This window comes from Rheinheimera sp. (assembly GCF_030690345.1).
Lineage (GTDB): Bacteria > Pseudomonadota > Gammaproteobacteria > Enterobacterales > Alteromonadaceae > Alishewanella.
The window spans coordinates 518500-633842 of sequence record NZ_JAUYGV010000008.1; the positions used below are offsets into that span (position 1 = coordinate 518500).

Here is a 115343-nt window from a genome sequence, read left to right on the forward strand (position 1 = left end):
GGCCTACCAGTGCCGGGCCGACTATAGCGCCGATAGCAAAGAAGCCCTCTACCGTGTTCATGGTACGGGTGTGGCTTTGGCTGTCGGGGCTGATATCGCCGATTAACGCCAGCGCGGCGGTTTTAAAAATACCAATTGCCAGGCCGCACAGGCCCATTAATAAGATAAAAAACAGCGCACTGTTGCCGGCCATAAAGGCATAGCAGGATACAGCGTACAGGCTTAAACCAACGATAATCAGCTTTTTACGGCCAAGTTTATCTGCCAGCCGGCCAAGGAATAACCCGGCCAAACCAATCGCCAGCATGGGTACATAGTGAAAGGCACTGGCCTGAAACATCGTAAGCTGATATTCCGCCATGGCTTCGGGAATGATCACGCCCACCGCATCGGTGGTCATGGCAAAGACAAAAAACATCAGGTAGGTCATCCAGCGCACTTGTCGCTGCAAGCCCTGAGCGCGATCTAACGTTTCGGCTGCCCCGACAGCCTGACGCTTCGCATCAGTAGTAAGCATAGTGTTCCCCGTTTATATTGCCTTTAACAGTGGGTGTAAGCGCACCGCTCTGAAAGGCTTAGCTGTACGGGCCGCTTTCTCAGGCCGGCTTGGGTTTATTATGCGCCGGGGGTTGACAAAGGAGTCCGTTGGCTTAAAGCTATATCTTAATCGTTTAAGAAGCAAATTTTTTTCAGGATTATTTTTATGAACCGTCAACAACACGCCAACCAGATCCAACTGATCACTTATATTGACCGGCTTAGCGGCGGTACTATCAAAGACTTACATACTATGCTGCAAGGCCCGCTGGCCGGCTTGTTTGATGGCGTGCATTTGCTACCATTTTACCCGCCGATAGACGGCGAAGATGCCGGCTTTGACCCAACCGACCACACTGCCGTAGACAGCAGGCTGGGCGATTGGAGCGATATCCGCGCCCTGGCTGCAGATTATCCGCTGATGGCCGATATGATTGTTAACCATATGTCGGCGCAGTCACCGCAGTTTGTCGATGTACTGGAACAAGGCGAAGCCTCACCCTACTGGCCGCTGTTCTTAACCCGCGATAAAGTCTTCGCCAAAGATGCCACGCCAGAGCAGTTAGCTGCCGTATACCGGCCAAGACCGACACCGTTTTTTACCGATATCGCGCTAAAAGATGGCCGCAAAATTCCGTTTTGGACCACCTTTACCGCCAATCAAATTGATATTGATGTTAACTCAACTGCCGGCAAAGCTTACTTACAGGCCATTTTACAGCGCTTTACCGAAAACGGCGTGAAGTATATCCGCCTCGATGCCGCCGGCTATGCCATTAAAAAGGCCGGCACCCGCTGCTTTATGCTGCCGGAAACCTTTGAATTTATTGCCGCCTTATCTGAACAAGCCAAAGCGCGCGGCATGGTATGCCTGGTAGAAATACACGGCTACCACCAAACCCAGATTGAGATAGCCCGGCGCTGCGATCTGGTGTACGACTTCGCTCTGCCGCCACTGGTGCTGCACACCTTGTTCAGCCGCAATGCCAAGGCACTGAAACACTGGCTGGATATAGCACCGCGCAACTGCATCACGGTGCTGGATACTCACGATGGCATTGGTATTGTCGATGCCGCCGATTATCAGGGCCAACCCGGCTTACTGACGGATCCGCAACTGGACAGCCTGGTAGAAACCATTCATGCCAACAGCAACGGCAGCTCAAAGCTGGCCACCGGCAATGCCGCTAACAACGTGGATTTGTATCAGGTGAATTGCAGCTTTTATGATGCGCTGGGCCAAAACGACCAGCAGTATCTGCTGGCCCGCGCCATGCAGCTGTTTTGCCCTGGCATCAGCCAAATTTATTACGCCGGTTTACTGGCCATGCCAAACGATGTTGAATTGTTGCAACAAAGCCGCGTAGGCCGTGATATTGGCCGGCCCTATTTAACTGCCGCCAAAGTAGAGCAAGCGCTGCAAAAACCGGTGGTGCAGGCACTGTGTCAGCTGATTAAACTGCGCCGCAGCATGCGGGCATTTAACGGCGAATTCAGCCAACGGCTGACAGAGCAGGCTTACCAGCTGCAGTGGCACTATCAGGGCCACAGCGCCGGTTTGCATATTCAGCTGGCCAGCTTAGAAGCCACTATGCACTGGCAGGCGGCCGGTGAAGCGGCGCAAAGCCTGAGCCTGAACGCCTTGTACCAGAGTGTGCTGTAACGGCTTTCGTCGTTGATTAGCTGCTTTCGCCCAAGCGCAGCTGGTAAGGTAATAACTGTGAGCTGTCGTCCGCGCTTAAAAACGCCCTAACGGCCGCTTCACCTTTGGCATCACTGAATTGCCACACCGACGTTAGCGTCGGGTGGTAGCGCAGCGTTTCTTCAATACCATCAAAACCGACAACGCGGATATCCTGCGGAATGCTCAGCCCCAATTGCAAGGCTTCGCGCATCGCACTTAAACCGATAAGGTCGCTCATACACAGCAATACTGTGGGCCTTGGGCTCATTGCCAGCACCGCTTTGGCTGCCTCACGGGCATAGTTTTGGTTGCTCTCGGGGATATGCCATAAATAATCGGCGGCCAGGGTTAAACCGCGTTGCTGCATCGCCCTTTGGTAACCGTCCAGGCGGCGGTGCGCTATAGAACTTTGATTGTCCCACATCGGTTTATCGCCTACCGGCTGACTGCTGGCGGCATCAATTAAACGTAAGCCCAACACAGCCACGGTATCGTGTTGCTGCAGCACGGCTATGGCGCTGTCAAAAGCGGCCTGCTCGTTATCAATATTCACCGAAGGGCGGCCGGGCAGGTCAAAATCGACCGTTAACACGCGTTTTTTTGACAAACGCAGCTGCTCAATTAAACCGGTATTACGCGGAGCTCCATAGCAAATAAAGCCGTCGACAAAATCGCTGATCGCATCCAGATTAGTGGCCTGGCCGGAGAACAACAGTAAGTGCAAATGATGGCGTTCCAGCTCGCGGCTAACGCCCTGCAAAAACTGGCTGGCCACCGGATCGCTAACCATATATTCCAGCGAATCAGACAAGATCACCGCCACTATGCCCGAGCTGCCGGTACGTAACGACTGCGCGGCCTTATTCGGGCCTAAATAGCCCAGCTCATGGCAGGCAGCCAGAATTTTCTCCCGCAACGCTACCGACAGCTGATCCGGCCGGTTAAAGGCATTGGAAATGGTTGCAGTGGAAACACCCAGGGTTTTAGCCACGCTTTTAAGGGTTGATTTACTCATCATGCCAGTGCTTTTTCACTATCTTCTTAATCAATTAAGTTATATGCTTTTGCCATTGTCGGCGAGCGTTTTTTGCCTTATTTAACAATGTAACATTAAAGGAAGCCAGCATGCTTGCAGTTATTGGAGAGAATGTGGTTGATATGCTACCCGGCACGGATGGTCTGTATCGCCCCTGCCTGGGTGGCTCGCCGTTTAATGTTGCTATTGGTGCGGCGCGACAACATATAGCCGTGAGCTATTTGTCGCCACTATCACAAGACCATTTTGGCCAACAGTTTGCCCGCTATCTGGCCGACAACGGCGCCTGCTATGGCTTGCCATTTTTCAGCCCGGCGCCATCATCGCTGGCCATGGTCAGTGTGGATGCACAGCAGCAACCACAGTACAGCTTATACCGCAGCGGCATTGCCGACCGCGCTGTCAGCGCAGAGCAGCAAATTGCCGCCTTACCCGGCAACTGCAAACTGTTGCACCTGGGTTCGCTGGCGCTGGAGCCACAAGACGCGCCGCGTATCCGCGCAGTATTGCAGGCAGCTGCGGCCAGGCAGATTTTCATCAGTGTTGATATTAATGTGCGGCTAAATGCTGTATCAGACGTTACAGCCTACCGCGCCTTTTTGCCTGAAGTTACCGCGCTAAGCCAGTTTATTAAAGCCAGTGATGAAGACTTACAGTTGTTATATCCGCAGCTTAGCACCACCGATGCCCTTGCCGCCCTGCGGGCCACTGCGCCCACGGCCTTAGTAGCGCTGACTGAAGGCGATAAAGGCGCAACCCTGCACTGGCAGCAGCACCAAATCAGTCTGGCAGTAATTCCGGCCACACCCTTTGTCGATACCGTGGGCGCCGGCGACACCTTCTGGGCCAATTTACTGGCTGCTTTGTTACAGCTGGGCTTGCCGACCGCAGCACAAATAAGCGCCGCACAACTAACGCAGTGTCTGCAGCAAGCCATGTTAGCCGCCAGTTTAAATATCGCCCGCCAGGGCTGTAACCCACCCAATAGCGCTGAACTTACAGCAGCGTTATTGCAGTTACAAACCGCTAAAGATTAAAGCCCACTGCTGCGTGCTACGCGCTTTGCTATGGCTTGCTGTAATAACGCCGGGTTGGCGCAAAGCAGGGTAAATTGCTGTTTAGCACGGGTAATGCCGGTGTACAGCAGCTCGCGGCTAAGCAACGGGCTGTTATCCGCAGGCAGCACTAAACAGCAGTGATTAAACTCCGAGCCCTGCGACTTATGCACCGTGATGGCAAAGGCGGTTTCTACTTCGCTTAAACGACTCGGCAATACCCACTTTAAGCTGCCATCAGAGAGTTGAAACACTACCCGTAACTGGCCGCTCTGCGGGTCTTGCAGCGTAATGCCGATATCACCGTTCATTAAACCTAAGCTGTAGTTATTGCGCTGCATCATTACCGGCCGGCCGGCGTACCAGTGCTGGCGCGCGTCAATTAAGCCGGCACTACTGAGCCAGGCAGCGATCTGCTGGTTTAGCCCTTCCACACCCCAATCACCGCTACGCAGCGCGCATAACAGCTGAAAGCGGCTGTAGCAGCCCAGCACAGCGCCGGCCCATTGTTCGCGCCCGCTCTGTGAATTGTCTGCACTTTGTTGCATCAACTGCAAATATTGGCGGTAGCCGGCCACTACGGTGGCTTTTAATGCCTCAGGCGTATTACCGGCTAATAGCCTGATATCGTCAAACTGTGTAAATAGCGCAGGGGCCTGAATATCACCGCGATTGACTGCGGCAGCCAGCTGGCCAATGCCGGATTTGCTGTCAAAACGATGGCTGCGGCGCAGCATGACGGTGGCCTGATTTAACACGGTGCCTTCACCTTGCCAATCAGCCAATGGCACTTCTGTAAAGGGCGTAAGCAGCGCCAGGGTATCGCTGCTATAGCCGCCAACATCCGCACCACGGCATAAATCGCCCAGTACCGAGCCGGCTTCTACTGAGGATAATTGGTCTTTATCGCCCAGCAGCACCAGTTGCGCGTGCTGCGGCAGCGCGGCTAACAACGCCGCCATCATTTCCAAATCGACCATCGAGGCTTCATCGACCACCAGCACATCCAGTTGCAGTTGGTTTTGCTGGTTATGCTTAAAGCTGCGCCGGTTTGGCAGCGCGCCGAGCAAACGGTGCAAGGTGGTAACTTCAGTAGGTATTGCCACTGTCAGCTCTGCCGGTAATCTGCTTAACGCGCCGCTAATCGATTCAGTTAGCCGCACCGCCGCCTTACCGGTTGGCGCAGCCAGTTTAATATTCAGCTCACGCTGTTGATTAAGCGCCGCCCCCTGTTGCAACAGCGCCAGCAGTTTTACTACTGTGGTAGTTTTGCCAGTGCCCGGGCCGCCGGTAATAATGGCAAAGCGCCGCTGCAGCGCCATAGCGCAGGCCAGTTTTTGCCAGTCCGGCTCAGTTGGCGCTGTTGGTGAGGTTGGCGGGAATAACTCATCCAACTGCGTGTTAACATCCGCCGCCAACGGCAGCACCGTGCCAACCCGCTGGTTTATCTGCTGCTTTACCTGTTGCTCGGCCTGATACAGCCGGTTTAAATACAAGCGCTCGTCGGCCAATACCAGCGGCGCGCCGGCTTCCCCTTGCAGCCAGGCGCTTTGCGCCAGTGCAGCGCGATAATCCTGCAGCGTTAAGCTCTGCAACATGGCGGAGGGCCGGTCACTAAAGCGTTGTAAAAACTGGTTTTGCGGCGGCAAACTCAGCAGGCCGTCCGGGTCGTTAAGTAAATCCTGCAATAAAATACAACTGTGGCCACGGCCATACTGATGACACAATAAAGCCGTAAGCAGCCAAACCAAAGGATTAGGCTCGGCGGCAAGCTGATGCAGGGTTTGCGGTAACTGCGCATCTAAGGCCCGCAGCCAGCGCCGCTCAGTCCAGCGCTGCAGCAGCGCCTGCATCTGGCCTAAATCTGTCAGGGCGCTGTTGGATGTCGTCGGCTGTTGCCCGCTGTTTTGCTGAGCAAATAAATCAAACTGCATAATCAGTCTCCGGCGCTACCGGCTCGCCGGCAAATAAGGCGTCCAGTTCAGTCAGTAATGTCAGATCCGCATTCAGCGTAAACTGGCCCTGCTCTGGCGCGCGGATAAACCAGTACAGTGCGCCACCAATAAACTTTTGCGGCGCCTGCAGATAGCCGGGTTGGCGCAGTTTTAACAACCGGTGCAGCGCCAACATATACAGCGCCGCCTGCACATCGTAGCGCTTGTCCAACAGCACCTGTTGCATGCTGTCCTCGTTATAGCTGCTGCTCTGCTCGCCCAGCCAGTTCGACTTATAATCCAGCACCCAATAGCGGCCATCACTCCCTTGCAGCGTTAAGTCGATAAAGCCTTTTAACATGCCGTTTAGCGTATCGGGCAGCAATGCCGGCCGTGGCAAGCCGGGCAGTATGGCGCCGGTTATCAACGCATCAAGCTGCAGTACGTTGACGGCACAGCTTTCTAGCCAGAACTCCAGCTCGGCTTTTACCCGGGTTAATTGCCTCAACGCCAGTTGCACGCCGGACAACGGCGTCTGCAGCATCTGTGTCAGCCAGCTATGCAGCACCGGTTTCCAACTTAACCAGTTATGCTGGCTTAAGCTGCGCTGCAGCAACTCAGCAATAAAGGCATCATCACAATGGGCAAAGCCCTGTTGCTGCGCATCTTCCAGTAATTGGTGTAAAAAGGTGCCGGGCACAGCACCGCGCGGAAAATCGTGTATTGATAGCTGCTGCTCGCTGTAGGCGGCCAGCTCGACGGCTTCTTCCTGCAACAAGGCATCCAGCGCGGTATCAGCAGCCAATACTGCTGTCGTCTCAGCTGCCGGCTTATTACCGCTGCGCAGTGCCGAATAGCTGGCTATCCACCAATGCTCACGCTTTAACGGCGCGTTAAGCGTAAGGGCCGCCGTTAACTGCGTGAGCTGCGCTGCCGGCGTAAATGCCGAGAAAACCGACAAGGGTTGACGCTGCCACGGCAATGCTGCCAGCGTCTGCTGTAAGTCTGCCAGCGTCGGCTCGTCGGCCACGCCAAGCAGATAACCGACAGCACTTTGCGACAGCTTACTCTTTTTCGCCGCACCTTCGCTAAACAGCGCAAGCCCCAACCAGCAGGCATATACCGGCCGCGTTAGCGCCACATACAATAAGCGGATATCTTCCAACAGCCGTTCACGTTCGGCCTGCTGCAATGCCGCGTCATCCGGGGTTAGATCCAGTACCATTTGTGTGCCGTTAAAATAGCGCTGCGGCTGGCCTTTTTTGACATTTTTAAAGCCACAGATAAAGGGCAAAAACACCAGGTTATATTGCAGGCCCTTACTTTTATGAATAGTCACCACCTGCACCAGCTGTTGATCACTCTCCAGCCGCAGTTGCTGCTCATCGCTGCTGGTCGGGCTCTCCAGCTGTTCGGCCAGCCAGCGTACCAAGCCGCTTTCGCCGTCGCGTTGCTGGCTTTCGCTTTGCAGCAGCTCCGCTAAATGCAGCACATTGGTTAAGCGCCGCTCGCCGTGGGGTTGCGCCAGCCATTTCGCCGGCAGGGCAAAGTAATGCAGCCAGCTGCTTAGCATCGCCAATACGCCTTTAACGCGCCAGATCTGGCGAAACCCGCGTACTTGTTCGGTCAGTTGCTCCCAGGCCTGTTCATCATTCAGCCACAGCTGTAACTGCGCATCGCTGTTGCCGGATAACGGCAGTGCCAGCGCCATGCGCAGCAGGTTTTCATCTTCCGGCTGCTGGCAGGCCCGCAGCCAGCACAATACGGCGCTGGCCTCGACAGTTTGAAAAATCGATTCGTTGTCGGATAAATACACCGAGCGCACATTGCGCGCAGCCAACTCGCGCCTTACCAGCGCCGCTTCATTTTTATCACGCACTAAAATGGCTATATCAGCCGGCTGCAACGCGCTAAAGCTCTGATCACTGCCAAAGCTATCGGCGCTGCTAAAACCTGCCTTACCGGCTTTGGCTTGCTGCAGTAAATTGGCAATTTCATCAGCACAGGCCTGTGCCATCAGTGCCTGATAAGCGCCTTTTTTCAGCTGTGCGGCATCGGTGTCCGGTAAATAGTAATTCACTGCAGGCAGCACAGTGTCGGCCAGCACTAACTGCTGCGCTTTACCCTTAGCCTTAACCGGCAAAAACGGCAGCGGCGTAGTCTCGCTGTTGCCAAAACCAAAGGCGCCCTGTTGTTGCTCCGCCCGGGCAAATAGCTGGTTTACGCCGTCAACCAACGCCGAGGTAGAACGGAAGTTAGTGCCCAGGCTGTAATGGCGGCCCACGGTTAAACTGCGGGCGCTCAGGTAAGTGTGTAAGTCGGCGCCGCGAAAGCTGTAAATTGCTTGTTTGGGATCGCCGACCATGATCAGGCCGGTATCGCGGCTTTGCACATCGGGGTAAATGGCGCGGAAAATAGCAAACTGCAGCGGATCGGTATCCTGAAATTCATCGACCATCGCCAGTGGATACTGGGCACGAATGCGCTCAGCCAATACCGCACCACCGTCGCCCTGCAGCGCCTGATGCAGCTGCAACAATAAATCGTTGAAATCCAGCTCTGCGCGTTGGCGTTTCTGTTTGGCAAACTCATCGGCTAACCACAGCGCCGCATGGTGGCGCACCGCCAGAGCCAGCTCCGGCTTGGCCGCCAGAAGCGCCGCGCTTTGGTTAAATAACTCAAATAACGCATGGCTGACCAGCGGCTGGCCTTTCTTTTGTGCCGCTGCCAGTTTTTCGCCGCTGAATTTTTGCACCATAGCAGCAAAATCGGCCTCGCGGCTATCCAGCAGCTGCGGCTGTGCCAGGATGCTTTGCCACCATTGCCGTTCGGCGCTCCAGCTGGCGGCACGGTATTTAGTGCCGTTTAACCAGCCGTTGGCGTAGGCATCGTCCAGCAACGTCAAGGCATCGGCCGTCAACGCCTGCTGCAGCTGCCGGCAGTGGCTATCGAGCTCAGTTTGCCATTGCAGCAAGGGCGCAGCCGCTGCTGCCGGGCTTAACGGTTGTGGCAAGGGCGCACCGGCGGCATTAAAGCGCAGGTTTACTGCATCGGCCTGCAGCCAGGGCCGCACTTCGCTAAGCAGGGTTTCCGGTGTTTTGGCAATAGCACCCAGCGCTTGTAGCACGTTAGCATCAGCCAGCGGATATAAAAAGCGGCGCCAGTAATCACAGGCCAGCATATGCAACAGCTGCTGATTATCATCGCTCAGCGCTTCACCAAAGCGCATGCCGGAGTCAAAGGCGTGCTCGGCCAACATACGCTGACACCAGCCATGAATGGTAAAAATTGCCGCTTCGTCCATCCATTCGGCTGCGCTGCTTAACCGGGCAGCGCAAGCAGCAAATTGCTCTGATGGCGTATCAGCCAGTAAGCGGCGTAAAAATTCATCCTCTGTGCTACCCAAACGAAACGCCGTTGCCGCTTCAACCAGCCGGGCACGGATACGATCTCTAAGCTCGGCGGTGGCAGCGCGGGTAAAGGTTACCACTAAGATTTCCGGTGGTAATAACGGCCGGCTAAAGCCTGCGCCTGAATCAGCACTCTCGCCGGCTGGCGCAGCACCATGGCCCAACACCAAACGTAAATACAGCGCCGCCAACGTATAGGTTTTACCGGTACCGGCGCTGGCTTCAATTAACCGGCTGCCATGCAGCGGGAAGCTTAGCGCGTCTAAGGCTTGTACATCGCTCATGCGTCAGCCTCCTTGCTGCTACTTTCTGCCAACGGTGTTTGCAGCAGCGGGCCATACAACTTTTGCGCCCAATCGGCAAAACCGGCCTGCAGTAAACTGGCAAAATCGGGGTAATAACGCTGCAGCTCCGGCGCGCTTTCTACCTCGCCGGCAAAGTTATAGCCGCCTTCAAACAACTCGCGGCATTTGGCTTCATCCTGCGTCTGCACAAAGCACAGTGCCGTTTTCGGCAGCAGCGGCAGCGGCTGCGTAAGGCCCTGCTGCCAATACTGTACTAAGGCGTCTAACTGCGCAGCGGCAATGCTTTGCTGCTGCGGCAATAACTGCACCGCATCATCCAGGCCGTATTGATAAGTGCTCAGCACTTCGCCACCGGCATTGGCGGCCAGTTGCTGCAGCCAGGCACTGCGCAGTGTATGCCAGCGCAGCTCACCTTTATTGCGAATGGCAGTGGGCCTAAGCTGCAGCAGTGCCAGTTGGCCGGCCGGGCTTTGGTAGACATTTGTCAGGCTGTCACGCAGCACTATACCGGCCGGGTTCAGCTCAAGCAGCAGCGGCGTAGCGCGGCGCTGCCAGTCGATACCGGTGGCGCGGTAACGGGCAAACACTACGTTGGCTTCGCGGCCAATCTGCGCGCCGGTTAAGCTGCCAAACAATGCCAGTGGCAGTTTGGCTTCACGCGCCAACTGCGCCATAGCAGCATCAACATCCAGCTGCGGTTCAGCCAGCAGCTGCTCAAGCAACTGCTGTTTTAACTGATACAGCTCCAGCGCATTTAACACAAAGGGTTCGGCATCCTCGCTGGCCGGTTCGCTTTGGTAAAACCGGGTTTTAAAACGCTGCTGTAAATAGTGCCGGCACGGGTTAGCGAGAAAATCATCCAGCAGGCGTAAGGTCAGTAATGGCAGCTCCGGCTGCACGCTGCTGTTGGCAACTATTGCCGGCATGGCCTCATGTGCAGCCTGCCATTCATGGGCATAAGTAGCATAATCGCCGTTAAAATACAGCCGCGAGAAAGGCTGCAACGGGTAGCTGTGACACAAAGCCTTTGAAGGCTTTTTGCCCTCAGCATGCTGCCAGCCACTATCGAGCAGATCCAGTAGCTGGTTTAACAGTACGCTGGGTGGAAGCTCGCTGTTATTGCGGATATCGCGGCCAACCCAGCTTAAATACAAGGCCTCGCGCGCGCTTAGCAGCGCTTCTAAAAACAGGTAGCGGTCATCGTCACGGCGCGAACGATCGCCCGGGCGGTAGTCGCCGGCCATTAAGTCAAAGTCATCGCGCATGCGTGAGCGCGGGTAGTCACCGTCGTTCAGGCCGAGCAAATAAATGCGTTTAAACGGAATAGCCCGCATCGGCATTAAGGTAGAAAAGGTTAAGCTGCCGGCCAGAAAGCGCTGGCTTAAACCACTGGCGCCGGCTTGCTCCAGCCAGGCATCACGCAGCACCGCCAATTGCACTTCGCCGTTAAAGTCGCCGCTGTGCGCCGCGCTGACTAGCTGCGCCAGGCCCTGGCTTAAGCGGGCGTATATCAGTTGGTCTTGCTCGTCGCTAAAATCAAACAGGCTGTGCAGCAGGCCGTTATCGCTAAGCAGTAACTGCTGCCAGTTTGCCAGCTCACGCGCGCTGTGCTCAGCCAGCAGCAGATGCCAGCGTTTTAATTGCTGCACAAACTGCAGCAGCGGGCCAAGTTCGGCAGCGGCCAGTCCGGCCACTTCGGCATAGGGCGCGCAGCCCTGCCATAGCGACACATCACCAATGGCAAAACCGAGCAGCATACGCTCAATGGCAAACATCCAGCTATAACTGTTACCGGGCGCGGCCAACTCCAGGCTGGCGCGCTGCTGTGCATCCAGCCCCCAACGCACCCCGGCTTCGGTCAGCCACAGCCGTAGCTGCGGCAGTGCTTCGCTGTTAATGCCAAAGCGGCGCTGTATTGCCGGTACATCGAGTAAATCGCACACTTCACTTAAGCTAAAGCGCTGGCCGGGTAAGTCCAACAGGTATTCCAGTGCCAGCATCAGTGGCTGGCTGCCGCGCAGGCTCTGATCGGCCAAGGTGTAAGGCAAAAAACGCACATCGTCCTGCGCCAGGCGGCCAAACACCGCATGCACATGGCTTTGATACAGGCTGATATCCGGCGTCATAATAATCACATCGCGCGGTTTTAGCGCCGGGTCGGCAGCAAAGGCGGCGATCAGGTTGTCCTGCAGAATCTCCACCTCGCGCTGGCGGCTGTGGGCGATATGAAAGCTGATGCTGCTGTCGCCATCGACTAATTGCCGCGCCGGCTGCGGCGTCGGGTTTAGCTCGAGAATATCCTGCTGCAGCTGTGCCAGTAATGGTAGTTGGCTGATATCGCTCACCGGGTCGGAGAATAAATCGATACGGCCGTTAAACCAGTGCTGATAACGTTCGCTTTGATCAAAGCCATCCAGCAGGCTGATATAATCACGGCCCTGCTTAGCCAAACTGGCCAGCAGCACCGGCGCATGCAAATACAATGCATCGGTATCCAGCACCGGCGGTAAGCCCGGTTTGCGGCCATGGCGCCGTTGTGCGGCGCGGATCTCATCTTTAGCGTGGGTAATATCGCCCCAGAAATGCCGGCACGGGTTAAGCACGGTTAGCAGCACCTGGCGCTGCGCGCCGAGCGCCGCCAACAGCTCTACCGTTTGCTGCGGCAGTGACGACACGCCAAATACTACTATGCGATCGGGCAGCAGATCAGGCCGTTGCAGCTTACCCTGCTGCAGCGCGGTTAACGCCATGGTATGCACATCGGCACGGCTGGAAAACGCCAGCTCACCCACCACGCTGGCTAACTGGCTTTGCAGTAAACGCCACAGCGCCGGTTGCCACAATTGGTCGTCCGGCACCTGCTGTTTTTTGCTGTTGGGTAACATGTTTGTGCCACTGCGCCAGCTTTGCAGCCAGTCGGCGCGGTACACCTGATACTGGTCAAATAAATCGGCCAGCCGCAGCGCCAGCTGATAGCTTTTACGGCCGTCGCTGTCGTCTTGTAAATAGCGTTGTAACGGCTGATACACCGCCCCAGTTAACTGCGGCAGCAGGCCCAGCAGACGCCAGCTTAAATTGATTTTGTCGTACGGCAGGCTGGTCGGAATGCTGTCGCCCAGCACAGCGCGGTACAGTTGCCAGACAAACTGGTTTGGCAACTCGACTTTTAAACCGGCGGCAATACCAGGGTGGCCGTTGGCGGTTTCAGCCAGCGCCATCTTCAGCCACTGCGCTATACCGTTACTTTGCACCAGAATTTGCTCTGTGCCCAACACCGGCACAGGCTGTTTGCTAAGCCACTGTACTAACAGCTCGCGCAGCGTTTCCAGCTGATTGGCGTGGATCACAACAAAACCGGGCTCTGGCATCGACTTTCTCAGGCAAAATACTATGCCGGCAGGTTAGCACAGCGGCCCGGGTTTGAGAATGCGCAGCCGGCCGGTGTGGCACAGCCATTTTGCATCCGGTACCAGATAGCACTAGTATTGGCCAATCAGGCTGGCAAGACAGCACAGCTACTGCGGAGAAAACATGGATTTAACAGCCAAGCCACGCAAAACACTGATATTTATTTTAATATTGGTTTGTGCCGGTTGCGCCGCCCTGGCCAGCCTGGATTTAGACAAACAATACGGCAAGGCCGCAGCAAGCAACCGCGCAGTACCTGCCGGCGACGACCTGCTAAGCGATCATTACAACCAGCATATTAAACCGGTTATCGACGCCCGTTGCGTGGTCTGCCACGCCTGTTATGATTCGCCCTGCCAGCTGAATATGGCCTCCGCCGATGGCATTGAACGTGGCGCACACAAAGAAAAAGTCTACGATGGAGCAAGGCTGCTGGCCGCTACTCCCAACCGCCTGTTTACCGACGCCTTTGGCACCGCAGCCTGGCGTGAGCGCGGCTTTTTTCCGGTATTAAATGAGCGCCGACAAAGCCCGCAAGCCAATACTCAAGCCTCAGTACTGGCGCGCTCCTTGCTGCAAAAGCAGCAATATCCGCTGCCTCAGGGCGATATTCTGCCCAAGCCGTTTGATTTCAGCCTCGATCGCAGCCAAAGCTGCCCGACTATTGAAGAATTTGACCACTACGCCCAAAGCCAGCCGTATGCCGGCATGCCTTACGGCCTGCCGGGTTTAAGTAGCGCAGAGCATAATTTATTACTGGATTGGTTAAAGCAAGGCGCGGCAATGCCGGATACTCCGGCGTTACCGGGCAACGAACAGGCCGAAGTAGCCAAACTGGAGCAATGGCTGAATGCCGGTAACCTGAAGATGCAGCTCAGTGCCCGCTATATTTATGAGCATTTGTTTACTTCTCATCTGTACTTCAGCGCCTTGCATGCAAAACAACAAACCCCGCAGTTTTATAATCTGGTACGCTCAACAACCCCGCCCGGCACACCGCTTGAGGTTATCGCCAGCCGCCGGCCGTTTGATGACCCGGGCGTAAGCCGGGTGTATTACCGGTTGCAACCGGTGCAAGCCAGCATCGTAAACAAAACTCATCAACCTTATGACATTAACGCTGATCTGCTGGCCAAATGGCAGCAATGGTTTGTTGAAGCGGATTATCAGGTCAGCACCTTGCCGGGCTATCAACCGGAGGTCGCCGCCAACCCGCTTACCGCCTTTGTGCAACTGCCGGTCACAGCGCGCTACCGCTTTATGCTGGAGCGCGCCGAAAACACTATTATGGGTTATATCAAAGGCCCGGTATGTCGCGGCCAGGTGGCACTAAACGTTATTAACGATCATTTTTGGGTGTATTTTGTCGAACCGGAGATGGCCGGCGCAGCTGAAGTTGAAGCGTTTTATTTGTCGCAACAGGATAATTTGCGCTTGCCGGCGGAAAAAGAAAGTACTGCCGGGGCATTGGGCTGGGTGGCTTTTGCCAAACGCCAGGGCAAGTATTTACGCGCCCGCAACGACTTTCTTAATACGGCATTACAAGATGGCCGCCACCTGACATTAGACAGTATCTGGCGGGGAGATGGCAGCAACCCCAACGCCAGCCTGACGGTATTTCGCCACTTTGATAACGCTACCGTAGTTAAAGGCCTGCAAGGCCAGGCACCGAAAACTGCCTGGGTGATAGATTACGCCCTGCTGGAACGTATTCACTACTTATTGGTAGCCGGTTTTGACGTATACGGTAATTATGGCCATCAGTTAATGACACGGCTGTATATGGACTTTTTACGCATGGAGGGCGAGTCTAACTTTCTGGCCTTGTTACCACCGGATACACGCCGGCATGAATTTAATGCCTGGTATCAAAAATCCGGCCCCGAGCTGACTAAATTTATCGAAGGTGATATTAATCCCTTCCATCAGCCCAGCGGTATCAGTTACAGCACCGGCAATCCTAAAGCAGAGTTGTATCAGTTATTACAACAGCATCTGGCTGACGTACAACCGCAGCGTTATCAACTGAGTAACAGCAAGTTGGCCGCCAACAGCAAAGCCTTGCTGGCACAGCTGGGTAAAATCAGCGGTCACGGCGCAGCCATTCTGCCGGAATTAACCATGATAATGCTCGAACCGCAAAGTGGTGCCACGCCAGAGCTGTTTACCCTGGTTCGCAACAGTGCGCATTACAACGTCAACAGCCTGTTTGCCGAACAACACAACCGCAACCCGGCGCAGGATAATATGACCTTAGTGTACGGCCTGCTGGGCAGTTACCCCAATGCGTTCTGGCGGGTTAAAGAAGCCGATTTAGCCAAGCTGGTGGCGCAGGCGGAGCAAATCAGCAGTGAACAGGATTACAAAACACTGCTGGATGATTTTGGCGTCAGGCGCACTGCCGCCGACTTCTGGGCTTTTAGCGATCAGCTTAACCAGCAGTTTATGCGCCAACACCCGATAGACAGCGGTTGGCTGGACTATAACCGGCTGGAGAACAGGTAACCGCACCTGACGTAAAACAACCGCAACCGGCCGGCGCCGGCTGCGGTTTAAGCTAATTGCTGCCGTAGCAGCACGCCGCTTTACACGCGAAAATGGTTGATTAATTCGCTCAGGCTTTGCGCCAAACGCGCCAACTCGGCGCTGGATGCCTGGGTTTCGTTGGCGCCGGCTGACGTCTGCACCGATAGATCGCGAATATTCACCAGGTTGCGGTCTACTTCGCGCGCCACCGTGGCCTGTTGCTCTGCTGCACTGGCAATGGTCAGATTTTGATCACTGATTTGGCTAATCGCCTCGGCAATCAACTGCAGTGCCTCGCCGGCCTGCTGCGCAATCTGCAGGGTTTCAGTTGCTTTACCGCTGCAGCTGCTCATACTCTCTACCGTGTTATGGGTTTCAGCCTGAACGGCATGCATCATGCGCTCAATTTCTTTGGTCGACTCCTGCGTCCGGTGGGCCAAAGCGCGCACTTCATCTGCCACTACCGCAAAGCCACGGCCACTGTCGCCTGCCCGTGCAGCTTCTATTGCAGCATTTAACGCCAGCAAATTAGTTTGCTCGGCAATGGCGCGGATAACATCCAGTACAGAGCCGATATCTTTCACCCTGTCGGCAAGCTTTTCAATGCCCTGGCGCGAGGATTGCAGCTCGCCATCCAGCGCCTGAATGGTATGGATAGTGTCGTTGACCCGCTCTTGTCCCTGCCGTGCTTTATCATTGGCTATTTCGGAATCACGCGATGTAGACGCCGCACTGCGCGCCACTTCTTCTATGGCTGTGGTTAGCTCGGTAACCGCTGTCGCGCCCTGCTCCAGCTCTTCACTTTGTTGATGTAAAGTACGGCTGGATTGCTCAGTTACCGCGCTCAGCTCTTCAGAGGTGGCCGCCAGTTGCGATGACGAGTGATTAATTTCATGTACGGTCTTGCGCAATTGTTGCTGCATTTGCGCCATGGCGCGGATCATTTCACCGGCTTCGTCCGGCTCATCATCTGCAAAGCTTTGGTTAAGCTCCCCCGCGGCAATTCTCTGGCTGATTACTACCGCCGCCGACATTGGCCGCACTAAACTGCGGCTTAACATCAAGCCCAGTGCAACCGCAAGCACTACTGCCAGCACCACTATGGCAATCATATTGCTGGTCGCAAGTTCGATGCTGTGCTTGGCACTTTCAGCTTGCTGGTGTGCCGTTGTTTGCTGGTAGGTAGCTACCGCCGTCAGTGCTTCGGTTACTTTGCGCGCTACTTCATTGATGCCCTGATGGCGAAATTGCTCTGCCTGCTCTGTCTGGCCCTGCTCCATTAAGGCCAGCAACTGCCGGTGCAACTGGTCATATTGCTGTTTAGCCGTCACAGCCTGGTTAAACACAGCGCTGCCGGCTGCTGTTTTGTGAAAGGCCGCCGCACTGGCTTCCGCCTCGCTGTATTTGCGCATAGCGCTTTGTAATGTCGCCTGCGCCTGTTGCCGGTCTGCGGCCGAATGAGCGTACAGTACATTAAGTGTGTACAAGCGCATCAGCAAAAACTCACGGTTCATATCTCCCACCAACAACGAAGCCGGCAGGCGGCGGTCGGCGATATTGTGCAAATTAGCTTCCGTTTCAGAGAAACGGTACATTGCCACCCCGCCCACTATAATGCTGAGTGACACCATTAACGTAAAAACTGCCGCCAGCCGCTTACCTATCTTAAGCTTTCTTAACATAACTGCGTCATCCTGTTGTTTTTTATATAAGCTTTATAAGCATAGGCGGCGATATGGCATAGATAAAGTAGGCCAGGCTGCATATAAGCTGCTGCTGCCGGTTAGCGAATATTTATATTTACTGAACTTGCACAGCTGTTATAACGTAAACCAAGTTAGGTGCAGTTACCCCCTTTGGCAGTAACCTGACAAGGTTGCCGCCAGCTATAAGCAGATAAAGGAAGCCAATAATGAACATCAATAAACTCACTTACAGCACTACCCTGGTGGCGGTTAGCGCTTTACTGTCAAGCGGCCTCAGTGCCGCCGGCATGCCACAACTGAAAGGTAACGAAGTGCTGTGGCTGCTTAATCAGGTCAACCAGTTAATCAAAGTAAACCCGTCAGCACCGGCTAAAATACTGGAGCAAAAAGCCCTTACCGGGCTGGCTGAGGGTGAAACCCTGCAAGGTATTGATTACCGCGTAGCCTATGGTGTGTTGTTCGCGTTATCAGATAAAGGCCAGTTGTACAGTGTTAATACCGGCAGCGGTGAGCTGACAGCAGTAGGTACAGCTTTACCGGCCGGCACCTTGCAACCGGGCCAGTTTGGCTTTGACTTTAATCCGGCTGCCGATCGCATTCGCGTTGTTAATGACAAAGGCCAGAACTTACGCCTGCATCCGGTAACAGGTGCGCTGGCATCAACCGACCCGACATTACAGTATGCCAAAAGCGATGCGCACTATGGCAAAACGCCGGCTATCGCGGCAGCGGCTTACACTTACAATCAGCAGGACAGTAAACTCACCACTAACTACGCCATCGACAAAGCCAGTGGCAATTTACTGACCCAAGGCACCCTAGAGGGCAGCAGCCAGGCGGTATCACCCAATACAGGGCAACTGTTTACTGTAGGTAGTCTGGGGTTGGCAGCACTGCAACAGGTCTCCTTTGATATTTCTGATCTGAAAAATATCGGACTTATCGCCGTGAGCACCGCCACAGAACCAGCCAGTACTTTGTACCAGATAGATTTAGCCAGTGGCAAAACCAGCAAACTGGGCATATTGGCCGATGGCAGCGCGCTGGCAGGTATCGCCATTGAGCCTTAAGCTGTTGCGGGCCCTGCTGACAGCGGCTTGCTTTCTGCTGCCGCCGCTGACACCGGCGGCACAGTTACAAGTGCAGCTGCAGCACAGCAGTGGTAAGCCGGTAACGGATGCGGTGGTGTTTCTTGAGTCTGCTGCGGCTTCAGCCGCTGTAACCCCTGCCGCCACCGCTAATATTATTCAGCGCAACACCACCTTTATGCCGGAAGTGTTGGTTATTCCGCGCGGTACAGCAGTAACTTTCCCCAATGAAGATACCGTGCGCCACCATGTGTATTCGTTTTCTGCCATCAAGCAGTTTGAAATTAAGCTGTATGTCGGCACGCCAACCGAGCCGGTAGTGTTTGAGCAAAGCGGCGTAGCAGCGCTGGGCTGTAATATTCACGACCATATGATTGCCTGGGTGGTCGTGCTGGACACGCCCTACTACAGCCGCAGTAACAGCGACGGCCTGGCGGTGTTAAACGACGTACCACCGGGCGACTACAGCTTACGGGTATGGCATAAAACCTTATTGTCTGCCGCCGACGTACCCAGGCTGCCAATTACTATAAACGCCACTAACGCCGTGCAACAGATACAGCTTAAGTAACTTTTAACCCAACATCAGAAAACGATGCGCCGCCGCACCGGCTTTAACTCCGGCAGCTGCCGCCAGCATACCGTTATGCATAGCGCTGGCCATATCACCGGCGGCGAATAAGCCGGCGACCGAGCTGTGCTGCATAGCATCGGTTTTAATGTAAGCGCCCAGCGGCCCCTGTTCCAGCTCACAACCCAGTTGTTGCGCCAGGGTGTGGCCAAAGGCGGTTTTCGGCGCCACATACACCACCTTTGCCGGCACACGCCGGCCATCTGCCAGCAGCATATGGCTGATATCAAAACCGTCACCTTCCACCGCCGTTACCGCGCTATGCTCCAGTGTTACGCCGCGCCGTTGTAACAGCGCCAGTTGCTCCGCATCCGGCATAAACACTCCCTGGCTGAAATAGGTTACCGGGCCCCAGTCCGGCAAAATCGCCGCCTGATGCGCTGACGCCCCGCCGGTGGCAATTACCGCTATCGGCTGTTGACGAAATTCATAACCGTGACAATACGGGCAATGAATTACCGACTTGCCCCAGCGCGGCGCCAAACCCGGTACATCCGGCAAGGTATCGGTCAGCCCGGTGGCGAGGATCAATGCCTTGCTTTGATAGTGCTGCGCAGTTTCATCACGGACAGAAAAACAACCATCATCCTGCTTTTGCGCACTGCTCACCCGGCTTTGGCGGAATTGCACCGTAGGGTACGCCATAAGCTGTTGCCAGGCCCGGCCGCGCAGCTCGCCGGGCTCAGCGCCATCGGCAGCAAAAAAGCCATGCGACTGCGCCGCAAAACGGTTACGCGGTTCACCGGCATCAATCAGCAGCACCTGGCGCTGGCCGCGCGCTAATTGCATTGCAGCAGACAGGCCGGCAAAGCTGCCGCCCACTACTATTGCATCCCATATCATCTGAGTACCTCACTTTTTCTGTTAAACAGGCAACTTACGAAACATCATAAGTTACATAAAAAGCGAAAACAACTCTTGTAACATGAAAAGTATCTTAAAATTGCGCTAGAATAGCTGCCACTACAGCGCCGACAGAGTAAAAAATGAGAAAAGACAGCCGTTTATCGCGCATGCTGCACGTGCTGGTACATCTGCACCAGTTGCAACACGCCGTTACTTCAGAGCAACTGGCGTTAATGCTGCATACCAACCCGGTAGTAGTACGCCGTACCATGGCGTTGCTGCGTGAACAGGGCTACGTTAGCGCGGTAAAAGGCCATGGCGGCGGCTGGACCTTAGCCAAGCCACTGCATAAGATCACCTTGCTGGATATTCACCGCTCACTCAGCGAAAGCACCTTATTTACCATCGGTTTAACCGACGAGCACAATAACTGCCCGATAGAAAAAGCGGTAAACCTGGCGATTGACGATGTATTACAAGAAGCTGAAGCCCTGGTACTGCGGCGCTTTGGTGAGGTTACGCTGGATAAGCTGGCCGCCGGTTATATCCCGGCCGGGTAAAACAACGGCAGCCGGGCGGCTGCCGTGTTACATTTTGCTTTGAGCTGTTATTGCGGCGTAAGTGCCTTAACGCACAATCTCCATTTCATCGAGTAAGTTCTGCGCACCGTCAACATACTGCATCAACCACAACACATAGCGGATATCGACATGAATAGCGCGGGTAATGTCCGGGTTAAAGTACCAGTCTTTGGTGATGGACTCGTAAGTGGAATCAAAATTCAGCCCCACCAGCTCACCTTTGCCATTCATTACTGCCGAACCCGAGTTACCGCCGGTGGTATCAGCGCTGGATAAAAAGTTTACCGGTACCGAATTAAAGGCTTTCACTTCAGCTTGCGGGCAACCGGCAATACGACACAGCCAGCTTTGCTGTGGTTTAGCGGCTAAATCGGCGTAGTAATAACCGTCGGTATTGCCGTTGTTGTAAGCATCCACCAGCGACTGCGGCAGGCTGAACGGATAAGCATCTTGTCGCTTGGCAATTAAACCTTTTACTGAGGTAAACGGCGTTTTGTACACGCCATCTTTCGCCGGGTAACCGTCTACCGTGCCGTAGGTAATGCGCAGCGTACTGTTGGCATCGGGGTAAACCGGTTTGCCCTGGCTGGTGTTATAGGCAATAATCGCTTGCATATAAGCCGGACGTACTTGCGACAGCTGACCACTTAAGGTTTTCTCTTCCAGCTCCAGCGCTTTATTTTTTGCATAAATCGCTACTGCGACTTTGATAAAAGGGTCGTCGCTTTGGGCAAATTCAGCCGGGGTTTTACCCAGCCAGGCTTTACGGCCGGCAGTGTTGGTCAGCTGGCTTTGTGGGTATAACGCTGCCAGCTTCGTGCTGATTTGCGCCAGGCTCATACCCGGCGTTAAACCCAGTGCAGCATCCAGCTCGCTTACCCGCACGGCGTCAGGCTGGGCCAGGTATTCTGCCAGTTGCTCCGACCAAATGGCTAAATCCATGCTGGGATGAAAGCTTTTTTCCAACCGTGTTAAACGGCTTTCAATCATGCTTAAATCGCGTTGCTGATAGCCCATATCGCGCTGTGCGTCCGGCTTCTGGTTCTCTATAGCCAAACGGTGCAGCAATATAGCCGCCTGCAACATGGCGCTGCGTTTAGCATTGTCAAAATAATAAGTTTGCTGGCTATACGCCTGCTCTGCGCTAATTACCTGCGCCAGCTCAGCAATACTTTGCTGATATTGGCTGCGACTGGCATCATTGCCAATCCAATCGCGCAATGCTTGTTCTTGCTGCTGTTTAATGGCGTGAATATCGGTCACTTTAAAGCCGTCCAGCAAGCCCTGCAGTTTCTTCATCCGGTTGTTCAGGCTTTTTACCGTAGAGGCATATTTTACTTTTAGATCCGCATCTTTGGCACTTAAGCTGTCAATAGTATTGATGATCTGCTGATAGGTTTTCACCTGCGCCGGATATTGCCAATCGGCAGCAAAGGCTATTTCGTCCGCTAAACGGTACCGGCTGGTGCGCCCCGGATAACCGGCCAGCAAAATGCCGTCACCGGCCCGTACGCCATTGGCATTTACTTTTAAGTAATGCTTGCTTTGGTACGGCACGTTATCTACCGCATACGGCGCTGGCTTGCCGTCTTTGCCGACATAACCGCGCAAAAAGGTGTAATCGCCGGTATGGCGCGGATATTCAAAGTTATCAATATCGCCGCCGAAATTACCTATAGCTTCACTTGGTGCATACACCAGCCGCACATCCTGCAGCATTAGCTGCTTGATCTGAAAATACTCCAGGCCATGGTGAAAACTGACTACCGAACAGCGGTAGTTAGCATCTGACTCGCAGCTTTTAATCAGCGCTTTGCGGTTCGCCTCAATCGCTTCATGCCGTTCAGCACCGGTCAAATCAGCCGCCAGTGCACCGGATACCTGTGCGGTAACATCGGTCACCGACTCAGTGATATATAGCCGTTCCTGGGCACCGGCCGGTAACTCTTCGCGCATCGTTTTGGCTAAAAAGCCTTTTTCAATCAGATTATTGTCTTTGGTCGAATTATTCTGAATGGCGTTATAACCACAGTGATGGTTAGTTACCACCAGGCCATTAGGCGAGACAAAAGACGCCGAGCAATAGCCAAGGCTGACAATGGCACTCATCGGATACTGGCTTAAATCGGCCAGTTGTTTACCCGGAATGTCGATGCCTTTGGCCGTGAGTTCAGCTTGCAGTTGCGCCAGCTGATGCGGCTGCCACTGGCCTTCATCGGCAGCGGCGGCAAAGCTTAGCCCCAGCGCAGCTGCCGTTAGCAGAAATTTTGCGTTCATAGTAATTCCGTGGAAGATGTTATTGTCGTTTTAAGTCGGGCTAAATTATCCATGTTAGCGGCGCTGGCGCAACCGTGATCGGCTCAGTGCGTTGTATTCACGTTAAGCTGCGGCTGCAAGGCGCTGACAGCCGGGATAAATTACGTTAACCTGACAGCAAGCTGCAGATAATCTTCTGCCAAGTATAAGGTAACACTATGAAATTACGCGCGATATTAAGCAGTGCCCTGTTATTCTCACTTAGCCTGACAACTCACGCCGCCGACACCAGCCATGCACTCAACCTGGCTGAAGCCAATAAGCTGGTTAGCCTGCCGCTGCATTGCGTTGAAACGCCCTACCCGTATAAAACCGGCGTGGTGCTGGCCAGCGCCGCCGACTTGCAGGAACCATCGGTGCTGCACCCGATATTTTACGGTTGTTTCGACTGGCACAGCGCAGCCCATGGCTACTGGTCGCTGGTTACCTTACTGCGGCAATTCCCGGATTTAGCCCAAGCGGCTGAGGTTAAAGCCATACTCACACGCAATATCACCGCTGAGAAGGTGGCACAGGAAGTGGCGTTTTTCAGCAAAGACATTAATGCCTCGTTCGAGCGCACGTACGGCTGGGCCTGGCTGCTGAAGCTGTCGGACGAGTTGCATAGCTGGCAAGATCCAATGGCGCAGCAGCTGGCAGCAAACCTGCAGCCGCTGGCTGACTTGCTGGTAGAGCGCTATATCAGCTTCTTACCGCGGCTGTTGTATCCGGTGCGGGTGGGCGAGCATACCAATACCGCCTTTAGCTTAAGTTTTGCTTACGATTACGCGGTAAACCGCAAGCACACGGCACTGCAGCAACTTATTGCGCAGCGTGCCAAAGACTATTTTTTACAGGATAAAAACTGCCCGATTAGCTGGGAACCCAGCGGCTATGATTTTATCTCGCCCTGCCTGGAGCAAGTTGGCCTGATGCAGCGTATTTTGCCGACAGAGCAGTTTTTACCCTGGCTTAACGCCTTTATGCCACAGTTAGCCCGGCCGGACTTTAGCCTGGCAGTGGGTAAAGTGGCTGACAGAACCGATGGCAAGCTGGTGCATCTGGATGGTTTAAACTTTAGCCGCGCCTGGAACCTGTATGCGCTGGCACAGCAGTACCCGCAGTATGCGCATTTGCGTAAGGTTGCCGATCAGCATCTGGCATATTCCTACCCTAACCTGATTGGCGACAGCTACGAAGGCGGCCACTGGTTAGGTAGCTTTGCTATTCATGCACTAAACAGCGCTAAGCAGTAAAAGAACCTTATGAAAATCATTGTTAAAAGCTTACTGAAAGGCCTGGTGATTGTTCTGCCGTTGGTTATCACTATCGAGCTGCTGCGCTGGCTGCTGCTAACGGTTGAAACAGTATTAACGCCGGTGTTGCAAGTGGTATTACCAGGCGAATGGTACCTGCCGGGTATGGCAATACTGGGGTTTTTACTGGTATGCATTGCCATTGGTTACAGTTCGCGCTGGCCCAGCTTCAACTGGCTGTGGCAAGTGCCTGGCAAAATTTTAATGAAGCTGCCTGGCACCAAACAAGTGTATGGCATGCTGCAGGATATTATCGACGTAATGTCCGGTAAAAACTTCACCGATGGCTCGGTAGTGATGGTCAAACTGCCAGGCTCAGAAATTGAGCTCATTGGTATTGTTACCAAGCACGGCGGCCAGCCGAATGACCGGATGTCGTCACTGATGCAGGAAGAGCAACTGGCGGTGTTTATTCCGATGGCTTACAACGTCGGCGGCTATACCATCATCATACCCCGCAGCTGCACCCGAAACATTGATATGAAACCGGCCGAGGCATTGCAACTGGTGCTGAGCGGCGGTTTGGGCAGTGCTAAGGCGCCGGGCAAAAGCTGGTAGCAGCATTACTGCTGTTGCAACCACTCTCTGGGGCTGGCGCCGGTTTTACGCCGGAAGGCCCGCGCCAGTGCGGATGGGCTTTCGTAGCCTACTTCATCGGCAATCAGCGCAATAGGCCGGCCTTCGCGCAAACGTTTTTGCGTCAGGCTAACGCGCCAGCTTAGCAGGTAGTCGGCCGGAGTTTTACCTACCACTTTATGAAACTGCGCCGCAAAACTGGCGCGTGACATACTGGCGGCACCGGCCAGCTCTGCCACCGACCAGGCTTTGGCGGGCTGATCATGCATTAGCGTAACCGCGCGGGCTAAGCGCAAATCGGCCAGCCCGGCCATCATACCGGATGACAAGCTGCTACTGGCCATGATATGGCGCAGCAGCTGGATCATCACCAGCTCAAACAGCCGGTTTAACACTGCGTTTTTACCGCAGTTTTGCTCAGCGGCTTCACTAAATAACCACAATACGCTATCGCCCAGTATCGGTAACTCACTAACCGGCAGCAACATATAATCGGGTAAAGCTGTGGTTAACGGATTATCCAGGCCGCCGTCGAAACTTACCGCCGCACTAACCAGTTGGCTATTGTCTGTCGCCGCCGCACTTAACCGGTGTTGGCAGGGCCTTGGAATAAACAGCAGGCTGGGCCGGCTGATAACAATCTCCTGCCTGGCTATCTGTAAGCGGGCCTTGCCGGTATTAAACAAATACAACTTGCCGCTGCGCTCCTGTGCATCATAGGCCAGTTCCCCACTAAAAGGTCCGGCATAAAAGGTCGTTGCGTGCATACCAAACTGCGCCAGTAAAGTTGAAAGCCTGTCCATAACCACCTCGATTTAGACTATCTGCAGCATAATTTAGACAATATGGCGCCAAAATACAAGATTAACCGCCTAATATACTGCCAACGCTTACAACTGAGTTGAAGCCGGGTAGTACGCCACTTCAGGCATGACGTTAACCAACGCAAACACTTATTAACTGAAAAGGAAAAGATTATGACTAAGTTTACCTTCCGCCGTGTTACCGCCGCCCTTGCTGCCACTGCCGCGTTAACCTTAAGCAGTGCCGCCTTTGCCGCAGAAAAACCCACTGTGGTGCTGGTGCATGGCGCCTTTGCTGAATCATCCAGCTGGAACGGCGTAGCCGCTAACCTGCTGCAACAAGGCTACCCGGTAGTGGCTGTGGCTAACCCGCTGCGCAGTTTAACTGCCGACGCCAACTATGTTGCCAGCCTGGTAAAACAAACCAGCGGCCCGGTTGTGCTGGTTGGCCACTCGTACGGTGGCGCGGTGATCAGCAACGCTGTGCAGGACAACACTAATGTTACCGCCCTGGTATATGTTGCCGCTTTTGCCCCGGAGCAAGGTGAAACCGTACTGGAGTTATCCGGCCGTTACCCCGGCAGCACTTTAGGCCCGACACTGGCAGCGCCGGTGATACTGCAAGACGGCAATAAAGACTTATACATCCAACAAGACAAATTCGGTGAGCAGTTTGCTGCCGATGTACCAACCGCAGACGCCGTGCTGATGGCCGCTACCCAGCGCCCTGTTACTGAATTGGCATTAACCGAAGCCGCCGGCCAACCTGGCTGGCACACAGTGCCGTCGTGGGCCATTTATGGCACCGCCGATAAGAATATTCCGTCCGCCGCGATGAAGTTTATGGCACAGCGCGCTAAGGCGAAAAAAATCGTTGAAGTGCCGGGCGCTTCGCATGTGGTGATGACATCTCACCCGGACAAAGTTGCTGCACTGATTGCAGAAGCGGCAACGGCCACTACGAAATAACTGCCGCTTACCACGGCACACTGAACCGATATTGATACTAAACGAACATAAACTAACTGAATAAATTAAGGAAACTACCATGAGAACATTAAACACTGTTATCACTGCCAGCCTGTTAGCCTTAAGTATCGGCAATGCCTTTGCCGCCGGCTCACCGGGTGTGGAAACTAAGACGCAGGGCTTTTTAACTGCCTTAGCCCAGGGCGGCGGTAAGCCGCTGGAGCAGTTAGCTGTTGCCGACGCCCGTGCCGTGCTGGTGGGGGCGCAACAAGGTGCTGCGCTACCGGCGGCCGATGTCAGCGAAAAAACCATTAAAGTAGACGGCCAGAGCATTAAACTGGTGATTGTAAAACCACAGGGCACGAAAGGCACGTTACCGGCCTTTATGTTCTTCCACGGTGGCGGCTGGGTATTGGGCGACTTCCCCACGCACGAGCGTTTAATCCGTGACTTGGTACAACGCTCAGGTGCCGCGGCAGTGTATGTCGATTACACCCCGTCACCGGAAGCGAAATACCCCACCGCGATTAATCAGGCGTATGCGGCAACCCAATGGGTGGCCAAGCATGGCAAAGAGATTGGCGTGGATGGCAGCCGTTTAGCGGTCGCCGGTAACAGTGTTGGCGGTAATATGGCGGCGGTAGTAGCGTTAAAAGCTAAAGCAGCAGGTACACCGGCGCTGAAGTTCCAGTTGTTGTTATGGCCGGTAACCGATGCCGGCTTTAACAATAGCTCGTATCACACCTATGCAGAAGGCCACTTTTTAACCCGCAATATGATGCAGTGGTTCTGGGATAATTACACCACCAGCCAGGAGCAGCGCAACGAGATTTATGCCTCGCCACTGCGTGCTACCACTGAGCAGTTACAGGGCTTGCCACCGGCGTTAATCCAAACGGCGGAAATGGACGTGCTGCGTGATGAAGGCGAAGCCTATGGCCGCCACCTGAATGCCGCCGGAGTTGCAGTGACCACAGTGCGCTACAACGGCATGATCCATGACTTTGGCTTGCTGAACGTGCTAAGGGACGTACCGGCAGTGCAGGATGCCTTAGACCAGGCTGGCCGCGAGTTAAAAGACCATCTGCAATAAGCCGCAGTACCAGATAAAGCCCCTACATGGGGCTTTACTATTTGCAGTATTTAAACAGGCCGGTGCTCGGTGCCTTCACCCGGGGTGATAAACAGCAATTTACAACTGTTATCGGTTCTGGCGGTATGCCAGACATTAAGCGGCACCAGCACATACTCACCCTGCCGGCTTAGCTTAATACTGACATCGCCATCGTCGGTTTGCAGAATAAACTCCGTCTGGCCACTTAGCAGGATCACGATTTCATCACCGTTCGGGTGCCTCTCCCAGCTTGGCCAGTTAGCACTGAACGCGTAACATGATACCAGCTGATGGCCGGCAAAGCCGTTATAGGCTGAATCCAGCCGCTGATATAACCCACCGTCAGCCAACTCAACGGATGCCTGCTGGTTCGGGTTTAACACCACAAACTCACTGTCAATCGACAAGGTTGTTTTTGTCATCATACTGTCCTTTGCACTGCTTTGCCCGGGCAAAAAACACCGGCAACGTAGCACCAGTAATAGCACAGCAGGGCAGAAAACGCCGCAGCTACTCCCCGGACTATTTTATAGCTGGCTAGGGTAACTGTAAGCGTGTGGCGGCGAAACGGTTTAACAACTGATGCATCAGATACACCGCAATCAACGTACAAACCACCGAAATAGCCACTGAACTGAAGCGGTACAAGGCGCTGTACACCAGATCACTTTGTGGCGTCAGATACTGGCCAAATAAAATGCCCATTGTGGTCATAGCGCCAAAACCGGCACCGGCCTGGCCGCCTTCAAACATATGATGCCGGGCAAACAGCATGATGCTAAGCCAGATTGCCAGCGCGACAAACAGCAGCACACCGGCATGGTTATACAGCAGCAGTTGGATCAACAACCCGGCGTTACACCCCACTAAAGTGCCGATTGCCCGGTTCCAGCCGGCTTTACCGGCACCGTGCCAGTTCAGCGGAAACAATACCAGCACCGATGCCACCTGCGCTGACAGCGAATCTACCAGATCAAAGCTTTGAAACACCAAAAACGATAAGGTCGCCACAGTGGTAGCCAAAATCACCTCATGGCGCTGGTTGCTGAGTGGTTTAACCGGCAGTTGCCGCCCTTGCCGTGGTGTGGTGTCCGGAAACAGGGTATACATTAAAAAGGTAATAAACAGCGTAACAGCACCGGCCACCAAGTTAGACATCACAATATCGCTGACTTGGGTAACAGGCGCCGGATAACTGGCAAAGTGCAGCTGCATTGATAAGCCCACCATGGTCATGGCGCCAAACAGAAAATTGACGCCACGTGTCATGCAGAGAAATAAAAAGCCAAACTGCAAAATAACCAGCAACGTCATCGCCAGTGGCTTGTCACCAAACAGGCCCTGCAATACCAAAATGCTGACACTGACAAACAGCGTACTGGCAATAAACTGGCGCAGTATATGGGCATTAAGCACCGGCACCAGCCCCAGCAATAACATGGGGTTAACCACAAAAAAAGTACCGTAACTCCAGCCCATTAGCTTGCACAGCACAAAACCCAAAGTACCGGCAAAAGCAATACGCAAACACTGGCGCAGATCGTTACTGCTTAGCTGCAATTTTTGTGGCGCACTGCTCATGGCCGAAGACATAGCCGCTACCTTAATAGATATAATGCAGCAGGCTGATAAACCGCGCCTGCAGCTGGCCCAACCAACGGGCCGGGCCATCAGCCGGATACAGCTGCACCGTGGCACGGGCGCCGCCAGGTAACGCTGCCAGCACCTGTGTATTATCATTTAACCCAAGGTGCAAACGCAGGTACTGCGCATCACGCACCCAGCGATCAGAACTTTCCGGGTTAGCCAGGCTGCCATCGGCCGGCAACTGGCCGTCTTTTACCCCGGCATCAACCGAAACAACAGTGGCCGCAAACACCTGGCCAGGCAGGCTGTCAAACATTACGCTGGCCGCAGTACCAACCTTAACCTTCATCAGCGATTTTTCGCGGAAATCGGCAATAATATCGGCTTTCGCTGCCACCAGCGCAGCCAGCGTTTTACCGGCAGTGGCATAGTTGCCGGCTACCAGTTGCAGGTTGCTTATAACGCCGTCTACTTTGGCCTGCACAGCGGTGTGCTGCAGGTTTAGCCTGGCATTGGCTAAATTATTGCTGGCCTGGCGCAGTAACAGGTTGTCATCACCGCTGGCCCCGCGGCGCACCACCAGCTCATTTACCCGGGCTTTAGCGGCCTCCAGCTGTGCCAGAGCGCCGATGTAATTGGCGCGGCTTTGATCAACCAACTGCTGCGATACACTTTTGCTGCCAATAAGCTGCCCCAGCCGCTTTACTTCCAGCGCCAGCTCATCGGCACTGGCCTGGTGCGCCGTTACACCGGCACGGGCTGCGGCAATAGCGGCGTCCAGCTGCGTGTTTTCCTGCTTTGCCGCCTCCAGTGCCAGTTCAGCTTTGTCTACCGCCAGCAAGTAAGCGCGCTGGTCCAGCGTAAACAACGTATCACCGGCTTTTACCGGCTGGTTATTTTGCACCAACACCTGCGTTACCTGGCCGCTAACGTCGGGCGCTATAGCCACCACAGGGTGCATTACCCGTGCCTGGCTACTTAGCGGCATCCAGATATCTGCACAAATAAAATAGGCAAAGGCCATAACAAATATCGCTAAAGCACCCTGTACCCAGCGTTTAAAAATCTGATCCGGTGTCATGCTTTGTTCTCTGTAGCGGTATTAAGCAGCAAAGTACGGGCATTGCGCTCCATAATGTCTAACGACTGCATCAGCTGCTGTACCGCAGCAGCGGTTAAATCCTGGTACAGTGCCTGGCGGATTTGCGTAGTGCGCTCAATCAATTTCGCCAGCATCTGCTGCCCGGTTGCGGTGAAATACAAACACTGCGCTCTTTTATCGGTAGGGTGTGGCTGACGCTGCAGCATATCCTGCTCTACCAGCTGGCCAAGGGTGCGGCTTAGCGACGGCATTTCTATACCCAGCTCCTGCGCCAGTGCTTGTTGGGTAGCGCCTTCGCCGAGCATTTTCAGATGTAACATCGCTGTCCAGCGTGCTTCGGTCATACCTAGTGATTGCACCGATGCAGTAATAGCACTGCGCCATAAGCGATGCACCCGCCCTATCTGGTTACCCAGCGGCACTTTCAGCATGTCTTTCATCTCAGTCAGGTTGGTTATTTCAGTCATTACACGCCCGGCAATTAGTTAGCATGCTAAGCATTATATGGCTGACAACATACTTAGCAAGCTAACTATATTGCTGATGCGTTAAACGGCTTTCTGCATGAGTTCAACGCAAGGGTCATGGCTGCTGCTGCGACTTCAATGGTATAGTTACACCATGTTTTACACTGCCCCGGCAGCATTAACTACAGGAATACAAATGAACTCTATCTACCATATCGGCACCGTCGGACAGCCCTGGGGCGAAGCAGAAAAAGCGCAGTGGTTGAGTGAACAACAGATAAAACGCAGTTTCTTCGACGAGGTATTACCGGCGATTACAGCACTGCAAAACGAGTTTGATGTTGAGCAATACGGCGAGCTGAATTATCAGCAAGTTAGCGGTAAAACCTACCCGTTGCTGGCGGTAAAAAGCCGTAACTGGCAAAGCAATAAACCCACCATTTTAGTAAGCGGTGGTGTGCATGGCTACGAAACCAGTGGTGTGCATGGCGCACTGCGCTTTTTGCAAACCAAAGCCAAAGCGTACAGCGACAAAGTGAACGTATTGGTGCTGCCCTGTATCAGCCCCTGGGGTTACGAGACCATTAACCGCTGGAACCCCGAAGCGATAGATCCTAACCGCAGCTTTGATGCTAACGGCAAAGCCACTGAAGCACAGCAAGTGCGGCAGTATCTGGCCGGCCTGAATACCCACTTTGCGCTACATATCGATTTACACGAAACCACAGACTCGGATAACAGCGAGTTTCGTCCGGCCAAAGCGGCCCGCGATGGCACGGTGAATAGCAACTGGAATATCCCCGATGGCTATTACACGGTAGATGATGCCGAACACCCCTGCCCGGCACTGCAAAAAGCCATTATCGACAGCGTGGCTAAAGTTACTCATATTGCAGAGGCCGATGAAAACGGCGAGCTGATTGGCGAGAAAATTGCGCAGTTTGGCGTAATTAACTATGCCAAAGCCAGCTTAGGTTTATGCGGCAGCGTTACCGATGCGCCGCTGGTCAGCACCACAGAAGTGTACCCCGACAGCCCAAGCGCCACGCCGGAGCAATGTATTCAGGCCCAGGTTGCTGCTGTGGTGGGTGCGTTGGATTATTTGCTGCAGCAAAGTTAATTAATACGCTGCGGGTGCGGCTTGCAGCAGATCTTCAATAAGCAATAATACGCTGAGCTAAAGCGTAGAACCGGGAGTTGGTAAAGCTAACTCCCGATTGTTACTACTGACAAATTACAGAACGAAACTACTCCAGAAACGACTGCTTTAGCTCCAACTCGTTAGAAACAGACGAACCCAGACGATCGCTACGATCAAACCAGGCTTGAGCGACCATAAACTTAGCTTCAGCGATTTGTGTATCAAGTTCGAAGCTGCCGTTGCTTTGCATCTGAACGGTGCGCCAACGAACCATATCTCCCTTACCGTCTGGCAGTAACCTGATCCTCACGTACAAGGGCATGTCCTCGTTAAGGTTAAGCGGCTCGTCTGTCAATGCCTGCACATGGCCGTAGATCATTACCCTGCCGTGGAACCAGCTGCCACGGAGCAGTTCTATCCGAGTCTTGAAACGCGGGCGAATGTGATAGAAACAACTGCCCCAGATCTCGTCAGCCTCACCGCCACGACGCCAGGCTGTTAGCAAGAAACCGCTGTCATTGTTGCAACCCGGCCGAATAATATCTTCGTCCAACTCCAGGGTACAATGAAATACACGGGCTTCACCGCTGGGGATCCTCCATTCCCGCGGGCTGATGGTCAGCTTAGATCCATACGGCAGCCCCTTTGGTACCAGCGCGGCCACTTCGGTACGCAAACGGTCATTGTGGACCTGCATCGGAAAATGGATCGGCCCATAAGGCGATCCGGTCAGCGCTTCAAAATCAAAAACGTTCTGCTGCGCATTGTTGTTTTGCAGCTTCACGTCATCCGAACCGAGCGCGACAGTGTCACCGGTTGACGGGTCAACTTCCGCCGGAATCGTCCAATCAATAATTTCCATCCGCATGCATTGATGTACATTGGTTGACGCATCGACCTGCCACTCGAACGGGGTGATTTCATGAGCCCCCGGACCAATCTCAGCTATGGTCTGAGTGCCGCGATTAACCCAGCGCCCATCATCACCTGCACCGGGCGGATCGCAAACAAACCAGCGCACCTTCACGTCCTCCGCCCGCACGTTGCCGGCGTTGTGCACGCGGGCCACGACGAAGTGCTTCTCTGTGCCACTGGCCGGAAACCGCACGGTTTCTCCCTGATCGGTCGGCGTGCCTACGGGGTACTCGCGAGGCAGATTCGGATCCGGATTGTCTCCGGTCCAATCGACCCAGATGTCAGGACTTTTGTAGCCTGGCACGTGATCCTGAAAATGCAGATCGATATATTCAGCCTGCTCCCGCTCCACCCGGACCCGATAGACCGGGATAGTACCGCGCACGGTGCGGGTGTCAGCGACTTCTACCGTACAGCCTTTAAGCGGGAACTCTGGCGCAGTGGCGAAGTCCCAGGTATCGTTAATAGCCTGCAATTCGGTTCCGGTATTAAGCAGATGTACAGAGCGGCGATACAAACCGTTCACCGCCCAATACCGGTCCGATGCAGGGTCCAGCCCATTGGTAGCAATCACTGTTGGTTGCGGGCTAAGGCTCTGCGAAAAGTTGCTACCTGCGGCACGCAACTCCAGAAAAGCGGTTACTCCGCCATCACTACCAAGGTTAAGTTTCATCAATTGCCCAATAGGCACAGCTCCGCCTACCTCGTCCCGCACATCATCACGCAGCATATCGTCCCAGTATTCAACAGGTACTAACCAAGCCTCGGTCACCGCAACCTCGTCAGGCAGTGGCAGATCGACGAAAATGGTGCGGTTCAGTTCAGGATCCGCATTGTCGCTAATCCAGCCCAATGCCCATTTCGACCAGCCACAGAAATGGTGAAAAGTAGCGTTGCTTCCGCCCATCATCCCCCACGGGGAGATATACATTACATCGTCACGGTAACCATTTGCCGGGTATAGATCCGGCAAGCCGAGCGCATGACCAAGCTCGTGTGCCATCACCCCGGCCTGGTTGTTTAAATCAGCACCGCTGAACGCGTTAAAACGCTGACCGGTGATATTCGATGTGCCCATCTGTACCGGCGCCTCGCCGCCTGGCGGATTCAGATCGGTAGCATGATAGGTGCGTTTATACATTCGCTTAGAACCGAAGTCGACCGGGTCGTCGGCATTCCATTGCTCAGCCAGCGGGATTGCAGGGTGAGGAGCGCCGACATGAGCGATCATCATCACATCGTAGTCAGCAAACATAGCCTCTACCATACTTCGATCCCAGGCTGTGGTTGCCCGGATGTGCTCCATCGCTGCAGTAAAAGTGTCATCCGCTAACTCGATTGCATCACGCAGCGCATGAGAGTTATTCGGATCGCTTTCACTGCCGGGGGCTGCTACGGCAAGATCCCAACCTGTACCACCCAGCCCACTGGCTGACAAAACCTCTATGCTTGCCGCATTACCACCGAAATCAGCCGTCAGACTGACACCAACGGTAACCTCCTGTGCCATTACATCTTCATTGATACTAACGGATGTCGAGAAATAGGCACCGGAACCGCCGATACCCTCGCCGGCATCAACCTGAGCAGCACGCAAGCACTCCCTTAAATAGGAAGTAACCCTGAAAGTTGAGGTCATCACCCCGGAAACAGCGGCAGAAGAAATACCGAGAGTCGACAGTACTGGCGCCAACATACCGGGGCCGGTCACCGAAACCCTACCCTTTTGGACTACGTCGGCAGGTGCCGCCGGCTCACAGGCAAAACGGCCCTGAAGCCAACCAAACTGCGTATCGTCAGCTGAGGTGCGCCCCCGCCGGAACCTGACATCCTGTAGTAAGGTGGCCCCACCCGGCACGGTAGCTTCAGCTGTGCGAATGGCATCGGTAATATAAGTGCCGAGGTCGTCCAGAAACCCGGCGATATTCCCACCCTGATCCAGGGTCAGGTTGAAGGCGGGAAAATTAACCGTCAACGCATGTGCGGCGCCATCCTGAGTTTCAACGGTCAGTTCAACACTTTCACTGCCGTCAAAGTCAATGTTAACCGGGAAGCTACTGAAGTTAGCCGAACTCCACAGTGCCGCAAACGAAAAATCGTATGTCTTCACTGCTCCGGCCCGCGGATTAGCCTGGATCTCAAGCGCTTCCGTACCATCAAATATCACCGGATCAGCCCAATCAGCAGGCATGACCACAGTCAAACCGCCGGCGCGAAAGCCCTCGTACCAGTAACTGGCCATAGCCCTTGGCAACACCAGAGGCTTACGAATACCTCCAAAGTCGTGGCCGAAAATAGTGAAATCAATCGCCAGTTCACCAAAGCTGTTTTCATGGTAATAGTTATCAACCTTTGTAAAAATCTTTGCCGAAACCTGATCGACTAACTTAGTCATGTCCGCGTCAGCATAATTCTGGCCCGGCTCAATCACCGGGAAAAGACAGACTTTAAGTGTTGGGTTCAGTTCAGCCCGTTGCTGCCTGGGCCCCCGGTAAGTCACCGAAGGCATTGGTACCGGCAATCGGCTGCCAACATCGTCTGGCAGGCGGGCGACGAGATCCCTGACATAGTCAGCCAGCGCCCAGGCTTCAAGTTGGTGTTTGCGCTGCAAATGTATCAGCAAGCGTTGCGTGTGGGGATGCCCACCGTGCACCTCAGCGCCCGCCCGGTCAAGCTTACGCTCAAACAGCAGGTTGAGACGGTTATCAAGCACCGCCATTCGGGTCGCCCCTTGATCCACAGCCACGATATGCTGCCCTGCACGATACAGCTTAGAGGTGGTGAAACTGAGGTGAGCAGAATGTCGTTCATCGCAAGGCCGGTCCTCTGCGGGTTTATCGTCACCAGGTCGCTCACCACCGGGAGCCCCCTTGCAGCTGCAATCACAACCACAACGCTTCAGCAGCTGGCGCAGCACATAGCAAATGCGCAGCAAAGGGTCTGCTGCGCGGACGGCGGCATTTGGCAGCGTACCGCGCAGATCCACCTTATTTATCATGCCACCCTTTCGTGCCAGTAGCAGATAAGTGCTATCAATGAGACCGGCGGCAGTCACGCGAGACTCGTCAAAGCTATGCACTTCTACCGTGCCAGCTGCGCTTGCCTCACCAAACAGCATCAGGCGTAGCTCACCTTTGTGACGCCCAAGCAGAATATCGGTACGCTGCGGGTCGAGCGCTGTGATGTCCGGTTCCAGCTCCACGCTACCGAGCAACGAAACCCGGCCAGAGCGTTTATCCAGACTGTGTAAATCGTAACCGCGCCCACGCCGTGGCTGTTGCAGCACCAACTGGTGTCGTAGCACTACGATGTCGCGCAGCGGAGCTTTAAGATCTTGCGCCAAATGCCGGCAACGCGGACTTTTTGCCAAACCGTTCACCGTTGGACAGTCTGCATAAGAGCTAAAGTCAACTGACCAGACCGCACCGCGGCTGTCGAGTACATAGATCAGTAGTGGAGTGCCCGCCCCACCAGGCCGGGCTTTCACCACTTCGAATTCAAGCTTCACCCGGCTAAGCCTGGTCTTTTCGCTGCTTTTGCCAATGTCCGCAAACCGTGTAACCACCACGGTCTTGCCATCAAAAGCTGCAACGTATTCATCATCCTGACCAAACAACGCAACCGGGCCATGTCCCGGCGCACCAATGCCATCCTTACCACCATGCCTGCTTTTCGGATTACACCAGCCGGCAACATCAGCCGGGGCATCCCGGCGTGCAGCAGCGTATCCTTTTTGTCGGATGTTCACTGCTCTACTGTTTTTATCTGCCATTGAAATTACTCCTGATCAAAGTGTATTGAGCTGTGCAATTCCAAACGACGTGTCAAAGCGATTTACTACGCCTGCGGATCTCCCCCGCCTACCTCTGCCAGGGCTCGCAGACATGCAAGCCTATGATTTTAATCACCATAATAACCTGTGAATAGTCGCTTTTGGGTTATACAACAACCGGTCGTCCTGCCGCACAACGCGCAGTTTTGGGGCTGACAACACGTAGCATTGGACGTCCTTGCCCCGAAGGAGCGGCCAACAGCAAGTTGTTAAAGCAAATCCATTTTGGTGATGTCGATAGCTTAACAAGCCTTATTTCGATATCTGCATCTGAATTTTAAAGCGACTGCTTGATGCTGGTACCGTCTGTTCTGATAATGATATTGCGTCTACTTGCGCACAATCTGGCGGGTTTGCGAAACCCGGCGTGACAGGGCTGCATTGGCCCGGGAAATTTTTGATAGTAGTAAATACAGGATCGTAATTATTGTCGCTGGCGCGAAAAGCGCAAGTCAAAATGTAAATAATCAGCACTACCTTTAGAACAAATAAGGCTAAAAAATAAACACCATTCACCTTCATAAAACAATAAATGGTAAAAATGAAATAAGCTTCTTAGAAAACACATACTAAAACCAATAATTCACGCCTGTTCCTTGCGTACACCGGTGGCAATAACCTGGTGATTCCCGCATGGATTTGTGCAGGGAAAAGGCAATAAAAAGCCCCTGTGCAGGGGCTTTTTATCAACAGGTAATTGTTTAACCGCGCTGTGGAATACGCTCCAATACCGCTAACAACAGCTCCCAATACTGGCCTACGGTGGTGATATTAACCATTTCATCCGGGCCGTGCGGGAAGCGGATGGTGGGACCTATCGACACCATATCCATCTCCGGATACGGCTTTTTAAACAGGCCGCATTCTAAACCGGCGTGAATCACCATAATCACCGGCGCTTTATGATAAATATCCTGATAGGTGTCGCGCACTATCGCCATGACCGGCGAGTCCGGGTTCGGTTTCCAGCCCGGGTATGCACCGCTGAATGTCACTTCTGCACCGGCTAATTGCGCCAGTGAGCTCAGCATGCTTTGCACCTGATCACGGCCGCTGTCGATTAACGAGCGGATTAAACACAAAACCTGCACGCTGTTATCTTTGGTGGTGATCACGCCCATATTCAGCGAGGTTTCGGTAACGCCGGCTACTTCATCGCTCATGCGCATTACGCCGTTAGGGCAGACATTTAACAGGTTGATAAGCCTGCTTTGTGCTGCCGGCGTTAAGACCTGTGCCGGTGTTGTTGTCTCAGCCAGGCTTAATTTTAATGCCGGCTCTACCGCGGCCAGTTCAAACTGCAACAGTGTCTGATACTCTGCTACGGCTTGTTGTAACTGCGCCAGCTTGGCTGAGGGTACCGTTACGCTAACACTGGCTTCGCGCGGAATGGCATTGCGCAATGAGCCACCGTTAAAGGCTGCTACGGCCAACTGCAGCGCTGTGGCTTTGTCGGCCAAAAAGCGCGCTAACAGCTTATTGGCATTACCACGGCCCAGGTGAATATTTACGCCGGAGTGGCCGCCTTTTAACCCGGTTAAGCTTAAGGTAAACGCTGTTACACTATCAGCCGGTGCCTGCCACTGTGCCGCTACGGTAAATTCAGCGTCAACGCCACCGGCGCAGCCCATGTAAATTTCGCCTTCCTGCTCTGAATCAGTATTGATCAGAATCTCAGCGTCCAGCATGCCGGGCTCAACACCAAAGGCACCGGTCATGCCGGCTTCTTCATCTATCGTTAGCAGCACTTCCAGCGGGCCGTGTTTAATCTCATTGCTGCCAAGAATCGCCAGGGCCGATGCCATACCAATGCCGTTATCGGCGCCTAAAGTAGTACCGTTGGCTGTTACCCAATCGCCGTCAACATAAGCTTCAATAGGGTCTTTGGTAAAATCATGCACTTTGTCGGCGTTTTTCTGCGGCACCATATCCAGGTGCGCCTGAATAACCACAGTTTTGCGGTTTTCAAAGCCGGCGGTGGCCGGTTTTTTAATGATCAGGTTACCGACTTTGTCTTCCAGTACGCTTAAACCTTTGTCGCGTGCCCACGCTTGAATATGCTGGCTTAAGGCTTGCTCGTGCTTGGACGGGTGCGGGATGGCGCAAATTTGTGCGAACCATTGCCATAACGGTTGTGGATATAAACTTGCTAATGCTGACACTACAGACTCCGGAATACGCCAATAAAGGCGGCCATTTTACCACAGGCCGCCAATAGCGTAATACGACCGGCTGCTACTTGTCTTGTGCCATGGCCTTGTCAGCTTTTGTTTCCGCTTTTACGCCCTCTTCTGCCATCGCCTGCTTAATGGCATTAACCGGGAAAAACAGGTTTAGCGGTTGCTGTTTGGCCTGCTCCCACAGGCTTTTTAACAGCAGCGGTAAGCGGCTGATACGGGTACCACGGGCGCGCAGGGCCACCGTTAGCGCCAGCGTAAAGCTAACCCAGAGGTTAACAAAACCGATTAGCAGCACAAACAGCAAATGCAGGAAGAAGCTGAGCACGCCTATTTCGCCGCTTACTGCGCTGTAACCCAGGTTGGCCGACGAGAACGCCACATGGCGGATATCCAGCGGCAGGCCGGTTAAATAGCCGATATAGCCGGTCATGCCCAACAGCACACCAAAGAAGAAATTACCCGCCAGGGCGCCGTAGTTGTCGTGCACATAATCGGCCAGCTTTTGTCTTGGTGCATCACGCAGCAACTTTTTCAGCAGCGGATGGTGGAATAAACGCAACCGCAGTTCCAGACAGTTGGCGCGATTATCAAAGAAGCCGGCGATAATACCGGCACAAAACAGCCAGATACCGGCAATAGCCGCGTACATTAACGCCAAGCCGGCCACCGGCGATATTGCATGTAACTGATACGCCACCACCTCTGCGCTTAACAGCGGCGTGCCGCGGAGCAACAAGGTACCCAGCGCAATACAGGCCGCCAGCAAAATGGCGCTGCTAACATTGCCCCACACCGCCGCCCACTGCGAGCGGTTTACGTCGATTAACAGCCCGGCCAGTTTACGGTTTACTGCCTTGCCGTTTTCACCGCGCTCGACTTCCTGGGCAAAACTGGCAGCTGTCATCGCCGGTTGTTTGGTGGCAATGGTAAAGTGCAGCATATGCACCAATACAAAGCCAAGGCCGTAATTTAAACTGAACAACACCGCGCGCTGAAACGGGCTGAACCCCTGGCTGTCGATATAAATTTTCAGCAGCGCCATCAGCGCAATAATTACTCCGGCCCCGGCGGCCGAGCGCATCAAGGCGAAAAATTGCGTTTTGTCGCGGGTAATATAATGTTCGCCGTGGCCGCTTTTGTTTACCGTAATGCTTTTTGACAACATCTGGGTACTGCTGCGCCACAGCGCACTGATACTGTTTTGCTCGGTACTGGCCTGAATAAGAATACTGAATAAACTAAACAACTTTTGCCGCTGCACCGCCGGTTCGCTGATCAGCATATCCACCAGCAAATCTATCCGGTCTAAGGTTTGCTCCAGCCGCTCCAGCAAATGCGCCACGGCAACTGAGCTGCCCACCCCGGCACCACGGCGGCGCAAGCGCTCTACCTGCTCGCGCGATTGCTGCATCATCACATCTAAATGTGCGGTATCAAGCAGCGCCAGCTGCGGATTAACCAATTGCTGCTTGCCACTTTCAACAAACAGATTCATTTCACGGCTTAGGGCAATAAAGGGCGAGTCTAAGCTGGTTAAACGCCGGTCAAGACGCATTAAATCCGGTTCAATCTCCTCAGCCGCGACCCAAATAGCCAGCATTTCCAGTGCATACAGGCTTTCTTCGCGAAAATGGCCCTGCATTTTGCGCAGGGTGGCGGCGTCACAATTGGCGGCCAGGGCGTCAAAGCAGCCCAACATGGCATCGCTGCCGCTGTCCTGTAACCACAGCGCTTCCGGCTTGCCGTTAAAGATTTGCACCAACACATCTTTAAAATCGTTCTGATCGCGCGGCGCCGGATTTAACCGCTCATATAAGCGCGACGCCGTCTCGCGAAAAAAACCACGGCGGGAAAAAATACCTAAATTAACCAGCGCGGGGTAAATGTTTACCTCGCCCAGCCAGTTAAACAGCACGTCGCTGATAGCGGCGGCATGCTTTGGATTGGTGTCTAAGGCATCGCGTAATTTTGCCGAACGTTGGGCGTGATCTATGCCCAAGCCGTTGTAACTGAGCCAATTCACCAGGGTGGTTACCAGAGTTATCGCACAGCGCTGCTCTGACACACTTCTGACTAATGTGACTGCACCCAGTGTATCCATTTCACTCTCCGGCCCTGTTAATCTGAAAGCGGACTATACCCAAATCCGTGACGTGCCGCAAAATGCATTCAGCCAACAACCGGCAGTTTATCGCTGTATACCGGCACAGTACCCTCCTGCAGTAATACCGCCAGCTCAGTATTATCCGGTAAGGTTTGCCCGTCCTGCAGCAGCAAATAGCCATCGCGGCCATGCTGCTTAACCCAATACAACGCCTGATCTGCCCATTGCAATTGCTGCTGCCAGTTGGCGTCTGCGCTGAAACTAACCGCACCGACAGAGCAAGTCAGGGCCTGGCTTAACTGCAGCTGCTGCCAGTTATACTGCTTAATTGCCTGTAGCAAGCGCTGCAATGTCCCGCGGACATCCTCGTTGTGCTCGAGAATTAACAAAAATTCCTCACCACCCCAACGGATTAAATGATCGGCGCTGCGGCTGCTTTGTCTGACAATATCTGCCAGCTGTTTTAATATTGCGTCGCCGGCCTGATGGCCCAACTTGTCATTAATACTTTTGAAATGGTCCAAATCCAGCAACGCCAACGTCAGCAGCCCGCCGCGGCGGGCAGTGCGCGATAAAATCCGCTCAATATTGCTGTCGAGGTAATGCCGGTTATGCAGGCCGGTCAACGCATCATGCATGCTTAACTGTTGCAGTTTTTCATTCGCCAGATGCAGCTCTGCTGTACGCTGAGCCACCTGCAGCTCCAGCTCATGGCCGGCGCGGGCTAACGCAGATAAGCGCCAGCGATACAGCACCCAAAGTGACAACAATACCAGCAGCGCCAGCAGCGCTTTGGCTAACAGCGTTTCATGCCAGTATGACGGCAGGCGGATATCCATCAGCGCGGCGTCACTCCAGCGGTAATCAGCCGATTGGCGCGCCTGCACGCGAAACTGGTACTTACCGGGGGGCAGGTTGGTGTAAAACGCCTCGCGCCGGTTGCCGCCTTCTACCCAACCGGTTTCATAACCCAGTAACTGATAGCGCAACTGCAACGAGGAAGACTGCACATAGTAAGGCGCGGTAAAGCGAAAGTGCCAGTCACGCTGGGCTGCATCCACCACAACGTTGGCACTGCTGTATCGTTGCCCCTGCGCAGTCAGGCTTTTTACCACCGGAGCCGGCAACGGCGCATAATGCAGCAACTGCTGCAGCGGTAATGTCACCACGCCATTCAGCGTAGGGTACCAGACGCGCCCCTGATGCACCGCGCCTTTATTGCTGCCGGCACCGTTGCAACAGCGATGCGAATCTGTGGCCGCTTCCGGCCTTCTGTCATCCACCAACATATATAACTTGTCTACTTTACCCCGTGATAAAGCCGCATAATCAACGCGGTAAAAGCCCTGAAAATTACTGATCAGTAAATGCTGTTCTACCTGCGCCGCATGCATAACACCATTGCCCGGTAAGCCATTTTGTTGATTAAACCAGCGCCAGTTACCCGGCTGCCCCAACACAAAGCCCTGATCAAAACTGCCGACCAAAATATTGCCGTCAGCAAATTCAGTAATGGTACTGATAAAACTGCCTGATAACGGCATATCATCCAGCCGGTTAAAACCCTGCTCTGTACGTAAATACAGGCCGTTTTCTGTGCCTACCCATAAACGGCCGGCACTGTCGGGAAACACCATACGTACGCGGGCTTGCAGCAGGGCATCCGGCAGCCCCAGCTGCTGCAACTCATCCTGTTGCGCCCCGATCTGTTGTGCCTCGTCTTGCTGCAAGCCATCTTGCTGCAAATAATACAAACCACCGTTGGTGCCAACCCAAATACGCTCAGCTTCTTCAGCCAGCGTCGTTACCAGCAAGGAAGAAATACTGTCGTAGTTACGCTGCCAGGCCAGGCTGTCCGCATCCAGCCGGCTCAGGCCTGCACGGGTGCCTACCCACAAGTGCTGCCGGCTGTCCAACAACATACTGTAGACAAAAGAGTCCGGCAGCAGCTGATTTGCTGTAAGAACCTGATATTGCCCATGCTGCAGCAGCGCCAAGCCTTTGCTGGTGCCCACCAGCATATGCTGACGCCAGGGTTGCACCGCCCAGCTGTAAGGGTCCGGTAAGCCAACCTCAGTACTGAAGCGCTGCGTTACCGCTTTACGCAGCCGCTTTAAACCGTGGGACCGGCTGCCCAACCACAAGTTTTGATGCTGGTCCTGCAACATGCTCTCAATCCAGACAAATCCCTCTTCGCCGCGGACAAAATCGGCCGGCAGCAGTTGGCCGTGTTCCAGCCGGTATACGCTGTCGTAGCCGGTTACCCACAGTTGCTGTTGCGGATCCTGATACAACAATTCAATACGGCTGTCTGCCGGCTGACCCGGCAGTGACAATTGCTGCCACAGGCCATCCTGCCAACTGTATAACCCCTGGTTAGTGCCCAGGTACAAGGTGCTGCCAACACGGGCAATTTCGGTCATTTGCAGCGCCGGCAAATCCTGCGGCGCCGCCACCCACTGGTAGCCCTCATCGGATAACACGGCAAAACCATGCTGGCCGCCAACCCATATCTGGTCCTGTTGCTGAAACAACTGAAATACCGGACCTTTATGTTCAGCCACCGGCTGCAATTGCTGCTGTTGCCACTGATACAACCTGTCCGCCCCCACCAACATGCTGCCGTCGGCACGTTCAGCAAAACCGGACACCGCGCCCTGCAACGGGCTGGCCAGATCCAACCGGCTGAACTGCTCACCGTCGCGTAACATGAGCCCATTGGCGGTGCCTATCCACAGCCGCTGCTGTGCGTCGAAATGTAAGGCGGTAATAAGGTTAGATGACAAGGCCGCCGTATTGGCGGTGTTAAACACGGTAAACTGATGGCCGTCGAACCGCGCCAGGCCGTTTTGCGTGCCCAGCCAGAGAAAGCCCTGCTGATCCTGCACTATGGCGGTAACCGAAATTTGCGGCAAGCCGGCTTCAACTGACCAAACCCGGTATAAATAATCAGGTTGTGACAACACCAATGCCTGCAGGTGGAAGCCGCAGCCCGCAAATAACAACGCTAACAACAATAGCAATATTTGTCTGCACACGACCGGGAGCAACTCCGTAAATTAAACATTATGTTTACGTTACTATAGCCCGCTTTCACTAAGACAGCGTAAACCGGACGAATGGTAGCTTTTCCTGCGTCAACGGTCAGCTTGCCGCTATGGTCTTACCAGTGTAAGCTCTGGCAAACCATTTAAACCGGAGCCACGCTATGGCCATGTCATTAGCTAAAGCCAACTGGGGCTTAAAATTTTTCGCCTGGCGCTATATCCCGCTGATTGGCTTTTGTAAGCCAAAAATTATCCGCATGGACAACGATACGCTGGAAGTGACCATGCCGCACAGCTGGCGCACCAAAAACCATTTAGGCAGTATTTATTTTGGTGCCCTGGCGATTGGCGCCGACTTAGCCGGCGCTTTTTTAGTGTTCAGTAAAGCCAAAGCGCGCGGCGTTAATGCCAATTTTGCTTTTAAGGATGTGCAGGGCCAATTTTTAAAGCGGCCACAAGCTACAGTGCACTTTACCAGCCATGACGGCGCCGTGATTGACGCCATGATTGATGAATCGCTGGCCACAGGCGAGCGCATTAACAAGCCGGTGTCGGTGCTGGTTACCTGCCCAAGCTTGCACGGCGATGAGCCTATGGCAACCTTTACCCTGACGTTATCGGTTAAAGCGAAACAGCAGAAGTAAAGGAATTTGCAGCAACGACCAACAGCGTCTAAAATCCGCATTCTTTTATTTTCAGGCGTCAACCCCATGCAGGAACTTGCCGGTAATCTGTTTATTATTTCGGCGCCAAGCGGCGCCGGTAAATCCAGCCTGATCCAGGCACTGTTAAAAAACCACCACGATATGCAGGTTAGTGTATCGCATACCACCCGCGCCCCCAGGCCGGGCGAGCAAGATGGCGTGCATTATCACTTTATCAGTGTGCAGCAGTTTAAAGCGCTGATTGCCCAAGATGAATTTTTAGAATGGGCCGAAGTGTTCGGCAACTACTACGGCACCTCGAAAAGTACTATTCGTGACAGCTTAAGCCGCGGCATTGACGTGTTTTTGGATATCGACTGGCAAGGCGCGCGGCAAATCCGCCAACAAGCACCATCGGCTCAAGGTATTTTTATTCTGCCGCCCAGCCTGGCTGAACTGGAGCAACGCTTAAACAGCCGCGGCCAGGACTCAAGCGAAGTAATAGCCAAACGTATGGCGCAGGCACACAGCGAAATGAGCCACGCCGACGAGTACGAATACCTGATTATCAACGATAATTTCGACAGCGCCCTAACCGAGTTTGAGCGTATTGTGCTGGCGCAGCGCAACAGCTACGGCAGCCAGGCCAGCAAGCACAATGCCCTGCTTAAGCAACTGTTGGCGAAAACAGCAAATTAGCGTAAACTATGCGGTCTTGTGATGGCCCGAACACTGGAGTGGTAAATGGCACGCGTAACTGTTCAAGATGCAGTAGATAAAATTGGTAACCGTTTTGACTTGATCCTGGTGGCCGCACGCCGTGCCCGTCAGTTAGCTGTTGAAGGCAAAGAGCCGCTGGTGGATATCGAAAACGATAAGCCAACTGTTGTTGCCCTGCGCGAAATTGAAAAAGGCTTTATCACGAATTCAGTTCTGGACGAGCAGGAACGTCGTGACCAAATCCAGCAAGAAGCGTCAGAAATGGCGGCTGTAGCTGCGATTATCGGTTCAGACCACTAAAAACCCTCGCCGTATACAGGCCAGCGGCGTTTTAGCCGTTGGCAACTGTAACAAATAGACGTATATTCATAATAAATCCCGCGCTTAACGGCGTGTTTTGTTTGCTGTCGCAGTTTGGGAGCACAGGTGTATTTATTTGAAGGTCTGAAAAACCAAATCAGTGCTTATTTGCCGCCGGAGCAGGTTGCCTTAGTGCAACAGGCCTATGTGGTGGCAAGAGATGCGCACGCGCCGCAAACCCGCTCCAGTGGCGAACCCTACATTACCCATCCGGTTGCCGTAAGCAGTATTCTGGCCGATATGCACATGGACCATGAAACCTTAATGGCCGCGCTGCTGCATGACGTAATAGAAGACACCCCGGTAAGCAAAGAAGATTTAACCGCCTTATTCGGTGCCACTGTAGCCGAGCTGGTACAGGGCGTGAGTAAACTCGATAAGGTGAAGTTCAAAGACTATCAGGAATTTGAAGTTACCAACCTGCAAAAAATGTTTATGGCGATGACGCAGGATATCCGCGTTATCTTAATTAAGCTGGCCGACCGCACCCACAATATGCGCACTTTAGGTGCACTGCGGCCGGAAAAACGCCGCCGCATTGCCAAAGAAACCCTCGAGCTGTACGCGCCTATCGCTAACCGCCTCGGTATTCACAATATTAAAAACGAGCTGGAAGATTGGGGTTTTCAGGCACTGTACCCTATGCGCTATCGCGCGCTATCCACGGCAGTAAAACAAGCGCGCGGCAACCGGCGCGAGCTGCTGGAAAAAATTCAGCATGAAATTTTAGGCCGGCTGGAACAAGCCGGTATTAATGCCGATGTCAGCGGCCGCGAAAAGCACCTGTACAGCATCTATCGCAAGATGAAAAACAAAGAGCTGATGTTCAACGATGTAATGGACATTTACGCCTTTCGCGTGGTGGTAGACAGCATAGATCACTGCTATCGCACCCTGGGTGTGGTGCATAACCTGTATAAGCCGATTGAAATCCGCTTTAAAGACTATATCGCCATTCCGAAGCAAAACGGTTATCAGTCACTGCATACCTCATTAATAGGCCCGCACGGTATTCCGGTAGAAATACAAATGCGCACCCGTGAAATGGACGAAATGGCCGACAAGGGTATTGCCGCGCACTGGATGTATAAAGCCAATGGCCAGCACCAGGACACCACTGCACAAATTCGCGCCAGGCGCTGGATGCAAAGCCTGCTGGAACTGCAGCAAAACGCCGGCAACAGCGCTGAATTTGTCGAGAATGTAAAATCCGAGCTGTACCCGGACGAGCTGTATGTATTCTCACCGAAAGGTAAAATTGTTGAGCTGCCGATTGGCGCCACTGCGGTAGATTTTGCTTACGCTGTACATACTGATATCGGCAACCGCTGCGTGGGTGCCAGGGTAGACCGGCGGCCTTATCCGCTGAATAAACCGCTGGAAACCGGCCAGACAGTAGAAATTGTTACCAGCCCGGGCGGTAAGCCCAACGCCAACTGGCTGAACTATGTGGTTACCAGCCGTGCGATTTTGGGCATTCGTAACTACCTGAAAAAACAGCAACAAAATGAATCTATCGGCTTGGGTAAGCGCCTGCTGAGCTCGGCGCTGGGCGAAGTAAAGCTGGAAGATATCGCGCCGGAGCGCATCGAACAGGTGCTGCAAAACACCAAACAAAAATCACTGGACGAGCTGTGCAGCGAAATTGGCCTCGGTAATCAGCTGGCCATCGCTGTGGCGCGGCGTTTGCTGGGCGAATTTGATTCAGACGAAAGCAGCCATAAAGACGATGCCGGTCCGATGCCGAAAAGCAAAGCCTTTATTATCGGCTCTGAGGGCATGCTGCTGACGTTTGCCAAGTGTTGCCGGCCTATTCCGGGCGATGATATTGTCGCCAATGCCACCCCGGGTAAAGGCCTTAACGTCCATCGCGCTGATTGCCGTAATATCAAAGGCTGGGATAAAGAACCGGGTAAGTTTTTCCCGGTGCGCTGGGATAAAACCGGTGATAAGCAGTTCCTCTGCGATATCCGCGTGTTTATTGTTAACCGTCAGGGCGTGTTGGCTAAGCTGACAACGCTGATTGCCTCACAGGACTCGAATATTCAGGATTTGGCCACCGATGACAGAGACACCGGTGAATATGTGATTAAAATTACCCTGTCGGTACGCGACAGAATACAGCTGGCCAACGTGATGCGTAAAATCCGCGTGATGCCGGATGTGCAGAAAGTTTACAGAAGGAAATAAGCAAGATGTCTAAAGTGATTATCCGTACCGCTGATGCACCGGCCGCTATCGGCACCTACAGCCAGGCGGTAAAAATTGGTACTACGGTGTATTTATCCGGCCAAATTCCGTTAGTGCCGGCCACGATGCAACTGGTGTCAGACGATTTTGCCGCGCAAACCCATCAGGTATTTAAAAACCTCGCCGCGGTATGTGACGCCGCCGGTGGCAGTTTAAATGACATGGTAAAGCTGAATATTTTTCTTACTGATCTTGGCCAATTTGCCACGGTAAACGAGATTATGAGCCAATACTTTGCCGAACCCTACCCTGCCCGTGCTGCGGTACAGGTATCGGCGCTGCCACGTGCCAGTCAGATAGAAATTGACGGTGTGATGGAAGTACCGTCAACGCACTGAGATTGAAATGAAACTTACCGGGTTGTGGCGTCATGCTCAGTTTTTTTTACTTGCCGCTTTGCTAACGGCTGGCATGGCGTTGGCGGAAGAGCCTGTAGCAAGCGCCCCGACGCAACAACCTGAATTAGTTTGGTGCCTGGATCATTTCTCCCGTTTTCATCATTACGAAGACGTTAGTGAACCCTATGGCCCCTCGGTCGATTTAATGCGTGAACTGGCCAAACGCGCCGGTTTCAGCCTGATTTTTGCCCCGCGCACCCCCACAGCACGCTGTTTACGCCTGATGGCCGAAGGCAAGGTCGATTTAATGTCGAACCTGAAATTCAGCGACGAGCGCAACAGCACTATGTATATGCTGCCATACAATAAAAGTGTGCCGGAAAGCCTGTTTTTGCGTTACAACGACAACCGTAATATCGACACCGAAGCGCAACTGCGGCATTTAACCCTGGTCAGTATCCGCAGCTATTTGTACTCCCCCAGCGTGATGGCGTTTATTCAACAACACCCGCGCCAAACCGTAACAGTGGATTCGATAGAAGCCGGCTTGGAAATGCTGCTACGCGGCCGCGTTGACGCCCTGGTGTCACCCACTGTCAGTACGTCTGATGCAATAAACTCCACCAGCAGCTATCGTCAGCGTTTTCGTATTGCAGAGCTGGATTTAAGCCGGCATAACAGTGGCTATATTCATATTGCGCTGTCCCGCGCCAGCAAACACGCGGCGCTGGAGCCGCTGCTGCGCAAACATCTGGCCGACATGGTGGGCGACGGCACAGTAGCGCGTTTGTATGATCAGGCCATTGCCCAAAGCCTGTTACTGCCGCCACTGCGACCGCAGAACTGATGACAGATTTTGCGCCCCTGGCGGCTTTGGCCGTTACCTCAATTAAAGGTGTTGGCGCCAAAGTCACAGAGCGTCTGCACAAGCTGGGCATTTTCACTTTGCAGGATATTTTATTTCACCTGCCGCTGCGTTACGAAGACCGCACCCGTATTTACGCCATTGCCGATTTAATGCCGCTGATGCACGGTACCGTGCTGGGCGAGGTTACCAGCAGCGAAATTCAGCTGGGCAAAAGGCGCAGTTGGCTGGTAAAAATTAAAGACGGCAGCGGCTACCTTACGCTGCGGTTTTTTCATTTTAGCGCGGCGCAGAAAAATGCCATTACCCCGGGCGTACTATTGCGCTGCTTTGGTGAAGCCAAACGCGGCCCGCGCGGGCTGGAAATGCTGCACCCGGAATACCGCGTACACAACGACGAACTGCTGACCGAGGTCAGCGAAACCTTAACGCCGATTTACCCCACTACCGAAGGCCTGCGTCAGGCCACCTGGCGTAATTTAACCGACGCAGCTTTGCTATACCTGCAGCGCAGCCCGCCGGATGAATACTTAAGCGCCAACCTGTTGCGCCAGCCCTGGTCGTTACCTGAAGCCTTAACCTATATTCACCGGCCGCCGCCGGATGCCAGCCTGCAACTGCTGGAGCTGGGTAAACACCCGGCGCAGCAGCGGCTGATTATGGAAGAATTGGTGGCGCAGCAGCTGAGCATGTACAAATTGCGCAGCCAAAGCCAACAGCAACAAGCCATAGCGCTGCAGATAGATCCGCAGCTGCAGCAGCGTTTTTTGGCCGCGCTGCCGTTTTCGCCCACTAATGCCCAACAGCGGGTAACCGACGAAATCCGCCATGATTTAAGCCAAACCCTGCCAATGCTACGCCTGGTACAGGGTGATGTCGGCTCAGGTAAAACCCTGGTGGCGGCGCTGTCGGCACTAACTGCCATAAGCAATGGCTATCAGGTAGCGTTAATGGCGCCCACTGAGCTGCTGGCCGAGCAACACGCGGTTAATTTTGCCCGCTGGTTTACTCCTTTGGGTATTAATGTCGCCTGGCTCGGCGGTAAAACCAAGGGTAAGGCACGGCAAACCACGCTGGCGGCAATAGCCGACGGCAGTGCGCAAATGGTGGTGGGTACCCATGCCCTGTTTCAGCAACAGGTAGAGTTTAACGCCTTAACGCTGATTATTATCGACGAGCAACACCGCTTTGGCGTGCATCAGCGCTTGGCATTACGTGAAAAAGGCGGCATTGCAGGCTGTTATCCGCATCAGCTGGTGATGACTGCCACACCAATACCGCGCACCCTGGCGATGACCGCTTATGCCGATTTAGACACGTCGATTATTGACGAGCTGCCGCCTGGCCGTACCCCGGTGACCACAGTGGCAATACCGGATACGCGGCGTGATGACATTATCGAGCGGGTGCGCAGCACCGTGCAAAGCGAACAGCGTCAGGCGTACTGGGTCTGCACCTTAATTGAAGAGTCTGAAACGCTGCAAAGCCAGGCCGCCGAAGATACGCTGGTATTGCTACAACAGGCACTACCCGACTTACGCATTGGCCTGGTGCACGGCCGGTTAAAAGCAGCAGAAAAACAAGCGGTAATGCAGCAATTTAGCGCCGCAGAGCTGGACTTGCTGGTCGCCACTACCGTAATTGAAGTCGGCGTAGATGTGCCCAACGCCAGTTTAATGATTATTGAAAACCCCGAACGGCTGGGGCTTGCGCAACTGCACCAGTTACGTGGCCGCGTGGGCCGTGGCAGCACGGCCTCGCACTGTGTATTGCTGTACCATGCGCCGCTGTCCCGCACGGCCCAGTCACGGCTTAGCGTATTGCGCGACAGTAACGATGGTTTTGTTATTGCCCAGCGCGACCTGGAAATTCGTGGCCCGGGCGAACTGCTCGGCACCAGGCAAACCGGCGTGCTGCAGTTTAAAATAGCTGACCTGAGCCGTGACGCCGACTTACTGCCGCAAGCGCAGCAAATAGCCACTACGCTATGGCAACAGAACCGCGCAGCCTGCGAACAATTGATCAAACGCTGGCTGGCGAATAAAGAGATTTACGGCAACGCCTGAGTTTCCGCCGGATAAATCACCAGCAAATTAGTTGCCGGAAATTGGCTGGCCAGTTGGTTTTGCAAGTCTGGCAGGCCCGGCGTCCAGGCGAGGCCGCCGCTGCGCACGCCGTATAACACCAGTAAATCACCCGCAGGTGTTTGATTTTGTAGCAGCGCCGGCAATTGCAGCCAGTCTGAGGCGAGCTGCCATTGGGCATCAGGCAAGGATTTTAAGCGCGATGTTAAGCGTGCTTGCTGCTCCGGCTGACAATAGATTTGCAGCGTTAAACTCAGCTGCTGACATAAACGCTTAATCAAGAGCACGGCCGCACTGAATCCCGCCTCCAGATCAGCGTTGGGTGGTAATAACCAGTGTAGCTTTTGGCCGTGCTGCAGCGGTGCGACCTGTCTTTTTATCAGTAAGGTGTAACTGCAATCGGCCAGTAACCGGCTTAACATTGAGCCAAACAGCAACTCTGAAGTGCTGCTGTGTTCGCTCCAGCCAACGATCACCTCGCTGGCACGCAGTTCGCGCCTGGCACGTAAAATACCATCGGTAATATTTAAATCTATTCTGACTTTTGGCTCTGCGGCAATATTCGCCGCCGCCAGATAACTGACAGCATGGCTTAGCAACTGCTCGGCATATTTCAGTTTAACGTCGTGATTGCTGTCTTCTTCGACAATAGTAATGGGGTAAACGGCTTGCACAGAAGCAGGCTTGCGCAGCCATTTAGCCAATTGCAGCAAAGGCTCTGCTGCTTGCCCGGGCGCTAAGGCTACCATAATCCGTTGCTCTGCGGAGGTTTCTTCAGGCAGGTGCTGCTGAGTAAGGGCAATTCTGCGGCCATAGCGATCGACCAGCCAGGGCGCCAGAAAGCAGGTGACCAAAATCATCAAAATGGCACCATTCACTACGGCTTCATCAAATAAACCAATTTCATAACCTACCATAGTGGCAGCCAACGTAGCAGCGGCCTGGGCCACGCTAAGGCCAAACAGCAGCCGTGCTTGCGGCCTGCTGTAACCCAACAGCAGCCGGCAAAGCTCTGCGGCCGCCCATTTGGTTAAAATAACGGTCCCCACCATTGCCAGTGCAATAACCCAGGCACGGGCACTGGCAAAAAAGATGCTGACATCTAATAGCATACCCACGGAGAGCAAGAAAAACGGGATAAAAATCGCTTCACCGGTAAACTGTAAGCGGTTCATTAAGGTGCTACTGTGCGGAATAATGCGGTTTAGCGCTAAGCCGGCTAAAAAGGCGCCGATAATAGGCTCTGCGCCGGCAAGATGGGAAAAGCTGGCGCAAATAAAAACTGTCGCCAGTACAAAGACAAACTCGGCCACGCCATCACCGCCGACACTGCGGAAGAACCAGCGCGCCAGCTTAGGTAACAAGAGCAAAATCACCATAATATACAGGCTAAGGCTAATGCCCAGCTGTAACCAGTAGTGCTCGCTCAGCTCGCCTTTGGCCATAGTAGCAATAACGGCCAATACCAACAGCGCCAGCGTATCGGTAATAATAGTGCCACCTACCGCAGTGGTCACGGCCGGGTTACCGCTGATACCAAGCCGGCTGGCGATGGGGTAAGCCAGCAAGGTATGCGAGGCAAACATACTGGCCAGCAAAATAGCCGCCAGCCAGTCAAACCCCAGCAGTAAGGCTACCGCAGTACCGGTGGCTTGCGGAATAGCAAACGTCAGTAAACCAAATAGCAACGTATGTGACTTCGAGCGTTTTAACTGCTGCATATCTATTTCAAGCGCAGCGATAAACATAATGTACAGCAAGCCCACCGTGCCAAACAGAATAAAAGATTGGTCACGCGCCAGCACATGCAGCGCGTTAGGGCCAAGCAAGGCACCGGCAAATAACAGCCCCAGCATACCGGGTAAGCGGTAGCGCGCTAATAATAACGGGCAGAGTAAGATCAGGCTGGCCACTAACGCAAAGACGATAACCGGATTGGTTATCGGAAAAAATTCTGTCATAAATTAACCAGTTACAGACGCAGCAAAAAGGCAGTAAGTTTACCCGAAGGCAGTATTAAATAGTAGTGTTGTTCAAGTCGGCCTTCGGCTGCAGGCGCAGCAAATAGCCACTACGCTATGGCAGCAAAACCGCAACGCCAGCGAGCAGTTAATTAAACGCTGGCTGGCAAATAAAGAAATTTATGGCAATGCCTGAGCTTCGTTTATCTGCACGCAGAACGCATTATCGCTTTAAGCTATCGCAGCCCTCTGTTGCAATACTAATCACTGCAGTACACTGGCTTTAATTCTTTATTGCACGGAGTAGTTTATGTCAGTGCTTAGCCCTTACCAGTTACGCCAGCAGTGTCGCAGTGGCGCCTTTAGCGGCAATACCTCGGGCTTTGCGCCGGGTTTTGTCCAGGCCAATATGGCAATACTGCCCAAGCAGTACGCCGCCGATTTTCTGCAGTTTTGCCACTTTAACCCCAAGCCCTGCCCGCTGCTGGGTATGGCGGCCACACCCGGTGCTATTGATATGCCGGCGTTGGCGAAAGGCCTGGATATCCGCAGCGATCTGCCTAAATACCGCATTTTCCGCAACGGCCGGCTCGCAGATGAAGTCACCGATGTGCGTGAATACTGGCGCGATGATTTAGTGACCTTTTTAATTGGCTGCTCGTTCTCGTTTGAAGAATCCTTACTGGCCGATGGCCTTGAAATTCGTAATATCACAGAAAAAGTCAACGTGCCGATGTACCGCACCAATATCGCTTGCACCCCGACCGGCCTATTTCACGGCGGCATGGTGGTAAGCATGCGGCCAATGCAGCCGGCTGATGCAATACGCGCCATTCAGATTTGCTCGCGCTTTCCGCAGGTGCACGGCGCGCCGGTGCATTTTGGCGACCCGGCCGCTATTGGTATTAATAATATTAGCAAGCCGGATTTTGGTGATGCAGTAACAATAAAACCCGGCGAAGTGCCGGTATTCTGGGCTTGTGGCGTTACGCCCCAGGTGGCGATAGCCAATGCGGGAGTGGATTTTTGTATTACCCACAGCCCGGGCCATATGCTGGTAACTGACCTAACTAACAGTAAATTGTCGGTGTTGTAACTCCGCCACGCTACAGCGCTGTAACAAAAGGATGCGCCAGTATTCGTTCGCGTTGCTCAAACGTAAGCCCGCTAGCCGTGGCGGCTAACGGAACGCGGTGCATTAAATTGTGGCTGTTGGTGCTGGCCAGGTCATCTTTGCTGCCATCCGCTTCTTCCGGATGCGACAACCCGAGATAATGGCCGATTTCATGGGCAGCCAGGCGTGCTATTTCGTTAACGCTGCCAGCTGGTGCAGCGGCAAAGCCACAATTGGTACGGGCAACAAAAACGCCGTCGGCAGGCCCTGCGCCACCGGGAATTCTTGGCGTGAAACCGGCTAACTGTTGCCGGCCAAACGGCGTCTGTTGCAGCAGGCAGGGCCCGATAACCAGATCAATAGTGTCTTGCGCTTTTGTCGGCAACACAGCCAATATTGCGGCTAAAGATGAAAAGTCCGCCTGATGTTGCATAACAACTTCGCTATCAGCAGTGGCTTGCACCGCTGCAATAGTAATGTCCAGCTGCAATTCAACGCCAATTAATTGCGCCAGCAATTCTGTATCCAGCTCTGCGCTTATCGCAGGGCTTAATACCAGCCGTAGTTTAAGGCCGGGGTGAGTTGGCTGTACGGACAAATGAGATTCGACCATAACGCCGGTTGGCAGCGTGCCGCCGGTTGATGCATCGCACGCCACAGCATCAAAGCTGATATGGGTTAGCTCTGCGGCTGCGCCTTCTAACACCAATAAACCGGCCTGATGCAGTTTAGCAGTACGCCAGATATTGGCGTCAGATACTGCAGGGGTTGCAATAAGCTGCTCACCGGCAATATTGATAGCAGAAGACACCCGTAAACAGCCTTGCGGCTGCGCGCTTACCTTAAGAGCGCGGCGCAAGTTATCCAGCGGCACTTCTACTGCCGAAGTAGTACCCGAGCCACTATCTACAGTGACCGATGCCAGCGGTGTCCAAAACTGTTGCTCATCTGCCTGTTCACTATCGCAGCCGGCAATAGCGGCTACGATAACTGCACAGAAAAAGGCTGACGACGTTTTCACCTTAATGCCTTTGCCGGCACATAGCGGCCAATCTGCATTTTAATGTGGGCATCGGTTTCGCGTTTATATTGCGCAATCAGCAGCTGTTGGGCTCTTTCAGTTTGTTGCGCCCCCAGTAAATCAATAGTCGCGGCACGTTGATTGGAATCCGACGAGCGAATGCGCTTTTCCAGCACCTCCACCAGTTCCGGTGAGGTAGCACCGGCATGTTTTAATGCATCGATCAAGGCCGTGCTAACCTGCGGATCGCTCTCCAGCACCAGCGCATCGAGTAATACCGGCCGCGCTTGCTCTGCCGGTAAGCGTGATATGGCATCCGCAGCCCGACGACGGGTTGCTACCGACTGCGCGCTAAGCTCCGTGCTTAATACATCAACAAAGGCGGCATCGCCGGTATTGCCCATGCTGTCAATTAAGATTAAACGCTCACTTTGGTCGGCAGTGTCGGCAAGCTGTTGTTGCAGCGACTGCATAATGTACTGGCGTAAAACAGGATCATCTGAGCGGTCTACCATGCTGCCGGCGCCCAACAAGCTGGCATTGCCGGCAATATCTTTAATAGCCGCTCGCGCAAGCAGCAGCTCGGCGACCTCCTGGCGGGGCGTGCCAAGATCCGCCAGTGCGGAAGCGGCTCTGGATTGGTCTCCCTGGCTCATCGTAGCGTCAAACACCATATCTGACAGCGCCTCGCGGGCCTTGTTCAGGCCAGATAACTGCAGCGCTAAAAACGCTGTCGGCCTGGCATCATCAGCCATCTGCCCGCGCAGCTCTGCCACCAACAAGTCGACATCTTCAGGGTGCTTTTTCAACCAGGCGGCCATTTCAAGTGCCGCATCGAAATAGCGTGGCGGCTTGTCTGTAATCGCACTGACAAAGGCAGTATAAGCTTCAGTGTAACTTTGCTGCTGCGGTATAAGCTCATCAAATTCCGGCGCTAAATCATAAGGAGTAGATTTTTCAGCCAACGCTCTGTCTGCTTGCGGTACAGCAGCAAACAGTTGGTCATCGCGTTGCAATGAAAAACGTTGCTGCATAATCACTTCCGGCTGACCGGCAACCTGTAAGCTAACAATTTCTTCACCACGGATAGCTTGCCACCACAACGGTTGTGCCGGGTTAAACGTGGCGGTGGCTTGCGATTTCTGCACCGAGATCTTAATACCAAAACTGTCGGCGGCACCACGTATCAGATGATCTGTTTTTTGCCGCTGAATTTGCAGTGGTGTCTGATTAAGCACACTAAAGTGCGCGGTGTAATCGCCCAGCCCGTCTAACGCAGCACTCTGCCATTGCGTTGCGCCGGCTTGTGGTAGCAAAAAGGTGAAATTATCCAGTTGGGTGGCAACCAACAAACGGCTTTTCGGCTGCCATTGCGGTGCAAAGGCAGTACCGCTAATGCCGCAGTTGCTGTCCACTTGCAGAAAAAACGGCAAGCCTTGCGGCGATGCCGCCCGCTCTGCCGCTAACGTCATATCCTGGCTGAGGCTCACCTTGCTGAAACTTGCCCGCACCCGCGCAACACCGGCGTTAAGCGCTTCAACCTGCCAGCTCATCACACCCTCAAAGGTATCACTTTGCCCCTCTGCGGTAACCGTTGAGCTAAAGCGGAACGCCGCAGTCTGGCCGGGAACGAGGCGGCAACTTGCCGCCTGCTCAGCACCTGCGGCAAGATCTGCCTGCGCAGAGCCGGAGCCCCGCCACGGGTTGAACGCTATTACCGCCGCAACAACAGCGGCAGCTGCGGCGAATAACGATACTGTTTTAATCTTCAAACCTGTCATATTCAATGCCTCTTCTGTTTAACACCCGCGCCGGTACTACAGTAATTCCAGCGTGCCTTCGGTACTGCGCGTTAACAGGTTTTGCGTAACAGGTTTAGACGAGAAACTCACCAGCGTAACGGATTTACTGCGGCGGAAACGGAACACTTTAATGGTACCAACCAGCTTAACTTTGCCGCTGATGGTCTGCAGAGTATGATCCAGCGTGACATCACCGCGCACTAAAATACGGTCGTCGTCGGTCAGGCCAAAACTTAATACCCCCGTTAATGGAAACTTATTTTCCAGGAAGCGTAAGTTGGCATCAACACCGGCTTTAACAATGCGTAAATCCAGACCACCGAAGATACGGCCGGTAAAACTGAAGTTTGGCGCCACGGTGCGGGTAAGGTAACCGCAGGTGTTAACCGCTTCTGCAGATACCAGCAATAGCTGGCACTCAGCCAGGTCAATCAGCAGATCCATATCATCATCAACATCAATACCCACGCGGCCACCGGCGCTGATTTTAAAACCCAGCCGCACCGGGCCAAAGCCATAGCCTACGCTGGCCACTTCCTGGCTTTTATCCTGCTTAAATTCATTTTTCAGTTTCAGGTGTTCTTTACTTTCTTTAGTGTCGCCGGCGACCACTTTGTTGAAGGCTTTAATTTGGTGAAAGTAAGATGACTGATCTTTCGTTACTATGGCTTCAGCGATGGCTTCAGCAATTGTAAAATCAAAGCTTTTGCCAATATTGCCACGTAGTGCAACTTCTCCGGTGGCACGGCTTAAAATACCGTTGCGGCTTAAGGTGTTGTCGACATCCATTTCAGATTCAATGGCAATGCGGGAGTTACCGGCGTTGCGCTTTTGGTTCTTTTTAAAAGAGATATCACTTGCCGCAGTAACGGCGGTCGCGCTTTCACGCTCCAGGTTAATCTCCACGTCTTTACAGTCGTTGGTTTGGTCACCATCGTTACCATTCTGAGAGAAGCTGGTTACCACACAGCCACGCAAAATAAAGTGCGTTTCGTTTGCCAGGGCGCCATCTTGCACCGCAGCCAGATCCGCGCCCTCCAGATACAGGTCATGGTTAACCTCATCGGCAATGCCAGGTTGAATTTCACTAAAACTGAATGATGCTACCGTGCTGTCATTTTCCTGACCAATCATTAACGGCAAGATAATACCCGGTGCACTTTCAGGGATCAGCACATAAGTCAGCGTAACCGACGCCGGCAATTTACCCAGTTGATTTAATTGCGCTTCGGTCATGCCATAGGTTAGCTCTTGTTGGATGCTCAGGCCGGTTTCAGCGTCCACCACTTGTAAATCTGCCGGAATTTCAGACGCATCAATTTTGGAAAAATAAGGGTCGGCACCATTGAACACAAAACCGGATTGTACCGACAACACCGGCGTTGGTGATTCCCCTTCCTCCGTTATAGCCAGCAAGGCTACTGACGATTCAGTGCTTAATTCGTACTCTACATCTGTGCCACCTTCGCGTAATGTCAGGGTTGGCAAGGTGGCTGTTACGTTACCTTTTAACTCTGTTTCATCGCGGAAAAAACCAACTTGCAGCTCTACTTCACGTCCGGCTTCGGCCAGCAGTTGGCATTCGCTGACAGGCCAGATAAATTCGTTTTCTACCACTACCGGCTCACCGTTCGCCGGTAACTCTACATCGATAGCATTAGAGCTACACACTATCGGCGCCGCCGGGTCGGCCGGGTTTTTCTCGACAAAACTAAAACTGACCGGAATGTTAGTTATTTCCGTTATGCTGGCGTCAGTGCCGCGAATGGTAAATGACACTGGGATGCGGTGATTAAGTGCAAAGGCCTGGTTGGTATCAAAATCCATTGAAAAATCAGACATTTCGATATCAAAATCAACGGCGACCGGCGGTTCAACTGCAGAGTCGCTGCCACCGCAAGCGGTTAAGGTTGCCAGCACTACCAACGCCAACAGTGGTGTTTTTATGGTTAACATTACAAAATCTTCCCTAACAAAAAAATTAAACCAGCCGACAGGTTAACCGGCTGTCGTGGTAATAAGCGTGGTAATAAGCGTGGAATTTGTGGCAAAAATGCATGGTAATGCTGAGGTATTATCAGTTGTGCCGGCTTAATCTACGGCCGGCACATCACCGCCGGCGGAGCAGGGCATTAATAAACAGAACAGATGTGTGGATTTAAAACAGACAGAACAAATAAACCTTCGGTGTTGCAGAAATCGATAGCACGGATAATGTCAGCCTGACTCAATTCCAACATCTCTAAAATGTCAGGATCGATCAGTTGCCTGCTTGAATACATTTCCGGGTGCTGGTTTACCAGAGCCAGTCTCGCAGCTAAATGCAGCACCAATTGTGCTTGGTTTTTCTGATTTAAATTGTGGCTGTGTTGCAGCGCTACCGGCTCAACGATGCTGTCGGGCAACTGCCATAAATGTAACAGCTCTGCACCACACCGGGCATAAGTAAACCCCAGCACCCGTTGCTGCAATTGCCACGGCAGCTCTTCTTTAGTGTAATTTTGGCACTGATTTGCTTGCCTGGCGTTGTTGTGCAATACCACCATCTCGCCGATGTTATGCAGCAAACCGGCAACATAAAACCGATCTGACGGTTTTAAACCACAGCTTTGCGCCAGAAACTGTGCAATTAAGGCAGCATTGACGGTTTGCTCCCAGAACCGCTCTGAATCAATCGCCGAAGTATCTACTGTGCTACAGGCAGAGGCAATACCAATGCTAAGCACGAGGTGATACACCTGAGTTTTACCTAATACTAATAATACTTTTCTGACACTTTCCAGCTGGTGCGGCAGACTATAAATGGCACTGTTGGCCAGCTTTAGCAGCTTTGATGTAAGCACCGGATCCAGCAAAATAGCTTCGGCCACCTCATCAAGGCTGACGATGTCAGCGTCCAGCAGCTGTTTGACACGTAAACAGCCTTCCGGCAAAGCGAAAACATCTGCAACATTCTGAGCATATTGCAAGGCTTGCATTAGATTGAACCTCCCATGGTGACGTTAGACATTGGTAAAGATCATCGCCGGCTACCGTAGTAGTTAACATGGTAATAAGCGTGGAATTTTCACATTTGAGGCGTGGTATTTTTTAGTTGTTAATGCAGTTTCAATTTGAATTGTTGATTTTAAAGTATTCCCGTTGCACAATTTCCAGATCAAAATGGAAACAAGATAATTATGCCGCATAAACGCATAAGTATTTTATTAAAACCTAATGTAAAAAACTGCCTACAAATAAGAGCAGCATTTCACAACAACCTGCAGAACATGGGTTAGACCAGTATAGACAGCATAAGATTAGGCAATATTCAGTTAAAACTTTCAGGTGAAGTGTTGTGCAAATTTCAATAAAAATGCTGGGTGAACTGCAGGTTTGCCATAATAACCAGCTTATCCGGCTACCCTCGTCAAAATTAACCCGTGCTTTGCTGGTTTATCTGCTGTTGAGTAACCGCGCACAACGACGCGACTATTTATGTAACCTGTTTTGGTCTGATACTAAGGACGCGCGCGGTGCCTTGCGCTGGTCGTTAAGTAAACTCAGAGCCGTGCTGAACAACCATACCGAACATCTGGTGACCGACAAAGACCATGTCAGCATCAATAAAGCAGAACTTGATATCGATGTGATTAATCTTTTAGCCCGCGCCGCCCGGCAACATAACAATGCCAGCGAGCTGACAGCATTGGCAGAGCAATTAGCCATGCCGCTGCTGGATGGCCTGGATTTGCATAACCACCCGGACTTTCAACATTGGCTAATTGCACAGCGGCAACAACTGATACAGCTGCGCAGCAAGCTGCTGAGCCAAATTGTAGCTTCGGCGAAGTGCAGTGTAACTGACGCAGCAAAAACGGCTCCCTTGCCTGCCAGGCCACGGCAGGCGTTACAACTGCAATATCAAGCAGATATCCGTTATTGTGCCGGCGACGACGGCGTAAAAATTGCCTATGTATCAACAGGCCGGGGATTGCCGGTGCTAAAACCTCCCGCCTTGTTAAACCATCTGCAATACGATTGGCATGCGCCGCTATGGGGGCGTATTTTTCACCAGCTCGCCGCTAACTATCAGTTTATCCGTTATGATGAGCGCGGCAGTGGCATGTCAGAACACAATATATCCGGTGTAAGCGTGGATGATTTGCGGCAAGATTTGGCAACCGTTGTCGAGGCAAATAATCTGAGTAAGTTCGCGTTACTCGGTATATCAAATAGCGTGGCACTATGCATAGACTATGCGGTACGCCATCCTGAGCGGGTATCACATTTGATTCTGTTTAACGGCTATGCTGCCGGCTGGTGTGCTGACGGCGACCCTCAGCTACGGGAAAAAATGCAAGCCATCATTGCGCTGGCCGAAACAGGTTGGGAGCAGGAAAATATGGCGTTCCGGCAATTTTTCTCCATGACCTTTGTGCCAAGTGCCAGCCAGCAAGAGTTAGACTGGTTTAACGAATATTTGCTGCTGGCCGCCAACGCAAAAAATGCGGCAGCATTAATGTCGGCCTTTGCTGATTGGGATGTACGCCCCCAACTGGCGCAGGTAAAGGTACCTACGCTGGTTATTCATTCACTGGGCGATGAAGCAGTTCCGGCGCAATCAGGTCGTGAAATTGCTGCAACGATTCCAGGTGCCGAATTTATTGGCCTGGACAGTACATCGCACTTGTTGCTGGAGCGCGAGCCATCAGCACAGCAATTTGTTGATATAGTGCAGGATTTTATCGCCCGCCATTAAGCGGAGTGTTATGTAAAGAGGCTTGCCGCTTAAGCGTAGCCAGCTAAAATAGCAAACGGATAATCAGGGAGGGTGCAAATGGCTATAGCGATTAACATGCTGGGTAAACTGGAATTACGCCGCAATGGCATGGTAATAGCAATGCCGGCCTCGAAACGCAGCCGCGCCCTGCTGGCGTATCTGGCACTTACTGCCCGGCCACACCGCCGCGACAGGTTATGTGAAGTATTCTGGGAAATTCCGGATGACCCTAAGGGCGCATTGCGCTGGTCGTTAAGTAAGATCCGGCCGCTGGTGAATGACGCCGGCACAGAACGGCTGCAGGCAGACCGCGAACGGGTATCTCTGGTTAGCAGCGACATCAGCATTGACCTGCAGCAGCTGATAGCTAAAAGTCAGCAAAGCGATTTATCTGTGGCTGAACTTGAAAGACTGCTGCAACAAAGCCAGCAACCTTTTTTGCAGGGTCTGGATTTACCAGGCCAAAGCCTGTTTCAAGACTGGTTAACTGCAGAGCGTAATGAACTGCAGCAACTAACCGGCAAGCTGCAGGCTCGTATAGCCTCACATGCTACGCTCAGCAGCCCGGATAAACTGCATACCACAGAGGCACCCGGCAGCCGCGAGCTTCTTGCAAGGCAAAAGATACAGTTTTGCACCGCACAAGATGGAGCCCGCATTGCTTATGCCTCAGTAGGCAAAGGCCCTACCATTGTTAAAGCGGCTAATTGGCTTAGCCATTTAGAGCATGATTGGGATGCACCGATCTGGAGCCCGCTATTTCGCGATTTGGCGGCAGATCATCATTTTGTCCGCTACGATGAGCGCGGCAATGGTTTATCAGACTGGGACGTGGCAGATATTTCCTTCAGTGCCTTTGTAACCGACCTGGAAACCGTGGTAGGCGCTAATAAGCTGGATAAATTTGCGCTGCTGGGTATATCACAAGGTGCTGCGGTATCTATCGAATACGCCATCCGTTATCCGGAAAAAGTGTCGCAGCTTATTTTATTTGGCGGTTACGCCGCCGGCTGGCGTATTGGTGCCACAGAGGCCTTAACCAAAGAGCGCGAAGCGGTGATGACACTAACAGCCGTAGGCTGGGGCACGGATAATCCGGCGTACCGGCAGATATTTTCTTCCACCTTTATGCCGGATGCCAACGAAGCAGAGTTCAACTGGTTTAACGATTTTCAGCGCTTAACCACCTCTGCCGAAAACGCAGTAAGATTTTTGTCGGTGTTTGCTGATATCGACGTACGCCACCGCCTGGCGCAAGTAAAGGTGCCTACGTTAGTGATTCATGCCATGGGCGACCAGCGCATACCAATAAGCGTAGGCCGCGATATTGCCGCAGCTATTCCCAATGCCGAGTTTGTTGGCCTGGAAAGCAACGGCCATTTACTGCTGGGCCGTGAACCGGCATCAAAAGCCTTTGTGCAAGCCATACGCGACTTTATGGCCCGTCACCCGTAAGCTACACATATGATTAGAAACAGTGTATTTTCACATATAAATGAATTTAACTCATAGGTAGCAGTGTGATTGAAAAAATCCACCTGAGTATTTTGCGCGAAATTGACCGTCAGGGCTCGTTAACCGCAGCCGCAAGCAGCTTAAACCTGACGCAGTCGGCACTGAGCCACAGCATTAAAAAGCTGGAGCAACAGGCCGGCACCAGCCTGTGGTTAAAAGACGGCCGGCAAATCCGCCTGACCGAAGCCGGCAGTTACCTGCTGGAGCAAGCCAACCGCTTGCTGCCGCAGTTTGAGCGCATCGACGACACACTGCGCCAGTTTGCTGGTAACGAAAAGGGTAGCCTGGGCGTAGGCATGGAATGTCATCCTTGTTACCAGTGGCTGTTAAAAGTGGTGCAGCCGTTTTTGGCGCAATCGCCAGGGGTAGATATCGACGTAAAACAGCGTTTTCAATTTGGCGGCATGGCAGCGCTGTTTAACTACGATATCGATTTACTGATAACCCCGGACCCAATCAACAAAGAGCGCATAGTGTTTGAGCCGGTGTTTCCATACGAGCTGGTGCTGGTGGTAAGCCAACACAGTAAACTGAGTGGCTTAAAGCAAATAACCCCGGCGCAGCTAAGCGATCAGGTGCTGCTAACCTACCCGGTAGAAACGGCGCGGCTGGATATTTTTCAGCAGTTTTTACTGCCGGCGCAGTGCATGCCCAAACACCATAAAACGCTGGAAGCCACCGACATTATTCTGCAAATGGTGGCAGCTAACCGCGGTGTGGCTGCGATGCCGAAATGGTTGGCACTGGAGTATGCCAACAGCCTGCCCATTCATCTGATCCGCTTAGGTGACAGCGGTATTCATAAACATATTTATGTCGGTTACCGTAAACAAGAGCGGCTGAATAAGCATATTCAAACCTTTATTACGCTGGCCAAAAGCAGCGGCGCTATGTTATCTGCAGCGGATTAAACACATAGTTTTAGCTGCCGGCCACTATTGTGGTGGAGCAAAGGCGGCAAACATTTCATCGCAGGTCATATTATGGGTGTATTCGGCAAAGCTGTAGTACGCCGGCTTGCTGTCGATACACACCTGATGGTCGAACACCAGGTCGTCAGCGTTATCAAATAAACCTACCGGCATAATATATTGGCCGTTTTGGCTTAAGCGGTAAAACAAATGCGTACCGCATTCGGCACAAAAGCCACGCGAAGCCCAATCTGACGAGCGAAAAGCGCGCACATGCTGCTCGCCGCTAAACTTAACGTCACTACCGCAGTCAATCGCCAACAGCGGCCCTCCGCCCCAACGCCGGCACATGTCACAATGACAGGCGCCGACTTTATCTGCAGCTGCCGCCACACTGATCCCCACTTTGCCGCACAGACAACGGCCGTTACGCTGAACTGACATGTTATTCTCCTGTTTAGCTAATGCTGACTGATTAATGCTATAGGGTTAACGTTACAGAGTTAATGCTAAAAACTGTAGCACAGCACCACTTTGTTCGCCCGCGCCATACTTTATTCGCATACAGCGCTGGACCTTAACGTAATAATTGCGCACCCTATGCGTCCGGCTAACCGGCAAACAGAGGCTGTAATGCCACTTACCCACTACCAACAGCAGGTTGCCACTGCAGCCCTGCGTTATGACGAAAACCAGTATCAGCTGCTGCAACGCCTGACGCTGTTGGCACAGCAGTTAAGCGCCGGACAGCAGCCGCTGCGTGGCTTATATATTCAGGGCCCGGTGGGCCGTGGTAAAACCCTGCTGATGGATCTGTTTTACCAGCAACTGCAAACACCGCAGAAAATCCGCCTGCACTTTCATCATTTTATGGCGCGTATTCACCGCGAGCTGCACCAGCTTAGCGGCCGGCCAGAGCCGCTGCAGCATATTGCCGCCCAGTGGGCAGCACGCTACCGGGTACTGTGTTTTGACGAGTTTTTTGTTAACGATATCGGCGATTCTATGTTACTCGGTACGCTATGGCGCCACCTGTTTAACGCTGGGGTAGTATTGGTGACCACCTCCAATGCCTTGCCGGAGCAGCTCTACGCGAACGGCCTGCAACGGCAGCGCTTCTTACCTACTATCGCCTTGCTGCAGCAATATTGCGAGGTAGTCACCCTCGACAGCGGCGAAGACTACCGCCTGCGGCAGCAGCAAAGCTGGCCCTATTATCTGCAGGGTGCCAACCTGGCAACGTTACAGCAAAAGGCTGCACAGCTAAGCGGCGAATTAACACCCTTACCGGCCATTAACTTACTAAACCGCACTATACCGGCGCTGTGGCATAACCACCGGCTGATTGGTTTTCACTTTGACGCCCTGTGCGCCGGACCACGCAGCCAATTGGACTATATGGCACTGTGTGATCAATACGCCGCTATTGCCGTGCACGGTGTGCCGCAATTCAGTTACCTGGCCGACAAGCCGATAGTGCATGGCATTGAAGACAGTTATCAGCGTGAACACAAGGAATACTACGTGAGCAAACTGGATAACGAAGCGCGCCGTTTTATCGCCCTGGTAGACGAATGCTACGACAGAGACACCTTGTTATTGCTAAGCGCCGACGTGCCGGTTAGCGAACTGTACCAGGCCAAACAACTGGCGTTCGCTTTTGCCCGCTGCAGCTCGCGGCTGCATGAAATGCAAAACCGGGTATTAGGCCACAGCGCTGTCTGACAGGCTGTATCCGCTGGCAGATAACAAGCCGGCCGCTGTAGCGGCCGGTAACTTTAACGCTTTTGTTTAATGATACTCTGCTACTACCTGCTCCGGCTGCTGCCATTGGCTGTGATACACCGAATCGCCCAATACAAAGTAAATATCATCATTTACCAATACCGACCGTGCGCCCCAACTACCAAAGTAACCACTATACTGCGGCGTTAACTCGCCGGTTTTTTGCATAGTGCCGTTACTGGTGACTTCCAGCGTTAATAAACTCACCTGCTCGCCGTGCTCAGCAGAGTAACGGCTAAGCGGCAAGGCCAGCCGGGTAACATCGCCCAGCTGTACACTGGCCAAACTGTGGTGCTGATACTCCAGCGGCGAATATTGCTCAGCAAATACCAACTCATCCTGCACCACCGCGTCGTCAGCGCTGACGTCAAACAAGGCAATTTTCGCGCCTACGCTATTCCACACCGGAGCGCCCTGTTCATTGGTGTCTATTTGCTGGCCTAAACCCCAGAGCAAATTATCGCTGATGCTGTGTAAATAAGCTGAGTAGCCGGGAATTTCCAGCTCACCGATAATGGCAGGTTGCAGCGGATCACTAATATCCAGCGTATACAATGGGTCGGTGCGCTCAAAGGTCACCACATAGACACGGTCACCTGCAAAACGGACAGCATAAATATCTTCGCCCGGTTTACCGATAACCTGGTCCGGTTGCTGTGCATCAGGTAACTGCGCTACCGTTTTCAGCTCAGTGCCATCCTGTTCCAGCACCCAAAAGCGGTGTAGCAGGTCTGCGTCAGCCCGATCTGATGTGAGTAACATCAGGTATTGTTGTTGCTCATACAGCATAAAGGCACGCTGGCTGCCACCGATATAACCATCAACAGCGCCTGTGGCCTGATACCCCACTGCAGAATCATCCAGGCTGAATTTGTGCAGCACGGTGCGCGAGTGGCTTTCATAATTGACGCTGCCATGTAAATACAGATGCTCAGCTGACATATATAAGCCAGCTACTGATGCCAAAATACAGCTGCTTTCAGTCTGATAAGGTGCAGCAGTTGCGATACGGGTCAGCACTACCATGCGGTCGCTGCCTTCGTTACTTTGCACATCAGAGGGCAAATAACACTGCTGCGAGGCAATTAACGGCTCGGGAATGCTGCCATTTAACCGGCGCTTTGGCAGTAAATCGCTCAGCTCAGCATTTTCCAGTACCTGCATATTGCTTTCGTTAGCGGCAACGCTACCGGCAAAGCTCTGGTATCCGGCTACTTCCGGCTGATAACGCGATACCAACCATACCGCATCAGCTGTGCGGCGGCTGTTAATTAAATCACCGTCAAACTGCAACTGATACACACTGTTGCCTTGTTCAAACAACTGCACGCTGATATTACCGTTAGCAGCCCCCCACTCCGGTGGCGATAAAGCAATACCCACATTGTCATAGCGGTCATCGCCCAGCACGGTCAGTTGCTCGTCTGTGGCATACAATCCCAGCACCTGGCGCATCTGTGGTGCCAATGTAACAGCGTCCAGCGCAGTCAGGCTGCCATCAGCATGGCGCTGCCAGCGCTTAACATAGGGCGTATCAGTGTCTGCATCAATGCCACTGACATACAACGTCTGGTTGGCGAATTTTACGCGGTCGGCCTCATCAACCCCCTGCGTCACCAAATTGGTGCCCGAGCTGCCGGGATCGGCAGGTACCGGCACAGCGCCATCAAGATGGCGCATATCGGCCCTGGCATATAAGCCGTATTTCAGATAGCGCTCCAGTTGCTGGCCGCTTACCTGAGTTAACGTCGCTTCGCTGACTGAGGCCGCGGATACCTGCCACAGCTGGCTTTCATTGTTGTCTGAACTGCCACCACAAGCGGCCAGCAAAACACTGGCGGCAATTAAGCTTACTGCTCTCATTGTTATCTTCCCTTTTAGTATTTAATTTACGCATCAATGTAACGAAAAGGTGAATCAAACTATGTCTTAATTTGCGATTAACTGTGTAAAGATGTTATTGCCGCCACATAGCGGCGCGTCCGGTAAGTTAAGAGTACTGAAATATGGCGCTTTAAAAGCTTGAAATGCTATTTAGCCCTGCTCAGCTTGTTATGTTATGACAACTTTTCAGTACAGCATTTGGTCGCATCCGACTAGACTATTACTAAACAAGCAAGCAACATGAATAAATTATTTATGCAGTGGCGGTACTGACATGAAACTGAATTGCGACTTAGGCGAAAGCTTCGGCAGCTGGCAGATGGGGCTGGACGTTGAGGTGATGCCACATATTGATATGGCCAATATCGCTTGCGGCTTTCATGCCGGCGATGCCGATGTGATGGCGCGCACCTTAGCATTGGCAAAACAACATGGCGTTGTTGTTGGCGCCCACCCATCCTACCCCGATTTACAAGGCTTTGGCCGGCGCAGTATGGCGCTGTCGCACAGTGAAATTGTTAACTGTATGCGCTATCAAATCGCCGCGCTGGATGGTATGGCGTTAAGTGCTGGCCTGTCACTGAGCTATGTTAAACCGCATGGCGCGCTGTACAACGATATGATGAGTAAACCGGCAGTGTTCGCCGCGGTACTGGATGCGGTGGCAGGGTTCTATAAGCCACTAAAACTGATGATTTTAGCCACCGCCCGGCAGCAGGAGTTTGCCGCGCAGGCCAAGGCGCAAAGCGTAGAGCTGATATTTGAAGCCTTTGCCGACCGGCGTTACACCGACGAAGGCACCTTAACACCGCGCAGCCAGAGTGGCGCAGTGTTGCATGGCGCTGAAATGCTGGCACAAGTAGCCCAGCTGGTTAAACAAGGCACAGTTACCACCGCATCCGGCAAACAATTAGCCCTTAGTGCCGATACGCTGTGCGTGCATGGTGATAATCAGGCCGCTATTGCTCAGGTGCAGCAGATCCGGGCTCTGTTAAAATGAGTACGGGCATAAGTCAGCCACAATACCAACTGACAATCGCCGGTGAAAACGCGCTGATGCTGTATTTTGACCAGCGCATCGACCCGGCCATTTCTGCTTTAGTACAGCAGGCTTGTGCACTGATCCGTGCTGAGCTGGCCGACGATGTGATTGACCTGCTGCCGTCCTATGCCTCAGTGCTTATTTTGTTTAACCCGCTTAGCACCGACCATTACCGCGTGCAGGCTCAGTTACAACACTGTCTGCAACAATTGCAAAGCGGCAACAGCCACAGCGGCAAGTTGGTAGAGCTACCGGTGTATTACAGCGCGGAAAGCGGGCCGGATTTAGCACTGATCGCCGAAACAAAAGATATCAGCATAGACGAAGTGATTAAGCGCCATCAGGCCGTTAGTTACCGCGTTTATGCCATTGGCTTTGCCCCGGGGTTTGCTTATTTAGGTGAAGTAGACCCGCTGCTGCAAATGCCTCGTTTAGCCACGCCGCGTGCCAAAGTGCCTCGCGGCGCTGTCGCCATTGCCGACCGGCAAACCGCGATATACCCGGCAGCATCGCCTGGTGGCTGGAATCTGATTGGCCTGTGCCCAACGCGGATGTTTAACCCCGCCGCCGAACCTGTGATGCCGGTAGCCGTAGGCGATGAAGTGCGTTTTGTTGCGATAGATAAAGCCGAATTTTTCCGTTTAGGTGGTGAACTGCCAGAGCTTGAGCCTTCGGGGAAAAAGTCATGAGCGGTTTTAGCGTTATCGCCCCGGGTGTACTGAGTTTATTGCAGGACAGCGGCCGCTTTGGCCAGAGCGCCCTGGGCTTAACCACTGGCGGGCCTATGGATGCGGCTTCTGCTGGCTGGGCCAACCGCTTGTTGAGTAACAGCCACAATGCCAGTTTAATAGAATGCAGTGTTGGCGGCTTGCAACTGCGCGCCAACAGCAACAGCTATATTGCCGTTACCGGTGCTACCTTGCCACTAAGCATTAACGGCAAACCGGCTGAGCTTTGGACAGCGCATAAAGTGCAGCAAGGCGATGTAATAGAGCTGGGTATGGTAAGCAAAGGCCTGCGGGCTTACTTGGCGGTGGCCGGTGGCTTTAACATAACGCCACAATTTGGCAGCAGCGCCACCGTGCTACGCGAAGGCATTGGTGGTTTAAATGGCAATAAACTGCAACCCGGCGACAATTTAACAGCCGCTACGGTAAACCAGCTGCCAAGGCTGCAATTGCCGGCGCCTTACCGGCCGCAATTTAACCGCACCCTGACGCTGCGCCTGGTAGAGGGTTATCAGGCAGCCAGCTTTCTCAGTACAGAGCGCCAGCGCTTTTACCTGAACAGTTACAAAGTAACACCGCAGGCTGATCGCATGGGCTATAAACTGGCCGGTACTGCGATAAGCTGCCAGCAAACACAGCTGTTATCCGAAGGCATCTGCTATGGCGCAGTACAAATTCCACCGGATGGCCAGCCGATAGTGTTGTTAAACGACCGGCAAACGCTGGGCGGCTACCCGAAAGTCGGTTCAGTGCTGTCTTTGGACTGCGCCTTGCTGGCCCAGGCGGCCGCAGGTACCGAAGTATATTTTACGCCGATAAGCCCCGAGCAAGCGCACAATGCGCTGTGTTTGGCCAAAGTACGCACTGCTGCGCTAAGCAGCCAACTGGTGAGCCTGTAAATGACTGCACAGCAGCAAGATTATCTGGCTATCAGCCAGCAGATAGAGCAGTTATTGGTGCGGCAAAACCTGCGCGGTATGGCAAGCCTTAAGCCGCATTTACGCCCTGGCTATGTGCTGCGCGCGGCGCGGTTGATAAATCAGTGCCGCGGCACGGTATTAATCGGTACCGGCTTTCCGGTGCTGAATACCTTTGAAACCGACGGCCCGGTGGGCGCCATTGGCCTCTATCAGTTGCTGCAGCGACTTGGCGCTAAGCCCATTATCGTCTGCGGCAATCCGCTGTACAGTGCGCTTAGCGCCGACTACCAGTGCTATCAAATTAGCGTAAACCAGTATGACGCCCTGCCAGCGATTGCCAGTGCGGCCCTGGCTGAACTTAAGCCACAACTGGTGATTTCAATTGAACGGCCCGGCTTTAATGCGCAGCAGCGTTACGCCAATATGCGCGGCGAAGATATTTCTGAGCGCTGCGCCAGCTTTGACTACTTTTTAACCCAAGCGGCCTGCCCCACCATTGGCATTGGCGATGGTGGCAATGAAATTGGTATGGGGAATTTGTATCAGCAGGTTAGTGCGCTGAATATTACCCCGGCGGTCACCGAATGCGACGAGCTGATTGTTGCCGATGTATCAAACTGGGCCGCCTGGGGTTTAGCTGCCATGGTGTCGGTATTACGCGGCGAAAACCTGCTGGCAGGTGCTGAACCGCTGACAATTTTGCAGTATTTATCGGCCAAAGGCAGCGTAGATGGCGTGACCCGGCTCAATACGCTGACCGAAGATGGCTTGGCGCATACTGAAGGCGAGCAACTAATTAAAGATTTGTGCACTGTGTTGCAAGGTGCTGACTAATCGCAGAACCGATATGCCCACACCAACACGCCGTAAATACGTCCCTGCAGGCTCGATTCCGGCATCCATGCCGTCAACGGTTGGTTTAGAGCATATCGATTCCGCTCAACATACATCTGAGTAGCTTTAATGAGAGAAATGCTATGACAACAGTATATTTAAACGGCGCCTTTGTACCGGCCAGCGAGGCCAAGATATCACCGATGGATCGTGGCTTTTTATTTGGCGACGGCATCTACGAGGTGATCCCAAGCTATGGTGGCCGCTTTGTTGGCTTTGGCCCGCATATCGACCGCATGCACAGCGGCTTAGCGCAGCTGTCCATTGACCCGAAACTAAGCCAGGCCGACTGGCTGCAGATTGCCGATAAGCTACTGGCTGATAACCGGGCTGAGTTGGGTGATAACCTCGGCGTGTATTTTCAGGTCAGCCGCGGCACCGATACCAAGCGTGGTCATGCTTTCCCGGCCAATATCACGCCTACTGTATTTGGTTTTGCCTTTGCCATCCCGCCCGAGCCGGTAGCCGATAAAGCCAAAGCTACTACTTATGCCGTGGTTACCGGCCAGGATTTACGCTGGCAGCGCTGCCATATTAAATCCACCTCACTGCTGGGCAATGTGCTGCATTACCAGCAAAGCTACAGCCAGGGCGCACAGGAAATACTGCTGTTTGATAAAGACGGTAACTTAACCGAAGGCGCAGCGGTAAACGTATTTATCGTGAAAGATGGCATTATTGCCACGCCGGCACTAAGCCACAAACTGCTACCCGGCATAACGCGGCAGCTGCTGCTGGCGATACTGGCCAAACACAGCAGCATTAAAGTGCAAGAACGCGATATCAGCGAAGCCGAAGTATTGGCCGCCGATGAAATTTGGCTTACCAGCTCCAGCAAAGAAATTGCTCCGGTGCTGTATGTTAACGACAAACCGGTTGGCAACGGCGAAGTGGGTGATGTTTGGCTGGCCGTGCAACAACTGTTTAGCGAACACAAGTTCGACTATTAAGCTATTGTTTTTCCGGCGCGGCCATCACCGGCAGCGCCATCTTCCTGCTGCTTTTCACGCCATTTTCACAAATAATTAATTTACAAAATTGCATTATTTATATATCTTTTAGCAACCTCATTTCAGCAGAGCCCCGCATGCATACTTTTATGTTCAGGCGAAAGCCATTGCTGCTGTTGGCCGCAGCGCTGAGTTTTCTGGGATTTATTGTTTTCTCACAACAGGTTATGGCAGATATGTTTAGCTGGTTTAAAAAATACGATGTGCATTTATCACCTGCAGTACAGGGTAAAATTAGCTTTAACGGCAACCCTGTCGCTAACATCAAAGTGTTCCGCGAGCTGACATATGACAAAGAATATCTTGATCATGCCTTAACCGATAGCCAGGGGAATTTTTCTTTTGACGAGAAAAACATCCGCTCAAGCCGGCCCGGAAGCCTGCTCGAAACCTTTACCCGTCAGGTATTATTTTTGGATCATAACGGTAAACGCCATATCTTGTGGCGCTTTACTAATCGCACCACAGAGCCGGCAAAGACGATAAACAGTTTGCTAAATGGCCTGCGCTGCGACTTGTCAAACCCAGACATGATTTATGACCTGGAAAACCAGGAACATCCTGCTCATCCTCATGTAGTTTCGGGGATTTGTACATTTGAAACAGAAACTCACATTATTGGACAAGAGAGGAAGTAATCGTGCCTACACTTACCCCTTCAATGGCAGTGAAGCTAGCAGCTTTAGCTTACGAAATTAAAACGCCGGGTTCTTCCGGCAGCTATGATGTAGATGCCGCACCAGAAATAAGAAACGCTTTCAGTTTCGATTTATCCAACGGGCCTGTACGAGGCGTATCTGGTAGTATTTTGGCAAGAATGCTGAATCGCTCGACCGGATTTGCGATGATCGGTAAAGGTAAAAGCCAATACGATGGCGACCATGTAGTAGCTATTCGCGGCACCGCCAGCTTAAGTGATGGTATTACTGATGCGCATATCGGTTTAACCGGCGGCGATAATAACTCTTTGATCCATGCGGGCTTTAATAAAACCTTCCAAAGCATGAAGCCGGCATTGGAAAGCACGCTGACCCCACTGCTGGCGCGTAGCTCAACCGGCACCGTACATTGCGTTGGCCACAGCTTAGGTGGCGCCTTAGCCCATATCACAGCAGATTGGGTAAAGCGACGCTATAAAAATAAAGTATTTTTATACACCTTTGGCGCCCCGCGTGTCGGGCTTGATGGTTTTGCCCTGAAAACCTCAAACAACATCGATCGTATTTTCCGCTGCACCCATGCTGCCGACCCTGTACCAATGGTGCCATTGTGGCCTTTTGTGCACGCACCTTATCAGGGCGAAGAAGTTTTACTGGCGCCGGGCCAAGGTATCAGCTTTGCCGCACATAAAATGGCTGAAGCCGCAACTCCAGGCTATTTGAATACAGCCAACAGTGGCAGCTGGCGCAGCCTTCAACGGAGATCATCGCTGAATCTGGCGACGGTGCGGCTAAAATACGATAGCCGTCACCAAGCTTCTTTCTCAAACTATTGGGCTGAAAAAATCAGCGCTGGTTTAATTACACTATTAAAAGATGCCGGCTATTACACTGCAGTGATGGCACAAGCCGCAATTGGTACCAGTTTAACGTTCTACGATATGCTCGCCCGAACTCTGGAAGCCGTGGCTAAAGCATCAACCAAGCTGGCAGAGCAAACCAAGGGCTTGCTTGGCCACATGTTAGTGTTTGCCCGCCAGGCAGTTTCCACTGTCGCCGAGTTATCATTTAAGTTTATCCGCTGGGTATTTGATGTCACCTTAGGGGCGCTATACCGCACCGCCCGTGAAGCCATTGACAGCGTTATGTAAACCGCCCAGGCCCGGTAGTCGTCGACATCCGGGCCTGTTCAACCGGCCAGAAATGAAAAAACATTTCAACAAAACGTCGCAGTTTTTAGTGTGCCTGTCTGTAATATCAGTCCTTCTATACTCCTTAGAAGTTAGAGCAAATATGTTTAGCTGGTTCAATAAATACGATGTGCATTTATCTCCTGCAGTGCAAGGTACTGTCACTGTGGATGGTAAGCCTTTAGCAGGAATAAAAGTGTTTCGCGAATTAGACTATGACAATGCTTACAACGAAGAAGCGACCACCGATGAGCAGGGCCAGTTTTATTTTGCTGAGAAGAATATCAAGTCGCGCCAGCCTGCAAATAAATTAGATCAATCTAAAATCAGGCAAGTTATATCGTTGGTTTATCATGGTAAAACTTTCGTGCTTTGGTATCTGAATACATCCAGTATCGAGCCACAGCAAGCTATAGTGCAGCGCTTAGCTGCACTCAACTGCGAGCTTAGTGATGAAGAGCTGGAGCATACATTCCCTAATATAGAAAAGCCTGACTTCCCGCATAGCACATTTAGCATTTGCCGCTGGCCAGATTAAAAGCAAATTTATCGCAACTTTTGAGCGGGATCGGTCAGATTCGCTAACTTGCTCCAGCATTCTGCATCATCTGCCATACCGTAGCCGGCTGTTCGGTTTGCTGCAAATAAGTTATTACCGCCTGCTGCTCTGCCGCTGCTTTATTTTGTGACAATTTAAAACGGCCGGTTACGCTGCTCAGGTTAATCTCTACCCCCACTATCGCCTGCACCAACTTTTGCTGGTAGTCCGCCGCCTGTGTCATGCCAGGCGCACTATGTGCTTCCTGCTGTCTTACCAGGGCCAGCGTTTGTTCGTTATCCAACAGCCGGGCAGTGCCTTTTAGCTCAACCAGCGCGTAGTTCCAGGTGGATACAGCGGGTTGCTGCTGATAGCAGCTGGCCGGCACAAAGGCGTGCGGTCCCTGAATAACGATGAGCACTTCGGCCCCGTCCAGTTGCTTAAGCTGCGGGTTATTGCATGCCAGATGGCAATACGTCTTGCCGCCCGGGCTTTGCCAGTCAAATAAAAACGGCAAGGGTGTATAGCTTAAACTGCCGTTAGTGCTTAGCAGTAAACCAAAATAATGCTGTTGCAAAAACGCCTGCAATTGCGCGCTGTCATTGCTGTGATAATACGGCGGTGGATACACTGCTGGCTCCTTATCAATACTGGCGCTGAATATAAAAAGCATTGTCTATCGCGGTAAAACCCACTGCCGGATAATACTGCATCGCAGACGGTGCACTGCGCAGTAATTGTTGCACCTGTGGCCCGGTAGCCTGCTGCACCGCGGCCAGTAGCGCCTTGCCGATACCCTGTTGCTGCCGGGCTTTATCGACTAACAAATCACAGATATACACCACATAGGCTTTGTCAGTTAAGCAGCGCGCCAACCCGACTAACTTGCCATCCAATCTTGCCGTAAGCAGTAAGTTGCTACTTGCCAGCATAATGGCCATACGCGCGCTATCTTCCGTTGGCCGGTTAATGCCGGATGCGCGATACAGCGCCAGCATTTCGTCCAAATCAAAACTGCTTTCTTGTTGATACACTACCGTCATTAGCTGCCTCCTTCTTGTGTTGCCGTTAGCATAGCGGCTAAACTGGCACTATAAAAAGTACCGGTTTTAACAAAGTAGGGGATCCAGTTGCGCTTAGTTACCGATGGTTTGCAACTTAGTGGTAAAAGCAGCTTGCGCCGGCAACTGTATCTGTTGTTACAGCAACAATTGCTAACCGGCCGCTGGCCTGGCGGTGCTTTATTGCCTTCCGGCCGGGTGCTGGCTGCCGATTTACGCCTGAGCCGAAATACGGTGAATCAGGTGCTGCAGCAATTGGTGGCAGAAGGTTATATCGAAGGCTTACCGGGCAAGGGTTATCGGGTGGCTGTGTTGCCGGAGCACTACTTTCACAGTGAAGCCGCCGGTATCAGCGCACAACCGGAACTGGCTACGCAGCAGTATGCACTGCCGGATAAAACCGGTACGGTAACCGGCTTACTGCAACCCGGCGTGTCGGCGTTGCAGCAGTTTCCTTATGCTATCTGGCAGCGCATGTTGCAGCGGCATTGTCAGCGCACAGCGTTAAGCGGCTTTGCTGATCCGCTGGGCTATTTGCCGCTGCGTCAGGCATTGGTGCAGTACCTGCGCCAGGCACGTCAGGTAGTGTGTGATGAACAGACAATATTGATCACCGCCGGCGCCCAGCAGGCACTGTTTGTTGCCGCAAAACTGGTGGCCCGCGCCGGACAACAAGTATTAATGGAGTCTCCCGGTTACCCGCGCTTAAAGCAGGCCCTGCAGTTATGTGAGCTGGATGTGCAGCATATCGCGGCTGGCACTGAACAGGGGTTAGCGCTGGCACAACTGCCGGATAGCATCGCGGCAAAAGCGTTATTTTTAACCCCGGGCCATCAGTACCCGCTGGGCGGCATTATGCCGCTGCCCAACCGGCTGGCGCTGCTGGACTGGGCACGGCAACACGGTGTCTGGCTGGTAGAAGATGACTACGACAGCGAATATCAGTACCGCCACCGGCCAATTGCCAGCTTGCAAGGATTGGCCGGCGGCGAAGGCGTGTTGTTTGTCGGATCTTTTAGTAAAACCTTATTTCCCGGCCTACGGCTGGGTTATCTGGTGGCGCCGAAGCAGGTGATCCGCCAGGCGGCCGCCATAGTGCAGGCCGTGCATGGCGATGTACCACTGCTTACACAAGCCGCACTGGCCGACTTTATCAGTGAAGGCCATTTTGGCCGCCATTTGCGTAAAATGCGCCGCCATTATCAGCAAAATAAGCAGCTTGCCATTCAACTGTTGCAACAACAGCTGCCGCAGTGTCGTTTGCATGCCAAAGACGCCGGGCTGCATTTAGTGCTGGAATTTCCACATGCAGTAGATGAAACCGCGCTGCAACAGCAACTGGCGCAGCAACAGTTTAAAGTACAACCACTAAGCCGCTATATGTTTAGCGGCGAGCACCGCTATGGTCTGGTGCTGGGTATTGCCAATAGCAGCCAGCCGGAGCTGGCCACAGCCCTGCAGCAGCTGATAGTCTTATGTCGGCAGGCTCTGGCACAGGCGGTTTTACCGGTTTAGCAACGCTGCCGCGGCATACAATTGGCTGTCGCCTGGCTGCTGCACGGCAAAGTTAAAGCCCGGTTGCAGGCAATAGCTGCCATATTCACCTTGTTTATTCAGCGCAATAAAGCCAATTTGCGTGTCGGCAATATTGCCGTTGCGCAGTTGCAACTTATGGTAAATCCGCTGCACCGCCTGCTCGCAGGCTTGTTGCGGGCTGTAGCCCTGACGCATCAGCTCTACTACCAGAAAAGAGCCCGTTACGCGGATCACCTCTTCGCCATGGCCGGTCGCAGTAGCCGCGCCCACTTCGTTATCGACATACAGCCCGGCGCCGATAATCGGCGAATCACCGACCCGGCCGTGCAGTTTAAACGCCATGCCACTGGTGGTGCAGGCTCCTGCTAAGTTGCCATGGCTGTCCAGCGCCAGCATACCTATAGTGTCATGATTTTCGATATTAACGACTGGCCGGTAATTAGCATCTTTTAACCATTGCCGCCATTCCTGCTCTGACTCTGCCGTGAGTAAATTCTCCGCGACAAAGCCCTGCGCCAGCGCAAATTCGAGTGCGCCCTGGCCCACCAGCATCACATGCGGTGTCTGCTCCATCACCGCCCGTGCCACCGCCACCGGATGTTTAATCTGCTGCAGCGCCGCCACAGCACCGATATTGGCAAATTCATCCATAATGCAGGCGTCCAGCGTAACCTTGCCATCGCGATCCGGCCGGCCGCCATAACCAACACTGCGCTCGGTCGGGTCGGCCTCGGTCAGCATTACGCCCTGCTGTACGGCATCGACAGCACGCTTGCCCTGCTGCAGTAAATTAAACGCCACCTTGTTTGCCTGCAGGCCAAAATCCCAGGTGCTGATCACCACAGGTTTGCGCACTGGTGCAGCCACCGCCGCACAGCCCGGTAATAAGGCGGATGCTGTGGCACCGGCGCCAAGCATAGCGCTGAGTTTTAAAAAATGACGGCGTTTAAGCATGCGGCTCTCCCCGGTATTTGTTTGCCTGCGTTGTCAGACACTGTTGTAGTTGCTCAAGCTTAGCGCCATCTACCTTACCCTCTGTTAACACCGCCGAGTGCAAATGCCAGCACAGCTGCGGATTATCGTGAAGTGTTTGCTGTAGCTGTGGCAAATTAGCCAGTGTAACCCCGCCGCCGGCCACCAGTACCAGCCGCCCGACAATATACTGCTGTAGTGCCGCCAGCCGGCCTATGCCCTGCGTTATGCCTTGCTGTTGCTGCCAGGGCGTACCATTGCTTAGCAGCCGCTGTACGCCTAATGCCAGCAGTTGCTCTACCGCAGCAGCCGGGCTGGCGCAGGCATCAAAAGCGCGATGGAAAGTACAAGCCAGGCCCAGTTGCCGGCACTGTTGCAGCAACAAGGTTAAAAACGCCAGATCCGGCTGTGCATCTGCCGTTAACGCCCCGACCACTATGCCATCAGCGCCCAATTGTGCTGCCTGCCGTAACTGCGTCTGCATTTGCTGTTGCTCTGTAACCGAATAGACAAAATTACCGGCTCTGGGCCTGAGCATCACCCGCAGCTGCGTAGCTGAATTACAGGCTGCGCGGGCCTGGCGTAACGCCTCAGCACTGACCGACAAGCCCTGCTGCGCCATCTGGCTGCACAGCTCAATGCTGTCAATACCGGCGGCACAAACGGTGCGGATATTTTGCGTCAGGTAACGGCTGTCGCTATCAAGACAAATTTCAATTTGCGCCATCTTACTCAGCTTCCTGCGCCAATTGGCGGCGGGCATAATAAATAGCACCCACCGTTGCCGCAGCCAGTGGCGCACTAAAGCGGCTACGCAATGTTGGCGGCAGGTAAGTTAGTAAGCGCTGCCCCACGCCACCGAGCAGACAACAACGGCCGGACGGTAGCTGGCTACTGAGCTGCGCAATAAAAGCCAGTGCCTGTTGCAACATATCAGTAGCCACCGCATCGTCGCTGTCTGCCGCCTGAAACACCAGCGGCGCCAGCTCAGCGTACTGCTGCGGTGTCGCCTGCAGTAATTGCTCAGCCATTAGTGCAGCGCCAGCGTTAAAGTGCTGTTGTAGCAAGGTACTGAGCAGTGTTGCCGGCGCCAAGCCATCCAGTGCCAGCAATGCGGCCTGCACCGCCTGTAAGCCTAAGCCAGCGCCACTGCATACGGCATTAATGGGAAAACCATAACCGCCGAGCAGAGTTTCACTGTGCTCAGTCAGTGCAATAGCACTAAAGCCGGTGCCCAGAATAATCACACTGCCCGCCTCACCGCCATGGGCGCCGTAACAGGCAGCGTGTAAGTCGGTGGTGACATGCCAGCTGGCAAAAGGGTGCTGCCACTTTAGCGCTGTGGCTTTTAACCCCGCCAGATGGGCACCGGCAAAACCGGCGCCAACATGCAAACGCTTATAAGCACTGCTGTCCAGCCCGGCCTGTTGCAAAGCGGCATTTAAGGCCTGCCAAACATTGGCCTCAACCTGTGGCCAGCCCAGGCCCAGATTGGCCGCGCCGGCGTGGCCTTCGCCCAGCAGAGTGCCGCTTTCATCTCCCAGCCGTACCCGGCAATGGCTGCCGCCGGCATCAATGCCGGCAAACAACGCTGAGCTTCCAGTTAACATCGTGCAAACTACCTTTATCAGAAAAGGCGCAGCCTTAGCCGCGCCTTTTAATGCCAACCATATTGCAGCTTAAAGCACCGGGCCAATCAGCTCAAATTCTGCCACCTGCATTAAACTGTTATCAGCTTTGTTTTTGCTGATCTCAATGCGGTAGTAACTGAAGCTGCGACCGTTTAACAGACCGAAGCTGCGCCGCTCAGCGCGTGTGGCAAAGCTTTCACCTGCCCAGTCTCCCAACACTTGCCAGCTTTCGCCATCGTTTGAGCCAAGCAGGCGGAAGTTCTCCGGGTCACGCTCCGGCGCATCGTTAGCACTGGTTAGTGCAAAGGTATTCACGATCACCGCTTCCGGCAAGCTGATTTCCAGCCAGGATGGCGCTTCCGGCGACGGTACACCGCCGTTATCCAGCCACTTGCTGGCCGGGTCATTATCAAACGCCATAGTGCCCGCTTCAGCATCACTGATAGCAGCACGCTCAGTCACCTGGGCTGCGGCATTATCACTGTGATCCAGCGCCTGTACCTGCGGGCCAATCAGCTCAATTTCGGCCACCTGCATTAAGGCGCTATCACCTTTGTTTTTAGTGATATCCAGCCGGTAATGGCTGTAACCCAATGCATTGGCGACGGCAAAGCTTTGCCGCTCAGCGCGCTCGCTAAAACTGATACCGGCCCATTGGCCCAGCGTTAGCCAGGATTCGCCATCATTCGATGCCAGCAGGCTGAAGTTTTCCGGATCGCGCTCCGGCGCATCATTGGCACTGACCAGCGCCAGCATATTCACCGCTTGTGGCTCTGCCAGCGCCACACTGGCCCAGGCCGGTGCTTCGGCTGTTGGCACTGCGGTGTTATCCAGCCACTTAGTCTGGCTGTCGCCGTCAAAGGCATAATCAGCCGCTTCGGCGTCACTGATAGCACCGCTGGAGGTTACTGCTGTGGCGGTTAACGCATGATTCAGCGCCGGCACTGCAGGCCCGATAAGCTCAATTTCAGCAATTTGCATCAGGCTGTTATCACCTTTGTTCTTTATGATATTCAGCCGGTAATACAGGTACGCCAGACTATTGCCAGTGCTGAATAAACGGCGCTGACCGCGGCTGTCAAAACTCTCACCGGCCCACTCGCCCAGTGTCAGCCAGTTAATGCCATCGTTAGAGGCCTGCAGGTTAAAGTTTTCCGGGTCGCGCTCCGGCGCATCATTGGCGCTGCTAATGGCGATGTTACTAACCGCTTTGGCTTCGCTAAACTGCACTTGCACCCAGGACGGCTGCTCTGTGCTTGGCACGGCAGTATTGTCCAGCCATTTTGTTGTTAACAAGCCGTCAAACGCCATCTCAGCGCTTTCGGCATCGCCAATGGCGCCGCTGGCACTGATACTGCCGCCTTGCTGGATCTGATCGGGATATACCGGGCCAAACAGCTGCACTTCGGCCAGCTGCATCAGGTTAGTATCGCCTTTATTTTTGGTGATATTCAGCCGGTAATAGCTATACGGTAAGCTGTTATTAAAGGCAAAATCCTGCGCCGTAAAGCGCTGCTCAAAGCTGATACCGGCCCACTGCCCCAGCGTAAACCAGCTTTCGCCATCGTTGGAAGCCTGCAGGTTAAAGTTTTCCGGGTCGCGATCCGGCGCATCGTTAGCGCTGGTAATCGACAGCACACTGATAGCTTGCGGCCCGGCATACTGCAGCATTAGCCAGGCCGGCGCTTCTGCGCTTGGCACCGCGCTATTATCCAGCCATTTAGTCTCCAAGCTGCCATCAAAGGCCTGGTCACCACTTTCGCTGTCACTAATAGCACCGCGGTAGCTGATTTGCGCACCGGCCAGATAGGCTGCTGTGGTGTATTCACGAATCGGTCCGCTGCTGTTTTCAGCCACTACCAGCGGCAGCTCCAGATCAATAATGCTATCTGCCGCTAACCCCAATTCTGCCAGTACCGGATGGCCCTGCAGCGCATCAAGCAATTGCTGGCGCAGTGCTGTAGCAGCCGCCTCATCACCCTCTGCCGCCAAGGCAACTTGCGCAGCTGCGGCGGCGAAAGTGTCGGCCAGGGTTGCCTCGGCGCCAATGTGGGCAAAGGCAGCATTAACAAAGGACAAGCGGATCAGCTGGCTGCTGCTTTGGGCAAAGTTTGCTGCGTTATCGGCGCTGTGCAGCGGCTGCTGCATCAGGTTGATTGCCGGCATATCAACGCCGAGAATGCGCAGCAGCTGCGCCGAATATTCCAGTTGCGCCGGCTCCAGCGTAGCCAGTGCCGACACATTACGGCCACCGGCTATCGCCGCTTCCAGCAATTGGCTGGCAAAGGTGGTCAGTGCATTAACCTGCACAGTCGCATCCGCAGCACCATCAGCTGTAGCACCCAGCGGCACTTTTAACCAGAACAGGTTACTCAGTGCTACAGTGCCCAGCGCGTCTGCGTTCACTGCAGCACCTAAAGCTGTTGCGCCACACAGGCTAAGATCGCACAGCATGCTGCTGTCGGCGGTGGTAGTTACCGTTAGCTTGTGCACGGCACTAAAGGCATAGCCCGGCGCTGATGTCAAAGTGGTAGCAGCCATACCGCTGCTGTCGGTTTGCGCTGACGTAGCCGTTACTGCAGTGCCGTTTAATGCACTGACACTAACAACGGCGCCGGTTAAAATACCTTTTACTGCGCTCGCGTTTAGCTCTGCTGAAGTTGACACCGGTGTTGGTGCGTTATTTACATCCGGGTCTTTGCCGCCATCGCAGCCGGTTAACACGGCTAATGCCGCTGCCATGGCACACAGCAGCTGACGTTGTGGTAATGTTTTCATAATCTATTCTGCCTCTTGTCTGCCTGGCTTAGAAATTAAAAGTGATACCAGCGTAGTAACGCCGACCGGCGTAGCTGCTGCTGAGTAAACGGGCATCGGTGTCGTTGCCTAATCTGGAAGCGGACTCCGACTTAGTCAGGTTGATCACCGAGGCACTTAGCAGCCAGCGCTCTGTCAGCGCATAGGAGGCATTTACATCGACTTGATCGTACGGGTCCTGATACACATTTAAGCCGCTGTTAATGCCCAGCACAGTTTCACCGCGTTTGTTGTACGAGGCGCGGACACTGTAAGTGTCGGTTTCGTAAAACGCAGACAGGTTGTATTGATACTTGGCACTGCCCACCAGTGGCGACTCGCCGAATTTTTCACCGTCGACATCGACATCGGCCTGGTTGGTTTTGTTGTAGGTATAGTTGGCATTAAGACCAAAACCGTTTTCAAAGGCATGCTGGATAAACAGCTCTACGCCCTGTGATTTGGCGTTAGAGCCATTGCCCACAGTGCTGTACGGGCTGATGGTGATCTGCCCGGGCTCCACTACACCCGGCTCGCCGGCAAAATCGCGTACCGAGTCAATCACCAGCGGCACGACAAAGTTATCCACGTCTTTATAAAACAGCGCCATACCCAGCGCCGAGCCGGTGCCGTAGTAATACTCTATCGACAGATCAGCCTGCACCGATTCAAACGGTTTCAGGTTTTTATTGCCGCCACTGCCGCTAAAACCCGGTTGGGTGTTAAAAGCGGCACGGTCGTCAGCCCATTCGTCTGAGACAAAGCTAATGCGTTCCTGGCTGCCCAAATCGCTGTAGCCGGGTGGCGACATCACTTTGGCCAGGGCGCCACGCACCACCAAATTGTCACCGGCGTCCCATACCAGGTTCAGGCTGGGTAACACATAGGTTTCTTCACTGGTTTGCGATATTAACTGCCAGTTTTCGACAAAGCGGGCATCGCCGGTAACCGGTAAACCGGTTACATCGTCGGTATGATCAAGGAAGTAGGTGTATAAATCGGTCGACTCGCCGGTGGTTTTGGTTTTGACTACCCGCACACCGGTGTTACCGCGGAAATTGCCAAAGCTGAAATCGCCCTGCAGATAAAAGGCTTCACCTTGTTCGCGGATATTATAAACAAAGTTATCTTCAATCCGCGTATAGGGTTTGTAGTTGCTTAAAATGATATTGCGGTATTTGTCCCAATCGATTACCGGCATCAGGTTAATATCAAAACCGCCGGCAATATTGCCCTCGCCATTGGCTTTCAGTACATCCTGTGCCAGCGGCATACCGCCGTTCCATTGGTAGCTGTCAAACTGATCTATGCCGCGGCCACTGGCCAGCGCGCCTTCAATATCAAAATCCGGTGCCAGAAAAAAGTTATTGCCTGTTTCGCGGTGCAACTTGGCATCACGCAGTTTTACGCCGCTACGGATCAGCGTAAAGATACCCCAGTCGACATCAAAATCGACATCTAACTGATAATAACGCTCTTCCAGCGTACTGCGCACAAAGCTGGAGTTAGATGAGCCGGGGTCGCGGCCGCCACCGACACCATTTAGTAAGTTAGTCAGGGTGTTAGGGTCAATATACATCGACATCCGATTGCCCAGCGACCAGCCGGCGTACTGTGCGGCGTTTTCAATAAAGGGTTGGTTTTCACCCCAGTTTGAACTTTTATAGGCCACATCCCAACTTTCGGTTGGCCCGCCTTTAGCCTCTGTATTACCGGCCACCAGTTTCAGCCGGTAGCTGTCACCTTCATAGCTGAAGTTAAAATCGAAGGTATCTGAGGTAGATTCCTCTCTGACAAAGCTGCCACTCATCCACGGAAACTGCAGGTCATTCTCTGCCCCACCCGCGCCGACGGTATAATCCATGCCGGTAATAATGCTGCCGGATTCATCCAGGGTTACACCGGTAAGAAAATTAGGGTTTAATGACCACTCCGGCATCGACACCGATGAAATGGTTCTGTCCTGACCTAAGGTGAAACCAAAGTAGTTAAACCCCAGCTCCAACCGGTCGGTGGGCCGCCATTGCCCGGTAAACTGCACGCCCTCGCGCTCACGCTGTTCTTTGGTTACGCCCACCCGCGCCACCTGCGGAAACCAGACCCCACTGTAAACATTACCCTGCGCATCGCTCAGCGCCGCCCAGTTATTGTTGTTGTCTACCGGGTTACCGTTAACATCCACCGCGGTATCGTCCTCGCCGCTCCAGCGCCAGATATTCGAGTTAGTGCCACCCGACAATACGCGGCTGGTGCGGTTTTGCCGGGTATAGCCGACCAGCAGGCCTACACTCTCAGCCTCGTTTTTCCACGAGTACACCCCGGTAAACTGTGGCTCGTATTTGTCGGTGACATCGGCATAGGTCGACTCGACATTTAATACGCCGGAATTGGCATCCATATCAAACGGCTTGCGTGTGTGTAGCAGCACTGTGCCACCAACTCCGCCGGCGTCCAGCCGTGCCTCGGGCGATTTAAATACTTCGACAGTTTGGATCATCGCCGACGGCAGCAGGGTGTAGTCAAAGGAACGCGATGGTTCGCCAGGGGATGAGGCAATAAAGTTGCCGTTTAGCTGGGTAAAGGTCAGATCGGACGATAAACCGCGGATACTCACGGTAGAGCCTTCGCCGCCGTCGCGTTGGATCACCACGCCAGGTACGCGTTGCAGGGAGTCGGCAATGTTTTTATCCGGAAACTTACCGATATCCTCGGCGGTAATGGCATCCACCACCGCGCTGGACAGCCGTTTAATCGCCATATTCTCCGCCATACTGGCGCGGATACCGCGCACCTGTACCACTTCAATTTCGGCTTCTGCTGTGTTGTCTACCTCAGGCGTTACTTGCTGTGCCAGTGCCGTGTTAGCGCCGGCAGTTAATAACAGACTCAGGCTGACGGCCTGCGCCAGCCGCTGTTTGCGCAGCCGTACAGACTGCCTGGTGTTCCCCGTTTTACTGTAGCTATTGTTACTGGAGCTGTTTTTACTGGACATAGTGTGTTGCTCTCATTTTTCTAGTTTTAACTATTGTTCTGAGCAATGAGTTTCTCTTACCGCCTAAACGCAGTCAGAACCCTGTCTTTTTTCACTGGTGTCAGGTAGAGCGGCCCCCACGTAGCAGGGGCATTGGTTTAACTTTTTAGTTTCAGCTTACGCAGCACCTCATCGGAAGGGCCGGCAAAAGTGGCAGTAGGTTTATTGCCGATATAACCAATGTCGGCCATGCCCGGTTCAGTGGTATAAAACGCCGTTGCGGTTAAATCGCGTACTTTGGCAAAGAAGCGGGCACCGTGCTTTAAGTTGGCAGCGGCCTTGGGTTCAAAACAGATATCGTCACAAATTTGCCGCTGCTGGTCGGTATTCAGCTGCGCAAAGGCTTTGCCAAAGCGTTTTTTTGCTTCGCCGTTTAGCCAAACCAAACCACCGCGCACCAGCACAAGATCGGCCTTTTGCTGCGGATAAGGCGCACTAACCCATTCATTAATAAAGTGCTGTGCGCCTAAACTACCGGCCGAAGGTGACTGCGCATCGGCCGGAATAATAATGTTTGCTAACAGCTCCAGATCAGACAGCTCAGCTTCAGTCAGCGTCATCGACCAGGGCACAATCGGCTTAAGCATATCCGGGTCGGTAGGCCGGTAAATCAGTTCAGCGCCCTTGGTTTTTGCCATTACCGCCGCCGCATTGCCGGCCATACTGATTGCCGGTATCGCCACGGCCGCCGTTGCCAGCAGCTTTAACGCATCACGGCGTTTTAAGTTGGTGTTATGGTTTGGGTTGTCGTGTGCCATATTAAATATTCCTTTGCTTGAACTGCTCAACAATGTAATCACTGGTGCGCCAGGCCAGCGCCAGAATAGTCAGGGTCGGGTTCTTATCGGCGTTGGAGGCAAAAGGTGCGCCGTCAGTGACAAACAGGTTAGGTACATCCCACGCCTGACAATGCTGATTCAGCACGGATTTTTTCCGATCAGCGCCCATAATAGTGCCGCCCACTTCGTGGATAATTGAGCCGCCACTGGCGATAGCGTTGCGGCCATCGGTTTCAATACTGCTGGTTACCTTGCCGCCCATACCGGTAATAATATCGGCGAAGGTTTTATGCATATGCGCGGCCTGATTTATCTCATGCTCTGACCACTGCCAGTGAAACTTCAGCACCGGTATACCCCACTGGTCCACTACCGTCGGGTCCAGTTCAGCATAGCTGTTTTCGTTCGGGATCATCTCACCACGGCCGGCAAAGTGGACAAAGGTGCCGTAATAACGCCGGCATGCCTGTTTAAACTCAGCACCGTAAGCGCCTTCAGTGAAATTTTGCAGGCCGCCAAAAGCGCCGGCGCCCGGCATGCCACGACCACCGCTCATTTCAATATGGTAACCGCGGGCAAAATTCATCTTGCCGGCCTTCTGCTGCTTGTACAGCCACCACGGCTGATACAGGTGCATACCGGACGAGCCGTCTTCATTCATCGGCGGCAGGTTTTCCAGCGCCGGAATTTGACCACTGACACCGGCACCGACGGTATCCATCAGGTATTTACCCACCAGGCCGGAGCTGTTGGCAATACCATCCGGGAACAGCGGGCTGCGCGAATTAAGGAAAATCCGCGCCGTTTCTGCGGCACTGGCCGCTACCACTACGGCACGGCCTTTTACTTTCACTTCCTGGCGGCTGTTTTTATCGATATAGATCACACCATCGGCTTTGCCAGCGCTGTTTAGCGTAACTTCGCGTACCATGGCATCGGTAATAATGGTCAGATTGCCGGTGGCCAGCGCCGGCGGGATCAGCACTGTAGTTGACTGGAAATTGGCTTTAATAGAACAGCCACGGCCACAAGGTGTCGCCCAAAAACAGGCGGCACGTGACTGCATCGAGGCCGCCACCACTTTTTGCCCCAACGCACTGTGTGGAAACAGTTTCGCCGGTAACCGGGTGTGGTCCTGGCGCTGGCTCAAAATGGCCAGGTGCGCCGGGATCACCGGAATTTTTAATTCATCACAGGATTTTTTCGCCAACAGCTCATAAGCACGCGGTTTAGGTGCCGGTTGTAAAATGCCTTCCGGCGAGTCCGGCGTATTTTCCAAACCGTGGCCGGTTTCACCGTACACGCCAATTAACATCTCGGTTTTGTCATAGTAGGGCGCTAAATCGGCATAGTTTATCGGCCAGTCAAGCCCCAGCCCATCGCGGCTGTAGGGTTTAAAGTCGTACTCGCCGTTACGCAGTGAAATGCGGCCCCAGTGGTTAGTGCGCCCGCCCAACATCCGCGCACGCCACCAGTCAAAGCGTTGTTGTGGCTCGCGGCTGGCCTGAGTGTAGGGTTCACCCGGCACCTGCCAGCCACCATCAACAGTAGCGTCATAAAAGCCAAATGGCTTATCCGGCGTGCTGGCACCGCGTAGCGGCGCATCTTTTGGCAGGTTAAACATCGGCGTTTCGGTTACCGGGTCATAATGCCGCCCCGCTTCGAGCATCAACACCTTTAACCCGGCGATGCTCAGTATCAGCGCCGACATACCACCGCCGGCACCGGAGCCGACCACTATTACATCATATTCCTGTTGTCCGGATGGTCCTGACATCTTGCACTCTCCTCGTCTGCACACTTTGTACCAGTGCGCCTTGTTATAATATTTGTTGCCGCTATGGCATTAATTGTGTTCTGACAGCACACTCTACCCAGCCAAACTGTAACCGGTTACACTGCAACAGCAAAAATACCGGACCTCAGGCTTAGCCTTAACGTCCGGCGTGGTTGGCAACAGCCAGCAGTAAATCTCTGGTGGCGCGGATGCCGGCATCTTCATCGGCATTTTCGCCTTCGTATTCAATACCGATATAGCCCTGATAGCCCGCGCTTTGGATCAGTTGCCACATGCGCTGATAATCGATACTGCGCTCGGCGCCGTTGTCATCAAAAGTATAACTTTTGGCACTGACCCCTTTGGCAAACGGCAGCAGCAATTGTATGCCCTGATATTTATCGCCGCTAAAGTTACCAAAATCCGGCAGGCTGCCAACATTACCGGCCTGCTGCAATACTGTCGCCAGCCAGCTGGCATCCATCGAATGACCCATATGGTTTTCAACGATAATGCTGATGCCAAAGGGCGCAGCGAAGGCAGCAAGTTGTTGCAGGCCCTGTACAGCCGCCTGCTGCATCTTTACCGCATCGGTTTTGGCGTGATCAGCAATACTGACGCGGATAGCATGGCAGCCTAAAAAGGCCGCGGCTTCAACCCACTTATAGTGATTTTCTACCGCCTGCTGCCGTTGCTTTGCATCCACAGCAGCCAGATCGCCTTCAGCGTCAACCATGATCAATAAGCTGCGGACACCGCTGTCATCGGCACGCTGTTTTAACTGGCGTAAAAACGGCTGGTCCTGAGCTTTGTCGGCAAAGAACTGATTCACGTATTCCACCGCATCGAGTTGAAAATCGCGCCGGGTTTTTACGGCAAAATCCAGCACCTTTAACTGCCCGGAGCGCAGCTGGCGATGCAAGGACCACTGCGCCAGCGAAATTTTCGGTTGTACCGGGCCGGCCGCAAACAACGACCAGCTGAGCGGTAACTGGATGGCCAACCCGGCAACGGCAGCAGCGGTTAGAAACCGACGGCGGTTAAGGCTCATTGCGCTGCTCCTGTTATAACGCACGGATACGGATCTGACGAAAGGCTACCTTATCACCATGGTCTTGCAGCGCAATATGGCCGCGCTCGGTTTTGGCAAAGGCGTCCATTTTGGCAAATTTGCTGTTGGCGGTGCGCTGTTGCCAGTCGGCTGATCCCAGCTCAAACTGCAGTACCAGTTTGCCATTCAGCCAGTGTTCTACCTGCGGATGACGCACTACAATGCGGGTGGTGTTCCAGCTGCCGGCCGGCAGATGGGCATCAACTTGCGGCGCGTAAATATCAAATAATGAGGCGCTGAAATGAATAGGATTGTCGTGACCCGGGTAGTTGTCATCGTCCAATAGCTGGTATTCCAGGCCACTGGACCAGACCGCGCCGTCGGCACCGGCAACCTTGTAAAAGATACCACTGTTGCCGGACGCGGCAATTTGCCACTCCAGTTCCAGTTCAAAATCGCTGAAGCTTTGTTTGCTGACGATATCACCGCCACCACCTGCAGTCAGTACCAGGGCGTTGTCGATAATTTGCCACTGCTCACCCGGTGTTTTGCCGCCATTGCCGGTCCAGGCCGCCATCGACTCGCCATTAAACAGCCATTGCCAGTCGTCAGCTGCTGCTGACGTTTCTGCTGTGGTTGCAGCGGCGGCAGCTACCTTGGCTGCGTCTTCGCTGTTGGTTGCGGCAGGTTTGCAGCCGGTAACAGCGGCTGACAACAGCAAGCTGAGCGCTGCTGTACGAAAAAATGTACCTGAGTTAACTCTGTTCACACTTACTCTCCCCTTATTGATGCCAGCACTGTTGCCGGCCGGTACCGCTTGTTATATTTATTGCGCTATCTTGAGCGTATTGGCGCGATTCTGTGATCACTGCCAATGAAACCGGTTACATCATTAAACTTAAATCCCGCTCATAATTTTGTCAAGCCGGATTGGTTATTTTTTGTCTGTTATTGCCGCTGTGCTGTCGCGCACCACCAGCCGGTATGGCAGCATCATATGTTGTTGCGCCAAAGGCGTGCCTTGCATCAGCTGATACAGCGCACGCATAGCTTGGCGCCCCAGCTGCTCGGCCGGTTGATCAATAGTCGTCAGGCCGGGCTCGGTAAAGCCGGCGTATTCAATATTATCAAAACCGGCGATAGCAATATCCTGTGGAATACGCAGGCCGTGCTTACGGATACAGCTCATTGCACCGATGGCCATTTCGTCGTTCATACAAAAAATTGCCTGGGGTCGCTGCGGCTGCTGTAGCAGCTGCGCCGCCGCATCATGACCGGATTGCATGCTGAAATCACCTGCAACCACCGCAGCGGGGTCCAGTGTTAACCCGGCGCCGAGCAATGCATCCTGCGTGCCAGCCAGCCGGTCGCGCACTATCGGGCTGTGGGCCGGACCGGTGATCACCGCCAGCCGCTTCAGGTTTAAATCGAGCAGATGTTGCGTCAACGCCCGCGCAGCGCCCCTGTTATCCAGTTCCACCACCGGATAACCGGCCGGCTCGGTAATGCGCTCACAGGCATTAACAAAGGGCACCGTGCTGGCCAGTTCACGGTCTTCCGGCGAAAACGGGTAACGGCTGTCGAGCTGGATTAAGCCATCGGCCTGGCTGGTTAACCCCATGCGGGCGTATTCCTGCTCGCGGCTGACACTGCCCTGGGTATCACCCAGTAGCACAGCATAACCACAGGCCTGGGCTTCCTGCTCGATACCGCGAATAACGCGGGAGAAAAACGGGTTAGCCACATTGGGCACCAGCACCACCACCGCATAGGCCTTACCCGAGCTGAAATTGCGCGCCAGCTGGTTTGGCCGGTAACCGGCGCTTTGTACCGCCTGCATTACCCGCTGCCGCGTGTCCGGCGATACCAGTTGCGGGTTTTTCAGCGTGCGCGATACCGTCGCGGTAGACACGCCGGCGAGTTTGGAAACAATCCTGATGGTGGTCATGTTGCTGTCGTCTTATCCTGAGTTAACCGTACCTTAAGCTGCACTGGCATAAATTGCCAGATCTCAGTCGCTTAAACCAAGAATACGCCGGTTACGGCCGGCATCACTGGCGCCGCCGGCAAAATCGTCAAATGGCCGTTCTGCTACGCAGATTAAATGCTTGCTGATAAAAGGCGCACCTTCTGCCGCCCCTTGTTGCGGGTGTTTTAAACAACACTCCCATTCCAACACAGCCCAGCCGCTGTAGCCGTACTGCGTGAGTTTACTGAAAATAGCCGTAAAATCGATCTGGCCATCGCCAAGCGACCGAAACCGGCCCGGCCGCTCCAGCCAGCTGCTGTAACCGCCATAAACACCGGCCTTACCCGAGGGCCTAAACTCAGCGTCTTTAACGTGAAATGCACGGATGCGCGCATGATAAAAGTCAATAAACTGCAGGTAATCCATCTGTTGTAGCAAAAAGTGGCTCGGGTCATACAAAATGCAGGCGCGCGGGTGTTGGTCGGTGGCGTTAAGAAAACGCTCAAACGACAAACCATCGTGTAAATCTTCGCCCGGATGCAGCTCAAAGCAGACATCAATGCCGACTGCATCAAAGGCATCCAGCACCGGCAGCCAGCGCCGCGCCAGTTCAGCAAAGCCCTGCTCAACTAAGCCGGCCGGACGCTGTGGCCACGGATACACCGTATGCCACAGCAAGGCGCCGGAGAAAGTGACATGGCTGGTCAGGCCGAGGCGTTTTGACGCCCGTGCCGCCAGTAATAACTGCTGTGTCGCCCACTGCTGTTTCTGTGCCTCAGTTTGCACGTCAGCCGGGGCAAAGCCCTGATACAGCTCGTTATAAGCCGGATGCACCGCCATTAACTGGCCCTGCAAATGGGTAGACAATTCGGTGATCTGTAACTGATAACGCTGACACAATGCCAGCAACTGATCGCAGTATTGCTGGCTTTGTGCCGCCTGCTGCAGGTCGAATATGCGTTTATCCCAGGTCGGCAGTTGCACGCCTTTATAGCCCAGATCTGCTGCCCAGCGTAATAAAGCCTCCAGCGAACACGTCTCAGCGGCGGGTGGCAGGTACTGCGCCAGAAATATCGCCGGCCCGTTAATTTTGCTTGTCAGCATCGATATATTGTCCTGTAAAAGTGTGTTGCTCTGCTATGGCCACCCAGGCCGCATTTTGCTTGCTGCTCTGTACCGCTGCCTGCAAAAACGCCATGCCGCGCACCGCTTCTGTAATGCCTGCGGCCAGGCTGCCGGCAGCGGGTTGGCGTAGCGCCAGCGCAAAGTCACGATAAATATTAGCAAAAGCTTCCAGATAACCCTCGGGGTGCCCCGCCGGGGTGCGGCACCAGGCCCGTACCTGTTCAGCCAGATAAGCATTGTCGCTGCCGGCCTGCCAGATTTGCTGCGGTTGGCCGCGCAATTGCAGTAACAGCTGATTCGGTTGTTCCTGCTGCCAACTGAGCGAGCCCAGCTCGCCATAAACACTGATTTGCAAAGCGTTGCCCATGCCGGCACAGACCTGGCTGGCCAGCAGGGTGCCGCGCGCACCGTTGTTAAAACGCAACAAGGCGCTGCCATCATCATCCAGCAGCCGGCCTTCTACCACCGTCGCCAAATCCGCACACAGCTCAGTTACCTGTAAGGCACTGATAAACTCCGCCAGCTGAAAAGCATGGCTGCCGATATCAGCAAAACAACCGCTGACACCCGCACGGGCCGGATCCAGCCGCCACTGTGCCTGAGCACTGCCAGCGCTGTCGGCTTTATCTGCCAGCCAGCCCTGCGGATAGCTGACCGCAACACGGCGCACTGCGCCTAACCGGCCCTGCTGCACCAATAATCTCGCCTGTTGCACCATCGGGTAAGCGGCATAGGTATGGGTTAAACCATAGTGCAGGCCGCTTTGTTGCACCAACGCCTGTAATTGCTGAGCTTCGGCCAGCGATAAGGTCGCCGGCTTGTCTGACAACACATGAAACCCCGCCTGCAAGGCCGCCTTCGCCACCGGAAAGTGCAAATGATTTGGCGTGACGATAGCGACAAACTCTATGCGCTGCGCTGGCGGCAGCTGTGCTTCTGCCGCAAACAATTGCTGGTAAGAATCGTAGCAACGCGCGGCACTGATGCCCAACTGTGCTGCCATCGCTTTGCTGCGCTCAGCCTTACTGCTGAAGCAGCCGGCGACCAGCTCAATCTGATTATCCAACCTGGCGGCTATGCGGTGTATGGCGCCGATAAAGGCCCCTTCACCGCCGCCCACCATTGCCATTCTGACTTTTGTCTGTGCCATCAGCACCCCTTAACCTTACTTGCAACTGTAACCGGTTACAACACCGAAAAAATATAACGCTGTCTTACTGTAGCAGCGCTGCAGTTAAACCGGCAGCCGGCGCTGCCTGGGAAAGCTTAAGACAAATACCACTAATACCAGCGCCGCTATACCAGCCGGAATTAACCAGATTTGCCACCACTGATAAGCGCTGTCGCTGTGATGCAAATCGGTGATATAGCCGGCCAGCCGGAACCCCAGTAACATACCTACGCCATAAGTCGCCAGGGTGATCAGGCCCTGGGCTGCGGCTTTAATATCGCGGCCGGCTTTTTGTTCGGTGTAAATCTGGCCGCTGACAAAGAAAAAGTCATAACAAATACCGTGCAGCAAAATACCGAAAAACAGCATCCATAACTGCTCGCCGCTGTTGCCATAAGCAAACAGCAGATACCGTAATACCCACGCCAGCATACCTACCAGCAAGGTGGCTTTAATGCCGTAACGGCGCAAAAACAACGGTAGCAACAGCATAAAGGCAATTTCAGACATCTGCCCCAGCGACATTTTTGCTGCCGCGCCGCTGATGCCTAAATCATTTAAATACAGGTTGGCATTCTGATAATAAAACGCCAGCGGAATACAGATCAGTACCGAGGCCAGAAAAAACACCAGATAAGCGCGGTCTTTCAGCAACGCCAGTGCATCCAGGCCTAATATTTGCCGCATGCCGGGCCGCTGCTGCGAGGCCTGCGGCGGTGTGTCCGGCAGCGTCAGGCTAAACACGCCCAGCGCTAAAGACGCAGCGGCGGCAAGCAAAAAGGTAAACTGCAACTGCTGCGTGCCTTCCCAGCCAAACCAGCCAATTAACAAGCCAGCCGTGATCCAGCCTACGGTGCCCAACACGCGGATATGGGCAAACTGCGCGGTTTTTTCTGCCAACTGACGAAAGCTAATAGCATTAACCAGCGCCAGCGTCGGCATATATATCACCATATACAACAGGATATAGGGGTAGAAACCGCTAAAGCTGCCACTGTAGGCGGCACTGAATAACAAGGCGGCGCCGGCCAGATGCAACAACGCCAGAATTTTCTGCGCGGCAAAATAGCGGTCGGCAATCAGGCCGATAATAAAGGGCGCAATAATGGCGCCGATAGACTGCGTTTCATACGCCATGCCCATTTGGGCACCGGAGGCGGAAAAGCGCTGCGACAGATAGGTGCCCATAGTCACAAACCACGCACCCCAGATAAAAAACTGCAGAAACATCATTAGCGACAGCTTAAGCCGGATACTGATAAGCATAGCGGTGTTTTCCTGTTGATTTTATTGTCATTAGTGGCAGCTAACTCTGCTGGTTAGCATACTTTTTATCCACAACAGAAATAACTGTAACCGGTTACACTGAAAATTACAAGCTGACGCAGCACAGAAAAACCTGCGCCGTAAACTCAGACTTTAAAGATATAACCGCGCTTGTAGCACCAATGCATTAACAGGTAGGACAACAGCAAAAAGCTCAGCGCAAACGCCAGTGAGCCGTTGTAATCGCCAAACAGCGGCTGATACAGCGCGCTGAACAGCCAGCTTTGGAGTGAGGCTTCGCCCACCGACAGCATCATCAGGGCGCGGGCGGCCAGCCCGGCAAACATAAAGAATAAAATGGCGTTGGCACCAAACACCACAAAGGGTGCACTCCAGCGCCGCCAGCGTTTTACATCACACAGCCACAAGCAGGCAGCCAGTGCTATAGCGCAGTAACCGCTGCTTAGCAGCACAAAAGATGGCGTCCACAGGCTTTTGTTAATTGGCAGGCTAAAATGCCATAGCTCGGCCAGCCACACGGCGACTACGCCACACAGCAACAAGCCACGGATTTTTTCTGCCAGGCTGCGCTCAGCCTGCAACCACTGCGCAATTAATACGCCACTGAGGCAACTGGCTATAGCCGGTAAGGTAGACCACAGCCCTTCCGGGTCAAAGGCAAAGGGGGTGGCGCTGCGGTAATACACATGATTAGCCCCCAACACGCTATGGTCGAGCCAGGCGGCAAAGCTGTTGCCATATAACAGCAAGCCGCTGAACTGATTACCCTGCGCATCGGCATACGGCAGATACCAGATGCCGGCCAGATAGAGCGCACAGAGCCCCAACAGCCAACCGATACGACCGCGGCTGCCGCAGTACAGCACTATAAGCACGGTAAAAAAGTACACTAAACCAATGCGTTGCAGTACACCCAGCCAGCGCAGTGTTAACAGTTTTTGCTCTATATAGCTGTAAGCCGGGTCGCGAAAATTGTAGTAAAACAGCGCTAAAAACAACCCCAAAGCAACCAGTTTAATGCTGCGCAGCGCCGCCTGTTTTATCACAAGCGCCTTAGCCACAGTGCTTTGCCGCTGCAGGCTAAGCTGCAACGAGATGCCAACAATAACAATAAAAAACGGAAAGATAAGGTCAGTTAGCGTCCAGCCATGCCACTGCGCATGGCGCAGCGGCGCATAGACATAACTCCAGCTACCCGGGTTATTCACCAAAATCATCGCGGTAATGGTTAAGCCCCGCAACACGTCCAGCGCCAGCAAACGGTTGGCCGGCAGTACTGCCAGAATGGCGTCGGCATAGCGCCGGTACAGGCTTAGCATCAGTCGTTATAACCGGCCACCGTAACCGGCAGTGTGCCGGTTAGCGGGTATTGACCCAGCAACGCCTGTGCCAGGGCTTCATAGGTCGCGTTGCCCGCGCCCATTGCTGTAGGGTCTTCTGCCGTGTTATAGGCATAACTGGCCAGCACCACATCGGCATATTGGCCGTAACGGCTGATATCATAAGGCGCGCGCAGGCTTAAAAACACATGCGGCTTGTGCAGGGTGTTAATTAACGGCAATAAGGCTTCATACTGCAAAGTTTGTCGCTGGTAGGCGGCAGCAATATTGGCTATGCCGGTTAAATCGTCCATACCGCCAATATCGGCCAGGCTTTGCATCGGCGCAATAAAGCCGCTGATCACCAGATCGGCAGCGGCAATTTGTGCCGCAGCACGGCTGACATCGGTTTGCTGCAGGCTAATGCTGTCAATGACAAAACGCTTGTTACTGTAGTGCTGCAATGCCGCTGCCAGCGCCTGCGCTTTGCTTTGGTCCGGCATAATCAGCAGCAGTTTTTTGGCCTCAGCTGGCTTAAACGGCCAGGCTGCAGTAGCAGGTTTTACCTGGGTCAGTGCGGCTTTAGCCAGCGCCAGCTCGCTGTGGCGGTGTGCGGCACTGCCCAATGTCTGCTGCGCCTGCTGCATTTGTTCCTGCAGGGATGTTTGTGCCGGCAGTAACGGATACTGCTGCTTTAATGCCACTATGCGCTGATAAGACGCCGCCAGCTCGGCCTTATTAATCTCACCTTTATTTACCGCGGCTTCCAGCGCGTTAAGTAATTCAGCCAGAGCCGTTAGCTCGCCGGGGTGTTGCAGCTTCACCGGCATCAGCGCGATATCGGCGCCGGCAGCAAAGGTTTGCACTACCGCTTCGGTATGGGTAAAAAACTTAGCAATGCCGGCCATATCCAGTGCGTCGGTAACTATTACGCCGTTATAGCCCAGCTGTTCACGCAGCACACCATGCAGAATTTTGCGCGACAAGGTTGCCGGTTTCAGCATGGTTTCGCCGTCTTTCGACACAAAGGTACTGTTGTCCAGCGCCGGATACTGAATATGCGCCGTCATAATCATACCCGGCGCATGCTGTTGGATAATGTCGGCAAAGGGTTTTAAATCGACCTGGCGGATCTGCTCAATGCTATGCTCTACCCGTGGCAGGCCCAAATGGCTGTCTACCTCGGTATCACCATGGCCGGGAAAGTGTTTCAGCGCCGCTATCATGCCGCGTTGTTGCATCGCCGCTGTCATGGCGCCGCCCAGCTCTGCCACCTGTTGCGGGTTTTCACCAAAGGCGCGTACGTTAATTACCGGGTTTTGCGGGTTAACGTTGACATCTATAGTCGGTGCAAAATTCAGATTAATACCCAGTGGCAACAGCTCATCGGCCAGCACCTTGCCCACCTCGCCGGCAAACTTAGTGCCGTGTGCAGCGTAGGTGGCACCTATTGCCATATTGCCGGCAAAAGACGTTGCCAGGCTGCGGGGTAAGCGTGCTACCCGGCCGCCTTCCTGGTCAATGCTGATAAACAGCGGCAACTTAAGCTTGGCGCTACCGGCGGCGGCTTGTAAGTCGCGGTTAAGCTGCACTATTTGTTCAATGCTGTGCAGGTTTTCGGCAAACAGGATCACACCGCCGATATCGTAATCGCGTACCAGCGTAGCCAGCTCTGGCGGCAGTTTTGTCATTGGCGTACGGCACTGGCCATTAAGTGGTGCTTGTTCGCAGTAATAGCGCAAATCCAGCATCAGCTTTTGCCCCAGCATCTGGCGCACGCTGACATCTTTAGCGGCCGGGTTAAACGCCATAGCCACCGCCGGTAACGTCAGATTGAATACCGCCAACAGCAATAAGCAAGCACGGGTAATACATAACATACTGATCCTGATTTTTAGCAAGGCCACAGCGGCATCCTGTTATTTTGAGCTAAGCAGGCACCAGTACAACAAAAATAAATTATTCGTTCAATACTTTTTTTTATGTATAATTTACTCATGCGGATAAAGTCTGTGCTATGTTAAGTTATTATTTTTTTGCCGGAAGCCCACAATGCAGTTAACCCTTGCCGATTGGAGTGTATTCTGCGGTTACTTTATCATGTTGGCCCTGGCCGGCTGGTACTTTAACCAACGCAAAGCCGGCAGCAGTAATGACTATTTCCTCGCCGCCAACAGCATGCCGGTATGGGTTGTTGCGGTATCGGTATTGGCGACATCGCAATCTGCTGCCACCTTTCTCGGCGGGCCGGACATGGGCTTTCGCGGCAACCTCAGCTACCTGGCCACCAATATCGGTGCCTTGATCGCCACCTTTATCGTGATTAAATTTCTGCTGCCGCGTTATTACCAATTAAAAGTCACCACAGTATATGAATTGCTGGAACAACGCTTTGGCGCCAGCGCGAAAGATCATGCCGGTAAAATGTACTTATTCGGCCGGGTGTTTGCCAGCGGCGCCAGGTTATATATGGCCGCGCTGGCCGTGTCTATGCTGCTGTTTAACAATATTGCCGCCGGCAGTGTTATTGCTGCCGTGATCCTGCTGGCGTTGGTCGGGCTGGCTTGCACGGTAATGGGCGGTATCCGCTCGGTGATTTATACCGACGCCCTGCAATGCGCGGTGTATGTCTTGGCCGCCCTACTGGTGCTGGGCTATTTGTACCACAGCCTGGGGCTGGATTTGCACACTATACAACAAGCACTGAGCAACCCTCCACAGGGCGAGTCCAAGCTGTTGTTGTTCGACTGGCGCTTGGATATCAGCTCCAACGGCGTATTTAATATGTGGTCGGCGCTAACCGGCTTTGTGCTGTTAAATATTGCCGCCTTTGGCCTGGACCAGGATATGACGCAACGGGTACTGACCTGTAAAGACAGTAAAGCCGGCGCCCGTGCCCTGCTCAGCTCGGCGCTGTTGGTGATCCCGGTAATGCTGGTGTTTATTCTGATTGGTTTTTTACTGCATATTTTTTATCAGCGCCCCGAGTTGTATCAGCCGGTGCAGGGCTTTGCCGACAGTGTCGGTGGCGAGAAAGTCACAGTATTTATGTACTACGTGCTGCAGGAAATGCCGTCAGGCCTGCGCGGCTTAGTCGTCGTCGGCGTCATAGCCGCAGCCTTATCAACTATCACCTCCGGGTTAAATTCTATGGCCTCGGTGCTGGTGGCCGATATGTACAAACCGTGGAAAATGCGCCGCGCCCCGGCCACCACTGAGCTGCACTTTGTCCGCGCCGGCCAGGCCGGCATGGTGCTAACCGCTGTGGTGTTATCCCTGATGGCGATTTTGTGTTTTTACTGGCAGCAATATTCTGCCATGCCGCTGCTGGCCTTTGCCCTGAGTGTAATGGTGTTTTCCTACAGCGGTTTGCTCGGCGTATTCTTTACGGCATTATTTAGTAAACGCGGTAACCGTTATTCGGTCACCGCCGCCTTGTTAAGCGGCTTTGCCGTGACACTGTGCCTGCAACCCTATATTCTGCAGCAATTCAGCCCGACACTGGCGGCGATAGATTTAGGCTTTACCTGGCAACTTTGCCTTGGCTGTCTGGTCGCCACCCTGGTATGTCTTAGCGGCCGGCCGGCACAACCCGGTCTTGCCGTAAGGGAGCAGTAACTATGTGGATCCTCACCGTCGATGGCGGCGGCAGTAAAACCCTGGCGCGGCTAACCGATACCGTCAGCGGCCGGCAATGGCAACAACAGGCCGGGCCGGCATCGCTGACCAATGATTTTGCTTTGGCGCTGCACAATATTAACCAGCTAAGCGCCGCGCTGTGCCGCGATGCCGGCGTTGACAGCAGCAAACTACAGGTAGTGATGGGGCTGGCCGGTGCCGGTAACCCACAGCAGCAACAGCTGGCTTATGCACAGCTGGCACCGTTATATCAGAGCTTATTAGTGACCACTGACGCCCGCACTTCACTGTACGGCGCTAACCTCGGCCAGCCGGTGTTGGTGGTGGCGCTGGGCACCGGTTCGGTTGCCATGCGCCTGCTACCGGATGGCACTGAACAACAAATAGGCGGCTGGGGCTTTAATATCGGTGATGAAGCCGGTGGCGCCTGGCTGGGTAAGCTGGCGGTGCGGCAATTGCTCTGGCAGGTAGACAGCCTGGACGGTGTACAAAGCCCGTTGCTGCAGGCTATTGCCGGCAAAATCGGCCACAGCGCCGCACAATTATTGCCGTGGCTAAAAACTGCTGAACCAAATGATTTTGCTGCGCTGGCACCGCTGGTATTTCAATACCAGCGGCAATGCGCTGTGGCAGCCAGCCTGCTGCAGCAACAAACCGCAGCAGTAAGCCAACTGATTACACAAGGCCTGGCACACTATAGCTTACCGGTAGTTTTACTCGGCGGCCTGGCGGCCGACACCCTACCACTGTTACCGGACTCACTGCGCGCACAACTGCAAACAGCACGCGGTAGTGCACTGGACGGCGCCTTTATTCTGGCCACACAACACCACACAACTGCGGAAACACGTCATGACGGATAAACAACGCGATAACCTGCTGCAGCAGCTGGATAACATGAGTTCTGAAGCCCGCAGCCCGGACAGTATGGACATCGATTTATTATCCGGTATTGAGATAGTAAAACGCATTAACGCGGCCGACCAAACCGTAGCGCACAGTGTGGCAAACTGCCTGGAGCAGGTCGCTGCCGTAGCCGAGCATATCGTTACCGCCTTTGCGGCCGGTGGCCGTTTGGTGTATTTGGGCGCCGGCACCAGTGGCCGCCTGGGTATTCTGGATGCGGTAGAATGCCCGCCCACCTTCAGCGTGCCGTCATCTCAGGTAGTGGCGCTGATCGCCGGTGGCGAGGGTGCGGTGTATAAAGCGGTAGAAGGCGCAGAAGACGACCCGCAGCTTGCCGTCACCGATTTACAACGTATTGGCTTAAGCGCCAAAGATATTCTGGTGGGTATTGCTGCCAGCGGCCGCACGCCTTATGTGTTGGGTGGCCTGGCCTATGCCCGCAGTATCGGTTGTGTTACTGCTGCCATCAGCTGTAATGCCAATGCGCCAATCCTCAGCGCCGCCGATATCGGTATTTGTGCCGAAGTAGGCCCGGAAGTACTGACCGGCTCCACGCGGATGAAAGCCGGCAGCGCGCAAAAGCTGGTGTTAAATATGCTAACCACCACCGCAATGATCCGCAGCGGCAAGGTGTACCAAAACCTGATGGTAGACTTACATGCCAGTAATCAGAAGCTGGTTGCCCGCGCGGTGCGCATTGTGATGCAAGCTACCGACTGCGATGCCGACAGTGCGCAACAGGCGTTACAAGCGGCCGGCATGAACGCCAAACTGGCTATTTTGCACCTGCTCAGCGGCCAAAGCATAGCGCACTGTCAGCAGCAGTTGGCGCAGCAGCAAGGCTTTATCCGCAAAGTATTAGAGGCGCAATAATATGCGCTATATACAACTGAGCGGCATTGTGTTGTGCGGCCTGATGTTGCTGGCCGCCTGTCAACAAGCGTCCATCACACCACCGTTGCAAACCGGGGCGGAGCAAACCGCACAGTACCTGCCGCTGCTAGCCGGTAAGCGGGTGGGCTTGCTGGTTAATCAAACCTCCATGGTGGGCGAGCAACACCTGGTGGATCTGCTGCTGGCCAACGGCGTTAACGTAGTCAGTATTTTTGCCCCCGAGCATGGCTTTCGTGGCGATCATGACGCCGGCGCCAGCGTAAAATCCGGCGTAGACAGCAAAACCGGGCTGCCACTGTGGTCGTTATACGGTGCTAATAAACAGCCATCGGCAGAGCAAATGCAGCAGCTGGATGTGGTGATTTTTGATATTCAGGATGTAGGTGTGCGCTACTACACTTATATCAGCTCCATGCACTATATGATGCAGGCCGCTGCCGACCATGGCGTCAGCATGCTGGTACTGGACCGGCCTAACCCGAACGGCGCCTATGTCGACGGCCCGGTGCTGGACCTGCAATTTCAATCCTTTGTAGGTATGCACCCCATTCCGCTGTTGCACGGCATGACGGTAGCCGAGCTGGCGCAGATGATTAAAGGCGAAGGCTGGATAAACAATGCTGAGCAACTGCAGCTGAGCGTAATACCGCTAAGCGGCTATCAGCGTAACCGGCCCTACTCACTGCCGGTAAAACCCAGCCCAAATTTACCCAATGACCAGGCAATAGCACTGTATCCGTCGCTCGGCTTTTTTGAAGCCACACCGCTGAGTGTCGGTCGCGGCACAACTTTTCCGTTTCAGGTAATTGGCTATGACAAATTCAGCACCGGTAATTTTCAGTTTGTGCCGGTATCGACGCCGGGCGCCGCGTTAACGCCGCCGTTAATGGATAAAGTGCTGCTGGGTGAAGATTTACGCCAGGCCAAAGTACAAGGCCTGAGTTTAGATTATCTGTTGCGTTGGCATGCGCTGTTTAAGGCGCAACAAGAACCGTTTTTCAGCGCGGCCGGCTTTATGGACAAACTGGCCGGCACCGACCGGTTACGCCTGCAAATAGAGCAAGGGTTAAGCGAAAGTGAGATCCGTGCAGGTTGGCAGGCAGACTTAAAACAATTCCGGCAACAGCGCCAGCCTTACTTGCTTTATCCTTAGCCGCATTAGGGGAGGTAGCGCGCTATTACACGCTGCACCTCTCCGTTATCCTGTTGCTGCTGTAAATAGTAATTCAGTGCTGATAACAGGGTTTGCCACTTTGGATTAAGCGCTATTGTCAGCCCTGACTTGCCGATTAACAACGGCGACGGATAGAGCTTATCGCCTGAAAATCCGTTTATTAACAGCCAGTTGGCAACAAGGTCGTTTAAATAAGCCAGGTCACATCGTTTACTTAATACCATGCGCAGCTGCGCTTCCTGGCTGGACGCATCTACTCTTAACAGCTGACCACTGCTAAACAACGGCTCCAGCGCCGGATAAACATAAAACTCCCGTGTGCACACTTTTTTTCCCGTTAACTGCTCCGGCGTCTCAGCTACTTCAAGCACTGAACGGGCAAAGAAATAATCGTCATAGGCAATAATACTGTCGGAGAAAATCACTTGTTCCGGCCGTGTTGCCCAATCCGGACTTAGCATCATTGCATCAACTTCTCCGCGATACAGCCGCTGCTCAGCTCCGGCGCGATTGTCCAGCAGGTAATCAACGCTTATCTGTTGTTGAGTAAAAAAGGGGGCCAGTAAGTCCGGCACAATACCGCTGATATGGCCGGCGCTGTCGGTAAAAATATAAGGCGGGAAGTCCGGGTAATACACCACAAAACGCAGCGTTTTCGGGTCAGGAGCAGGAGTTGCGTTTTGCGGTTCAGTATCAGCGGCGCTGGCTAATGCCGGCATAATGCCATACAGCAACAACATAATTGCCTGCAGCCAATGCTTTGCCATGTGTCAACTCCTGTTACCCATGGTAAAACCCTGGCACAAGCCGCAAAAAAAGCCAGCTTGTGCCGGTAATCGCAATTTAAGGTTGTTTTTGCAGACTATAGCGCGCTGCTAACTCACCCTCTATGCGTTTGCCTTGTTGGTCCAACATAAACAATTGATTCTCTCCAACAAAAAACTGTACCGGCTGTTCAGCTTCCAGCAGTACCGTATTGCCGGCCTCATTCCAGTTAAACTTACCATTGCTGTTAAATTCCTGTGCCGACTTACCAATATATACCTGGTTTAACTGATAACTGCCATCAGCATTTAACACCACTGTAGTGCTGATGCCTTCACAATCGGCACAGGGCAACATACCCTCGTAAGAGCCGGCCCAATCCAGACTGCTGCGGGCATTATGTTCGCTGTCCGCCAGCGCCGGCCCGGCGGCAGTGGCTGTAACGGCATCAGCCGCCGGCTTATTCGTTGGCACTTTACCCGGCGTATTGTTGTCACAGCCGGCCAACAACAGTAAGGCGGTAATCGTTATCACAGTTACACGGCTATTCATTGTCCTGTCTCCTTAGCGCAATCTGTATCGCCGGCGCTGCAGCAACTGCAACGCGGCGATAGCTGTTTAGCATAGTTGTTTACCATAGTTGAGAACCATACTGCTGCGCCTTCACTTTATGCCGGCTGAATGACGTTAAGGCTACAGAGCAGCACTTAGGGTAAATCGAAGACCAACGCTTTAACCGCCGCTGTGGCACTAAGCTGCAACGCCGTTTCGTCGATGATTTTAATACCATCACCGGGCTGCAGCTTGTTACCTGCCACGTCCAGCTCGCCGCTAATCAGGTGAATATACAACTTACGACCTTTCTGTGTGCTGAAGTTCAGCTGCTCTGCCGTTGGCAGAATTAACTGATACAGCAAGGCGTCCTGGCGCAGCGTTAAACTGCCGTCACGGCCATCCGGAGACAAGATCAGCGTTAAGCCGTCGCGCTGGCCAAAGTCTTTTTGCTGATAGCCGGGCTCGCCGCCTTGTTGGTTTGGCTGCAGCCAAATTTGCAAAAACGTCAGCTCATCCTGTTCGCTGGCATTAAACTCGCTGTGATAAATACCGCGGCCGGCGCTCATTAACTGAAACTCTCCGGCAGGCAGCACTTCGGTATTACCGGCCGAGTCTTTGTGCGCAATGCTGCCGCTCAGTACCAGGCTTAAAATTTCCATATCTTTATGGCCATGGGTATCAAAACCCGCGCCCGGCGCTACTCTGTCGTCATTAATTACCCGCAGGGCTGAAAACCCCATTTGCGCGGGGTCGTAGTAGCTGGCAAAGGAAAAGGTGTGGCGGCTTTGTAACCAACCAAAATCGGCTTTACCGCGATCTGCTGCATATCTGATATCAAACATCTGGCTTCTCCTGAATTAAGTTCATATTACGCAGACAGCATAACGGCGCAGTTACAGCGGAAAAAGCGGAATAATTTGCGCTCAATGTTCAAATAATTTGAACCCGGGTTAAACCCAGCCACCTAAGCTACACTGACACAGTCTTTTTTAAGCAACGTATGGAGCAAACAATGAGTATTAATGTACTGGCCATTTGTGGCAGTTTACGGGCAAAATCTACCAACCGCGGTCTGGTGCGCTATGCCCAGGCCCATGCGCCGGATGGCATGAAAATTCATCTGGCAGATTTAATGGAAGTACCATTTTATAATGCTGATCTGGCGGAAAAGCCGGCTGCAGTGCAGCAATTGCTGAAGCAGATGGCCGAAGCTGATGCGCTGTTGCTCGGCTGTCCGGAATATAACTACTCACTGGCACCGGCGCTGAAAAACGCGCTGGACTGGGCCTCGCGTGAACCCGACAACCACCTGCTAACCGGCAAGCCGGTAGCCATTATGGGTGCCGGTGGCGGCATGGGCACCAGCCGTGCCCAGTACCACCTGCGTCAGGTATGCGTGTTTTTAAACCTGCACCCGCTAAACCAACCGGAAGTATTCGCCAATGCCTTTACCGGCAGTTTCGACAGCGACGGCAATTTAATTGACGAGAAAATCCAGGGCCTGGTGCGTAAACAGCTGGATGCACTGGCCAAATGGCAGCAGCAACTGGCGCGTTAAAGCATCACCCTTGCGCCGGTTGCAGCTGAATAAATACCGGATTACTGTAAAACCATAAGTCATGCCAGGGGTTCTCACCTTCGGCATCGGCTTCGGGTTCCAGCTCATCTTTGTTATTACTGCCGCGCAGGCGCAGGTAACCGCTTTGGCTGACTTTACCCAGCGCCAGCTCAAACGTGCGGTAACCCTGTTTAGTTTGCCAGTCGCCGACATAAAAACGTTTTGCCACTTTGGTATCGGGCGCTTCATCGCTACTGCGGTGTTGCACCGGCCCGCTGATTACCCCCTGTATCACATCTACCCGCTGCACCTGCGGCATAAAACCGCCGCCATTAGGTCCCTCAGGATCGCTGAATCGTACACGCAGTACTAACTCATCTTCAGCCGACACAAGCAGAGTCTCACCTAAGGTGGCCTTTTTATCGGTATTTTTTACCACCACGTCAACATAGAGGGCGTCAATTAAATCGCCGGTGCTGACAAACATATTGCCGGCTTTGAGTGCGGCAAAAATACTGTCGTAGTCTTTTTCAGCATAAACATAGGTTTTGGCATACTGCCCCGGCCAGAAATCGGCCCAGCCGTCAGTGTAATGGCCATGGCTGTCTGACACCCCGGTTACCCACCAGCGCCGGCCTTCGCTAAGCAGGCTGTCCCAGACACCGCCTAAGCGTGCTGTCATCTGATCATAACCGCCCAGTGTCGGGTAATGCGGGTACTCAGCACGAGTAGCATTGGCATCGATACTGCCATCCGGGTTTAATGTGGCGGCCTGATGGCCTTCAGCGCCGGTCATACCAATCACCACATCGGGTGCCGTATCTTGCCAGTCACGCAATTGTTGCGGGGTAATTTTATGATACTGACGAAAACCCGTGGCTAAACGCGAAGGATGATTTGCCAGCAGTAAGGGTTTATCCGGCAGCGCATCCATCGCTTTAAGCGCCAACAGCATAAAAGCATCTTCGGCCTTTTCCGGCCCGGGCGGTACACCCTGGCGGCCATTGTAACGGTGTTCTATCTGGTACAGCTGCTGCGCTTCGGTAGCACTGTACGGCATAATAAAACTGGCATGGCGGCCACCCGGGCTGTTACCCGGCACGTCAAACTCCATGCCGTAAAATTGCAGAATATCCGGTAAAGCTTTGCGCGACGCCAGCAGCTCCGGATAGGCCTGCTGCAGCGCTAATTTGGCACGGTTCGGCCCGCCGTGGTCTGTTATTACCATCCAGCTTAAGCCATAGTGCGCCGCCATTTGCGCATTCAACGAAATAGAATATTTGGCATCGCCGCCAATAATCGGCGCCGGCGGAAATACCGAGCTATCCCACTTTACGCTGTAATGGCTGTGCACATGGTGATCACCGGCCAGCCAGCTTTTGCTTTGCTTTGTATTCAGGTCTGTTTGCACTTGCTGGCAAGCTGTGACCAGCAAGGTCACAATAGCAGCTAAGCCCAACTGCTTTTTATTCACTACAAAATTCATCGATCAATACGCCCTATTAAAACAGTGTACCTATACCCAAAGTAATTGGTGCTGCAGCGAGGCGGCAAGTGCTTGAGGCCCCGGGAGCATAGTTAACCTATGTGACCGGGGCGAGAGTACGCAGCCAACAAAGCTGCAGCTTCAAGTACGAGGGTATGATCAGAACTGTACTGTTACGCCAGCCATATAAGTACGTCCACTGTAAGTGGTGTTGTACGCTCTGTTACTGGAATCGCTATACAACTCATCGCGCACATTGGTCAGGTTTATCGCTTCCAGGTTTAGCTTTATGTTGTCAGTTAAACGATAAAAGGCGGAGAAATCGACGTTAGTCGTGGCATGGTAGCCACGCTCGTCATCGTCAATAGAGCCGCTTTCTACTCCGGTGATGTAATCACTGCGATAAGCCGCAGCAATCCGGGCACCCCAGCTTGCTGTTTCGTAATACAGCGTCAGGTTGTAGCTCTGTTTTGATAACCCCGGGAAGGCTTTAAACTGATCTTCACCTGAGTTTTCTACGTTGCGATACAAGGTATTAGCGTCGGCCCAGGTGTAGTTTGCTATCACACCGAGGTTATTAAACGGCGCCGGCAAAAAGTCGAGATCACGCTGCAGCGCCAGCTCAAAACCCTTGATGGTAGAAGAGTCTGAGTTTTGCGGTGACGACACGTTAAAAATATCGTCTACCGTTTTACCCACCGGCAACAGCGCAGCCGGTAAGCCCAACTCGCGATAGACTATTTGCCGGGTTTCAGTAACGATAAAGTTGTCGATATCTTTATAAAATAACGCGACCGACGCCAGGCCAACATCTTCAAAGTACCACTCCAGCGCGGTATCAAAGTTGGTTGATTCAAAAGGTTGCAGGTTCGGGTTACCGACAGAAACCTGGCCGATATCGTTTTCGCCCAGCGAGGTTTGGCTAACATTGGCCGAAAATGCCATGGCGCCTAACGACGGTCGCGTCATATTTTTACTGATACCGGTACGCCAGATCACATCATCGATAAACTCATAGGCAATGTTCAGGCTGGGCAGATAGTCAGAATAATCGCGCACCAACTGCGTGGGCACGCCTTTCGATAAGCCTGCGGAGGTGATCTCAGTATTAAAATAACGCACGCCCAGGTTCAACCGCAGCGGCGCACCGGCTACATCATATTCAGTGTCATACAGCAAATAAGCCGCCTGAGTTTCTTCGGTTAAATCATAGGCCGAGCTTTCTACCGTGTACTCGTCGGTTAAAGCAAAATTGCTCAGGCCGTAAAATGCCTGCAACGCCGCCATATCACCCTGCAACCAGCTTTTATCCGGATGGCCGCTAAACAGCTGCGCCTGCTCTGCTGTCAGCGTAAATACGCCCTGATTTTGTGGTGTGTCGGGGTTAGTCGGAAAGTTTTGCGCTACCCGCTGAAAGCCGGAGTTGCTGAACTTTTTATAGTTGGCACCAAATTTCAACGCCGAGCTGTCGGTTAAGTAGTAGTCAAAATCCAGCCTGGCGTTATCAAAGTCGGAGTAGATAAAATTCGACTGAAAGTACAAATCTTTTACCGTGTAACCTTCGACAGCGGTAACATCAAAATCCGGTGAATAGCTGTGGCCGTAGAACGCATCTTGGGTAAAGTCGGTAATAATATTGACCTTTTTCTTCGCTTCAATATTCAGCTTATTTACCCGCGGCTGCTCATAATCTGATGAGCTGTGGCCCAGCATGGCGCGCATTTTCAGCGTATCGCTCAGCGTCCAGTCGGCTGTCAGGCTAATTTGGTTAAATACTGATTCGTTATAGTCCTGACGGTTTTCATTACGCCAGGTGGCGTTTTCATAATCGGCGTAAATCACCTCCTTGTCGCCGTTATTTTCGCGCCACACTAATTCATTCACCACGCTGTTATCTTTTACCGCGTGATGATGCTCAGACAGGGTGTTTTCCAGCTTGCCATGCATCAAATCCAGCACCAGGCTGAAATCCTGGCCGGGTTTATATTGCAGCGCCGCTGTAACACCCAGCCGCTTTTGCTCATTTTCCCACATTGAATAACGGTGGCCGCGCGGGAACCATAATTCCCCGGAATCCAGTTCAGCTTGTAATTCTGTATTGCTGGCATCGGCGGCCGTTTTGCCACCTTCACGCCGCCAGCGGGTGGTGTTGGTGCCATATTCCATCGTTTCTCTGTCGCTGTAAGCAACGGATACCAGAGCACCAAAGTCCGACCAGGTGTTTGACAATAACCCCGCAATCCGCGGATCGGTACTGTCGGTGTTACTGTTGGTACCCAGCTGGGCAGATACCGCGGCCTGAGCGCCGTCATAGTCAAAAGGTTTGGCGGTGCGTAAGTTTACGGTACCGGCAATGCCGCCTTCTTCCTGATCGGCCGAGTAAGATTTTTTCACATCAATCTGGTTAAACAGCTCAGAGGCGAAAATATTAAAATCAAAGGCCCGGCTACGTGACACCCCGCCACGCGCATCCATTGGCGATGACGATGTACCCAGCGCTTCCATACCGTTTACCTGCACCCGGGTAAAATCCGGGCCCAGGCCGCGCAAAGAAATCTGCCGGCCTTCGCCGCCTTCACGGGTAATGGTTACGCCGGGCACCCGCTGCAGGGAGTCGGCCAGGTTTAAATCCGGGAAGTCGGCAATGTCTTCAGCCACTATCGAATCCTGCGCTATCATCGCTTCGCGTTTTAAGTCTTTTGCTTTGATAATGGCGCTGCGAAAGCCCTTTACTTCAATTACTTCGGTTTCTGCTACCGTTTCTGCCGGGGCAGATTGGGCCAGCAGAGGATTGCTGCATAAAGCCGGAATTGCAGCCAGTACAGCCAACGCCAGATGGCTCTTGCAAAGATTCGTCTTCATAATGTGTCCGTTAATCCTGATTAGTTAAGCTAATTGGTGGAGTAAAGCTGCCGGCGCAATTGCACAGCAGTCCCCCTAAAGAGCAACAACCAGTGATTTTTGGACAGAAAAAAATATTAAGCTTTTTTGACAGCGGGTTTTTAGCGTAGAAATGGGGATTGAAATAAGCTGGGTGAAGGCAAATGCAAAACACAAATAGCAAAATTCAATGCCTGATCCCAGAGACGGGGACTTACGTGGATGCAACGTCCAAGTGAAATTACGTAACTTGTTAGTCTATTCTTGCTCAACAAAATCACTTAACGGTATAAATCTCGGAAACTTATCCAAAGTTAAGCCGTTTTCCTTAACTTTAAGATCAGATAACAAGGCTCTTATTTTCTCGTGTCCCGCCATCCCCGGTTGAATATTAAAACCAAATGACGCCCAAAATGCAGAGCGATGTTGCTGGCACCTTTTTAACAAGACAGATTCTATCGGATCGCCCACATCTGACATTTGGCCACTTATTAATGAATCTATTGGTAATTTTTTTCTCAAAACCTGAATCGCTGTATTAACAAGCAAGCTTCCGATTCCTTTACCTTGGAGACCAGAATCATAATTATTGCCCTGAATATCTTCAATAAAGGCAGAGTCATGGGAATACTCAAGTAACAGCTTGAATTCTCGATAATTGTACTTAGCTATAACATCAATATAGGGTGAGTGATCGTTAATAAGGACTGTTAGCCCGTCTTTAGCCCAACTCTTTAAATGTGACATCTAAACTCCTTTCTTGAGCTTCGGCAGCACCCTACACATCCCATATTTTTTGAGAAATTATTTATTAGAGGCTTGCAAGATACCTTGGAATTTCCTTTTGAAAATATCGGGCCACTTTTTGGTATCTGAACCAAAAATTTCAAGTGTATTGTTGTATTCAAGTTGAAGTGATGTTTTTTCACCCAACTCTAATAACTCTAAATATTTAACTCTGTATTCTTGAGAAAAATTCATAAAGCGACCTTCATCAGATTCCAAATTTTCTCTTTTGGCACACAACGCCATTTTTTTATAAATATCGGATACATATATAGCACCGAAGGCATTTTGCATTTCAGAACTTTTATGGGAGAAAGATTTTTTAGCTTTCAACTCAATTTCAGGAACTAAATATTCAACACTAAAAGGTTCAATTTCGGAATAGCGCCCTGCCTTTTGAAAGTAGGGAATTATTTTGGCATATGTACTACTGGGATAACTCGTGTCAGATAAAAAAATTTTCCGTAACGTACATTTAAGTAGTTCAATTGCCTCGTCAAACTTATTTTCTTTGGCTAGGGCTGACGATGCTTTTAACTCATCAGAAATCTCTGTATTACTATTTACAATAAATTCGACTTTCAAGACAAACTCCATTTTGACAAACCCCGTCAACGAACGCTTATTCGACAGGCACCCCAACTTAAATAGAGGTCGCCCCACTTTTTAAAATTTGGATTAGAAAACATTACGCCGTTTTTTTATGGCTGACAATACCTTACAGGTACATGTAGTTTTGCCTTGAGCACAATGCCGGCTTTGCCTACAATGGCGCATATTTTATTTAGCATAGGCCTAAGCCATGAATGACACTGTAAAAAACGACACTGCCCGCCCGGAGTTACCGGATCGCCTTTCTGTTAACCCGCGCAGCAAGCATTATGTGGCAGAAATTTTCGAGCATGACATTGGTATTAAACTAAACGGCAAAGAACGTTTTGATGTGGAAGAATATTGCATCAGCGAAGGTTGGGTAAAAGCTGCTTCGCCTAAAGCGTTGGACCGCCGTGGCCAGCCGTTGTTAATGACACTAAAAGGCACTGTTGAAGCGTTTTATCGTTAAGCCACAGCGATAAACCCGCCGCAACAGCCTTATAGCCGCTTTGCTTAACACCCTGCCAAGCGGCTTACTCTGCTAACACCTGCTTAGCCACTAAAACTCTGCCGTAACCCCCAGCATATAAGTGCGGCCGCTATAAGTGCTGTTATAGGCTCTGTCGCTGGAATCGCTATACAACTCTTCGCGCAGATTAGTCAGGTTAAGCGCTTCAATATTCAGTTTTAGATAGTCGTTTACACGGTAAAACGCTGAGAAATCGACATTAGTGCTGGCGTGATAACCGCGCTCGTCATCATCAATAGAGCCGCTTTCTACCGCAGCGATATAACGGCTACGATAAGCCGTGGTTAGCCGTGCGCCCCAGCGCGGGGTGTCGTAGTACAGCGCCAGGTTGTAGCTGTGTCTGGATAAACCGGTAAAGGCTTTGCGCTGATCGGCGCCGGAGTTTTGCACATTACGGTACAGCGTAGTACCGTCGGCCCGGGTGTAGTTTGCGCTTATACCAAACTGATGAAACGGCGCCGGCAGAAAATCCAGCTTACGCTGCAGCGCCAGCTCAATACCTTTAATTGACGAGGGGCCGCCGTTTTGCGGCGAGGACAAATTAAACACATCATCCACTGTTTTACCCTCCGGTAACAGCGCAGCAGGCAAACCCAGTTCGCTAAACACCACCGGCCTGGTGGTTGTGGCAATAAAGTGGTTAATATCTTTATAAAACAGCGCCGCAGAAAACAGCCCGGCATCGGCAAAATACCACTCCAGCGCGGTATCGAGATTGTTAGCGCTAAACGGCTTTAGCTGCGGGTTACCGGTGCTGATTTGGCCGATATCGGTTTCGCCGAGCGAGGTTTGGGTAACATTGGTAAACAGCGCTAAATCACTTAACGACGGCCGGGTAATATTTTTACTCAGGCCAAAGCGCCACAGCATATCCTCCGTAAACTCATAGGATAAATTCAGCGCCGGCAGGTAACCGCTATAGTGGCGCACTACGTTAGCCAGCGCGGAGCTGACCGGCGTGCCGTTAGCCACAGCCTGGCCGGGTGCTGCGCTGGTAAGCCGGGTATGAAAATAGCGCAGACCGAGGCTGGCCCGCAGCGGCGCACCGGCTACTGCGAATTGTTGCTGATATTGCAGATAGCCGGCATTGGTGTGCTCGGTTAGCCGGTACATTGAGCTGGCAAGGGTATCGGCCTCGGTTAAAGCAAAACCGTCCAGGCCATAAAACGCCTGCAAGGCGGCAATATCGCCCTGTAACCAGCTTTGGTCCGGGTGGCCGCTATACAACTGCACCTGATCGGCCTTCAGGCTAACCATGCCCTGATTTAACGGCGTAGCATTGCTGTGCGGAAAGCCGCTGGCCTCTTGCTGCAAGCCGGAATTACTAAAGGTTTTATGCTGCAAACCTAAGGTTAAGCTGCTGCTGTCGGCAAGCTGATAAGCCAGATCCAGCCCGGCGTTGTCAAAGTCGGAATAGGTAAAGTTAGACTGAAAAAACAGATCCCTTACGCTATAGCCAGGCAACGCCGTCACATCAAAGTTGTTAGAATAACTGCGGCCATAAAAGGCATCCTGAGTAAAATCGGTGACGATATCGGCTTGTTGCTTTGCTTCAATATTTAATTTGCTTAGCAGTGGCTGGCGGTAGTCGGATGAACTGTGGCCCAGCATGGCGCGCAGCTGCAAATTGTGGCTAAGCGCCCAATCGGCACTCAGGCTGATTTGGCTAAACACCGACTCGTTATAGTCTGTGCGGTTTTCATTGCGCCAGCTGGCATTTTTATAGCGGGCATACAGCACTTCTTTATCGCCGCTGCCATCAGCCTTGTTGTCGCGCCAAATTAAATCCTGCACCAGGTTATTATCTTTTACCGCATGGTGATGCTCCGACAGCTGGTTTTGCAGCTTGCCGTGCATCAGGTCCAGCAGCAGATTGAACTGCGGCGCGGGCTGATACTGCAACGCCGCTGTTATACCCAGGCGCTGTTGCTGATTGTCCCATACCGATAAACGCTGGCCGCGCGGAAACCATAACTCGCCGGAATCTAACAGGCTTTGTAAGGCGCTGTCGCCGGGGTCGGCGGCCTGTTTACCGCGTTCCCGGCGCCAGCGCGTGGTATTGCTGCCATATTCATTAGTGGCACGGCTGCTGTAGGTGAGTGACAGCAGTGCACCAAACTCAGACCAGCGCTGTGATAACAGCGCAGAAAAAAGCGGATCGGCCCTGCTTAAGCTGTTATTGGCATTGCTGTTGCTGCCAAGACTGGCAGAAACAACGGCCCTGTCAGTACGATAATCAAAGGGTTTGGCGGTGCGTAAATTTACCGTACCGGCAATACCGCCTTCTTCCTGCTCTGCAGAGTAGGATTTTTTTACCTCAATTTGGTTAAACAACTCAGCGGCAAATATATTGAAGTCAAAGGCACGGCTACGCGACAGCGCGCCGCGCGCATCCATTGGTGACGATGAGGTGCCCAGCGTTTCCATACCGTTTATCTGTACCCGGGTAAAATCGGCACTTAAACCGCGCAGCGAAATCTGCCGGCCTTCGCCCCACTCGCGGGTAATGGCAATACCCGGCACCCGCGATAAGGCGTTGGCGACATTCAGCGCAGCAACGTTGCTGATATCCTCTGCTACCAGTGAGTCTTGCGCAATCAGCGCCCGGCGTTTTAACAGCTCTGCTGCAGGTAACAGGCTGGCCGCAGCGTGGCGGTGTACACCACCATTAGCCCGGACGGCGATAACTTCCATCGCGGGTGCGCCAGCCGGGGGCGCCGCTTCAATTACAGTGAGCGCAGGTTTTGCCGGCGTCGCTTTAGCTTTAATCAGCCAGCCGTTCGCACGGGGTATGGCCTCTACCGGCTGCTGTGCCAGTAGCAGGCTTAATACCCGGTCAGCGACAAATTCACCGTACACTGCAGGTGCCTGCAGGCCAGC

At 53.2% G+C, this 115343-nt stretch carries 87 protein-coding genes (2 of these 87 only partly in view); 38 read left to right on the plus strand and 49 right to left on the minus strand.

The genetic code is table 11. The features are described 5' to 3' along the window. Positions 1-517, minus strand: the start of a protein-coding gene (locus Q8O77_RS17335; RefSeq protein WP_305556256.1) for a sugar MFS transporter. The gene continues 737 nt to the left of window position 1, outside the view; only the first 517 of its 1254 coding nucleotides appear in the window; its start codon is at positions 515-517; the stop codon falls past the left edge of the window. A 186-nt stretch (positions 518-703) separates the two neighbouring features. Here Q8O77_RS17335 and gtfA point away from each other — a divergent pair, with 186 nt between their 5' ends. Further along, positions 704-2200 (plus strand): sucrose phosphorylase, encoded by a 1497-nt coding sequence (gtfA, locus tag Q8O77_RS17340; protein WP_305556259.1) that lies wholly within the window; start codon positions 704-706, stop codon positions 2198-2200. A gap of 16 nt (positions 2201-2216) precedes the next feature. On the opposite strand, the gene Q8O77_RS17345 is transcribed toward gtfA, so the two are convergent. After that, positions 2217-3236, minus strand: coding sequence for a LacI family DNA-binding transcriptional regulator (locus Q8O77_RS17345; protein WP_305556261.1), 1020 nt, complete (start codon positions 3234-3236; stop codon positions 2217-2219). Between the two features lie 110 nt (positions 3237-3346). Between Q8O77_RS17345 and Q8O77_RS17350 the strand changes: the two genes are divergently transcribed. Next, positions 3347-4294, plus strand: coding sequence for a PfkB family carbohydrate kinase (locus Q8O77_RS17350; RefSeq protein WP_305556263.1), 948 nt, complete (start codon positions 3347-3349; stop codon positions 4292-4294). Here Q8O77_RS17350 and recD read toward each other — a convergent pair. From recD to recC, 3 genes are read right to left on the minus strand one after another with little or no spacing between them, the layout of a single operon-like run. After that, positions 4291-6246 (minus strand): exodeoxyribonuclease V subunit alpha, encoded by a 1956-nt coding sequence (gene recD, locus Q8O77_RS17355; RefSeq protein ID WP_305556265.1) that lies wholly within the window; start codon positions 6244-6246, stop codon positions 4291-4293. The genes Q8O77_RS17350 and recD overlap by 4 nt on opposite strands. Beyond that, positions 6236-9940 carry an exodeoxyribonuclease V subunit beta gene (gene recB, locus Q8O77_RS17360; RefSeq protein WP_305556267.1) on the minus strand — a complete coding sequence of 1235 codons (3705 nt, stop codon included), beginning with the start codon at positions 9938-9940 and terminating at the stop codon, positions 6236-6238. Before recB ends, recD begins: the two co-directional genes overlap by 11 nt. Beyond that, positions 9937-13329 carry an exodeoxyribonuclease V subunit gamma gene (gene recC, locus Q8O77_RS17365; RefSeq protein WP_305556270.1) on the minus strand — a complete coding sequence of 1131 codons (3393 nt, stop codon included), beginning with the start codon at positions 13327-13329 and terminating at the stop codon, positions 9937-9939. Before recC ends, recB begins: the two co-directional genes overlap by 4 nt. A 163-nt stretch (positions 13330-13492) precedes the next feature. Between recC and Q8O77_RS17370 the strand changes: the two genes are divergently transcribed. Beyond that, a complete protein-coding gene (locus tag Q8O77_RS17370; RefSeq protein WP_305556272.1) occupies positions 13493-15874 on the plus strand; it encodes a fatty acid cis/trans isomerase in 2382 nt (793 codons plus the stop codon). An 80-nt stretch (positions 15875-15954) separates the two neighbouring features. Here Q8O77_RS17370 and Q8O77_RS17375 read toward each other — a convergent pair whose 3' ends face one another. Next, positions 15955-17577, minus strand: a complete 1623-nt coding sequence (locus tag Q8O77_RS17375; RefSeq protein WP_305556274.1) for a methyl-accepting chemotaxis protein — start codon at positions 17575-17577, stop codon at positions 15955-15957. Between the two features lie 230 nt (positions 17578-17807). On the opposite strand from Q8O77_RS17375, the gene Q8O77_RS17380 reads away from it, so the two are divergent. After that, positions 17808-18671, plus strand: a complete 864-nt coding sequence (locus Q8O77_RS17380) for a DUF4394 domain-containing protein (protein ID WP_305556276.1) — start codon at positions 17808-17810, stop codon at positions 18669-18671. Next, positions 18661-19260: a methylamine utilization protein gene (locus tag Q8O77_RS17385; protein ID WP_305556278.1), complete on the plus strand. Its 600-nt coding sequence runs from the start codon at positions 18661-18663 to the stop codon at positions 19258-19260. The genes Q8O77_RS17380 and Q8O77_RS17385 overlap by 11 nt, the downstream gene beginning before the upstream one ends. A 3-nt stretch (positions 19261-19263) precedes the next feature. Here Q8O77_RS17385 and Q8O77_RS17390 read toward each other — a convergent pair whose 3' ends face one another. Beyond that, a complete protein-coding gene (locus Q8O77_RS17390; RefSeq protein WP_305556280.1) occupies positions 19264-20163 on the minus strand; it encodes an NAD(P)/FAD-dependent oxidoreductase in 900 nt (299 codons plus the stop codon). Positions 20164-20306: 143 nt separating this feature from the next. On the opposite strand from Q8O77_RS17390, the gene Q8O77_RS17395 reads away from it, so the two are divergent. Then, the gene (locus Q8O77_RS17395; RefSeq protein WP_305556282.1) at positions 20307-20726 is read left to right on the plus strand and encodes an Rrf2 family transcriptional regulator; all 420 of its coding nucleotides are present in this window, start codon (positions 20307-20309) and stop codon (positions 20724-20726) included. Between the two features lie 66 nt (positions 20727-20792). Here Q8O77_RS17395 and Q8O77_RS17400 read toward each other — a convergent pair whose 3' ends face one another. Beyond that, on the minus strand, positions 20793-23024 hold the full coding sequence (locus Q8O77_RS17400) for a S46 family peptidase (RefSeq protein WP_305556285.1): 2232 nt from the start codon (positions 23022-23024) through the stop codon (positions 20793-20795). Between the two features lie 197 nt (positions 23025-23221). Between Q8O77_RS17400 and Q8O77_RS17405 the strand changes: the two genes are divergently transcribed. Together Q8O77_RS17405 and Q8O77_RS17410 are read left to right on the plus strand one after the other, a co-directional pair. Next, positions 23222-24298 (plus strand): DUF2891 domain-containing protein, encoded by a 1077-nt coding sequence (locus Q8O77_RS17405; RefSeq protein WP_305556287.1) that lies wholly within the window; start codon positions 23222-23224, stop codon positions 24296-24298. A 9-nt stretch (positions 24299-24307) separates the two neighbouring features. After that, positions 24308-24916 carry a DUF502 domain-containing protein gene (locus Q8O77_RS17410; protein ID WP_305556289.1) on the plus strand — a complete coding sequence of 203 codons (609 nt, stop codon included), beginning with the start codon at positions 24308-24310 and terminating at the stop codon, positions 24914-24916. 5 nt (positions 24917-24921) lie between these two features. On the opposite strand, the gene Q8O77_RS17415 is transcribed toward Q8O77_RS17410, so the two are convergent. Further along, entirely contained in the window at positions 24922-25737 is an 816-nt protein-coding gene (locus Q8O77_RS17415) for an AraC family transcriptional regulator (RefSeq protein ID WP_305556291.1), read from the minus strand. A gap of 174 nt (positions 25738-25911) precedes the next feature. Between Q8O77_RS17415 and Q8O77_RS17420 the strand changes: the two genes are divergently transcribed. Continuing rightward, on the plus strand, positions 25912-26706 hold the full coding sequence (locus tag Q8O77_RS17420) for an alpha/beta fold hydrolase (protein ID WP_305556293.1): 795 nt from the start codon (positions 25912-25914) through the stop codon (positions 26704-26706). A 79-nt stretch (positions 26707-26785) separates the two neighbouring features. Continuing rightward, positions 26786-27799, plus strand: coding sequence for an alpha/beta hydrolase (locus Q8O77_RS17425; RefSeq protein ID WP_305556295.1), 1014 nt, complete (start codon positions 26786-26788; stop codon positions 27797-27799). 50 nt (positions 27800-27849) lie between these two features. Here the strand turns inward: Q8O77_RS17425 and Q8O77_RS17430 are convergent, their stop codons facing one another. The 4 genes from Q8O77_RS17430 to Q8O77_RS17445 form a co-directional block, all read right to left on the minus strand. Beyond that, positions 27850-28242: a hypothetical protein gene (locus tag Q8O77_RS17430; protein ID WP_305556297.1), complete on the minus strand. Its 393-nt coding sequence runs from the start codon at positions 28240-28242 to the stop codon at positions 27850-27852. Between the two features lie 115 nt (positions 28243-28357). Further along, positions 28358-29413, minus strand: coding sequence for a DUF2955 domain-containing protein (locus Q8O77_RS17435; protein ID WP_305556299.1), 1056 nt, complete (start codon positions 29411-29413; stop codon positions 28358-28360). 10 nt (positions 29414-29423) lie between these two features. Next, the gene (locus Q8O77_RS17440; RefSeq protein ID WP_305556302.1) at positions 29424-30488 is read right to left on the minus strand and encodes an HlyD family secretion protein; all 1065 of its coding nucleotides are present in this window, start codon (positions 30486-30488) and stop codon (positions 29424-29426) included. Beyond that, positions 30485-30976 (minus strand): MarR family winged helix-turn-helix transcriptional regulator, encoded by a 492-nt coding sequence (locus Q8O77_RS17445; protein ID WP_305556304.1) that lies wholly within the window; start codon positions 30974-30976, stop codon positions 30485-30487. Before Q8O77_RS17445 ends, Q8O77_RS17440 begins: the two co-directional genes overlap by 4 nt. Before the next feature lie 196 nt (positions 30977-31172). Between Q8O77_RS17445 and Q8O77_RS17450 the strand changes: the two genes are divergently transcribed. Beyond that, a complete protein-coding gene (locus Q8O77_RS17450; protein WP_305556306.1) occupies positions 31173-32096 on the plus strand; it encodes a M14 family metallocarboxypeptidase in 924 nt (307 codons plus the stop codon). A 127-nt stretch (positions 32097-32223) separates the two neighbouring features. Here the strand turns inward: Q8O77_RS17450 and Q8O77_RS17455 are convergent, their stop codons facing one another. The 4 genes from Q8O77_RS17455 to Q8O77_RS17470 form a co-directional block, all read right to left on the minus strand. Then, complete coding sequence (locus tag Q8O77_RS17455) at positions 32224-36804, minus strand: hypothetical protein (protein ID WP_305556308.1); 4581 nt, start codon at positions 36802-36804, stop codon at positions 32224-32226. Positions 36805-37565: 761 nt separating this feature from the next. Then, entirely contained in the window at positions 37566-39026 is a 1461-nt protein-coding gene (locus Q8O77_RS17460) for an aminoacyl-histidine dipeptidase (protein ID WP_305556310.1), read from the minus strand. 73 nt (positions 39027-39099) lie between these two features. Beyond that, a complete protein-coding gene (locus tag Q8O77_RS17465) occupies positions 39100-41145 on the minus strand; it encodes a site-specific recombinase (protein ID WP_305556312.1) in 2046 nt (681 codons plus the stop codon). A 68-nt stretch (positions 41146-41213) separates the two neighbouring features. Beyond that, positions 41214-44114, minus strand: coding sequence for a diguanylate cyclase (locus Q8O77_RS17470; protein ID WP_371133514.1), 2901 nt, complete (start codon positions 44112-44114; stop codon positions 41214-41216). Between the two features lie 242 nt (positions 44115-44356). On the opposite strand from Q8O77_RS17470, the gene Q8O77_RS17475 reads away from it, so the two are divergent. The 7 genes from Q8O77_RS17475 (at position 44357) to recG (ending at position 51438) form a co-directional block, all read left to right on the plus strand. After that, the gene (locus Q8O77_RS17475; RefSeq protein WP_305556317.1) at positions 44357-44839 is read left to right on the plus strand and encodes a PaaI family thioesterase; all 483 of its coding nucleotides are present in this window, start codon (positions 44357-44359) and stop codon (positions 44837-44839) included. A gap of 66 nt (positions 44840-44905) precedes the next feature. Continuing rightward, positions 44906-45538 carry a guanylate kinase gene (gene gmk / locus Q8O77_RS17480; RefSeq protein ID WP_305556319.1) on the plus strand — a complete coding sequence of 211 codons (633 nt, stop codon included), beginning with the start codon at positions 44906-44908 and terminating at the stop codon, positions 45536-45538. A gap of 45 nt (positions 45539-45583) precedes the next feature. After that, positions 45584-45859 (plus strand): DNA-directed RNA polymerase subunit omega, encoded by a 276-nt coding sequence (gene rpoZ, locus Q8O77_RS17485; protein ID WP_173501076.1) that lies wholly within the window; start codon positions 45584-45586, stop codon positions 45857-45859. 126 nt (positions 45860-45985) lie between these two features. Next, positions 45986-48109, plus strand: a complete 2124-nt coding sequence (spoT, locus tag Q8O77_RS17490; protein WP_305556322.1) for a bifunctional GTP diphosphokinase/guanosine-3',5'-bis pyrophosphate 3'-pyrophosphohydrolase — start codon at positions 45986-45988, stop codon at positions 48107-48109. Between the two features lie 5 nt (positions 48110-48114). Further along, complete coding sequence (locus tag Q8O77_RS17495) at positions 48115-48507, plus strand: RidA family protein (RefSeq protein ID WP_305556324.1); 393 nt, start codon at positions 48115-48117, stop codon at positions 48505-48507. A 7-nt stretch (positions 48508-48514) separates the two neighbouring features. Then, positions 48515-49354 (plus strand): ABC transporter substrate-binding protein, encoded by an 840-nt coding sequence (locus tag Q8O77_RS17500; protein ID WP_305556326.1) that lies wholly within the window; start codon positions 48515-48517, stop codon positions 49352-49354. Continuing rightward, positions 49354-51438, plus strand: coding sequence for an ATP-dependent DNA helicase RecG (gene recG / locus Q8O77_RS17505; RefSeq protein WP_305556329.1), 2085 nt, complete (start codon positions 49354-49356; stop codon positions 51436-51438). The genes Q8O77_RS17500 and recG overlap by 1 nt, the downstream gene beginning before the upstream one ends. Here recG and Q8O77_RS17510 read toward each other — a convergent pair. After that, positions 51423-53417 carry a cation:proton antiporter gene (locus tag Q8O77_RS17510; protein WP_305556331.1) on the minus strand — a complete coding sequence of 665 codons (1995 nt, stop codon included), beginning with the start codon at positions 53415-53417 and terminating at the stop codon, positions 51423-51425. The genes recG and Q8O77_RS17510 overlap by 16 nt on opposite strands. Positions 53418-53727: 310 nt before the next feature. Here Q8O77_RS17510 and Q8O77_RS17515 point away from each other — a divergent pair, with 310 nt between their 5' ends. Next, positions 53728-54513, plus strand: a complete 786-nt coding sequence (locus tag Q8O77_RS17515; RefSeq protein WP_305556334.1) for a putative hydro-lyase — start codon at positions 53728-53730, stop codon at positions 54511-54513. 10 nt (positions 54514-54523) lie between these two features. Here the strand turns inward: Q8O77_RS17515 and Q8O77_RS17520 are convergent, their stop codons facing one another. The 4 genes from Q8O77_RS17520 to Q8O77_RS17535 all read right to left on the minus strand — a co-directional run bounded on the left by Q8O77_RS17520 (position 54524) and on the right by Q8O77_RS17535 (position 60332). Then, complete coding sequence (locus Q8O77_RS17520; protein ID WP_305556336.1) at positions 54524-55552, minus strand: hypothetical protein; 1029 nt, start codon at positions 55550-55552, stop codon at positions 54524-54526. After that, a complete protein-coding gene (locus Q8O77_RS17525) occupies positions 55549-57333 on the minus strand; it encodes a HEAT repeat domain-containing protein (protein WP_305556338.1) in 1785 nt (594 codons plus the stop codon). The genes Q8O77_RS17520 and Q8O77_RS17525 overlap by 4 nt, the downstream gene beginning before the upstream one ends. Before the next feature lie 36 nt (positions 57334-57369). Continuing rightward, positions 57370-59310, minus strand: a complete 1941-nt coding sequence (locus Q8O77_RS17530; RefSeq protein WP_305556340.1) for a hypothetical protein — start codon at positions 59308-59310, stop codon at positions 57370-57372. A 176-nt stretch (positions 59311-59486) separates the two neighbouring features. After that, on the minus strand, positions 59487-60332 hold the full coding sequence (locus Q8O77_RS17535; RefSeq protein WP_305556341.1) for an HDOD domain-containing protein: 846 nt from the start codon (positions 60330-60332) through the stop codon (positions 59487-59489). 359 nt (positions 60333-60691) lie between these two features. On the opposite strand from Q8O77_RS17535, the gene Q8O77_RS17540 reads away from it, so the two are divergent. The 3 genes from Q8O77_RS17540 to Q8O77_RS17550 all read left to right on the plus strand — a co-directional run bounded on the left by Q8O77_RS17540 (position 60692) and on the right by Q8O77_RS17550 (position 64542). Next, positions 60692-62095: an alpha/beta hydrolase gene (locus Q8O77_RS17540; protein WP_305556342.1), complete on the plus strand. Its 1404-nt coding sequence runs from the start codon at positions 60692-60694 to the stop codon at positions 62093-62095. Positions 62096-62173: 78 nt separating this feature from the next. Continuing rightward, on the plus strand, positions 62174-63571 hold the full coding sequence (locus Q8O77_RS17545) for an alpha/beta hydrolase (RefSeq protein WP_305556343.1): 1398 nt from the start codon (positions 62174-62176) through the stop codon (positions 63569-63571). A gap of 65 nt (positions 63572-63636) precedes the next feature. Continuing rightward, the gene (locus Q8O77_RS17550) at positions 63637-64542 is read left to right on the plus strand and encodes a LysR family transcriptional regulator (RefSeq protein ID WP_305556346.1); all 906 of its coding nucleotides are present in this window, start codon (positions 63637-63639) and stop codon (positions 64540-64542) included. A 24-nt stretch (positions 64543-64566) separates the two neighbouring features. Here Q8O77_RS17550 and Q8O77_RS17555 read toward each other — a convergent pair whose 3' ends face one another. Further along, the gene (locus tag Q8O77_RS17555; RefSeq protein ID WP_305556348.1) at positions 64567-64986 is read right to left on the minus strand and encodes a GFA family protein; all 420 of its coding nucleotides are present in this window, start codon (positions 64984-64986) and stop codon (positions 64567-64569) included. Positions 64987-65142: 156 nt separating this feature from the next. On the opposite strand from Q8O77_RS17555, the gene zapE reads away from it, so the two are divergent. Then, positions 65143-66267 carry a cell division protein ZapE gene (gene zapE, locus Q8O77_RS17560; protein WP_305556351.1) on the plus strand — a complete coding sequence of 375 codons (1125 nt, stop codon included), beginning with the start codon at positions 65143-65145 and terminating at the stop codon, positions 66265-66267. Positions 66268-66333: 66 nt separating this feature from the next. On the opposite strand, the gene Q8O77_RS17565 is transcribed toward zapE, so the two are convergent. Further along, positions 66334-68190, minus strand: coding sequence for a beta-propeller domain-containing protein (locus Q8O77_RS17565; protein WP_305556354.1), 1857 nt, complete (start codon positions 68188-68190; stop codon positions 66334-66336). A 295-nt stretch (positions 68191-68485) separates the two neighbouring features. Here Q8O77_RS17565 and Q8O77_RS17570 point away from each other — a divergent pair, with 295 nt between their 5' ends. The 8 genes from Q8O77_RS17570 to Q8O77_RS17605 all read left to right on the plus strand — a co-directional run bounded on the left by Q8O77_RS17570 (position 68486) and on the right by Q8O77_RS17605 (position 75192). Continuing rightward, entirely contained in the window at positions 68486-69211 is a 726-nt protein-coding gene (locus Q8O77_RS17570; protein ID WP_305556357.1) for a 5-oxoprolinase subunit PxpA, read from the plus strand. Continuing rightward, complete coding sequence (gene pxpB / locus Q8O77_RS17575; RefSeq protein WP_305556359.1) at positions 69208-69942, plus strand: 5-oxoprolinase subunit PxpB; 735 nt, start codon at positions 69208-69210, stop codon at positions 69940-69942. Before Q8O77_RS17570 ends, pxpB begins: the two co-directional genes overlap by 4 nt. After that, a complete protein-coding gene (locus Q8O77_RS17580) occupies positions 69939-70880 on the plus strand; it encodes a biotin-dependent carboxyltransferase family protein (RefSeq protein ID WP_305556361.1) in 942 nt (313 codons plus the stop codon). Before pxpB ends, Q8O77_RS17580 begins: the two co-directional genes overlap by 4 nt. Continuing rightward, complete coding sequence (locus Q8O77_RS17585) at positions 70881-71735, plus strand: DUF4392 domain-containing protein (RefSeq protein ID WP_305556363.1); 855 nt, start codon at positions 70881-70883, stop codon at positions 71733-71735. 143 nt (positions 71736-71878) lie between these two features. After that, entirely contained in the window at positions 71879-72745 is an 867-nt protein-coding gene (locus Q8O77_RS17590; RefSeq protein WP_305556365.1) for a D-amino acid aminotransferase, read from the plus strand. A gap of 137 nt (positions 72746-72882) precedes the next feature. Next, the gene (locus Q8O77_RS17595) at positions 72883-73443 is read left to right on the plus strand and encodes a DUF6795 domain-containing protein (protein WP_305556368.1); all 561 of its coding nucleotides are present in this window, start codon (positions 72883-72885) and stop codon (positions 73441-73443) included. A 2-nt stretch (positions 73444-73445) separates the two neighbouring features. Further along, positions 73446-74615, plus strand: a complete 1170-nt coding sequence (locus Q8O77_RS17600) for a lipase family protein (protein WP_305556371.1) — start codon at positions 73446-73448, stop codon at positions 74613-74615. Positions 74616-74667: 52 nt separating this feature from the next. Then, a complete protein-coding gene (locus tag Q8O77_RS17605; protein ID WP_305556373.1) occupies positions 74668-75192 on the plus strand; it encodes a DUF6795 domain-containing protein in 525 nt (174 codons plus the stop codon). Between the two features lie 43 nt (positions 75193-75235). Here Q8O77_RS17605 and Q8O77_RS17610 read toward each other — a convergent pair whose 3' ends face one another. Both Q8O77_RS17610 and Q8O77_RS17615 read right to left on the minus strand, forming a co-directional pair. Next, positions 75236-75823, minus strand: a complete 588-nt coding sequence (locus Q8O77_RS17610) for an FMN-binding negative transcriptional regulator (protein WP_305556375.1) — start codon at positions 75821-75823, stop codon at positions 75236-75238. Between the two features lie 13 nt (positions 75824-75836). Then, positions 75837-76235, minus strand: coding sequence for a GNAT family N-acetyltransferase (locus tag Q8O77_RS17615; protein WP_305556377.1), 399 nt, complete (start codon positions 76233-76235; stop codon positions 75837-75839). 87 nt (positions 76236-76322) lie between these two features. Here Q8O77_RS17615 and Q8O77_RS17620 point away from each other — a divergent pair, with 87 nt between their 5' ends. Continuing rightward, positions 76323-77768 carry a PLP-dependent aminotransferase family protein gene (locus Q8O77_RS17620; protein ID WP_305556380.1) on the plus strand — a complete coding sequence of 482 codons (1446 nt, stop codon included), beginning with the start codon at positions 76323-76325 and terminating at the stop codon, positions 77766-77768. Here the strand turns inward: Q8O77_RS17620 and Q8O77_RS17625 are convergent. The 15 genes from Q8O77_RS17625 to nagZ form a co-directional block, all read right to left on the minus strand. Then, positions 77757-78743 carry an isoaspartyl peptidase/L-asparaginase family protein gene (locus Q8O77_RS17625; protein WP_305556383.1) on the minus strand — a complete coding sequence of 329 codons (987 nt, stop codon included), beginning with the start codon at positions 78741-78743 and terminating at the stop codon, positions 77757-77759. The two genes, Q8O77_RS17620 and Q8O77_RS17625, sit on opposite strands and share 12 nt — an antisense overlap. Continuing rightward, positions 78736-79488 carry a copper homeostasis protein CutC gene (locus tag Q8O77_RS17630; protein WP_305556386.1) on the minus strand — a complete coding sequence of 251 codons (753 nt, stop codon included), beginning with the start codon at positions 79486-79488 and terminating at the stop codon, positions 78736-78738. Before Q8O77_RS17630 ends, Q8O77_RS17625 begins: the two co-directional genes overlap by 8 nt. Position 79489: 1 nt before the next feature. Then, entirely contained in the window at positions 79490-80371 is an 882-nt protein-coding gene (locus Q8O77_RS17635; protein ID WP_305556388.1) for a BadF/BadG/BcrA/BcrD ATPase family protein, read from the minus strand. Positions 80372-80440: 69 nt separating this feature from the next. Further along, complete coding sequence (locus Q8O77_RS17640; RefSeq protein WP_305556390.1) at positions 80441-83170, minus strand: discoidin domain-containing protein; 2730 nt, start codon at positions 83168-83170, stop codon at positions 80441-80443. A gap of 28 nt (positions 83171-83198) precedes the next feature. Next, positions 83199-86180, minus strand: coding sequence for a TonB-dependent receptor (locus Q8O77_RS17645; protein WP_305556392.1), 2982 nt, complete (start codon positions 86178-86180; stop codon positions 83199-83201). A 137-nt stretch (positions 86181-86317) separates the two neighbouring features. Next, on the minus strand, positions 86318-86977 hold the full coding sequence (locus tag Q8O77_RS17650; RefSeq protein WP_305556394.1) for a gluconate 2-dehydrogenase subunit 3 family protein: 660 nt from the start codon (positions 86975-86977) through the stop codon (positions 86318-86320). 1 nt (position 86978) lies between these two features. Beyond that, positions 86979-88775, minus strand: a complete 1797-nt coding sequence (locus Q8O77_RS17655; RefSeq protein ID WP_305556396.1) for a GMC oxidoreductase — start codon at positions 88773-88775, stop codon at positions 86979-86981. A gap of 157 nt (positions 88776-88932) precedes the next feature. Beyond that, positions 88933-89826 (minus strand): sugar phosphate isomerase/epimerase, encoded by an 894-nt coding sequence (locus Q8O77_RS17660; protein WP_305556398.1) that lies wholly within the window; start codon positions 89824-89826, stop codon positions 88933-88935. Positions 89827-89839: 13 nt separating this feature from the next. Next, complete coding sequence (locus Q8O77_RS17665; protein WP_305556400.1) at positions 89840-90595, minus strand: DUF1080 domain-containing protein; 756 nt, start codon at positions 90593-90595, stop codon at positions 89840-89842. Positions 90596-90760: 165 nt separating this feature from the next. Then, entirely contained in the window at positions 90761-91774 is a 1014-nt protein-coding gene (locus Q8O77_RS17670; protein WP_305556403.1) for a LacI family DNA-binding transcriptional regulator, read from the minus strand. Between the two features lie 63 nt (positions 91775-91837). Then, the gene (locus tag Q8O77_RS17675; protein ID WP_305556405.1) at positions 91838-92899 is read right to left on the minus strand and encodes a sugar phosphate isomerase/epimerase; all 1062 of its coding nucleotides are present in this window, start codon (positions 92897-92899) and stop codon (positions 91838-91840) included. Then, positions 92880-94070, minus strand: a complete 1191-nt coding sequence (locus Q8O77_RS17680) for a Gfo/Idh/MocA family protein (RefSeq protein WP_305556407.1) — start codon at positions 94068-94070, stop codon at positions 92880-92882. Before Q8O77_RS17680 ends, Q8O77_RS17675 begins: the two co-directional genes overlap by 20 nt. Before the next feature lie 84 nt (positions 94071-94154). Further along, positions 94155-95357 carry an MFS transporter gene (locus tag Q8O77_RS17685; protein WP_305556410.1) on the minus strand — a complete coding sequence of 401 codons (1203 nt, stop codon included), beginning with the start codon at positions 95355-95357 and terminating at the stop codon, positions 94155-94157. A gap of 146 nt (positions 95358-95503) precedes the next feature. After that, the gene (locus Q8O77_RS17690; protein WP_305556413.1) at positions 95504-96697 is read right to left on the minus strand and encodes an acyltransferase family protein; all 1194 of its coding nucleotides are present in this window, start codon (positions 96695-96697) and stop codon (positions 95504-95506) included. Continuing rightward, positions 96697-98577 (minus strand): beta-N-acetylhexosaminidase, encoded by a 1881-nt coding sequence (gene nagZ / locus Q8O77_RS17695; protein ID WP_305556416.1) that lies wholly within the window; start codon positions 98575-98577, stop codon positions 96697-96699. Before nagZ ends, Q8O77_RS17690 begins: the two co-directional genes overlap by 1 nt. 172 nt (positions 98578-98749) lie before the next feature. Between nagZ and Q8O77_RS17700 the strand changes: the two genes are divergently transcribed. Genes Q8O77_RS17700 through Q8O77_RS17715 form a run of 4 tightly spaced genes read left to right on the plus strand, consistent with a single transcriptional unit; the run spans position 98750 to position 103289 of the window. Continuing rightward, on the plus strand, positions 98750-100315 hold the full coding sequence (locus tag Q8O77_RS17700) for a sodium:solute symporter (protein ID WP_305556418.1): 1566 nt from the start codon (positions 98750-98752) through the stop codon (positions 100313-100315). 2 nt (positions 100316-100317) lie between these two features. Then, complete coding sequence (locus Q8O77_RS17705) at positions 100318-101199, plus strand: BadF/BadG/BcrA/BcrD ATPase family protein (RefSeq protein WP_305556421.1); 882 nt, start codon at positions 100318-100320, stop codon at positions 101197-101199. Then, positions 101189-102115, plus strand: a complete 927-nt coding sequence (gene murQ / locus Q8O77_RS17710) for an N-acetylmuramic acid 6-phosphate etherase (RefSeq protein WP_305556423.1) — start codon at positions 101189-101191, stop codon at positions 102113-102115. The genes Q8O77_RS17705 and murQ overlap by 11 nt, the downstream gene beginning before the upstream one ends. A 1-nt stretch (position 102116) precedes the next feature. Beyond that, positions 102117-103289, plus strand: a complete 1173-nt coding sequence (locus tag Q8O77_RS17715; protein ID WP_305556425.1) for a DUF1343 domain-containing protein — start codon at positions 102117-102119, stop codon at positions 103287-103289. A gap of 5 nt (positions 103290-103294) precedes the next feature. Here the strand turns inward: Q8O77_RS17715 and Q8O77_RS17720 are convergent, their stop codons facing one another. From Q8O77_RS17720 to Q8O77_RS17730, 3 genes are all read right to left on the minus strand, one after another. Then, positions 103295-104077 carry an ABC transporter substrate-binding protein gene (locus tag Q8O77_RS17720; RefSeq protein WP_305556427.1) on the minus strand — a complete coding sequence of 261 codons (783 nt, stop codon included), beginning with the start codon at positions 104075-104077 and terminating at the stop codon, positions 103295-103297. A gap of 76 nt (positions 104078-104153) precedes the next feature. Continuing rightward, complete coding sequence (locus tag Q8O77_RS17725; protein WP_305556429.1) at positions 104154-104627, minus strand: copper resistance protein NlpE; 474 nt, start codon at positions 104625-104627, stop codon at positions 104154-104156. A gap of 155 nt (positions 104628-104782) precedes the next feature. Next, positions 104783-105472, minus strand: coding sequence for a pirin family protein (locus Q8O77_RS17730; protein ID WP_305556432.1), 690 nt, complete (start codon positions 105470-105472; stop codon positions 104783-104785). A gap of 170 nt (positions 105473-105642) precedes the next feature. Here Q8O77_RS17730 and Q8O77_RS17735 point away from each other — a divergent pair, with 170 nt between their 5' ends. Next, positions 105643-106188: an NADPH-dependent FMN reductase gene (locus Q8O77_RS17735; RefSeq protein WP_305556434.1), complete on the plus strand. Its 546-nt coding sequence runs from the start codon at positions 105643-105645 to the stop codon at positions 106186-106188. A gap of 4 nt (positions 106189-106192) precedes the next feature. On the opposite strand, the gene Q8O77_RS17740 is transcribed toward Q8O77_RS17735, so the two are convergent. The 4 genes from Q8O77_RS17740 to Q8O77_RS17755 form a co-directional block, all read right to left on the minus strand. Beyond that, positions 106193-107674, minus strand: a complete 1482-nt coding sequence (locus tag Q8O77_RS17740; RefSeq protein ID WP_305556436.1) for a phosphoesterase — start codon at positions 107672-107674, stop codon at positions 106193-106195. A gap of 159 nt (positions 107675-107833) precedes the next feature. Further along, positions 107834-110536 (minus strand): TonB-dependent receptor, encoded by a 2703-nt coding sequence (locus Q8O77_RS17745; RefSeq protein ID WP_305556438.1) that lies wholly within the window; start codon positions 110534-110536, stop codon positions 107834-107836. A 276-nt stretch (positions 110537-110812) separates the two neighbouring features. Next, positions 110813-111301, minus strand: coding sequence for a hypothetical protein (locus Q8O77_RS17750; protein ID WP_305556441.1), 489 nt, complete (start codon positions 111299-111301; stop codon positions 110813-110815). Between the two features lie 57 nt (positions 111302-111358). Further along, positions 111359-111925 (minus strand): hypothetical protein, encoded by a 567-nt coding sequence (locus Q8O77_RS17755; RefSeq protein WP_305556444.1) that lies wholly within the window; start codon positions 111923-111925, stop codon positions 111359-111361. Between the two features lie 217 nt (positions 111926-112142). Here Q8O77_RS17755 and Q8O77_RS17760 point away from each other — a divergent pair, with 217 nt between their 5' ends. Further along, the gene (locus tag Q8O77_RS17760) at positions 112143-112403 is read left to right on the plus strand and encodes a DUF3297 family protein (RefSeq protein WP_305556447.1); all 261 of its coding nucleotides are present in this window, start codon (positions 112143-112145) and stop codon (positions 112401-112403) included. Between the two features lie 90 nt (positions 112404-112493). Here Q8O77_RS17760 and Q8O77_RS17765 read toward each other — a convergent pair whose 3' ends face one another. Next, positions 112494-115343, minus strand: partial view of a TonB-dependent receptor gene (locus Q8O77_RS17765; RefSeq protein WP_305556449.1) — the 3' portion only. It continues 189 nt past the right edge of the window; the window shows 2850 of its 3039 coding nt (coding positions 190-3039); its start codon lies off the right edge, out of view; the stop codon is at positions 112494-112496.

Excerpts from the sequence above, each read along its gene's own strand:
- Q8O77_RS17745 (WP_305556438.1), bottom strand. The coding sequence starts at position 110,536 with ATGAAGACGAATCTTTGCAAGAGCCATCTGGCGTTGGCTGTACTGGCT.
- Q8O77_RS17515 (WP_305556334.1), top strand. The coding sequence starts at position 53,728 with ATGTCAGTGCTTAGCCCTTACCAGTTACGCCAGCAGTGTCGCAGTGGC.
- Q8O77_RS17345 (WP_305556261.1), bottom strand. The coding sequence starts at position 3,236 with ATGAGTAAATCAACCCTTAAAAGCGTGGCTAAAACCCTGGGTGTTTCC.
- Q8O77_RS17730 (WP_305556432.1), bottom strand. The coding sequence starts at position 105,472 with ATGTTTGATATCAGATATGCAGCAGATCGCGGTAAAGCCGATTTTGGT.
- gtfA (WP_305556259.1), top strand. The coding sequence starts at position 704 with ATGAACCGTCAACAACACGCCAACCAGATCCAACTGATCACTTATATT.
- Q8O77_RS17420 (WP_305556293.1), top strand. The coding sequence starts at position 25,912 with ATGACTAAGTTTACCTTCCGCCGTGTTACCGCCGCCCTTGCTGCCACT.
- Q8O77_RS17605 (WP_305556373.1), top strand. The coding sequence starts at position 74,668 with ATGAAAAAACATTTCAACAAAACGTCGCAGTTTTTAGTGTGCCTGTCT.
- Q8O77_RS17680 (WP_305556407.1), bottom strand. The coding sequence starts at position 94,070 with ATGGCACAGACAAAAGTCAGAATGGCAATGGTGGGCGGCGGTGAAGGG.
- Q8O77_RS17595 (WP_305556368.1), top strand. The coding sequence starts at position 72,883 with ATGCATACTTTTATGTTCAGGCGAAAGCCATTGCTGCTGTTGGCCGCA.
- Q8O77_RS17675 (WP_305556405.1), bottom strand. The coding sequence starts at position 92,899 with ATGCTGACAAGCAAAATTAACGGGCCGGCGATATTTCTGGCGCAGTAC.
- recG (WP_305556329.1), top strand. The coding sequence starts at position 49,354 with ATGACAGATTTTGCGCCCCTGGCGGCTTTGGCCGTTACCTCAATTAAA.
- recB (WP_305556267.1), bottom strand. The coding sequence starts at position 9,940 with ATGAGCGATGTACAAGCCTTAGACGCGCTAAGCTTCCCGCTGCATGGC.
- Q8O77_RS17590 (WP_305556365.1), top strand. The coding sequence starts at position 71,879 with ATGACAACAGTATATTTAAACGGCGCCTTTGTACCGGCCAGCGAGGCC.
- recC (WP_305556270.1), bottom strand. The coding sequence starts at position 13,329 with ATGCCAGAGCCCGGTTTTGTTGTGATCCACGCCAATCAGCTGGAAACG.
- Q8O77_RS17545 (WP_305556343.1), top strand. The coding sequence starts at position 62,174 with ATGGCTATAGCGATTAACATGCTGGGTAAACTGGAATTACGCCGCAAT.
- Q8O77_RS17705 (WP_305556421.1), top strand. The coding sequence starts at position 100,318 with ATGTGGATCCTCACCGTCGATGGCGGCGGCAGTAAAACCCTGGCGCGG.
- nagZ (WP_305556416.1), bottom strand. The coding sequence starts at position 98,577 with ATGTTATGTATTACCCGTGCTTGCTTATTGCTGTTGGCGGTATTCAAT.
- Q8O77_RS17530 (WP_305556340.1), bottom strand. The coding sequence starts at position 59,310 with ATGTTAACCATAAAAACACCACTGTTGGCGTTGGTAGTGCTGGCAACC.
- Q8O77_RS17350 (WP_305556263.1), top strand. The coding sequence starts at position 3,347 with ATGCTTGCAGTTATTGGAGAGAATGTGGTTGATATGCTACCCGGCACG.
- Q8O77_RS17585 (WP_305556363.1), top strand. The coding sequence starts at position 70,881 with ATGACTGCACAGCAGCAAGATTATCTGGCTATCAGCCAGCAGATAGAG.
- Q8O77_RS17370 (WP_305556272.1), top strand. The coding sequence starts at position 13,493 with ATGGATTTAACAGCCAAGCCACGCAAAACACTGATATTTATTTTAATA.
- Q8O77_RS17635 (WP_305556388.1), bottom strand. The coding sequence starts at position 80,371 with ATGTTAACTGGAAGCTCAGCGTTGTTTGCCGGCATTGATGCCGGCGGC.
- Q8O77_RS17440 (WP_305556302.1), bottom strand. The coding sequence starts at position 30,488 with ATGACACCGGATCAGATTTTTAAACGCTGGGTACAGGGTGCTTTAGCG.
- Q8O77_RS17390 (WP_305556280.1), bottom strand. The coding sequence starts at position 20,163 with ATGATATGGGATGCAATAGTAGTGGGCGGCAGCTTTGCCGGCCTGTCT.
- Q8O77_RS17670 (WP_305556403.1), bottom strand. The coding sequence starts at position 91,774 with ATGACCACCATCAGGATTGTTTCCAAACTCGCCGGCGTGTCTACCGCG.
- Q8O77_RS17615 (WP_305556377.1), bottom strand. The coding sequence starts at position 76,235 with ATGACGGTAGTGTATCAACAAGAAAGCAGTTTTGATTTGGACGAAATG.
- Q8O77_RS17465 (WP_305556312.1), bottom strand. The coding sequence starts at position 41,145 with ATGGATACACTGGGTGCAGTCACATTAGTCAGAAGTGTGTCAGAGCAG.
- Q8O77_RS17380 (WP_305556276.1), top strand. The coding sequence starts at position 17,808 with ATGAACATCAATAAACTCACTTACAGCACTACCCTGGTGGCGGTTAGC.
- Q8O77_RS17720 (WP_305556427.1), bottom strand. The coding sequence starts at position 104,077 with ATGGCAAAGCATTGGCTGCAGGCAATTATGTTGTTGCTGTATGGCATT.
- Q8O77_RS17410 (WP_305556289.1), top strand. The coding sequence starts at position 24,308 with ATGAAAATCATTGTTAAAAGCTTACTGAAAGGCCTGGTGATTGTTCTG.
- Q8O77_RS17375 (WP_305556274.1), bottom strand. The coding sequence starts at position 17,577 with ATGTTAAGAAAGCTTAAGATAGGTAAGCGGCTGGCGGCAGTTTTTACG.
- Q8O77_RS17430 (WP_305556297.1), bottom strand. The coding sequence starts at position 28,242 with ATGACAAAAACAACCTTGTCGATTGACAGTGAGTTTGTGGTGTTAAAC.
- Q8O77_RS17400 (WP_305556285.1), bottom strand. The coding sequence starts at position 23,024 with ATGAACGCAAAATTTCTGCTAACGGCAGCTGCGCTGGGGCTAAGCTTT.
- rpoZ (WP_173501076.1), top strand. The coding sequence starts at position 45,584 with ATGGCACGCGTAACTGTTCAAGATGCAGTAGATAAAATTGGTAACCGT.
- Q8O77_RS17405 (WP_305556287.1), top strand. The coding sequence starts at position 23,222 with ATGAAATTACGCGCGATATTAAGCAGTGCCCTGTTATTCTCACTTAGC.
- Q8O77_RS17655 (WP_305556396.1), bottom strand. The coding sequence starts at position 88,775 with ATGTCAGGACCATCCGGACAACAGGAATATGATGTAATAGTGGTCGGC.
- Q8O77_RS17535 (WP_305556341.1), bottom strand. The coding sequence starts at position 60,332 with ATGCAAGCCTTGCAATATGCTCAGAATGTTGCAGATGTTTTCGCTTTG.
- Q8O77_RS17640 (WP_305556390.1), bottom strand. The coding sequence starts at position 83,170 with ATGAAAACATTACCACAACGTCAGCTGCTGTGTGCCATGGCAGCGGCA.
- Q8O77_RS17435 (WP_305556299.1), bottom strand. The coding sequence starts at position 29,413 with ATGTCTTCGGCCATGAGCAGTGCGCCACAAAAATTGCAGCTAAGCAGT.
- Q8O77_RS17525 (WP_305556338.1), bottom strand. The coding sequence starts at position 57,333 with ATGACAGGTTTGAAGATTAAAACAGTATCGTTATTCGCCGCAGCTGCC.
- Q8O77_RS17450 (WP_305556306.1), top strand. The coding sequence starts at position 31,173 with ATGAACTCTATCTACCATATCGGCACCGTCGGACAGCCCTGGGGCGAA.
- Q8O77_RS17510 (WP_305556331.1), bottom strand. The coding sequence starts at position 53,417 with ATGACAGAATTTTTTCCGATAACCAATCCGGTTATCGTCTTTGCGTTA.
- Q8O77_RS17740 (WP_305556436.1), bottom strand. The coding sequence starts at position 107,674 with ATGAATTTTGTAGTGAATAAAAAGCAGTTGGGCTTAGCTGCTATTGTG.
- Q8O77_RS17625 (WP_305556383.1), bottom strand. The coding sequence starts at position 78,743 with ATGCTTAAACGCCGTCATTTTTTAAAACTCAGCGCTATGCTTGGCGCC.
- murQ (WP_305556423.1), top strand. The coding sequence starts at position 101,189 with ATGACGGATAAACAACGCGATAACCTGCTGCAGCAGCTGGATAACATG.
- Q8O77_RS17725 (WP_305556429.1), bottom strand. The coding sequence starts at position 104,627 with ATGAATAGCCGTGTAACTGTGATAACGATTACCGCCTTACTGTTGTTG.
- Q8O77_RS17495 (WP_305556324.1), top strand. The coding sequence starts at position 48,115 with ATGTCTAAAGTGATTATCCGTACCGCTGATGCACCGGCCGCTATCGGC.
- Q8O77_RS17750 (WP_305556441.1), bottom strand. The coding sequence starts at position 111,301 with ATGTCACATTTAAAGAGTTGGGCTAAAGACGGGCTAACAGTCCTTATT.
- Q8O77_RS17715 (WP_305556425.1), top strand. The coding sequence starts at position 102,117 with ATGCGCTATATACAACTGAGCGGCATTGTGTTGTGCGGCCTGATGTTG.
- Q8O77_RS17570 (WP_305556357.1), top strand. The coding sequence starts at position 68,486 with ATGAAACTGAATTGCGACTTAGGCGAAAGCTTCGGCAGCTGGCAGATG.
- Q8O77_RS17425 (WP_305556295.1), top strand. The coding sequence starts at position 26,786 with ATGAGAACATTAAACACTGTTATCACTGCCAGCCTGTTAGCCTTAAGT.
- Q8O77_RS17760 (WP_305556447.1), top strand. The coding sequence starts at position 112,143 with ATGAATGACACTGTAAAAAACGACACTGCCCGCCCGGAGTTACCGGAT.
- Q8O77_RS17445 (WP_305556304.1), bottom strand. The coding sequence starts at position 30,976 with ATGACTGAAATAACCAACCTGACTGAGATGAAAGACATGCTGAAAGTG.
- pxpB (WP_305556359.1), top strand. The coding sequence starts at position 69,208 with ATGAGTACGGGCATAAGTCAGCCACAATACCAACTGACAATCGCCGGT.
- Q8O77_RS17455 (WP_305556308.1), bottom strand. The coding sequence starts at position 36,804 with ATGGCAGATAAAAACAGTAGAGCAGTGAACATCCGACAAAAAGGATAC.
- Q8O77_RS17690 (WP_305556413.1), bottom strand. The coding sequence starts at position 96,697 with ATGCTAAGCCTGTACCGGCGCTATGCCGACGCCATTCTGGCAGTACTG.
- Q8O77_RS17685 (WP_305556410.1), bottom strand. The coding sequence starts at position 95,357 with ATGCTTATCAGTATCCGGCTTAAGCTGTCGCTAATGATGTTTCTGCAG.
- gmk (WP_305556319.1), top strand. The coding sequence starts at position 44,906 with ATGCAGGAACTTGCCGGTAATCTGTTTATTATTTCGGCGCCAAGCGGC.
- Q8O77_RS17700 (WP_305556418.1), top strand. The coding sequence starts at position 98,750 with ATGCAGTTAACCCTTGCCGATTGGAGTGTATTCTGCGGTTACTTTATC.
- Q8O77_RS17555 (WP_305556348.1), bottom strand. The coding sequence starts at position 64,986 with ATGTCAGTTCAGCGTAACGGCCGTTGTCTGTGCGGCAAAGTGGGGATC.
- recD (WP_305556265.1), bottom strand. The coding sequence starts at position 6,246 with ATGCAGTTTGATTTATTTGCTCAGCAAAACAGCGGGCAACAGCCGACG.
- Q8O77_RS17475 (WP_305556317.1), top strand. The coding sequence starts at position 44,357 with ATGGCCATGTCATTAGCTAAAGCCAACTGGGGCTTAAAATTTTTCGCC.
- Q8O77_RS17415 (WP_305556291.1), bottom strand. The coding sequence starts at position 25,737 with ATGGACAGGCTTTCAACTTTACTGGCGCAGTTTGGTATGCACGCAACG.
- Q8O77_RS17395 (WP_305556282.1), top strand. The coding sequence starts at position 20,307 with ATGAGAAAAGACAGCCGTTTATCGCGCATGCTGCACGTGCTGGTACAT.
- Q8O77_RS17630 (WP_305556386.1), bottom strand. The coding sequence starts at position 79,488 with ATGGCGCAAATTGAAATTTGTCTTGATAGCGACAGCCGTTACCTGACG.
- Q8O77_RS17565 (WP_305556354.1), bottom strand. The coding sequence starts at position 68,190 with ATGAGAGCAGTAAGCTTAATTGCCGCCAGTGTTTTGCTGGCCGCTTGT.
- zapE (WP_305556351.1), top strand. The coding sequence starts at position 65,143 with ATGCGTCCGGCTAACCGGCAAACAGAGGCTGTAATGCCACTTACCCAC.
- Q8O77_RS17650 (WP_305556394.1), bottom strand. The coding sequence starts at position 86,977 with ATGGCACACGACAACCCAAACCATAACACCAACTTAAAACGCCGTGAT.
- Q8O77_RS17580 (WP_305556361.1), top strand. The coding sequence starts at position 69,939 with ATGAGCGGTTTTAGCGTTATCGCCCCGGGTGTACTGAGTTTATTGCAG.
- Q8O77_RS17660 (WP_305556398.1), bottom strand. The coding sequence starts at position 89,826 with ATGAGCCTTAACCGCCGTCGGTTTCTAACCGCTGCTGCCGTTGCCGGG.
- Q8O77_RS17500 (WP_305556326.1), top strand. The coding sequence starts at position 48,515 with ATGAAACTTACCGGGTTGTGGCGTCATGCTCAGTTTTTTTTACTTGCC.
- Q8O77_RS17645 (WP_305556392.1), bottom strand. The coding sequence starts at position 86,180 with ATGTCCAGTAAAAACAGCTCCAGTAACAATAGCTACAGTAAAACGGGG.
- Q8O77_RS17735 (WP_305556434.1), top strand. The coding sequence starts at position 105,643 with ATGAGTATTAATGTACTGGCCATTTGTGGCAGTTTACGGGCAAAATCT.